The organism is Corynebacterium pollutisoli (assembly GCF_900177745.1).
Classification (GTDB): domain Bacteria; phylum Actinomycetota; class Actinomycetes; order Mycobacteriales; family Mycobacteriaceae; genus Corynebacterium; species Corynebacterium pollutisoli.
In genome coordinates this window covers 55,054-152,263 of record NZ_FXAR01000008.1, presented here as the reverse complement: position 1 = coordinate 152,263, position 97,210 = coordinate 55,054, and the positions used below count along the sequence as shown (strand labels likewise).

The 97,210-nt window shown below is 67.3% G+C and carries 101 protein-coding genes, 1 tRNA gene and 3 pseudogenes (1 of these 105 cut by a window edge); 52 read left to right on the top strand and 53 right to left on the bottom strand.

Translation table 11 applies throughout. The features are described 5' to 3' along the window. Positions 1-102: 102 nt before the first annotated feature. Both nadA and B9Y70_RS11040 read right to left on the bottom strand, forming a co-directional pair. The gene (nadA, locus tag B9Y70_RS11045; RefSeq protein WP_085550333.1) at positions 103-1,113 is read right to left on the bottom strand and encodes a quinolinate synthase NadA; all 1,011 of its coding nucleotides are present in this window, start codon (positions 1,111-1,113) and stop codon (positions 103-105) included. 92 nt (positions 1,114-1,205) lie between these two features. Further along, positions 1,206-2,666, bottom strand: a complete 1,461-nt coding sequence (locus B9Y70_RS11040; RefSeq protein ID WP_085550323.1) for an amino acid permease — start codon at positions 2,664-2,666, stop codon at positions 1,206-1,208. A gap of 23 nt (positions 2,667-2,689) precedes the next feature. Between B9Y70_RS11040 and B9Y70_RS11035 the strand changes: the two genes are divergently transcribed. Beyond that, entirely contained in the window at positions 2,690-3,298 is a 609-nt protein-coding gene (locus B9Y70_RS11035; RefSeq protein ID WP_085550322.1) for a MazG nucleotide pyrophosphohydrolase domain-containing protein, read from the top strand. Positions 3,299-3,301: 3 nt separating this feature from the next. Here B9Y70_RS11035 and B9Y70_RS11030 read toward each other — a convergent pair whose 3' ends face one another. Then, positions 3,302-3,697: a hypothetical protein gene (locus B9Y70_RS11030; protein WP_085550321.1), complete on the bottom strand. Its 396-nt coding sequence runs from the start codon at positions 3,695-3,697 to the stop codon at positions 3,302-3,304. A 154-nt stretch (positions 3,698-3,851) separates the two neighbouring features. Between B9Y70_RS11030 and B9Y70_RS11025 the strand changes: the two genes are divergently transcribed. The 6 genes from B9Y70_RS11025 (at position 3,852) to B9Y70_RS11000 (ending at position 8,315) form a co-directional block, all read left to right on the top strand. Then, positions 3,852-4,616 (top strand): lytic transglycosylase domain-containing protein, encoded by a 765-nt coding sequence (locus B9Y70_RS11025; protein WP_085550320.1) that lies wholly within the window; start codon positions 3,852-3,854, stop codon positions 4,614-4,616. A 131-nt stretch (positions 4,617-4,747) separates the two neighbouring features. Further along, on the top strand, positions 4,748-6,025 hold the full coding sequence (gene eno, locus B9Y70_RS11020) for a phosphopyruvate hydratase (RefSeq protein WP_085550319.1): 1,278 nt from the start codon (positions 4,748-4,750) through the stop codon (positions 6,023-6,025). A 77-nt stretch (positions 6,026-6,102) separates the two neighbouring features. After that, a complete protein-coding gene (locus B9Y70_RS11015; protein WP_085550318.1) occupies positions 6,103-6,600 on the top strand; it encodes an FtsB family cell division protein in 498 nt (165 codons plus the stop codon). 5 nt (positions 6,601-6,605) lie between these two features. Beyond that, the gene (locus B9Y70_RS11010) at positions 6,606-7,163 is read left to right on the top strand and encodes a DUF501 domain-containing protein (protein WP_085550332.1); all 558 of its coding nucleotides are present in this window, start codon (positions 6,606-6,608) and stop codon (positions 7,161-7,163) included. Next, positions 7,160-8,119, top strand: a complete 960-nt coding sequence (locus B9Y70_RS11005) for a Ppx/GppA phosphatase family protein (RefSeq protein ID WP_085550317.1) — start codon at positions 7,160-7,162, stop codon at positions 8,117-8,119. The genes B9Y70_RS11010 and B9Y70_RS11005 overlap by 4 nt, the downstream gene beginning before the upstream one ends. A gap of 122 nt (positions 8,120-8,241) precedes the next feature. After that, a tRNA-Leu gene (locus B9Y70_RS11000) sits at positions 8,242-8,315 on the top strand. On the opposite strand, the gene B9Y70_RS10995 is transcribed toward B9Y70_RS11000, so the two are convergent. After that, the gene (locus B9Y70_RS10995; RefSeq protein WP_085550331.1) at positions 8,316-8,789 is read right to left on the bottom strand and encodes a nucleoside deaminase; all 474 of its coding nucleotides are present in this window, start codon (positions 8,787-8,789) and stop codon (positions 8,316-8,318) included. Positions 8,790-8,817: 28 nt separating this feature from the next. Between B9Y70_RS10995 and B9Y70_RS10990 the strand changes: the two genes are divergently transcribed. Beyond that, complete coding sequence (locus B9Y70_RS10990; RefSeq protein ID WP_085550316.1) at positions 8,818-9,660, top strand: quinone oxidoreductase family protein; 843 nt, start codon at positions 8,818-8,820, stop codon at positions 9,658-9,660. Here B9Y70_RS10990 and B9Y70_RS10985 read toward each other — a convergent pair. Next, a complete protein-coding gene (locus B9Y70_RS10985) occupies positions 9,647-10,699 on the bottom strand; it encodes a CNNM domain-containing protein (RefSeq protein WP_085550315.1) in 1,053 nt (350 codons plus the stop codon). The genes B9Y70_RS10990 and B9Y70_RS10985 overlap by 14 nt on opposite strands. Beyond that, positions 10,696-12,057, bottom strand: coding sequence for a hemolysin family protein (locus B9Y70_RS10980; protein WP_085550314.1), 1,362 nt, complete (start codon positions 12,055-12,057; stop codon positions 10,696-10,698). The genes B9Y70_RS10985 and B9Y70_RS10980 overlap by 4 nt, the downstream gene beginning before the upstream one ends. Before the next feature lie 222 nt (positions 12,058-12,279). Between B9Y70_RS10980 and B9Y70_RS10975 the strand changes: the two genes are divergently transcribed. Continuing rightward, positions 12,280-13,116 carry a Bax inhibitor-1/YccA family protein gene (locus tag B9Y70_RS10975; protein ID WP_205410446.1) on the top strand — a complete coding sequence of 279 codons (837 nt, stop codon included), beginning with the start codon at positions 12,280-12,282 and terminating at the stop codon, positions 13,114-13,116. A gap of 40 nt (positions 13,117-13,156) precedes the next feature. On the opposite strand, the gene B9Y70_RS10970 is transcribed toward B9Y70_RS10975, so the two are convergent. The 5 genes from B9Y70_RS10970 to B9Y70_RS10950 form a co-directional block, all read right to left on the bottom strand. Next, positions 13,157-13,627 (bottom strand): SRPBCC family protein, encoded by a 471-nt coding sequence (locus B9Y70_RS10970; protein WP_085550312.1) that lies wholly within the window; start codon positions 13,625-13,627, stop codon positions 13,157-13,159. Next, a complete protein-coding gene (locus B9Y70_RS10965) occupies positions 13,627-14,043 on the bottom strand; it encodes a hypothetical protein (protein ID WP_085550311.1) in 417 nt (138 codons plus the stop codon). The genes B9Y70_RS10970 and B9Y70_RS10965 overlap by 1 nt, the downstream gene beginning before the upstream one ends. A 36-nt stretch (positions 14,044-14,079) precedes the next feature. Beyond that, a complete protein-coding gene (locus B9Y70_RS13090) occupies positions 14,080-14,346 on the bottom strand; it encodes a thiamine biosynthesis protein X (RefSeq protein ID WP_240309244.1) in 267 nt (88 codons plus the stop codon). A gap of 40 nt (positions 14,347-14,386) precedes the next feature. Further along, the gene (gene greA, locus B9Y70_RS10955; protein ID WP_085550309.1) at positions 14,387-14,911 is read right to left on the bottom strand and encodes a transcription elongation factor GreA; all 525 of its coding nucleotides are present in this window, start codon (positions 14,909-14,911) and stop codon (positions 14,387-14,389) included. Positions 14,912-15,046: 135 nt separating this feature from the next. Continuing rightward, on the bottom strand, positions 15,047-15,520 hold the full coding sequence (locus B9Y70_RS10950) for a DUF4307 domain-containing protein (protein WP_085550308.1): 474 nt from the start codon (positions 15,518-15,520) through the stop codon (positions 15,047-15,049). 146 nt (positions 15,521-15,666) lie between these two features. Here B9Y70_RS10950 and mca point away from each other — a divergent pair, with 146 nt between their 5' ends. From mca to B9Y70_RS10925, 5 genes are all read left to right on the top strand, one after another. Further along, positions 15,667-16,578, top strand: a complete 912-nt coding sequence (gene mca, locus B9Y70_RS10945; RefSeq protein ID WP_085550307.1) for a mycothiol conjugate amidase Mca — start codon at positions 15,667-15,669, stop codon at positions 16,576-16,578. Next, entirely contained in the window at positions 16,571-16,852 is a 282-nt protein-coding gene (locus B9Y70_RS10940) for a hypothetical protein (protein ID WP_085550306.1), read from the top strand. Before mca ends, B9Y70_RS10940 begins: the two co-directional genes overlap by 8 nt. Positions 16,853-17,038: 186 nt before the next feature. Then, entirely contained in the window at positions 17,039-18,127 is a 1,089-nt protein-coding gene (locus B9Y70_RS10935; protein ID WP_085550305.1) for a 3-deoxy-7-phosphoheptulonate synthase, read from the top strand. Positions 18,128-18,132: 5 nt separating this feature from the next. Further along, positions 18,133-18,900, top strand: coding sequence for an isoprenyl transferase (locus tag B9Y70_RS10930; protein WP_085550304.1), 768 nt, complete (start codon positions 18,133-18,135; stop codon positions 18,898-18,900). 7 nt (positions 18,901-18,907) lie between these two features. Continuing rightward, positions 18,908-19,420: a flavodoxin domain-containing protein gene (locus tag B9Y70_RS10925; RefSeq protein ID WP_085550303.1), complete on the top strand. Its 513-nt coding sequence runs from the start codon at positions 18,908-18,910 to the stop codon at positions 19,418-19,420. A gap of 99 nt (positions 19,421-19,519) precedes the next feature. On the opposite strand, the gene coaA is transcribed toward B9Y70_RS10925, so the two are convergent. Next, positions 19,520-20,446 carry a type I pantothenate kinase gene (gene coaA / locus B9Y70_RS10920; RefSeq protein ID WP_085550330.1) on the bottom strand — a complete coding sequence of 309 codons (927 nt, stop codon included), beginning with the start codon at positions 20,444-20,446 and terminating at the stop codon, positions 19,520-19,522. Between the two features lie 111 nt (positions 20,447-20,557). On the opposite strand from coaA, the gene glyA reads away from it, so the two are divergent. The 3 genes from glyA to B9Y70_RS10905 are packed head-to-tail and all read left to right on the top strand — an operon-like array spanning position 20,558 to position 24,478. Next, entirely contained in the window at positions 20,558-21,856 is a 1,299-nt protein-coding gene (gene glyA, locus B9Y70_RS10915; protein ID WP_085550302.1) for a serine hydroxymethyltransferase, read from the top strand. A gap of 4 nt (positions 21,857-21,860) precedes the next feature. Beyond that, complete coding sequence (gene pabB, locus B9Y70_RS10910) at positions 21,861-23,804, top strand: aminodeoxychorismate synthase component I (protein WP_085550301.1); 1,944 nt, start codon at positions 21,861-21,863, stop codon at positions 23,802-23,804. After that, positions 23,801-24,478, top strand: coding sequence for an aminotransferase class IV (locus tag B9Y70_RS10905; RefSeq protein WP_085550300.1), 678 nt, complete (start codon positions 23,801-23,803; stop codon positions 24,476-24,478). The genes pabB and B9Y70_RS10905 overlap by 4 nt, the downstream gene beginning before the upstream one ends. A 3-nt stretch (positions 24,479-24,481) precedes the next feature. Here B9Y70_RS10905 and B9Y70_RS10900 read toward each other — a convergent pair whose 3' ends face one another. Then, a complete protein-coding gene (locus B9Y70_RS10900) occupies positions 24,482-25,045 on the bottom strand; it encodes a TetR/AcrR family transcriptional regulator (protein WP_240309243.1) in 564 nt (187 codons plus the stop codon). Between the two features lie 72 nt (positions 25,046-25,117). Between B9Y70_RS10900 and B9Y70_RS10895 the strand changes: the two genes are divergently transcribed. Continuing rightward, entirely contained in the window at positions 25,118-26,308 is a 1,191-nt protein-coding gene (locus B9Y70_RS10895) for an alpha-amylase family protein (protein ID WP_085550298.1), read from the top strand. A gap of 171 nt (positions 26,309-26,479) precedes the next feature. Here B9Y70_RS10895 and B9Y70_RS10890 read toward each other — a convergent pair whose 3' ends face one another. Both B9Y70_RS10890 and B9Y70_RS10885 read right to left on the bottom strand, forming a co-directional pair. After that, positions 26,480-27,871: an MFS transporter gene (locus tag B9Y70_RS10890; RefSeq protein ID WP_085550297.1), complete on the bottom strand. Its 1,392-nt coding sequence runs from the start codon at positions 27,869-27,871 to the stop codon at positions 26,480-26,482. 244 nt (positions 27,872-28,115) lie between these two features. Continuing rightward, positions 28,116-28,454, bottom strand: coding sequence for a DUF5997 family protein (locus tag B9Y70_RS10885; RefSeq protein WP_143337623.1), 339 nt, complete (start codon positions 28,452-28,454; stop codon positions 28,116-28,118). Between the two features lie 63 nt (positions 28,455-28,517). Between B9Y70_RS10885 and B9Y70_RS10880 the strand changes: the two genes are divergently transcribed. The 3 genes from B9Y70_RS10880 to B9Y70_RS10870 all read left to right on the top strand — a co-directional run bounded on the left by B9Y70_RS10880 (position 28,518) and on the right by B9Y70_RS10870 (position 31,387). Next, entirely contained in the window at positions 28,518-29,174 is a 657-nt protein-coding gene (locus B9Y70_RS10880) for a LysR substrate-binding domain-containing protein (protein WP_085550295.1), read from the top strand. Positions 29,175-29,412: 238 nt separating this feature from the next. Next, the gene (locus tag B9Y70_RS10875; protein WP_085550294.1) at positions 29,413-30,786 is read left to right on the top strand and encodes a PhoH family protein; all 1,374 of its coding nucleotides are present in this window, start codon (positions 29,413-29,415) and stop codon (positions 30,784-30,786) included. 73 nt (positions 30,787-30,859) lie between these two features. Next, on the top strand, positions 30,860-31,387 hold the full coding sequence (locus B9Y70_RS10870) for a GNAT family N-acetyltransferase (RefSeq protein WP_085550293.1): 528 nt from the start codon (positions 30,860-30,862) through the stop codon (positions 31,385-31,387). Between the two features lie 129 nt (positions 31,388-31,516). On the opposite strand, the gene B9Y70_RS13165 is transcribed toward B9Y70_RS10870, so the two are convergent. The 3 genes from B9Y70_RS13165 to B9Y70_RS10860 are packed head-to-tail and all read right to left on the bottom strand — an operon-like array spanning position 31,517 to position 33,855. After that, positions 31,517-31,642: a hypothetical protein gene (locus tag B9Y70_RS13165; protein ID WP_275886743.1), complete on the bottom strand. Its 126-nt coding sequence runs from the start codon at positions 31,640-31,642 to the stop codon at positions 31,517-31,519. A gap of 3 nt (positions 31,643-31,645) precedes the next feature. Beyond that, a complete protein-coding gene (locus tag B9Y70_RS10865) occupies positions 31,646-33,208 on the bottom strand; it encodes an MDR family MFS transporter (RefSeq protein ID WP_085550292.1) in 1,563 nt (520 codons plus the stop codon). After that, positions 33,202-33,855 carry a TetR family transcriptional regulator gene (locus B9Y70_RS10860; protein ID WP_240309242.1) on the bottom strand — a complete coding sequence of 218 codons (654 nt, stop codon included), beginning with the start codon at positions 33,853-33,855 and terminating at the stop codon, positions 33,202-33,204. Before B9Y70_RS10860 ends, B9Y70_RS10865 begins: the two co-directional genes overlap by 7 nt. Positions 33,856-33,926: 71 nt before the next feature. Between B9Y70_RS10860 and B9Y70_RS10855 the strand changes: the two genes are divergently transcribed. Further along, positions 33,927-34,904, top strand: coding sequence for a hypothetical protein (locus tag B9Y70_RS10855; protein ID WP_085550290.1), 978 nt, complete (start codon positions 33,927-33,929; stop codon positions 34,902-34,904). On the opposite strand, the gene B9Y70_RS10850 is transcribed toward B9Y70_RS10855, so the two are convergent. The 3 genes from B9Y70_RS10850 to glpX all read right to left on the bottom strand — a co-directional run bounded on the left by B9Y70_RS10850 (position 34,859) and on the right by glpX (position 38,132). Continuing rightward, positions 34,859-35,329 carry a DUF2871 domain-containing protein gene (locus B9Y70_RS10850; RefSeq protein ID WP_085550329.1) on the bottom strand — a complete coding sequence of 157 codons (471 nt, stop codon included), beginning with the start codon at positions 35,327-35,329 and terminating at the stop codon, positions 34,859-34,861. The two genes, B9Y70_RS10855 and B9Y70_RS10850, sit on opposite strands and share 46 nt — an antisense overlap. A gap of 272 nt (positions 35,330-35,601) precedes the next feature. After that, on the bottom strand, positions 35,602-37,002 hold the full coding sequence (locus B9Y70_RS10845) for a class II fumarate hydratase (protein ID WP_085550289.1): 1,401 nt from the start codon (positions 37,000-37,002) through the stop codon (positions 35,602-35,604). A 116-nt stretch (positions 37,003-37,118) separates the two neighbouring features. Then, positions 37,119-38,132, bottom strand: a complete 1,014-nt coding sequence (gene glpX, locus B9Y70_RS10840; RefSeq protein ID WP_085550288.1) for a class II fructose-bisphosphatase — start codon at positions 38,130-38,132, stop codon at positions 37,119-37,121. 210 nt (positions 38,133-38,342) lie between these two features. Here glpX and B9Y70_RS10835 point away from each other — a divergent pair, with 210 nt between their 5' ends. After that, positions 38,343-38,921, top strand: coding sequence for a DUF4245 domain-containing protein (locus B9Y70_RS10835; protein WP_085550287.1), 579 nt, complete (start codon positions 38,343-38,345; stop codon positions 38,919-38,921). Between the two features lie 7 nt (positions 38,922-38,928). Here the strand turns inward: B9Y70_RS10835 and B9Y70_RS10830 are convergent, their stop codons facing one another. The 3 genes from B9Y70_RS10830 to xseA form a co-directional block, all read right to left on the bottom strand. Then, positions 38,929-40,848, bottom strand: coding sequence for a vWA domain-containing protein (locus B9Y70_RS10830; RefSeq protein ID WP_085550286.1), 1,920 nt, complete (start codon positions 40,846-40,848; stop codon positions 38,929-38,931). 78 nt (positions 40,849-40,926) lie between these two features. Beyond that, positions 40,927-41,181, bottom strand: a complete 255-nt coding sequence (locus B9Y70_RS10825) for an exodeoxyribonuclease VII small subunit (RefSeq protein WP_085550285.1) — start codon at positions 41,179-41,181, stop codon at positions 40,927-40,929. Between the two features lie 10 nt (positions 41,182-41,191). Continuing rightward, complete coding sequence (gene xseA / locus B9Y70_RS10820; protein ID WP_085550284.1) at positions 41,192-42,433, bottom strand: exodeoxyribonuclease VII large subunit; 1,242 nt, start codon at positions 42,431-42,433, stop codon at positions 41,192-41,194. Between the two features lie 84 nt (positions 42,434-42,517). On the opposite strand from xseA, the gene B9Y70_RS10815 reads away from it, so the two are divergent. Then, positions 42,518-43,471 (top strand): 4-hydroxy-3-methylbut-2-enyl diphosphate reductase, encoded by a 954-nt coding sequence (locus B9Y70_RS10815; RefSeq protein ID WP_085550283.1) that lies wholly within the window; start codon positions 42,518-42,520, stop codon positions 43,469-43,471. Positions 43,472-43,606: 135 nt separating this feature from the next. On the opposite strand, the gene B9Y70_RS10810 is transcribed toward B9Y70_RS10815, so the two are convergent. The 6 genes from B9Y70_RS10810 to B9Y70_RS10785 form a co-directional block, all read right to left on the bottom strand. Continuing rightward, complete coding sequence (locus tag B9Y70_RS10810) at positions 43,607-44,959, bottom strand: YkvI family membrane protein (protein ID WP_085550282.1); 1,353 nt, start codon at positions 44,957-44,959, stop codon at positions 43,607-43,609. 92 nt (positions 44,960-45,051) lie between these two features. Next, on the bottom strand, positions 45,052-45,762 hold the full coding sequence (locus B9Y70_RS12670; RefSeq protein ID WP_143337619.1) for a DUF6542 domain-containing protein: 711 nt from the start codon (positions 45,760-45,762) through the stop codon (positions 45,052-45,054). An 11-nt stretch (positions 45,763-45,773) separates the two neighbouring features. Next, positions 45,774-46,838, bottom strand: coding sequence for a DNA recombination protein RmuC (locus B9Y70_RS10800; RefSeq protein WP_085550280.1), 1,065 nt, complete (start codon positions 46,836-46,838; stop codon positions 45,774-45,776). A 35-nt stretch (positions 46,839-46,873) separates the two neighbouring features. Next, a complete protein-coding gene (locus B9Y70_RS10795; protein WP_085550279.1) occupies positions 46,874-48,352 on the bottom strand; it encodes an AI-2E family transporter in 1,479 nt (492 codons plus the stop codon). A gap of 27 nt (positions 48,353-48,379) precedes the next feature. Then, positions 48,380-48,547: a methionine/alanine import NSS transporter subunit MetS gene (gene metS, locus B9Y70_RS10790; RefSeq protein WP_085550278.1), complete on the bottom strand. Its 168-nt coding sequence runs from the start codon at positions 48,545-48,547 to the stop codon at positions 48,380-48,382. Then, positions 48,544-50,184, bottom strand: coding sequence for a sodium-dependent transporter (locus B9Y70_RS10785; protein WP_085550277.1), 1,641 nt, complete (start codon positions 50,182-50,184; stop codon positions 48,544-48,546). The genes metS and B9Y70_RS10785 overlap by 4 nt, the downstream gene beginning before the upstream one ends. Before the next feature lie 188 nt (positions 50,185-50,372). Between B9Y70_RS10785 and ychF the strand changes: the two genes are divergently transcribed. Then, positions 50,373-51,458: a redox-regulated ATPase YchF gene (gene ychF, locus B9Y70_RS10780; RefSeq protein ID WP_085550276.1), complete on the top strand. Its 1,086-nt coding sequence runs from the start codon at positions 50,373-50,375 to the stop codon at positions 51,456-51,458. Between the two features lie 88 nt (positions 51,459-51,546). On the opposite strand, the gene B9Y70_RS10775 is transcribed toward ychF, so the two are convergent. After that, complete coding sequence (locus B9Y70_RS10775; protein ID WP_159449816.1) at positions 51,547-52,560, bottom strand: GNAT family N-acetyltransferase; 1,014 nt, start codon at positions 52,558-52,560, stop codon at positions 51,547-51,549. A gap of 119 nt (positions 52,561-52,679) precedes the next feature. Here B9Y70_RS10775 and B9Y70_RS10770 point away from each other — a divergent pair, with 119 nt between their 5' ends. The 4 genes and pseudogenes from B9Y70_RS10770 to B9Y70_RS10755 all read left to right on the top strand — a co-directional run bounded on the left by B9Y70_RS10770 (position 52,680) and on the right by B9Y70_RS10755 (position 54,548). Next, on the top strand, positions 52,680-53,120 hold the full coding sequence (locus B9Y70_RS10770) for a YtoQ family protein (RefSeq protein WP_085550274.1): 441 nt from the start codon (positions 52,680-52,682) through the stop codon (positions 53,118-53,120). Between the two features lie 14 nt (positions 53,121-53,134). Next, positions 53,135-53,617, top strand: a pseudogene (locus B9Y70_RS13180) (2'-5' RNA ligase family protein); the annotation flags it as partial. Then, complete coding sequence (locus B9Y70_RS13175) at positions 53,612-53,941, top strand: antibiotic biosynthesis monooxygenase (RefSeq protein WP_205410448.1); 330 nt, start codon at positions 53,612-53,614, stop codon at positions 53,939-53,941. The pseudogene B9Y70_RS13180 and the gene B9Y70_RS13175, both read left to right, overlap by 6 nt. Before the next feature lie 208 nt (positions 53,942-54,149). After that, positions 54,150-54,548 carry an SMI1/KNR4 family protein gene (locus B9Y70_RS10755; protein ID WP_240309240.1) on the top strand — a complete coding sequence of 133 codons (399 nt, stop codon included), beginning with the start codon at positions 54,150-54,152 and terminating at the stop codon, positions 54,546-54,548. 78 nt (positions 54,549-54,626) lie between these two features. Here B9Y70_RS10755 and B9Y70_RS10750 read toward each other — a convergent pair whose 3' ends face one another. Next, complete coding sequence (locus tag B9Y70_RS10750) at positions 54,627-55,034, bottom strand: hypothetical protein (RefSeq protein ID WP_085550273.1); 408 nt, start codon at positions 55,032-55,034, stop codon at positions 54,627-54,629. A gap of 175 nt (positions 55,035-55,209) precedes the next feature. Between B9Y70_RS10750 and B9Y70_RS13255 the strand changes: the two genes are divergently transcribed. Next, positions 55,210-55,773, top strand: a complete 564-nt coding sequence (locus B9Y70_RS13255; protein WP_085550272.1) for a hypothetical protein — start codon at positions 55,210-55,212, stop codon at positions 55,771-55,773. A gap of 84 nt (positions 55,774-55,857) precedes the next feature. Here B9Y70_RS13255 and B9Y70_RS10740 read toward each other — a convergent pair whose 3' ends face one another. Further along, entirely contained in the window at positions 55,858-56,508 is a 651-nt protein-coding gene (locus B9Y70_RS10740) for a DNA methyltransferase (RefSeq protein ID WP_240309239.1), read from the bottom strand. 76 nt (positions 56,509-56,584) lie between these two features. Between B9Y70_RS10740 and B9Y70_RS10735 the strand changes: the two genes are divergently transcribed. Further along, positions 56,585-58,333 (top strand): SulP family inorganic anion transporter, encoded by a 1,749-nt coding sequence (locus B9Y70_RS10735; RefSeq protein ID WP_085550270.1) that lies wholly within the window; start codon positions 56,585-56,587, stop codon positions 58,331-58,333. Then, positions 58,330-58,557 carry a nuclear transport factor 2 family protein gene (locus tag B9Y70_RS10730; RefSeq protein ID WP_205410445.1) on the top strand — a complete coding sequence of 76 codons (228 nt, stop codon included), beginning with the start codon at positions 58,330-58,332 and terminating at the stop codon, positions 58,555-58,557. Before B9Y70_RS10735 ends, B9Y70_RS10730 begins: the two co-directional genes overlap by 4 nt. Here the strand turns inward: B9Y70_RS10730 and B9Y70_RS10725 are convergent. The 3 genes from B9Y70_RS10725 to B9Y70_RS10715 form a co-directional block, all read right to left on the bottom strand. Then, positions 58,529-59,701, bottom strand: a complete 1,173-nt coding sequence (locus tag B9Y70_RS10725; protein WP_085550268.1) for an McrC family protein — start codon at positions 59,699-59,701, stop codon at positions 58,529-58,531. The genes B9Y70_RS10730 and B9Y70_RS10725 overlap by 29 nt on opposite strands. Before the next feature lie 5 nt (positions 59,702-59,706). After that, on the bottom strand, positions 59,707-61,875 hold the full coding sequence (locus B9Y70_RS10720; RefSeq protein WP_085550267.1) for an McrB family protein: 2,169 nt from the start codon (positions 61,873-61,875) through the stop codon (positions 59,707-59,709). A gap of 164 nt (positions 61,876-62,039) precedes the next feature. After that, positions 62,040-62,300 (bottom strand): hypothetical protein, encoded by a 261-nt coding sequence (locus tag B9Y70_RS10715; protein ID WP_085550266.1) that lies wholly within the window; start codon positions 62,298-62,300, stop codon positions 62,040-62,042. A 169-nt stretch (positions 62,301-62,469) separates the two neighbouring features. On the opposite strand from B9Y70_RS10715, the gene B9Y70_RS10710 reads away from it, so the two are divergent. Beyond that, on the top strand, positions 62,470-63,741 hold the full coding sequence (locus tag B9Y70_RS10710; protein ID WP_085550265.1) for an O-acetylhomoserine aminocarboxypropyltransferase/cysteine synthase family protein: 1,272 nt from the start codon (positions 62,470-62,472) through the stop codon (positions 63,739-63,741). 64 nt (positions 63,742-63,805) lie between these two features. On the opposite strand, the gene B9Y70_RS10705 is transcribed toward B9Y70_RS10710, so the two are convergent. The 8 genes from B9Y70_RS10705 to B9Y70_RS10675 all read right to left on the bottom strand — a co-directional run bounded on the left by B9Y70_RS10705 (position 63,806) and on the right by B9Y70_RS10675 (position 69,574). Beyond that, positions 63,806-64,405: a vitamin K epoxide reductase family protein gene (locus B9Y70_RS10705; protein ID WP_085550264.1), complete on the bottom strand. Its 600-nt coding sequence runs from the start codon at positions 64,403-64,405 to the stop codon at positions 63,806-63,808. Between the two features lie 122 nt (positions 64,406-64,527). Next, on the bottom strand, positions 64,528-65,568 hold the full coding sequence (locus B9Y70_RS10700; RefSeq protein ID WP_085550263.1) for a tocopherol cyclase family protein: 1,041 nt from the start codon (positions 65,566-65,568) through the stop codon (positions 64,528-64,530). A gap of 220 nt (positions 65,569-65,788) precedes the next feature. Beyond that, on the bottom strand, positions 65,789-67,231 hold the full coding sequence (locus B9Y70_RS10695) for a bifunctional metallophosphatase/5'-nucleotidase (protein ID WP_275886744.1): 1,443 nt from the start codon (positions 67,229-67,231) through the stop codon (positions 65,789-65,791). A 15-nt stretch (positions 67,232-67,246) separates the two neighbouring features. Further along, positions 67,247-67,378, bottom strand: coding sequence for a hypothetical protein (locus tag B9Y70_RS13160; RefSeq protein ID WP_275886742.1), 132 nt, complete (start codon positions 67,376-67,378; stop codon positions 67,247-67,249). A 53-nt stretch (positions 67,379-67,431) separates the two neighbouring features. Beyond that, positions 67,432-67,914 carry a hypothetical protein gene (locus B9Y70_RS10690; RefSeq protein WP_085550261.1) on the bottom strand — a complete coding sequence of 161 codons (483 nt, stop codon included), beginning with the start codon at positions 67,912-67,914 and terminating at the stop codon, positions 67,432-67,434. Between the two features lie 10 nt (positions 67,915-67,924). Beyond that, on the bottom strand, positions 67,925-68,362 hold the full coding sequence (locus B9Y70_RS10685; RefSeq protein WP_085550260.1) for a DUF3592 domain-containing protein: 438 nt from the start codon (positions 68,360-68,362) through the stop codon (positions 67,925-67,927). A 13-nt stretch (positions 68,363-68,375) separates the two neighbouring features. Then, positions 68,376-68,894, bottom strand: a complete 519-nt coding sequence (locus tag B9Y70_RS10680; protein ID WP_085550259.1) for a DnaB-like helicase N-terminal domain-containing protein — start codon at positions 68,892-68,894, stop codon at positions 68,376-68,378. After that, complete coding sequence (locus B9Y70_RS10675; RefSeq protein ID WP_085550258.1) at positions 68,891-69,574, bottom strand: type 1 glutamine amidotransferase domain-containing protein; 684 nt, start codon at positions 69,572-69,574, stop codon at positions 68,891-68,893. Before B9Y70_RS10675 ends, B9Y70_RS10680 begins: the two co-directional genes overlap by 4 nt. A 61-nt stretch (positions 69,575-69,635) precedes the next feature. On the opposite strand from B9Y70_RS10675, the gene B9Y70_RS12820 reads away from it, so the two are divergent. Together B9Y70_RS12820 and B9Y70_RS10670 are read left to right on the top strand one after the other, a co-directional pair. Then, the gene (locus B9Y70_RS12820; RefSeq protein WP_159449815.1) at positions 69,636-69,806 is read left to right on the top strand and encodes a hypothetical protein; all 171 of its coding nucleotides are present in this window, start codon (positions 69,636-69,638) and stop codon (positions 69,804-69,806) included. A 112-nt stretch (positions 69,807-69,918) separates the two neighbouring features. After that, entirely contained in the window at positions 69,919-70,485 is a 567-nt protein-coding gene (locus tag B9Y70_RS10670) for a hypothetical protein (protein ID WP_143337618.1), read from the top strand. 12 nt (positions 70,486-70,497) lie between these two features. On the opposite strand, the gene B9Y70_RS10665 is transcribed toward B9Y70_RS10670, so the two are convergent. Next, complete coding sequence (locus B9Y70_RS10665) at positions 70,498-71,442, bottom strand: GlxA family transcriptional regulator (protein WP_085550256.1); 945 nt, start codon at positions 71,440-71,442, stop codon at positions 70,498-70,500. Positions 71,443-71,541: 99 nt separating this feature from the next. On the opposite strand from B9Y70_RS10665, the gene B9Y70_RS10660 reads away from it, so the two are divergent. Both B9Y70_RS10660 and B9Y70_RS10655 read left to right on the top strand, forming a co-directional pair. Next, the gene (locus B9Y70_RS10660) at positions 71,542-72,150 is read left to right on the top strand and encodes an isochorismatase family protein (protein ID WP_085550255.1); all 609 of its coding nucleotides are present in this window, start codon (positions 71,542-71,544) and stop codon (positions 72,148-72,150) included. 8 nt (positions 72,151-72,158) lie between these two features. Next, positions 72,159-73,173, top strand: a pseudogene (locus B9Y70_RS10655) (LLM class flavin-dependent oxidoreductase). Here the strand turns inward: B9Y70_RS10655 and ku are convergent. Next, positions 73,170-74,012: a non-homologous end joining protein Ku gene (gene ku / locus B9Y70_RS10650; protein ID WP_085550254.1), complete on the bottom strand. Its 843-nt coding sequence runs from the start codon at positions 74,010-74,012 to the stop codon at positions 73,170-73,172. The pseudogene B9Y70_RS10655 and the gene ku sit on opposite strands and share 4 nt — an antisense overlap. A 30-nt stretch (positions 74,013-74,042) precedes the next feature. Here ku and B9Y70_RS10645 point away from each other — a divergent pair, with 30 nt between their 5' ends. Further along, complete coding sequence (locus tag B9Y70_RS10645; RefSeq protein WP_085550253.1) at positions 74,043-76,445, top strand: ATP-dependent DNA ligase; 2,403 nt, start codon at positions 74,043-74,045, stop codon at positions 76,443-76,445. A 162-nt stretch (positions 76,446-76,607) separates the two neighbouring features. Next, on the top strand, positions 76,608-77,636 hold the full coding sequence (locus tag B9Y70_RS10640; RefSeq protein ID WP_085550252.1) for a hypothetical protein: 1,029 nt from the start codon (positions 76,608-76,610) through the stop codon (positions 77,634-77,636). On the opposite strand, the gene B9Y70_RS10635 is transcribed toward B9Y70_RS10640, so the two are convergent. Further along, positions 77,614-78,960: a DUF4185 domain-containing protein gene (locus B9Y70_RS10635; protein ID WP_420838456.1), complete on the bottom strand. Its 1,347-nt coding sequence runs from the start codon at positions 78,958-78,960 to the stop codon at positions 77,614-77,616. The genes B9Y70_RS10640 and B9Y70_RS10635 overlap by 23 nt on opposite strands. Positions 78,961-79,020: 60 nt before the next feature. On the opposite strand from B9Y70_RS10635, the gene B9Y70_RS10630 reads away from it, so the two are divergent. Continuing rightward, entirely contained in the window at positions 79,021-80,175 is a 1,155-nt protein-coding gene (locus B9Y70_RS10630; RefSeq protein ID WP_085550250.1) for a PQQ-dependent sugar dehydrogenase, read from the top strand. Positions 80,176-80,318: 143 nt separating this feature from the next. Here B9Y70_RS10630 and B9Y70_RS13080 read toward each other — a convergent pair. Beyond that, positions 80,319-80,726, bottom strand: a pseudogene (locus B9Y70_RS13080) (CPBP family glutamic-type intramembrane protease); the annotation flags it as partial. A gap of 706 nt (positions 80,727-81,432) precedes the next feature. On the opposite strand from B9Y70_RS13080, the gene B9Y70_RS10620 reads away from it, so the two are divergent. The 9 genes from B9Y70_RS10620 (at position 81,433) to B9Y70_RS10580 (ending at position 92,051) form a co-directional block, all read left to right on the top strand. Beyond that, entirely contained in the window at positions 81,433-82,905 is a 1,473-nt protein-coding gene (locus B9Y70_RS10620) for a 3-oxoacid CoA-transferase (protein WP_085550248.1), read from the top strand. A gap of 63 nt (positions 82,906-82,968) precedes the next feature. Further along, a complete protein-coding gene (locus tag B9Y70_RS10615; RefSeq protein WP_085550326.1) occupies positions 82,969-83,814 on the top strand; it encodes an amidohydrolase family protein in 846 nt (281 codons plus the stop codon). Positions 83,815-83,819: 5 nt separating this feature from the next. After that, on the top strand, positions 83,820-84,590 hold the full coding sequence (locus B9Y70_RS10610; protein WP_085550325.1) for an IclR family transcriptional regulator: 771 nt from the start codon (positions 83,820-83,822) through the stop codon (positions 84,588-84,590). 362 nt (positions 84,591-84,952) lie between these two features. Then, positions 84,953-85,471, top strand: coding sequence for an acetyl-CoA carboxylase biotin carboxyl carrier protein (gene accB, locus B9Y70_RS10605; protein ID WP_085550247.1), 519 nt, complete (start codon positions 84,953-84,955; stop codon positions 85,469-85,471). A gap of 8 nt (positions 85,472-85,479) precedes the next feature. Beyond that, positions 85,480-86,829 (top strand): acetyl-CoA carboxylase biotin carboxylase subunit, encoded by a 1,350-nt coding sequence (locus tag B9Y70_RS10600; RefSeq protein WP_085550246.1) that lies wholly within the window; start codon positions 85,480-85,482, stop codon positions 86,827-86,829. Beyond that, complete coding sequence (locus B9Y70_RS10595) at positions 86,826-88,289, top strand: pyruvate/oxaloacetate carboxyltransferase (RefSeq protein WP_085550245.1); 1,464 nt, start codon at positions 86,826-86,828, stop codon at positions 88,287-88,289. Before B9Y70_RS10600 ends, B9Y70_RS10595 begins: the two co-directional genes overlap by 4 nt. A 1-nt stretch (position 88,290) precedes the next feature. Continuing rightward, positions 88,291-89,121: an HAD-IIA family hydrolase gene (locus B9Y70_RS10590; RefSeq protein ID WP_159449814.1), complete on the top strand. Its 831-nt coding sequence runs from the start codon at positions 88,291-88,293 to the stop codon at positions 89,119-89,121. A 19-nt stretch (positions 89,122-89,140) separates the two neighbouring features. Continuing rightward, entirely contained in the window at positions 89,141-90,964 is a 1,824-nt protein-coding gene (locus tag B9Y70_RS10585; protein WP_085550243.1) for a PEP-utilizing enzyme, read from the top strand. Between the two features lie 34 nt (positions 90,965-90,998). Further along, positions 90,999-92,051 (top strand): PEP/pyruvate-binding domain-containing protein, encoded by a 1,053-nt coding sequence (locus B9Y70_RS10580; protein ID WP_143337616.1) that lies wholly within the window; start codon positions 90,999-91,001, stop codon positions 92,049-92,051. A 71-nt stretch (positions 92,052-92,122) separates the two neighbouring features. Here B9Y70_RS10580 and B9Y70_RS10575 read toward each other — a convergent pair whose 3' ends face one another. The 3 genes from B9Y70_RS10575 to arfB all read right to left on the bottom strand — a co-directional run bounded on the left by B9Y70_RS10575 (position 92,123) and on the right by arfB (position 94,168). Next, positions 92,123-93,298, bottom strand: coding sequence for an RtcB family protein (locus B9Y70_RS10575; protein ID WP_085550241.1), 1,176 nt, complete (start codon positions 93,296-93,298; stop codon positions 92,123-92,125). Between the two features lie 55 nt (positions 93,299-93,353). Next, positions 93,354-93,647 (bottom strand): amphi-Trp domain-containing protein, encoded by a 294-nt coding sequence (locus B9Y70_RS10570; RefSeq protein WP_159449813.1) that lies wholly within the window; start codon positions 93,645-93,647, stop codon positions 93,354-93,356. Between the two features lie 71 nt (positions 93,648-93,718). After that, a complete protein-coding gene (gene arfB, locus B9Y70_RS10565; protein WP_085550239.1) occupies positions 93,719-94,168 on the bottom strand; it encodes an alternative ribosome rescue aminoacyl-tRNA hydrolase ArfB in 450 nt (149 codons plus the stop codon). 23 nt (positions 94,169-94,191) lie between these two features. On the opposite strand from arfB, the gene B9Y70_RS10560 reads away from it, so the two are divergent. Continuing rightward, a complete protein-coding gene (locus B9Y70_RS10560; RefSeq protein ID WP_085550238.1) occupies positions 94,192-94,899 on the top strand; it encodes a PIG-L deacetylase family protein in 708 nt (235 codons plus the stop codon). On the opposite strand, the gene B9Y70_RS10555 is transcribed toward B9Y70_RS10560, so the two are convergent. Both B9Y70_RS10555 and B9Y70_RS10550 read right to left on the bottom strand, forming a co-directional pair. After that, entirely contained in the window at positions 94,896-95,507 is a 612-nt protein-coding gene (locus tag B9Y70_RS10555; RefSeq protein ID WP_085550237.1) for an NAD(P)-dependent oxidoreductase, read from the bottom strand. The genes B9Y70_RS10560 and B9Y70_RS10555 overlap by 4 nt on opposite strands. Positions 95,508-95,517: 10 nt before the next feature. Continuing rightward, positions 95,518-96,084, bottom strand: coding sequence for a protein-L-isoaspartate O-methyltransferase family protein (locus tag B9Y70_RS10550; protein WP_085550236.1), 567 nt, complete (start codon positions 96,082-96,084; stop codon positions 95,518-95,520). Positions 96,085-96,176: 92 nt separating this feature from the next. Between B9Y70_RS10550 and B9Y70_RS10545 the strand changes: the two genes are divergently transcribed. After that, the gene (locus tag B9Y70_RS10545; protein ID WP_085550235.1) at positions 96,177-96,395 is read left to right on the top strand and encodes a heavy-metal-associated domain-containing protein; all 219 of its coding nucleotides are present in this window, start codon (positions 96,177-96,179) and stop codon (positions 96,393-96,395) included. A 147-nt stretch (positions 96,396-96,542) separates the two neighbouring features. After that, positions 96,543-97,210, top strand: the 5' portion of a protein-coding gene (locus B9Y70_RS10540; protein ID WP_085550234.1) for a heavy metal translocating P-type ATPase. The gene runs 1,174 nt beyond the window's last position; 668 of the gene's 1,842 nt are visible here — the first part of the coding sequence; its start codon is at positions 96,543-96,545; the stop codon falls past the right edge of the window.

Sequence of the window (97,210 nt, the reverse complement as noted above, 5' to 3'; positions counted from 1 at the left end):
GGGCGCCTGGAACGTCATCCCGGCGGGGTGGTGCACATCCCACCGGATGGTGGGCCACCCCGCAGCAACACCCACCCCCTCCGCGACCTGTCCGCCCGAGGGTTACTCGCCGAGCCCTGACTGCCCGACCGCGATCATGCGCTCGAGGGATTCGCGGGCGGCGTCGGCAATGTCCTTGGGAACGTCGACCTCGTCGACGCCGAGGGCGAGGGCCCGGATGAGGGCGGCCGGGGTGATCATCTTCATGTAGGCGCAGGCGGCGCGCTCGTTGACCGGCTTGAAGTCGATGTCCGGGGCGGTCTGGCGCAGCTGGTGCAGCATGCCCACCTCGGTCGCCACGAGGACGGTGCCGGTCTGCTGGTTCTTGGCCTCGTCGAGCATCTGGCCGGTGGAGAGCATGTGGACGCGGCTCTCGTCGACAAGCCCCTCGCCGGCGAGGTAGATGGCGGAGTTGGCGCAGCCGCACTCGGGATGGATGTAGAGGTCGGCCTCCGGGTTCTCCTCCGTCCGGGCCACCAGGTCGGGGCCGGAGATGCCGGCGTGGACGTGGCACTCGCCGGCCCAGATACGGATGTTGTCACGGCCGGTCTCCCGCTTCACGTGGGCGCCGAGGAACTGGTCCGGGTTGAACAGGATCTCCTTGTCGGCGGGCAGCGACTTGACGATGTCGACCGCGTTGGAGGAGGTGCAGCAGACGTCGGTGAGCGCCTTCACGTCGGCGGTGGTGTTGACGTAGGAGACGACGAGGGCGTCCGGGTGCTCGGCCTTCCACTCGGCGAGCTGCTCGGCGGTGATGGAGTCGGCCAGGGAGCAGCCGGCCCGCTCGTCGGGGATGATGACGGTCTTCTCGGGGGAGAGGATCTTGGCGGACTCGGCCATGAAGTGGACACCGCAGAAGATGATGACGTCCGCGTCGGTGTCGGCGGCGATACGGGACAACCCGAGGGAGTCGCCGGTGAAGTGGGCGATGTCCTGGATCTCCGGGAGCTGGTAGTTGTGGGCCAGGATGATGGCGTTGCGCTCGCGGGCGAGACGCCTGACCTCGGCGGCCCATTCGTCGTCGGCCTCGATGCCGGTCCAGCCTTCGGGGCTTTCGACGATCTTGTCGAGCAGGTGGGATGACAGCTTGGTGGCCACTTCTTCTCCTTGGTTACCCGGTGTGTCGGGCCAAGTATCCCAGATGGGGGCGGATTCTCCGAAACCGATCAGAGCGACAGCGAGCCCTGGGCCAGGCCCCACGCGGCAGCCCCACCGGCCACGACCAGCAGCGCGACCACGGCGGCCTCGAAGCGGTTGAAGACCTTCTCGTTGGCCTGCAGGCGCGTCCACACGTACGGGACGAGCCCCGGTAGGACGGCGAGCGCGCCGAAGAGGACGAAGGTGAGGTCCGCGGCGTAGAACAGCCACGCCGAGTACACCAGGGCGAGGACCCCCACCAGGAGGTGGCGGCGGTTGTCCGCCGGGGTGGGGGTGGGGCCGCTGTCGTCGAAAAGCACGCCCGCGTGGGGATGGGCGATGCCGCGGCCGCGGGCGGCGAGGAGCACGAGGTAGAGGGCGGAGAAGAGATAGGGGACGAGGTAGAGGACGGTGGCCAGCTGCACCATGGAGATGTAGGCGGTCTCGTTGAGGAAGAAGATGATGACCGTGATCTGGATGACCACCGTCGACAGCAGCTGGGCGGCCCACGGGGCGCCGGCGTGGTTGACGGCGCCCAGTCGGCGGGGCAGCAGCCCGTCGAAGGCCATGAGGGCCAGCGGCTCGGCGCACAGCATCTGCCAGGAGACGTAGGCACCGAGGACGGACAGGCACAGGCCGATGGAGATGAGCAGCCCGCCCCACGGACCGACGACGGCCTCGAGGACCGCGGCCATGGAGTTGTCGGGCAGCGCGGCCAGCTCCTCCTGGCTGAGGACGCCGTAGGAGAGCATCGACACCGACATGAGCAGGGCGAGGACGGTGAAGAAGCCGAGGATGGTGGCGCGGCCGACGTCGCGACGCGTGCGCGACTGCTTCGAGTACACCGACGCCCCCTCCACGCCGATGAACACCCAGACGGTGAACAGCATGATGCCCTGCACCTGGTCGAGGATCGGCCCCTCACCCCAGAACGCCATCGTGAAGCGCTCCCAGCTGAACCCGAGGAACGCCACGAGCACGATGAACGCGGCGATGGGCAGGAGCTTGGCCACCGTCGTCACGGCGTTCATGAACGCCGCCTGCTTCACACCACGCGACAGGACCGCGAAGATCGTCCATGTCAGCAGCGACACCGCCACCGCCGTCGCCACCGGTCGGTCCACCCCCACCCACGGGACGTAGTGGCCGACGGTGTTGAAGAACAGCGTCGCGTAGCCGACCTGCGCGATCACCGACCCCAGCCAGTACCCCCACCCCGAGGTGAAACCGATGTAGTCGCCGAGGCCGGCGCGGACGTAGGAGTAGACGCCGGAGTCCAGGTGGGGGCGGCGCACCGCCAGGATCTGGAAGACGAACGCGATGGACAGCATACCCACCGCCGAGATCGCCCAGCCGATGAGCGCCGCTCCGGGGCCGGCCGCCGAGGCGACGTTCTGCGGGAGGGAGAAGATGCCGGAGCCGACCGTCGATCCGATGATGAGGGCGACGAGGGACCAGACGGTCACTGTATGGATGCGCGCTGTAGTCACCGGGTCAATCTACTATGTAGCCCATGACTGTCCTGCTTCTCGACGACCGCTGGCCCTCCCTCATCCCCCTCGAGGCGTACGGGCGGCTGGGTGGCAGGCTGGAGTTCACCGACGAGGTGCCGGTCACGGTGCGGTGGAACATCGACCGGCTCGTCGCGGCGGAGGGGCCGGGCGTGCTGGTGAGCACCGACGACCTCGACCCGCGGGTACGCGCGCGCGTCGACGCGGGGGAGGAGGTCATCGTCGCGGAGTCCCGGAGGGATCCGGTGCGGGTGGCGGTCCGGGCGATGGAGCGGGCCTGTTCGATCGGTGAGTGGGAGGCCTCGCAGACGCACCGTTCCCTCCTGCCCTACCTGGCGGAGGAGGCGCAGGAGTTCGCCGACCAGGTCGTGGTGTGGGAGGGCGACGGTGACGATCAGGCGCTGCTGAAGGAGCTCGGGGATGTGCTGCTGCAGGTGCTGTTCCACGCGGAGATCGCGTCGCGACGCGCGGCGTTCGACTTCGGTGATGTGGCGGGGAGTTTCGTCGATAAGCTGCGGTCCCGGTCCCCCTACCTATTCGACGGCACGACACGGGTCGTGGCCGTCGAGGAGCAGGAGCGGCTGTGGGCCCTGGGGAAGTCCCGCGAGTAGGTTCTAGCGGGGCTGGAGGGTGCTGGACAGGCCCTGGAGGATGTCCTGGATGTCGCCGATGTGGGGGATGTTCTCCAGGCCGGGGATGAGCTGGGGGTCGGCCTTGACGATGCCGCACTCGAGTGCCTCGTCGGCGATCTGGCCGGCGTACTGGGCGCCGAGGAGGTAGGCGCCGACGTCGTTGCCGGTGACCGGCTTGGCGGCGTCGCGGATCTGCTTGGCCAGGTCGGAGCGGGTGGTGTTCTCGTTGATCTGGAAGGCGCTGCGGAGTGCGATCTCGGCGACGGGGCAGGGGACGTTGGCGATGAGGTCCTCGGCGTTCTGGGCGGAGGCGGTGGGGGTGAGGCCGACGAAGGCGATGCCGGCGGTGGCGACGGTGGCGAGGGTACGGCGGAGCATGGCGGGGGCCTTTCAGCTACGAAACGGTTACGCCTGCGAGACTACGTTATCTGTGGGGCAGATGTGACGTGTGTGGCAGTTTTCTGGGCTTCCGAGCCGGATGCTCATCCGAAAGGTCCATGCCGTAGGATCGTGCCTCATGAGTAGACGGGTGATGGGCTGTGGTCTGGGCGTGGTCCTGGCGATCATTATGGTCATCTCCCTCGTCGGATGGGCCCTGTCCTTCCTCGACATCTCCAGCCCCACCCGCCAGCTGCAGCCGGTCCCGGACAACGTCCCTCCGGCCGGTGCTGCGGAGGTCCCGCTCATCGACGTCCACGCCCCCGGACGCACCGCCGACAAGCTCACCTTCTGGGCGGAACCCCTGGCGGAGGAGACCGGCATCCCCGCGGCCGCCGTCCGCGCCTACGGCAACGCCGAGCTCATCGCCCGCGACGCCTGGCCCACCTGCAACCTGCGCTGGAACACCCTGGCCGGCATCGGCTGGGTAGAGTCCCGTCACGGCACCTACTCGGGTGAGTACTTCAACCGCAGCCGGATCAACGAGGAGGGTTTCGCCGAGCCGAAAATCATCGGCATCCCGCTGGACGGCAGCCCGGGCTTCGCGGCGATCCCCGACACCGACGGCGGGCTCCTCGACGGCGACACCGAGTGGGACCGCGCGGTCGGCCCGATGCAGTTCATCCCGGAGTCGTGGAAGCGCTACGGCCGGGACGCCAACGGCGACGGTGTCGCGGACCCCCACCAGATCGACGACGCCGCCCTCGGTGCCGCCCATCTGCTGTGCGTCAACGGCGGTGACCTGGCCACCCCGGAGGGGTGGACGAGGGCGATCTACTCCTACAACCGTTCGCAGGAGTACCTCATCGACGTGCGTGACGCGGCCGGTTCCTACGCCCTCAATCAGCCCGCCCGTTGACGGGTACCCCCTGAACCCACCTCTATAGGTCCCGCCGCGCCCGGTTTTCTGCAAGAATTGGGACCGGACGCGTGACGTGCGCGCGCGACGAGACGAACTCACACTTCGAGATGGCTATAGGAGGCCCACAAGTGGCTGACATCATTCACGTTTTCGCCCGAGAGATCATGGATTCCCGTGGTAACCCGACCGTCGAGGCAGGTGTCGTGCTCGACGACGGCACCCTCGCCACCGCCGGCGTTCCGTCCGGTGCCTCCACCGGTGTCCATGAGGCGCACGAGCTGCGCGACGGCGGCGACCGCTACCTGGGCAAGGGCGTGCTGAAGGCCGTCGAGAACGTCAACGAGGAGATCGCCGACGAGCTGGCCGGCTACGAGGCCGACGACCAGCGCGCCATCGACCAGGCCATGCTCAACCTGGACGGCACCGACAACAAGTCCCGCCTGGGCGCCAACGCCATCCTCGGCGTGTCCATGGCTGTGGCCCGTGCCGCCGCCGAGTCCGCCGGCCTGCCGCTCTACCGCTACATCGGCGGCCCGAACGCCCATGTGCTGCCGGTACCGATGATGAACATCCTCAACGGTGGCGCCCACGCCGATTCCGGCGTCGACGTCCAGGAGTTCATGATCGCCCCGATCGGTGCCGAGACCTTCACCGAGGCTCTGCAGGTCGGCGCTGAGGTGTACCACACCCTCAAGTCCGTCATCAAGGAGAAGGGCCTGTCCACCGGCCTGGGCGACGAGGGCGGTTTCGCTCCGTCCGTCGAGTCCACCCGTGCGGCCCTGGACCTCATTGTCGAGGCCATCGAGAAGTCCGGGTACAAGCTGGGCGATGATGTCGCTCTGGCCCTGGACGTCGCCTCCTCCGAGTTCTTCAAGGACGGCAAGTACCACTTCGAGGGCCAGGAGCTCACCGCCGAGGAGATGTCCAAGGTCTACGAGGAGCTCATCAACGAGTACCCGATCGTCTCCATCGAGGATCCGCTGCAGGAGGACGACTGGGACGGCTACGTCGCCCTCACCGCCGCCATCGGCGACAAGGTCCAGCTGGTGGGCGACGACTTCTTCGTCACCAACCCGGCCCGCCTCCAGGAGGGCATCGACAAGAAGGCCGCCAACGCCCTGCTGGTCAAGGTCAACCAGATCGGTACCCTCACCGAGACCTTCGACGCCGTCGACCTGGCGCACCGCAACGGCTACCGTTCCATGATGTCCCACCGTTCCGGTGAGACCGAGGACACCACCATCGCCGACCTGGCCGTCGCCCTCAACTGCGGCCAGATCAAGACCGGTGCCCCGGCCCGTTCCGAGCGCGTCGCCAAGTACAACCAGCTGCTGCGCATCGAGCAGGAGCTGGGCGACGCCGCCGTCTACGCCGGCCGTTCCGCTTTCCCGCGCTTCCAGAAGTAACTCACAGCGCTTGTCGACGCCCCCTTCAGCCCGGGTTTCCGGGCGGAGGGGGCGTCGTCGTCTAGACTCGGGAGTCTATGAACACCGAGCCCACCTCCCGCTCCCGGCGCACCGTGCCGGTGGTCTCCCGCGCGCGGGAGGCGCAGCAGCCGAAGCCTCCGAAGCAGCCGAAGATGCGCTTCAACACGGCGGAGTTCGGTGTGCTGGCGGCGGTGGCGATCATCATCATCGGCACGATCTGGGCCCCGGCGAACAATTACTTCCAGGGCCGGTCGGAGATCAACCGCCTCAACGACTCGATCGCGGCGAAGCAGGCGGAGAAGGAGCGTCTCCTCGACGAGATCGACCGCTACGAGGACGAGGCGTGGATCCGTGAGGAGGCCCGCCGCCGCCTCGGGCTCATCGAGGAGGGGGAGATCGCCTTCCGCGTCATCGACCCCAACATGGAGGCAGACGCCTCGGTGACCACCTCCGCGGAGGAGCTGACGGCGGACCTGACGTGGTACGAGATCCTGTGGGCGTCGATCGCAACGCCGCCCGCAGACGACCCCGGTGGTGTGCTCGTGGAAGAATGATCGCCATGACTGTCAATGAAGCAGACCTGGCGGCCGTCGAGAAGCAGTTGGGACGCGAGCCCCGTGGCGTCCTGGCCGTGTCCTACCGCAGCCCGGACGGGCAGCCCGGCGTGGTGAAGACCGCGCCGCGCCTGCCGGACGGCACCCCCTTCCCGACCCTGTACTACCTCACCGACCCGCGGCTGACCGCCGAGGCGTCGCGCCTGGAGGTCGCGCACGTCATGAAGTGGATGGAGGAGCGCCTCGCCGGGGACGCCTCCCTGCAGGCCGACTACGCGGCCGCCCACGAGCACTACCTCGCCGAGCGCAATGCCCTCGAGGATCTGGGCACCGACTTCTCCGGCGGCGGCATGCCGGAGCGCGTCAAGTGCCTCCACGTCCTCATCGCCTACGCCCTGGCGGAGGGCCCGGAGCGGGTGCGTTTCGGCACCGAGGCCGTGGCCCTGGCCGCCGACCGCGGGGGCCTGCGCGGCACCGCGATCCCGCAGGACTGGCCGACGTGTGAGGAGCTGGGCTTCGACCCCCACCAGTTCGACGAGCTCTACCAGGAGGCCGCCAAGTGACCCGTGTCGCGGCCGTGGACTGCGGCACCAACTCGATCCGCCTGCTCATCTGCGACATCGTGGGGGAGGCCACCCGCGAGATCACCCGCACGATGGAGATCGTCCGCCTCGGGCAGGGCGTGGACGCCACCGGCGAGCTGGACCCCGTCGCCATCGAGCGGACCCGGGCGGCGCTCTCCCGTTTTGTGGAGATCATGGAGTTCGAGGAGGTCAAGGCCGTGCGCATGGTGGCCACCTCGGCGACGCGTGACGCCTCCAACCGGGACGACTTCTTCCGCATGACCGCCGAGCTGCTCGGCCGCATCACCCCGGGTGCCCAGGCGGAGGTCATTTCCGGTGAGGAGGAGGCCGCCCTGTCCTTCCGTGGCGCCATCACGGACCTCAACCCCTCCGACGACCCGTTCTGCGTCATCGACCTCGGTGGGGGGTCGACGGAGTTCATCGTCGGGACCGCGGACGGGGAGATCCTCGGCGCACACTCGGCGCAGATGGGCTGCGTGCGGGTCACCGAGCGCATCATGCGTTCTGACCCGCCGACGGACACCGAGACCGAGATCGCCATGGAGTACATCGGCGAGCGCCTGGCCGACGTCGTGAAGATCGTGCCGGTGGACAAGGCGCGCACCTTCGTCGGCGTCGCCGGCACGTTCACCACGCTGTCCGCCCTGGCCCAGGGCCTGGAGACCTACGACCCGCGCGAGATCCACGGCTCGGTGCTCAACTTCTCCGCCCTGCGTGTGCTCACCGCGGAGATCCGCCGCCAGTCCGCCGAGACCCGCGGCCTCAACCCGGTGGTGCACCCGGGGCGTGCCGACGTCCTCGGCGGCGGCAGCGCGGTCGTCGACGGCATCATGGACATGATCGCCGCGCAGACCAGCGTCGACAGCTTCGTCATCAGTGAGAAGGACATCCTCGACGGCATCGTCGCCGGCCTGGGGGATCGCCTGCGGGCCTGATGGCACCGCGCGTCCGGGGGTTCCTCGACCCGGACGCCCTTCCCGCTCGTCTTCGGTCCCGGCCGGGTACCGGTGCCGTTCGCGCTGCTGCGTCGACTAAGATGGTCCCCTGGCCATCACCGGCCCCCATAGCCCAATTGGCAGAGGCAGCGGACTTAAAATCCGCTCAGTGTCGGTTCGAGTCCGACTGGGGGCACTACCGCGGCATCCGCGCCACGAGCTCTTTCACGCGTGCGCCCTGTTCCTCGTCCGGCCCGTCGACCACGATGCCGGGCACGACGTCCTGAACGGGGATGGCGTTCACCGCCGCCGGGGGATGCCCCAGCTCCGCCCGCCACCGCCCGATCTGGGCCGAGGACGCGGCGTAGACGATGCGGCCCAGCCCCACCCAGCCGTGCGCCGCGGAGCACATGGCGCAGTGTTCGCCGGAGGTGTAGACGACGGCGTCGGCGCGTCCCTGCGCGGTGAGGTTCCCGGCGGCCCAGCGGGCGATGGCGAACTCGGGGTGGCGGGTGGCGTCCCCGCCGGAGATGCGGTTGTGGTCGGCGAACAGTTCGGTGCCGTCGGCCCCGACGAGGACGGAGCCGTAGGGCTCGTCCCCGGCGTCGAGGGCCTGACGTGCCAGGTCAACGGCCCTGGCCAGCCAGTCACGGTCAACGTCGGTGATCATGGCCGCCAGCATAGGCACAATGGGCGGCATGCGTATCTTCGGTTTTCGGTCCCACGGCGGGCCCGAGGTCCTCGAGCTTCTCGACGTCCCCGCCCCAACCCCCGGCCCCCACCAGGTGCTCATCGACGTGCTCGCCACGGCGGTCAACCCGGGCGACCTCAACACGCGCGAGGGCACCAACGGCTGGGAGGTGAAGTTCCCCATGGCGTTCGGCCGGGAGGCCGCCGGCCGGGTGGTCGGCACCGGGGAGCTGGTGTTCGGTTCCGCGGCCTCCGGCCACGGCACCTTCGGTGAGCAGGCGCTTCTCGACGCCGCCTCCGTCACCCCCGTGCCCGCGGGCATGGACGTGCGCCACGCGGCCTGCCTGCCGGTGGCGTGGGGGACGGCTTACGACGCCCTCGACATGCTCGATCTGCCGGCGGGGGCGCAGTTGCTCGTGCTGGGGGCCGGTGGGGGTGTGGGGACCGCGATCACCACGCTGGCCACGGCCCGGGGACTCGAGGTCATCGGGGTGGCCTCGGACGCGAAGAAGGAGTTGGTGGAGTCCCTGGGGGCGCGGCACGTGCCCAAGGGGCAGTGGGCGGGGGAGCGCCCCGCGGCGTTGTTCGACCTCGTGGGCGGGGACACGCTGCGGGAGGCGGCGGTGCTGGTGCCGGGGGCGCGGCTGGTGTCGGTGGCGGACAAACCGCTCGTCGAGAAGCTCGGGGGCAGTGCGGTGCCGCGCCGCCGCACCCGCGAGGTGTTCGAGCAGGTGGCGCGGCAGGCGCGGGTGCACGTCAGTGCCTACTACCCGCTGGAGCGGGCCGCAGAGGCCGTCGCCGCGGTGGAGGACGGCCACGCGACCGGCAAGGTGGTGGTCACGCTCGACTGACGCGGTCGAGCTCCTCCTCGATGCTGGGCCACAGGCGGGACAGGATGTCGTCCCAGGTGATGACACCCACGACCTCGCCCGGGGAGTCGTCGATGCCGTCCTCGGGGACGACGACGGCGACCTGCTCGTTGTTGCCGCGCATGAGGTTGAGGGCCTCCGACAGGGTGGTCGTCTGCGGCAGCAGGAGCGCGGGACGGGAGTAGGTGTCGGCGATGTCGGCCGGGTCCGCGAGCAGGGTGTCGCGGACGTGCACCAGGTGCGGGGTGGGCTGCTCGGCGCCGGCGGGGGCGTCGAGCAGCACGCGCATGGAGCGGATCTCCCGGGAGCGGGCGCGCACCTCGGCGACGGTCGCGGTGGCCGGCAGCGGGCGGCGCGGGGTGACGGCGTCGCCGACGGTGATGGACTCCAGAGCGATGAGCCCGGTGATCTGGCTGGCGGACATGTCGTCGAGGGTGCCGGTGTCGCGCGAGTGCTCGACGAGGTGGCGCAGGGTCTCCGCGTCGTAGCCCTTGGCGGCGGCGCGCTCGACCGGGTCCTCCCCGGCCCGGCGGACCAGCGCGTTAGCCATCCGGTTGATCCACGACAGGAGCGGGCGGAAGAGCGTGATGAACACGCGCGCCGGCCCGGCGATGACGCGCACCGCGGTCTCCGGGTGGGCCAGGGCCCACGACTTCGGCGCCATCTCACCGACCACCAGGTGGAGGAAGGTGACGATGAACAGCGACAGGGCGAAGGACACCGCGTAGGCCACGCCGTCGGGGAGTGCGCCGAAGGCGGGCTCGATGAGGTGGTGGACCCACGGCTTGGTGATGGCACCGAGCGCGAACGTCGCCGCCGTGATGCCCAGCTGGGCGCCGGCCAGCATGAGGGTGAGCTCGTTGAGGCTGCGCAGCGCCGCGCGGGAGGAGGCGGAGGTCTCCGCAGTCTCCTCCAGGCGGTTGCGGCGGGCGGCGAGCAGGGAGAACTCGATGACGACGAAGAACGCCGAGAGCACGATGACCAGCACGGTCACCGGCAGGGCGATGTACCAGTTCATCATTTCTTCTCCTCCTCGATGAGTTCGATGCGGACCTCCGACGGCACGTGGCGGTCCACCTCCTCCACGCTCATGCGCAGGGAGCGGGTGGGGGCGTCCTCGCCCTCGACGAAGTCATCGGGCTCGGCCTCCAGCTCGATGACGTGGACCTCACCCTCCTCGACGAGGCCGCCGGTGTGGGAGATGAGGAGACCGGAGATGGTCTCGAAGTCACCCTGCGGCAGGTCGTGGCCGATGGCACGCTCGATCTCGTCGAGCGGGGTGTCACCGTCGACGAGCCACTCGTCCTCGTCGGTCTCGGTGATGTCCTCGGAGGACTCGCCGTCGTGTTCGTCGGTGACGTCGCCGAGGATCTCCTCGGCGAGGTCCTCGACGGTGATGATGCCGACGAAGCCGCCGTACTCGTCGATGACGCCGGCCAGCTTCTGCTGGGCGTCCTCGAGCTTGGCGACGGCGTCGGGGAGCGACATCAGTTCCGGCACCACGAGGATGTCGCGCATGATCTCGGTGACGGGCGCGGCGGCGGGAAGCTCGGTGTCCTGCACGTCGAGCAGGTGGACGAGGCCGACGGGGTTGTGCTCGTCGTCGATGACCGGGTAGCGCGTGTGCGCGGTGGCCATGAGCTGGCGGACCTCTCCGATCGTGGTCGCCGGGTCGACGACATCGGTGCGGGACCGGGGGACCATCGCGTGCTCGACGTCGTGCTCCGGGAAGTCGAGGAGGCGGTCGAGGACGAGGAAGGTCTGGTCGTCGAGCTCGCCGCTCTCCCGCGAGGAGGACACGATGTGCTCGAGGTCCTCGGCGGTGGCGGTGGAGTCGATGTCCTCGACCGGCTCGATGCGCAGCATGCGCAGCAGGGCGTTGGAGGAGAAGTCGAAGAACCGGATGAGCCAGCCGAAGATCGCCAGGTAGATGTTCGTCGACCGGGCCAGCGCCAGGGAGGACTTCAGCGGGGCGGCGATGGTGTAGTTCTTCGGGAAGAGCTCACCGAAGATCATCTGCACGATCGTGGAGATCGCCAGGGCCAGCACGGTGCCCACACCGACGGAGACGGCCACCGGTACGCCGACGCCGCCGAGCAGCACGCCCAGCGACTCGCCGACCAGCGGCTCCGCGATGAAACCGACCATGAGGCCGGTGACCGTGATGCCCAGCTGCGCGCCGGAGAGCATGAAGGAGGTGCGGTTGGTCACCTTGAGGGCGGCGGCGGCCTTCTCGTCCCCGGCGTCGGCACGCGAGCGCAGCTCGGTGCGGTCGACGGACATGAAGGCGAACTCCTGCGCCACGAAATAGCCGTTGGCCACGATGATCAGACCGATGATCACCAGTCCCAGGACCAGCAGGGCGACGGCGGTCAGCATGTGATCACCTGCCTCAGGTTGAGCTGGGACGATGCGGGTCTGTCAGGGGGAGGCTCCATCGTGGAGTGGTCCGCCTTTCGGTTTGTTGAGACAAAAACATGGACAGTGTACAGGAACGGACACGGCGTCGGTAAGAGTTTCCTCACCCGGGGAACTAATCCAGGTTTTGCTACGTTGTACGGGGTAGAAACACACAGGAACAGAAAGGACCGGGGTTTTATCGTGCGTAGCAGCAACCCTGTCATGAACTCACTCACCACCGCCAAGGGTGGCATCCAGACGGGCGCCTACCCCTCAGGTGCGCCGCAGGGTTACCAGGACCCGTACTCCGGCTACGGCCGGGCCCCGGCCGCCACCGGCGACCGCCCGATGACCGTCGACGACATCGTCGCCAAGACCGGCATGACGCTCGGCGTCATCGTCGTCTTCGCCCTGCTCAACTTCGGCATCTACATGTTCGTCAACCCGGGCCTGGCGCTCATCCTCACCGTGGTCGGCGCCATCGGCGGCCTCATCACCGTGCTGGTGGCCACGTTCGGCAAGAAGTACGGCTCCGCGGCCGTCACCCTCATCTACGCCGCCTTCGAGGGCCTGTTCGTCGGCGGTATCTCCCTGCTGTTCACCGGCATCACCTTCGAGGGTGTCAACGCCGACGCCGGCGTCATGATCGGCCAGGCGGTCCTGGGCACCCTGGGTGTCTTCCTGGGCATGCTCTTCGTCTACAAGACCGGCGCCGTGAAGGTCACCCCGAAGTTCAACCGCATCCTCACCGGTGCGATCGTCGGTGTCCTCGTCCTCGTCGTGGGCAACCTCCTGCTGGCCATGTTCACCGGAATGAACCCGCTGCGTGACGGCGGCATGCTCGCCATCGTCTTCTCCCTGGTCTGCATCGGCCTGGCGGCGATGAGCTTCCTCTCCGACTTCGACGCCGCCGACAAGATGATCCGCGCCGGCGCGCCGTCCAAGATGGCGTGGGGCGTCGCCCTCGGCCTGGCCGTCACCCTGGTCTGGCTCTACACCGAGATCCTGCGCCTGCTGTCCTACTTCCGTTCCAACTAGCGGTGGACAGCAGAGAAGGGCCCCTGCGGGGGCCCTTTCGCTATTCCAGGAACAGGTTGACGGCGCGTTGCGCCTGCTGCTTGTCGACGCTCCATTCCTCCGCCAGGCGACGGATGAACGTCTCCTCCTCGCCCTCGTCCGATTCGGCGTCCATCGCCAGGTGGAGGGCCAGGGAGGCCAGCGCGGTGTCCCAGTCGATCCCGGCGAGGGCCGGGCCGTAGGTGTCCCACAGCCCATCCCGGGGGAAGGTGTGGGTGAGGGTGAGCGTCCGGTCGGCAAACGTGATCTCCAGGACGCCTCCCTCCCAGTCGAGGCGCAGCAGCTCCTCCGGTTCGCAGGCGTGGACCTCCGCCTCGGCGGGTCCGAACCAGATCTCCCGGCGGTCGGCCTCCGTGACCGCCTCCCACAGCTCGCGGGTGGAGGCCGTGAAGGAGCGCGAGAGGGAGACACCGACGGTGTCGTCGTCCAGCACCCGGCGGGTGACCAGCGGGATCTGCTCGAGCAGGTTCATCAGAGAATGATCTCCTCATCATCGACGGTGACGCGGGTGAACACCAGGCCCTGCGGGCTGCGGACCGGCTCACTGAGCTCCACCTCGACGTCGCGGGTGCGCTCAGTCCGGCCCCGCTCGGTGGTCTCGCGGACGGCGGTGCCGGTGGCCTTCTCCGGGGTCCAGGTGTCCCAGGTGATGTCCACCAGGCGGTCATCGTCGTCGGCGCAGGCCAGGGCCAGGGACTCCGGCTCGAACTCCGGGGCACCGACACACTCGATGACCCCCGGCAGGGGAGCGGGGGCAGCGGACGTCGACGACACGACCTGGGAGGCGGGTGCCGCACGGAAGGACGTCGCGGTGTCGACCTTGACGTCGGAGGGCTGCTCCTGCGGCGGGGAGCAGGCGGAAACGACAACACCCAGGCCGATCAGCATCAGGGCCCGGGTGTGGAGCGGGGGTGTCACGGTCGGCTAGTTCTGGACCGGAGCTTCCTCGACGACGACGGCCTCCTCCTCGACGACCTCGTCCTCGGTGGTGGTCACCGGGGTGGAGGTGGCGGTCGTGGTGGTGGCGTCAGCGTCGGCACCGTTCTCGGCCTCCGGGGCCTGGAACTCGGTGGCGGTGTCGACCTTGACGTCGGACGGCTGCTCGTTCGGCGGGGAGCAGGCGGCCAGGGCGAGGGCGACAGCGGCGGCGCCGACGACAGCGGCACCCTTACGGGCGAAGATGCGGGACATGGTGGGGATCCTCCGGGTAGTCACTGATTCGTATGAGAGATTACTTGGCCGAGCGCGGAGTTGCGGCAAGTTGGGAGTCATAGGGCTTCGCCGACTCCAGAGTCACAGAAATAGTGGCCCCGTTCGGGGCGGTGTACTCGCGGGTCTCACCCTCGCGGGCACCCAGCAGAGCGGCACCGAGCGGGGAGTGCTCGGAGTAGGTCTCCAGGTGCTCGTTGTCCGTGGCGGCGGCGCGGGTACCGATGAGGAAGGTCTCCTTCTCGCTCTCGACGCCGTTGTAGTAGACGTGGACGACGGAACCGACGAGGGCGACACCCTCGACGACACCCTCACGCTCGGTGGTGGAGTTGGCCAGGAGCTCGGAGATCTGCTTGATGCGGGCCTCCTCCTGGTCCTGCATCTCGCGGGCGGCGTCGTAGCCGGCGTTCTCCTTGAGGTCACCCTCCTCGCGGCGCTCGTTGATCTCGGCGGCGACCACGGGGCGGTGGTCGATCAGTGCCTGCAGCTCAGCCTCGAGCTTCGCCTTCATTTCCGGGGTGATGTACTGCTTGCTGTTCTCAGCCATAGCTACGTAGCGTCCCTGCCTTCCCTGTACCTCGGGCCGGTGGGGGCGAACATCCGGCGGGGAACCCCCGACACGCGCGTCACCCACCGGTGTGAACAATTGTCAGGGATTTTAGCACACGGGCCAGCGGCCCGGTCACTCGGATGCGAGCGCAGGGCCCTCCGTGAGATAGGCCGGCACGCTCGTGGAACAGCCGTACACGCTGCCGGAGACCGGCAGGTCACGGGAGGGGATGTCCACCTCGAAGCGCTGGACGGCGTCGCCGCCCGGCTTCACCAGGATCTCCCGGCGACCGACCTCGGCCATCTCGTAGTTCATGGCGGTGACGATGCAGTAGGACTCCACGTTCGGATCCTTGCGGGTGACATCCACCCACAGACGCATGGTGTCGTCGGCGACGCGCTCGTGGGAGACCATGGAGATGGTGACGTCACCGCGCTCGGCGTCGGCCGCCATGTAGCGGGCGATGGCCACCGCCAGGCCCGCGAGCAGCACGACCGCCATGACTGCGATGGCTTTCCCGGTGAGGTTGCCCTGCGACTTCCGGTTGCGCCCGCCGCCCTCGGAGCCGTAGCGGGCGGTGGAACGGGGGTCGGCGGGAGTGCTCATCAGTCATCCTCTGCAGCAGGGCGCGTCAATCATTGTGGGGTACCGGCCTCATCCTATCGGATGGTGCGGGCGGGGCCTGCTCCTCCCCATCGACTAGGATGAGACAGGTTGACACAACAGCTACAGACAAGAGGAAGCGACAGACGTTGAGCGGATTCCGGCTCCTGGCGATCCACGCCCACCCCGACGACGAGGCATCGAAGGGCGCGGCGACCACCGCGCGCTACGCCGCCGAAGGCAACCGGGTGATGGTCCTCACGTGCACCGGCGGCGAGCGGGGCGACATCCTCAACCCGGCGATGGACAGGCCCGGGATCCTCGAGGACATCGTCAACGTCCGCCGCGCGGAGATGGCGGAGGCGGCCGCCGCCCTGGGCGTCGAGCACGTCTGGCTGGGCCACGTCGACTCCGGCCTGCCGCAGGGTGATCCGTTGCCGCCGCTGCCGGAGGGCTGCTTCGCCCTCGAGCCCGGCATCGAGGTGGCGCGCGAGTTCGTGCAGATCATCCGCGAGTTCCGCCCGCACGTCATCGTCACCTACGACGAGAACGGCGGCTACCCCCACCCCGACCACCTCAAGGTGCACGAGGCCTCCATGCTGGCCTGGGAGAACGCGGGCAACCCGGACTACGAGCCGGAGCTCGGCGAGCCGTGGGCCCCGCTGAAGCTCTACTACACCCACGGTTTCGTGCGGCAGCGGATGAAGATGTTCCACGACCTCCTCATCGCCGAGGGCCGCACCAGCCCCTACGGTCCGATGCTCGAGCGGTGGGAGCAGAACAAGGCCGACATCATGGCCCGGGTGACCACCCAGGTCGAGTGCGCCGCGTACTTCCCCCACCGGGAGGCCGCCCTGCGGGCGCATGCCACGCAGATCGACCCGGCCGGCGCGTTCCTGGCCACCCCGGCGGAGGTCCAGCAGAAGCTGTGGCCCACCGAGGAGTTCGAGCTGGCCCGCACCCGCGTCGCCACCTCCCTGCCGGAGGACGATCTCTTCGCGGGTATCACGGCAGATAAGCTGGAGCCCACACAGAAGAAGACGGAAGTGAACGATGCTTGATCTCACAGAACTGATGATCCTCGCCCAGCAGCAGCAGGGCGGTCCGCTCGGCCCGGAGTTCGGCAAGGCCTCGCCCATCGGCATGACGGTCCTCGTCGTGCTCGCCGTGGTGGTCCTGTTCATCGGCTGGTCCTTCCACCGCCGCTACAGCCGCTACAACCGCCGCCGCGCCTTCGCGGAGGCCCACGGCCTGGATCCCTTCGACCAGGAGGCGGTGGACAAGGCGATGGAGGAGGCCGGTCTCCTCGACCGCCGCAAGCAGTCCTGGTTCTAGTGCTATACTCCCTGACATGTTCGTCCAGCGATTTTATTTTGACGGGGCTCCGGAGCTGAGCCTCGTCGTCACGCGCGCGTAAACGACGAACATCCCCGGAGCCCAAGCAGCACCTCCCCGAGAAATCGGGTCGAGGGGCTGCTTTTTTCGTACCCACCTTCCGACAGAGCAGAAAGCAGCACTCACATGAGCACCCTCACCTACCCCTCGACCTCCAACCGCCGCGTCGTCGCCTTCCACGATCTGCCCAGCCCCGAGGAGCTGCGCGCCCGGTCACCGTTGACACCGGAGCAGGAGGAACGGGTCGACCGTGACCGCACGGAGATCGCCGACATCTTCCGCGGCGCGGATGACCGCCTGGCGGTCGTCGTCGGCCCCTGCTCCATCCACGACAGGGAGGCCGCCCTCGATTACGCCCACCGTCTGGCCCCGCTGGCGGATCTGCTGGCCGATGACCTCAAGATCATCATGCGCGTCTACTTCGAGAAGCCGCGCACGACGATCGGCTGGAAGGGGCTCATCAACGATCCGCATCTCGACGGCTCCTACGACATCAACCACGGCCTCGAGCTGGCCCGCGAGGTGTTGCGCGAGGTGGTCAACCTCCGACTGCCCACCGCAGCCGAGTTCCTGGAACCGAACTCCCCGCAGTACTGGGCGGATCTCGTGGCGTGGGGTGCCATCGGCGCCCGGACGACGGAGTCGCAGGTCCACCGCCAGCTGGCGTCGGGCCTGTCCATGCCCATCGGGTTCAAGAACGGCACCGACGGCACCATCCAGGTCGCCATGGACGCGGTGTCGGCGGCGTCGCAGCCGCACTTCTTCTTCGGCACCTCGGACGGCGGTCGCCCCGCCGTTGTGCAGACCGCCGGGAACGAGAACTGCCACGTCATCCTGCGTGGCGGCACGTCCGGCCCGAACGCGGACGCGGCGTCGGTGCAGGCCATCGTCGACAAGCTCGCGGAGCGTACCGACCGGCCGCACCTCATGATCGACGCCTCGCACGCCAACTCCGGCAAGGACCATGTTCGCCAGGCGGAGGTGGCGCGGGACGTCGCGAAGCAGATCGCGGACGGTAACGAGCACATCGCCGGCGTCATGCTGGAGTCCTTCCTCGTGGCCGGCGCGCAGACGCTCGATCAGGCGAACCCGGGTGACCTCGTCTACGGGCAGTCGGTGACGGACGCCTGCATGGACATCGACACCACCGTCGACCTGCTCAGCGAACTGGCAGCCGCAGTGCGGACACGACGGGCCGGCCAGACACTAGACTGAGATCCGTGAAACTGACCCGCCTGCTGTACTCCCTCTATGAGCAGCGCCTCGCGCGCGAGCTCAGGGGCGCGCGCCAGCCCAAGCACATCGCGATCATGGCCGACGGCAACCGTCGGTGGGCGCGCGAGGCGGGACACGCGGACATCAGCCACGGCCACCGGGCGGGGGCGAAGAAGATCGGCGAGGTCGTCCACTGGTGCGAGGAGACCGAGGTCGAGGTGGTCACCGTCTACCTCCTGTCCACCGAGAACCTGGGCCGGGAGGCGCACGAGCTGCAGCTGCTGTTCGGCATCATCGGTGACGTCGTCGACGAGCTCTCCGGGGAGGAGCACTCCGCCCGGGTGCGGCTGGTGGGGCACCTCGACCTGCTGCCGCCGGAGGTCGCGGAGCGGTGGCGCGAGTCGGCGCAGCGCACGGTGGGCCGCACCGGCATCACGGTGAACATCGCGGTGGGCTACGGCGGGCGGCAGGAGATCGTCGACGCCGTGCACGACCTGCTCGCGGAGGAGGTCGCCGCGGGCACCCCGCCGGGGGAGCTGGCCGACAAGGTCACCGTCGAGTCGTTGTCGCACCACCTCTACACGTCGGGGCAGCCGGACCCGGATCTGGTTATCCGCACCTCGGGGGAGCAGCGGCTGTCGGGGTTCCTGCTGTGGCAGGCCGCGTACTCGGAGATCTGGTTCACCGACACCTACTGGCCGGCGTTCCGTAGAATTGATTTTCTACGGGCTTTGCGGGACTATTCGCACCGCAGTCGACGATTCGGAAAGTAGGTTCCCCGTGGTCTCTGTCCTCTACGAATCCGCCTACGGCTCCACCGAGCAGTACGCGCAGGCGCTGGCCGCACGCCTCGGTGTCACCGCGGCGCCGCTGGCCGACGCCCCCGCGGTCGCCGATCCACACGACCCCCTCGTCGTCCTCTCCCACGTCCACGGCCCGGTCATCCCCGCCGCGAGCTGGGTGTCGAAGCAGGACCTCGGCGGGCGCCCCGTTGCCGTGTGCGCCGTCGGCATGACGCTTCTCGACGTCGCCCGCGCCAAGGATCAGCTCAAAGACATGGTCCCGGAGGGGGTGGCCCGCTTCTACCTCCCCGGACGCCTGAGCTACTCGACGATGAGTCGTAAGCACCGGATGATCATGTGGGGGATCATCAAGGCGCTCAAGGCCCGGCGGGAGGCGGACCGCAGCGCCAACGACCAGGCGATGATCGACTCCTACGACACCGACACCGACCACGTGGACCTCAGCGAGCTGGACGCCGTCGTCGAGTGGGTGCAGGGCGCGGGGCGGTAGAGCCGGGCGTGATGCAGAAGCTCCCCTGAGCAGCGTTCAATTCCCTGCATTGTCCCAGTTCGCGGGTTATCTATACGTCAGCCTTTGCACCCGGGCGCCCTAGATCTTGCGCATCCGTACCCGCTCCACCAGGTGGTCCGCTCCCTTGCGCAGCACCAGCGAGGCACGCACGCGGGTGGGCAGGATGTTCTCCACCAGATTGGGCAGGTTGATCGACTGCCAGATCTCACGGGCCTCCGCCCGGGCCTTGGCGTCGCCGTAGTCGGCGTAGTGGCCGAAGTGCGCGCCGGGCTCGCGGAAGGCGGTGGAGCGCAGCTGGAGGAAGCGGTCGATGTACCACTTCTCGATGTCCTCGGTGCGCGCGTCGACATAGACGGAGAAGTCGAAGAGGTCGGAGACCATGAGCGTCGGTCCGGTCTGCAGGACGTTGAGACCCTCGACGATGAGGATGTCCGGCTGGGACACCGTCATCACCTCGTCCGGCACCCGGTCGTAGAGCTTGTGGGAGTAGACGGGGGCGTCGACGGAGGGGCGGCCGGACTTGACGTCGGTGACGAACCGCAGCAGCGCCCGCTGGTCGTAGGACTCCGGGAAGCCCTTGCGCCCCATGAGCCCGCGCTCGTGCAGCTCGGCGGCCGGGTAGAGGAAGCCGTCGGTGGTGACCAGGTCCACGCGGGGGTGGGAGTCCCAGCGCTGCAGCAGCACCTGCAGCAGGCGGGCGGTCGTCGACTTGCCCACGGCTACGGAGCCGGCCACGCCGATGACGAAGGGCACGTGCCCGGAGGAGGACCCGAGGAAGGTCTCGGTGGCGGCGACGAGCTTCTGCCGCGCCGAGACCTGCAGGTGGATGAGACGCGAGAGGGGCAGGTAAACCTCCGCCACCTCGACGAGGTCGATGGATTCACCGATGCCGCGCAGTTCCTCGACCTCGGCCTCGGTGAGGACCTGGGGCATCGATTTACGCAGGGCACGCCAGGAGGCGCGGTCGAAATCCACGTACGGGGTGGCATCCTTGGGCCGGGACATGCCCCCCATTGTGTCACCTGTCCGACGGGGGCAGGGGGTATGGGCCGATCATGGGGCGGTAAGCTGTGCGTCGAATGCCGTGTCCCCCTAGAAAGGTTGGCTTAAACGCCCATGACCGCTGAGTCTTCTGACCTTCGCTACCAGGAACTGTCCGTTCTCGACCCGGAGGTCCACGCCGCCATCGGTGGCGAGATCGCCCGTCAGCGCGACTTCCTCGAGATGATCGCCTCCGAGAACTTCGTCCCCCGCGCCGTGCTGCAGGCGCAGGGTTCGGTCTTCACCAACAAGTACGCGGAGGGCTACCCGGGCCGTCGCTACTACGGAGGCTGCGAGAACGCCGACATCGTCGAGGATCTCGCCCGCGACCGTGCGAAGGCCCTGTTCGGCGCCGAGTTCGCCAACGTCCAGCCGCACTCCGGCGCGCAGGCCAACGCCGCGGTCCTCCACGCCCTGGCCGATGCCGGCGACAAGATCATGGGTCTGTCCCTGGCGCACGGTGGTCACCTCACCCACGGCATGAAGCTCAACTTCTCCGGCAAGCTCTACGACGTCGTCGCCTACGAGGTCGACCCGGAGACCCACCGCATCGACATGGACCGCGTCCGCGAGCAGGCCCTGGCCGAGCGCCCGAAGGTGCTCATCGCCGGCTGGTCCGCCTACCCGCGCACCCTCGACTTCGAGGCGTTCCGCTCCATCGCCGACGAGGTCGGCGCGTATCTGTGGACCGACATGGCGCACTTCGCCGGCCTCGTCGCCGCCGGTCTGCACCCGTCCCCGGTGCCGCACTCCGACGTCGTGTCCACCACCGTCCACAAGACCCTGGGTGGCCCGCGCTCCGGCCTCATCGTCGCGAAGCAGGAGTGGGCCAAGAAGCTCAACTCCGCCGTCTTCCCGGGCCAGCAGGGCGGTCCGCTCATGCACGCCATCGCCGCCAAGGCCGTCGCCCTCAAGGTCGCTGGCACCGACGAGTTCAAGGACCGTCAGGCCCGCACCATCGAGGGTGCGAAGATCCTCGCCGAGCGTCTCACCGCCGCCGACGCCAAGGCTGCCGGCATCGACGTTCTCACCGGTGGCACCGACGTCCACCTGGTCCTGGCTGACCTGCGCAACTCCGAGATGGACGGCCAGCAGGCCGAGGATCTCCTCCATGAGGTCGGCATCACCGTCAACCGCAACGCCGTGCCGAACGACCCGCGCCCGCCGATGGTCACCTCCGGCCTGCGCATTGGTACCCCGGCCCTGGCCACCCGTGGCTTCGACGCCGCCGCCTTCACCGAGGTCGCCGACATCATCGGCACCGCCCTGGTCGACGGCAAGAACGCCGACGTCGAGGCGCTGCGTGGTCGCGTCGCGAAGCTCACCGACCAGTACCCGCTGTACGAGGGTCTCGAGGACTGGAAGATCAACTAGTCCCGTGCGTGTCCTCGTCATCGACAACCGCGATTCCTTCACCTGGAATCTCGTCGCCTATGTCGAGGACATCACCGGTGTCACCCCCGAGGTGATCACCAACGACGAACCCGGCTGGGATGTCGACCGCGTCGCCCTGTACGACGCCGTCATCATCTCGCCGGGTCCCGGCCGCCCGGAGCGCGAGTCGGACATCGGCATGTGCCTCGATGTCCTGCGCGACGGGCGGGTTCCCGTTCTGGGGGTCTGCCTGGGGCATCAGGCCCTCGCCCACGCCCACGGCGGGCGCGTCGACCTCGCGCCTGAGCCCGTCCACGGCCGCGTGTTCCCGGTCCGTCACGACGGTTCCGGTCTCTTCGCCTCCCTCCCCCCGCTTATCGACGTCGTCCGCTACCACTCCCTGCTCGTCGTCGACGTCCCCGACTCCCTGGCCGTCACCGCCCGCACCGAGGACGGTCTGGTCATGGCGCTGGCGCACCGCCGCCTGCCGCAGTGGGGTGTGCAGTTCCACCCCGAGTCCATCGGCGGTTTCGACGGGCACACGCTGGTGGCGAACTTCCTGTCCCTGGCCGCGGAGCGCAACCGCCGCTCGCGTTCCCGGTGGCGTCTGCACACCGCCACCGTCGAGCACGAGGCCGACGGGGAGGCCGTCCACGCCTGCCTGTTCGCGGGGGCGCAGAACTCCTTCTGGCTCGACTCCACCACGCCTGACCACGGCACCGGGCGCTTCTCCTATCTCGGCGACGACTCCGGCCCGCTGGCCCGCGTGTGGACCGGCCGGGTGGGCACGCTTCTCGACGACCTCGCGGAGGACCTCGCCGCCAACACCATCGACGCCGGGGACGTGGACTTCGGTTTCACTCTCGGCTGGGTCGGCTGGCTCGGCTACGAACTCAAGGCCGAGTGTGGCGGCAGCACCGCCTGGCGCTCCCCGCACCCGGACCTGGGCATGATCTTCGCCGACCGGGCGGTGGTCATCGACCATGCCCGGCGGCGCACCCACGCCATCGCCCTCATCGGCTCCGAGCACGACCGCGCGCAGCGCGCGTGGTGCGCGGCGACCGCGGAGCGGCTCGCCGACCTGCGGGCGGACGGGGTGGGGGACCACGGGGGCGTCGATAAGCTCGGGGCCAGGCACGATCGGGCCCGGTACCTGGGGCTGGTGGGGCAGTGCCTCGAGGAGATCCGCCAGGGCGAGACCTACGAGGTGTGCCTGACCAACGAGCTGCGCGCGGACGGTGAGCTCGACGTGTGGCCGGCGTACCGGGCGCTGCGCGCGGCGAACCCGACGCCCTTCGGCTCGCTGCTGCGTATCGGCGGTGTCAGTGTGCTCTCGTCGACGCCGGAGAGGTTCCTGCAGGTCACAGGTGGGGTCGTGGAGTCGCGTCCCATCAAGGGCACGCGTCCGCGCAGCGCCGATCCGCGGGAGGACGCCCGTCTGCGCTCCGATCTCGCGGTCAACCCGAAGGACCGTGCCGAGAACCTCATGATCGTCGACCTCGTGCGCAACGACCTCACCCGCGTCGCCGAGCCGGGGACCGTGCGCGCCGAGCCGCTGTTCGACGTCGAGTCATACGCCACCGTCCACCAGCTCGTATCCACCGTCACGTGCCGCCTGGCTGCGGGGAGGACAGCCGTGGACGCGGTGCGGGCGACGTTCCCCGGCGGGTCGATGACGGGGGCGCCGAAGATCCGCACCATGGAGATCATCGACCGCCTCGAGGCCGGGCCGCGCGGGATCTACTCCGGCGGCATCGGTTATTTCTCGCTCGACGGCGGCATGGACCTGTCGATGGTCATCCGCACGATCGTCGCCGACTCCGAGGGGTTGAGCTACGGCGTCGGCGGGGCGGTCATCGCGCTGTCGGACCCGGTGGCGGAGTACGAGGAGACGATCACCAAGTCCGCGCCCCTGCTGAACCTGCTGGGGCAGGAGTTCCCGCAGTGATCCACCGCTGGGACGGTGCCGCGCTGGTGGAGTGTGCGGACCCGGGCACCGAGCCGGACGTGGTGGACTCCTGGCTGGTGCAGGACGGTCACATGGCCCATCCGCACCTGCACGTCGCCCGCTTCGGGCACCCCGAGTTCATGGCCGCCGTGCCCGGGCGGATGCCGGTCGAGGGGGCGTGGTTTCCGCGCGTCGAGAAGCACGGTCCGGAGCTCTACCTGCGGGTGCGCCCGGCCCCGCCCCTGCGGACGCAGACGGTGCTGTGGGTGCCGCCGACACCGGATCCGCGCCGCGAACCGCGGGTGAAGGGCCCGGACCTGCGCGTGCTCGGTGAGCTGCGGGCGCAGGCGCGAAGCCACGGGGCGGATGACGCGGTGCTGTGGACTGGGGACGGCCTGGTCGCGGAGGGTGCCAACTGCGCGCTGGCCTGGTGGGAGGACGGACGGCTCATGTTCCCGGAGCACCCGCGTCAGCTGCCGTCGACGACCGTGCAGGCGACGCGGGAGGCCCTCAGCTTCACGGGCACCCGGCCCATCGCGGTGGAGGAGCTGATGACGTTCCCCGTGTGGGCGGGCAGCGCGCTGCACGGGTGGACCGAGGTGACGGGATGGGCAGAGCAGGTGGAGACGCCGATGAGCACCGCGCAGGTCAACACCCTGCTGCGGTGGGGCTGATCCTCACACCCGCCAGTCGCCCAAGGCGCCCTCCAGGGCACCGAGCGCGGCGTCGATGAGCGGCCAGCGCTGCTCCTCCGGGCACCCCGCCTCGACCCAGCGGCGCCCACCGGCCTCGAGGAAGCCGACCCAGCCCCACAATGCCCAGTGATGGCGGGCGAAGTCGCCGATGCCGGTGATCTCCTTGAGTTTCTCCACCAGCGCGGACGCGGCTTGTCGGCGGTGGGCGACCGCGGCCTCCGGCTCGCCCACCCCGGCGACGAGGGTGTGGTCGGCGGCCAGGGCGTCGAGGTAGCCCTGGAGCAGAAGGGAGACCCGGTCGCGGGTGGAGGGGGCGTGGGGGAGGGGGGCGTCGATGAGCGAGCGCAGCGAATCCTCCACGACGGCGGCGTACAGGCCGGCCTTGGAGGAGAAGTAGTGGAAGACGAGTGACTGCGAGCTGCCGGATGCCGCCGCGATCACCGGGACGGAGGCGTCGGGGTAGGAGGTGGTGGCGAAGTGTTCGCGCGCGGCGTCAAGGATGGCGGCGCGGCGTTCGGCGGTGCTCAGGCGTCTGCGGGTGCTCACGGTTGACAACCATACCCGTTGTTGAGTTAAGGTCAATAACAGTTACTGACTCACACTCAATAGGAGTTCGAAGTGCTCGACCATGCCATCTTCTGGCACGTCTACCCCCTCGGCGCGACCGGCGCCCGCATCCGCGACTGGACCACCGAGGATGAAGGCCACCGCCTGCCGGACCTCATCCCCTGGCTCGACTACCTCATCGACCTCGGCTGCAACGGCCTGCTCCTCGCGCCCATCTTCGCCTCGAGCACCCATGGATACGACACCCTCGACCACTTCCAGATCGACCCCCGCCTGGGCGACGACGCCGACTTCGATCAGCTCATCGCCGCCTGCGAGGAGCGCGGCATCAAGGTGCTTCTCGACGGCGTGTTCAACCACGTGGGCATCGACCACCCCATGGTCGCCGGCGACGGCCCCGTCCGCCGCCTGGACGACGGCAGCCCCGAGCCGTGGGAGGGCCACGGCGACCTGGCGCTGCTCAACCACGAGGATCCGCGCACCGAGGATCTCGTCGTCGACGTCATGAACCACTGGCTGGACCGCGGGATCGCCGGCTGGCGCCTCGACGTCGCCTACTCCGTGCCGGCGTGGTTCTGGGCGAAGGTGGTCGACCGCGTGCGTCAGGCGCACCCGGACGCCGTCTTCCTCGGCGAGATCATCCACGGCGACTACCTGGGGCTCGTGCACGACGGCCACCTGGACACCGTCACCCAGTACGAGCTGTGGAAGGCCATCTGGTCGTCCATCAAGGACGTCAATTTCTGGGAGCTCGAGCACGCCCTCGGCCGTCACAACGACTTCGTCGCGCAGGCCCCGATGCAGACCTTCGTGGGCAACCACGACGTCGACCGCATCGCCAGCGTCGCCGGCCCGTCCGGCGCGGCGCTCGCCGCCGTCCTGCTGCTCACCCTGCCCGGCATCCCCAGCATCTACTACGGTGACGAGCAGGCCTTCACCGGCGTCAAGGGCTCCGGGTTCTCCGCCGACGACCCCGTCCGCCCGCCGCTGCCCGCCACCCCGGAGGAACTCGCGCCGCTGGGGGAGTGGATGCACGCGCTGTACCGGGAGCTCATCGCCTCCCGACGCCGCCACCCCTGGCTCGTGGATGCGGGCGTCGAGGTGCTCGAGACGGCCAACGAGTCCATCTCCTACGTCGTGCGCTCCGGCACGGAGTCCCTCACGGTTCACCTGACCATCGAGCCGACCGCGACCGCGCGGCTGGAGTTCTCCGACGGGGAGACCGCGGAGTACGCCTGGTAAGGCTGGTCGTATTTACGACGTTCGTAATTACGACGTAGTACCATTTCCGCGACCTGGCCCTATAAGCGGGGGCTTGTGGGATTCCGGGTCGTAATTGCGACGCTCGTCATAACGAATCGGAAAGACCCCCTGACCGTGTTGGTCAGGGGGTCCTCTCCGTCAGGTGTGCGATCAGCTCAGGGCCGGCTCATCTAACTTTCGTTCTACGGGCGCCTGCTCCGCGACGATCTCGGCCTGGGCCGGGGAGCGCGGGATGAGGGCGGTGGCGACGGCACCGACGAGGGCGGCACCGGCGAAGATCCAGAAGGAGGCGGTGGGGCCGAGGCCCGCGCCGATGATGAGGCCACCGATGGCCGGTCCGGCGATGCCGCCGAGGCGACCGAAGCCGGCGACCCAGGAGACACCGGCCGCACGGGAGGCGGTGCCGTAGTAGTTGGCGGACAGGCCGTAGGTGAGGACCTGGGTGCCGATGACACCGATGCCGGCGGCGACGATGAACGGGTACATCGGGGCGACGGAGGTGAACATCGGGAGGATGGCCAGGGACACGGCGGCCAGGGCGAAGGTGGAGGTGATGACGGCCTTGGCGCCGATCTTGTCGGCGATCCAGGAGGCGGTCAGGCCACCGACGACGGCACCACCGTTGAGGAACAGCAGGGAGTAGAGGGAGTCGTGGGCGGAGGCGCCGTTGGACTGCATGATCTTCGGCAGCCAGGTGTTGAGGCCGTAGGTGGAGAGCAGGCCGATGAAGGACATGGCGCCGATGAGGAGGGTGCCCGGCAGGTAGGAGCGGGAGAAGATGCCGGCGAAACCGGTCTTCTCGACGTCGCGCTTGGCCTCGGCGGCCGGGACGGCGACTGCGGGGGTGTCGAGGAAGGTGCCCTCGGGCAGGCCGTGGCGGACGCAGACGGCGCGGGCGTCGGCCTTACGGCCGCGGGCGACGAGCCAGCGCGGGGACTCCGGCAGGGCGAACCAGGCGAGGGGCAGCAGGAAGAGCAGCGGGGAGGCGCCGATCATGAACAGGCCGCGCCAGCCGATGGCATCCTCGAAGGCGAGGGCGAACAGGGAGGCCATGACGCCGCCGGCGGGGACACCGGAGTAGACGATCGCGTTGAAGAGGTTGCGGCGGTTGGCGGGGGCGAACTCCGCGATGATGGCGCCGCCGGTGGCGACGATCATGCCGACGCCGAGGCCGGTGACGAAGCGCAGGAAGCCGAACATGAAGATCGAGGTCGACAGGGCGGTGAGGCCCATGCCGATGGAGAACCACACGATGGCGGTGAGCATGACCTTGCGGCGGCCGACGCGGTCGCCGACGGCTCCGGCGGACAGGGCACCGACGAGGACGCCGATCATGGCCCAGGAGCCCAGGGTGCCGGCGACGGCGGGGGAGAGCTGGCCGATGTGGGACGGGTCGTCGAGAAGCGAGGAGAGGACGGCGCCGTAGATGACGAGGTCGTAGCCGTCGAAGAGGATGGAGATGCCGACAACGGCGAGGATGAGGTACACCGTGCGGCGGTGTGCCGGCGATGCCCAGGTGGCCGGGGAGGTTGTGGTGTTCACTTTCGGGTCCTTCTGTAGTCCGGAAACTCTCTGTGACGGAGAGGATGACCGAACTGTAGAAGTGTTGCAGTTCACAAAACACTAGGACCGACCCTAGTGATCTCTCAGGGGTTCATGTCCGCGTTCCCAGGTGTGAACTGGGGCGATGCAGGTGGGGTATGGAATCCATACATTTCCCCGGGTCGGGTAGCCGGAATCGACGACACCCCCGTTCAGGGTGAACGGGGGTGCGGAGTGCGAACGACTATTCGGCCGATTCGGGATCCGGGGTCTCGCGGCCCTCGGCCAGCGCGGTGCGGGCGGCACGCAGCCACTCGGGCTGATCGGCCAGGAGTGCCTTGATGTCCTCGGTGGTCAGGGGCTTGTCCATGTCGTTGCGTTTGAGGGCGGCGATGGTGATGCCCAGCTTCTGGGCGACGACCGGGCGCGGGTGCGGGCCGGTGCGGCGCAGCTCGGCGAGCCACTCCGGCGGGTTCTCCACCATCTGCTTGAGCTCGGCGTGGGTCACGGCGCCGGCCCGGAACTCCTCCGGCGTGGCGGGCAGGTAGATGCCGAGCTTCTTCGCCGCGGTCTGCGGCTTCATGGCTCGGCCGGACGGCTGACGTGCGGAGTCTTCATTCACGCCCCCAACGGTAGCATTACCCCCATGCGCCTGAGCTTCGTCACCGGCACCGAACCCGACAAGTGGTTCACCCGCTTCCGCGACCGCACCACGCACCGTCTGTCCGTGACGGATTCGGCCGATCCGTTCGCCGAGCTTCTCGACGCCCGCGCCGACCTCGCCCTCGTCCGGCTTCCCGACGCCCGCGTCACCGCGGAGCACCACGTCGTCGTCCTCTACCCGGAGGCCCGGGGCATCGCGGTGCCGAAGGACCACGAACTCACGCTGCTCGACACGATCGGGCCGGAGGACATCGAGGGGGAGATCGTCAACTACGCCACCCCGGGGTCCGGCGAGGTCGACGTCGAGGAGGTGCGCGCAGGGCTGCAGGTGGTGGCCGCGAACGTCGGTGTGCTCATCGCCCCGCGCCCCCTCATCAAGGTGCTGTCCCGCCGGCAGATCGAGCACCGCGACTACACGGGGGACGTCCCCGGCACGGAGATCGCCCTGGTGTGGCGCAGGGACGACGATTCGGAGGCGATCCAGGACTTCGTCGGCATCGCCAAGGGGCGCACGCCGAACTCCTCCCGGCAGGCTGCGCCGAAGCGCAGCGCGCGGGAGAAGGCGCTGGCAAAGCAGCAGCGCCGCGCGGAGAAGAAGCCGCAGCCGGCGAAGAAGCAGCGGTCCCGGCGGCGTCGATAAGCATGAAGCCTCAGGTGAAGGTGTAGACAACGTCACCAAGATTTAATCTTTCACCCATGTAATTTCCACCTGACCGCGTTAGATTCGGGGCAACCGGGCGGCACAACGTACCAGCCCTCACCCGCCACCCGGCCCGCGTCCGTCGCGCTGGTACCGGCACGGCGGGAGGCGCCACCAAGGATCGACTGGAGAGCTGGGGAACCGGGTACCCGGATCCCCGGCACCTGGGGAGCCTGCCATGACCGAGCCGATCACCACCCACCTTCCCGCGCACGAGCTGGACACGCGCCGGGACGTCATCACCCGCACCTACGTCATCGACACCTCCGTGCTGCTGTCCGATCCCTGGGCACTGCGCAAGTTCGCGGAGCATGAGGTCGTCCTGCCGGTGGTGGTGATCACGGAGCTGGAGGCCAAGCGTCACCACCCGGAGCTCGGCTGGTTCGCCCGCCAGGCCCTGCGGATGCTCGAGGACCTGCGCTCCACGTACGAGCGCCTTGACCAGCCGGTGCCCGTCAATGTCGACGGCGGCACCCTCCGCGTCGAGCTCAACCACCAGGACCAGTCGCAGCTGCCGTCCGCCTTCCGGGGCACCGAGGGCGATCACCGCATCCTCGCCTGCGCGCTCAACCTGCAGCGCGAGGGGCATGACACGACGCTGGTCACCAAGGACGTGCCGCTGCGCGTCAAGGCCGGCGCCGTGGGCCTGGACGCGGACGAGTACCACGCCCAGGACGTCGTGCTCACCGGGTACACCGGCATGGCCACCGTCCACACCGACGCCGACACCGTCGACCGTCTCTACCGGGAGGGCGAGGTCACGCTCGACGACGCGGCCACCACCGACGCCGGGGACTTCGTCGCCGAGTTGCCCGTCCACTGCGGCATCACGCTGACCACCTCCACCCAGTCGGCGCTGGGCCGTCTCACCGCCGACGGCGCGATCCGCCTCGTCCGCGGCGACCAGCACGCCTTCGGGCTGCAGGGGCGCTCCGCGGAGCAGCGCATCGCCCTCGACCTGCTGCTGGACGACCACGTCGGCATCGTCTCCATCGGCGGCCGCGCGGGCACCGGCAAGTCGGCGCTGGCGCTGTGCGCCGGGCTGGAGGCCGTGCTCGAGCGCAACGAGCACCGCCGCATCGTCGTCTTCCGCCCCCTCTACGCCGTCGGCGGGCAGAACCTCGGCTACCTCCCCGGCTCGGAGACCGAGAAGATGAACCCGTGGGCGCAGGCCGTGTTCGACACCCTCGACGGGCTGGTCTCCGACAACGTCATGGAGGAGATCCAGGCGCGTGACCTCATCGAGGTGCTCCCGCTCACCCACATCCGGGGCCGCTCGCTGCACGACTCCTTCGTCATCGTCGACGAGGCGCAGTCGCTGGAGCGCAACGTGCTGCTCACCGTGCTCTCGCGACTGGGCCGCGGCTCCCGCGTCGTGCTCACCCACGACGTCGCCCAGCGTGACAACCTGCGCGTCGGACGCCACGACGGCGTGCAGGCGGTGATCGAGAAGCTCAAGGACCACGAGCTCTTCGCCCACATCACCCTGCAGCGCTCCGAGCGTTCCGCCATCGCGGAACTGGTCACCGACCTGCTCGAGGACGGGCAGTAACCCGAACCGGGCACCGGGCCCGCGGACGTCTTCCGTTTGCGGGCCCTCGCTGACGTGGGAGACAATATCCGGCATGGCTGACGCGACCTTCACGCTCCGACCCATCCGTCCTGAGGACTACCCTCAGGTCCGGTCCATCTACGAGATGGGACTCGAATCCGGGCACGCCACGTACGAGACGGAGGCGCCCACGTGGGAGCAGTTCTCCCGCGCCAAGATCCTCGAGACCGTGTTCGTGGCCGTCGATAAGGAGGACCCGGAGAAGCTCCTCGGCTGGGTCGCCGCCGCCCCCATCTCCTCCCGCTCCGTGTTCCACGGCGTGGTGGAGAACTCTATCTACATCCACCCCGACGCCGCCGGCCGGGGTGTCGCGGGCGCGCTGCTGGACAAGCTCATCGAGGTGTGCCAGTCCCTGCACAAGTGGGGTATCCACGCGTGGGTGTTCCCGGAGAACGAGGGGTCGGCGGGGCTGCACAGGTCGCGCGGCTTCGAGAAGGTGGGCACCTTCCGCCACCTGGCGAAGATGACCTACGGTGAGCTCGCCGGCCAGTGGCGCGACACCGACGTCTACGAGAAGCTGCTGCCCAAGCCGGGCGAGTAGGTGATCGGGCCCCGTGGGCCGTGGGCGTCCCCGTTGCGATGCGCCCCGGCTCCAGGTCGGCCACTTCCGCGGCGTCGATCTCGGAGGTGCGGAAGTGGTGGGTGGCGGGCCGGTCGTGCAGCGTGACTGTCACGACGATCCGCTTATCGACGCCCCGTCCTCCCCGTTGTCCTCCAGCGTCCAGCCCTCCGGTGCCGCTGTGCCGAGGGGGAAGGCGGCGACGGCGACGACGACCGGCAGGACCTTGGGGCGCACGGGCTACGCGATCGTCTCCTTGAGTTTGTCCTCCCGCACAGGCAGGAGCAGCAGCAGGGCGAAGACTGTGAGCGGCACCATGAGCAGGAAGACGGGGGTGAGGCCGTCATTGTAACTGGAGAGGATGACCTCGCGGATGGTTTCGGGCAGCTGGACGACGGAGGCGGGGGTCAGTGAGTTCGCGGCGCCGCCGCCCTCGGAGAAGGCCTCCGCGTAGGCCTCACCCTGGGGGCCCATCGTGGCGAACGTCTCCGGCAGTCGCTCGGAGAGGTTGCCCTGCAGGTTGTGGATGAACATGGAGCCCACCAGTGAGGCGCCGAGGGAGGAGCCGATCTGGCGGAAGAAGTTGTTCGACGCGGTGGCGGTGCCCACCATGGCGATGGGGAAGGAGTTCTGCACGATGAGCACGAGGACCTGCATAACCAGGCCGAGTCCGAAGCCGAACACGAAGAAGAGCACGCCGAGCTGTACGAGGGTGGTCTCCACGGTGAGGCGGGAGAGCAGGAACAGCGCCAGGGAGATGACGGCCATGCCCGCGATCGGGTACCACTTGTAGTTTCCGTGGCGGGAGATGAGCGCGCCGGAGACCGAGGAGGTGCCGATCATGCCGACCATCATGGGGATCATCATGAGGCCCGCGTTGGTGGGGGTCAGGGTGTGCACCATCTGCAGGTAGGTGGGGAGGTAGCCGAGGGCGCCGATCATGGCCAGGCCCATGACGGTGCCGGCCGCAGTGGTGAGCACCATGTTGCGGTTGCGGAACAGCTCCATGGGGATGAGCGGGTTCGTGGCGCGCAGTTCCACCACGACGAAGAGGGCGGCACCGATGACGGTCGTGGCGATGAGGGAGAGGATGATCGGGTGGCCCCACGGGTACTCGAGCCCGCCCCACGTCGTGAAGAGCACGAGCGACGCCGTGGTGACGGTGAGCAGGAGGGTGCCCAGCCAGTCGAATCGGCCGGTGGCGCGGCCGCGGCGCAGGCGCAGGACGAGCAGGGAGGTGGTGAAGGCGAGGATGCCCAGCGGGATGTTGATCCACAGGCCCCAACGCCAGCCGGGGCCGTCGGTGAACCAGCCGCCGAGCACCGGGCCGAGAACGGAGCTGAGACCGAAGGTGGCGCCCATGATGCCCATGAATTTTCCGCGCTCGCGGGCGGAGACGACCTCCGCGACGATGGCCTGCGAGGTGACCATCATGCCGCCGGCGCCGAAGCCCTGGATGGCGCGCGCCAGGATGAGCACCTCCATCGACTGGGCGAAGCCGCCGAGGGTGGATCCGACGATGAAGGTGGCGATGCCGAAGAGGTAGAGCCACTTGCGGCCCACCATGTCGCCGATCTTGCCGAAGATGGGCATGGCGATGGTCATGGTCACCATGAAGCCGGAGATGAGCCAGCTCATGTGGTTGACGCCGCCGAGTTCGCCGACGATGGTCGGCATGGCGGTGGAGAAGATCATCTGCCCCAGCGAGCTCATGAGCATGGTGGTGAGCAGCGCGGCGAAGATCAGCCCGAGGCGGGGTGCCTGGGCCGGGGCCTGGGTGGCAGGCGGGGTGGTGGTCACCATGTCAGCTCCTTCGTCAGGGTGGTGAGGATCGCGCCGGTCTCCGGCAGGGTCGTGTCGCTGTCCGGGCAGTGGGTGAGGCGGTGCATGTGCATCCACACGGATTCGCGGATGAGTCCCGCGATCATCGCCGCCTCGACGGGCAGGGGGTGGTCGGGGAGTCGGCGGTCCCCGGGGTGTTGTTCGAGATGCTTGACGACGAGCCCGTGCATGAGCGTCGACTGCTCCCGGAACCGGTTGATCGACATGAGCGCCACGGAGGGTTCGGCGGAGACGATGCGGTGCCGGCGCTGGCGGACGGTGGCGATGTGCGCGGCGTCGATACCCGCCTCGATGTCCTCGATCTCGGCCTCCTCGTGGGTGGCGGCGATGTGGACGAGGGCGGACCTCACCAGGTTGTCCGAGGGAGTCCCGATGAACTCCGCCTGCCGCGCCTCGTTGAGGGCGAGCGGGGGAGCACCGAGGATGGCCTCGTCCTTGGACTCCATGTAGTTGAAGAAGGTGCGCCGGGAGATCTCGGCGTCGCGGCAGATGTCCTCGACGGTGACGTGGTCGAAGCCGTGCTTCTCGACGAGCGCGGTCGCCGCATCCTCGATCCGGCGGCGGGTGGCCAGTCGTTTGCGTTCGCGCAGGGGGGTGGTGTCGTTCACGCCGTGCAACTTTACACCGGGTGCACGTTTGCACTCAAGTGCAGATCTGTCTTGCGGTAGTCTCGTGGGCAATGATTCTCCGCCGACTACGCCGCTTCCGTGACCGGAACCGCCCCGACCTGCACTTCCCCGGGCTCACCAGGGGCCAGGCCGGGGAACTGCGTGCGGCGCTGCGCCGCTCCCTCGCCGAGAAGGGTGCGACCGTGCGGTACGACGGGCGGCACGCCATCATCCAGCACCCGCGCCAGGGCCGGGTCACCGTCAACCTGGAGAACCTCATCGGCGACGTCGCCGCCTCCCAGCACCCCAAGGCCCCGCGCTCCATGGCCCGCGCCTTCGTCTCCTCCGTGCTCGGCGGGGAGCCCTCAGACACCCTCACCACCGCCAACCTCTACGCCGGGCTGCGCCTGCGCGTGGCCCCCACCACCCACCTCGTGCCCGAGGAGGAGGAGATCATCACCTCCGCCACCCTGCACGGCTTCACCGACGACACGGTGGTCACCCTCGTCCTCGACACCGAGCACACCATCCAGACGATGCCGCTGGACCGGCTGCGGGAGCACGACGACGTCGACACGCTCGTGCGCGCCGCCCGCAACAACCTGCGCACCGAACTGCTCGGCATCGACCCCCACGCCCAGCTCCACCCCGGCTCCGAGGACCATCCCGGAGCCCGCTTCCGTTCCTTCGAGTCCGGCAGCTACTACATGGCCACCGGCCCCGTGCTCTTCCCCGAGCTTCTCGACGCCTGGGCCCCCGACCTCGACCACTCCCGCGGCGTCCTGTTCGCCATGCCCACCCGCCACATCCTGCTCGTCCGCGAGATCAGCACCGGCGAGGACCTCCTCGAGGGTCTGGGACGACTGGCCCCCGTCGCCGCGCAGGTGGCGGTCGACGGGGCGCACGCGGTCTCCCCGCTGCTGCACATGTGGCACGAGGGCGAGGTGACCACGCTGACCTCCTTCGATCAGGAGGCCCGCGAACTGAAGATCACCCCGACGCCCTACCTGCTCGAGCTCATGGCCGCCGACGGCGACCCCGGGTTCTGACGCTCCGCCACCGACACCCGGTTGATCCGGTCCGAGAGGACCTTGAACAGCAGGGCCAGCCCGAGGGCCATGATGATGTGGCCGAGGCCCGCCATACCGGAGATCGCGGCGTCCGGGAGCGGCGGCTCACCGCCGTCGACCTGCAGCAGGCCACGCACCGTCATGAGCGTCACCGTCAGCGCCAGGCCGCCGTTGTACACCCAGATCGCCCCGGTGAACAGCTTGTGCCCGGTGAGCGCGAAACCGCGGTCGAGGGCCAGCAGCACCAGGTGCACGATGACACCGAGGGTGAGCATGTGGGTGTGCATCGTCGACAGCTGCGTGTCGCCGGTGAACCCGGCGAACTTCGTCCACTCGCGGTAGAACACGCCGGCCACCAGGCCGAGGATGAGCCAGGTCAGCGCCAGGTTGTACAGGGTCTTCACGAACAATAACGTCCCACGTCTAGAGGATGAATACAATTCCACCCTAGGCCGGGGAGCGCGGGGGAGCCCAGCCGACGGGCGCGAATCAACCGATCCATGTACCCCTCGGGGCCGCGGCGAATTCACCCCGTCGAAAGGACTGCCCCGGAGCCCCGGGGCAGGGTGAATTCGACCGCGTGAATTCGCCGGGGCGGGGAGCGGTGGGACGGCAGCAGACGCGGCGACGCCCCGCCGGCCCGGGTGGGGCTGACGGGGCGTCGGGAAGCGGGCGACTAGTCGCGGTCGGTGTTGGCCATCGCGAGGACGTCGAGGCGCTTGTCCAGCTCCTCCTCGGTGAGCTTGTCACCGTCGACGAAGCCCATGTCGATGACGGTCTGGCGGATGGTCTTGCCCTCGGCCAGAGCGGTCTTGGCGACCTTGGCGGCGTTCTCGTAACCGATCGCCGAGTTCAGCGGGGTGACGATGGACGGGGAGGACTCGGCCAGGGTCTTCATGCGCTCCTCGTTCGGCTCGATGCCGTCGACGAGACGCTCCGCGAAGACGCGGGCGGTGTTGGCCAGCAGGCGGGAGGACTCCAGCACGTTGCGGGCCATGACCGGGATGAAGACGTTGAGCTCGAACTGGCCCTGGGTACCGGCGAAGGCGACGGCGGCGTCGTTGCCGATGACCTGGGCGGAGACCTGGGTGGCGGTCTCACACAGGACCGGGTTGACCTTGCCCGGCATGATGGAGGAGCCCGGCTGCAGGTCCGGCAGGTGGATCTCGGCGAAACCGGTCAGCGGGCCGGAGCCCATGAGGCGGATGTCGTTCGCGATCTTGTACAGGGAGACGGCCACGACGCGCATCGCGCCGGAGAACTCGACGAGGGCGTCGCGGTTGGCCTGCGCCTCGAAGTGGTTCTTGGCCTCGGACAGCTCCTGGACACCGGTGAGGGTCTTGAGCTCCTCGGTGACCTTCGCGCCGAAGTCGGCCGGGGTGTTGAGGCCGGTACCGACGGCGGTGCCGCCGATCGGCAGCTCGCCGAGACGCTCGACGGTGGCCTCGATGCGCTCGATGCCCAGCTCGATCTGGCGGGCGTAGCCACCGAACTCCTGGCCCAGGGTGACCGGGACGGCGTCCATGAGGTGGGTACGACCGGACTTGACGATCTCCTTCCACTCCACGGCCTTCTTGGCCAGGGACTCGTGGAGGACCTTGAGGCCCGGGATGAGGTCGTTGACGGCGGCCTCGGTGGCGGCGACGTGAGTGGCGGTCGGGAAGGTGTCGTTGGAGGACTGACCCATGTTGACGTGGTCGTTCGGGTGGACCTCGACGCCGTTGCGCTTGGCGATGGACGCGATGACCTCGTTGGTGTTCATGTTGGACGAGGTACCGGAACCGGTCTGGAAGACATCGATCGGGAACTCGGCGTCGTGCTGGCTGTCGGCGATCTCCTTGGCGGCGGCGACGATGGCGTCGGCCTGCTCGGCCGGAAGAAGGCCACGCTCCTTGTTGACGATGGCGCAGGCGGCCTTCAGCAGACCCATGGCGCGGATCTGGGCGGACTCGAGGCCGCGGCCGGAGATCGGGAAGTTCTCCACGGCACGCTGGGTCTGGGCCTGCCACAGTGCGTTCACCGGGACCTTGACCTCACCCATGGTGTCGTGTTCGATGCGGAATTCCTGCTCGGTCATGGATAACCACCTTAAGTATCTGTAGTTAGGACGTGGGAAACTGGCCCGGCGGGGTACAACTACTGCGGAGAGGGCGCCGGGGAAGGCCCCCTCACAGTATGGCCGAAATCTCCGGGCTAGGCGGACGGATCCTTGGAGTAATCGACGACGGAGTACTCCTGCAGCTTGGCCAGCTGGTGGCGGGACTCCACGAAGCGGACGGTGCCGGACTTGGAACGCATGACCAGGGAACGGGTCGTCGCGCCGTTGGCACGGTAGGAGACGCCGCGCAGCATGTCGCCGTTGGTCACGCCGGTGGCGGCGAAGAAGCAGTTGTCGGAGGAGACCAGGTCGTTGATGCCCAGGACACGGTCGAGGTCGTGGCCGGCGTCGCGGGCGCGGCCTGCCTCGGCGTCGTCGATCGGCCACAGCTTGCCCTGGATCTCGCCGCCCATGCACTTGAGGGCGCAGGCGGTGATGATGCCCTCCGGGGTGCCGCCGATGCCCATGGCGATGTCGATGGAGTTGGTGTCCTGCGCGGCGGCGATGGCACCGGCGACGTCACCGTCGCGGATGAGGCGGACCTTGGCACCGGCGCGGCGGATGTCGGTGATGAGCTCGACGTGGCGCGGGCGGTCCAGCACGATGACGGTCACGTCGGAGGAGGCGATGCCCTTGGCCTTGGCCACGGCGTTGATGTTGTGGGCGACCGGGGCCTCGATGTCGACGACGCCGGCGGCCTCCGGGCCCACGGCGATCTTGTCCATGTAGAACACGGCGGACGGGTCGTACATGGAGTGGCGGTCAGCGGCGGCGATGACGGAGATGGCGTTCGGGCGGCCCTCGGCCATGAGGGTGGTGCCGTCGACCGGGTCGACCGCGATGTCGACCTCCGGGCCCTCGCCGGTGCCCACGTTCTCGCCGTTGAACAGCATCGGGGCCTCATCCTTCTCGCCCTCGCCGATGACGACGACACCGTTCATGTTCACGGAGTTGATGAGCTGACGCATCGCGTCGACGGCGGCACCGTCGCCCTCCTCCTTCATGCCACGGCCGACCCAACGTCCCGAAGCGAGTGCCGCTGCCTCAGTGACACGGACGAGCTCCATCGCGAGGTTACGGTCGGGTGCTTCCGTACGGGGTGCATTCATGGTCAACGGCCTCCTGCAGGCGGGTTGGGTGTGTGACAGCGTGCTTCTCAAGGCGGTGGGGATGACGTGGATCCACGCTCCACCCGCCTCCCAATTATTGTTCCACCACTCGGGCCTATTCGTGTTGGTTTGCCCACCCGAAAGAGGGGGGTGTGAGGCACCCGGCACAGAGAATTCCGCATCGGGCCTGCTTCTGACATACTTGGGCGCGTGTCTGCAGCGGAGAAGCCCCGGATTTTTCAGGACGGGCGGGACATGTTCCTGTCCCTGGCCCTCATCGTCGTGCTCATGGTCGTGAGCGTCGGCGCCACCGGCCTGTGCACCTATGAACCCGGCGCCCCGGAGGGTGGTCCGGTCCGCGAGGTCGACGCCCATACCTTCATGGGCATGGAGGCCCGCGCCACGAACTTCCCGGTCCGCATGCCGGAGAATCCGGACGGCTGGGTGACCAACTCCGCCCGCCGCGGCCAGGTCAACCAGACGCCCGCCCCGATCATCGGCTGGGTCACCGCCGACCGCGGTTTCATCCAGCTCACCCAGACCGACCAGGAGCTTGCCGACGCCGTCCGCGGCATCGACCCGCACCCGCGCGAGCTGGACCGCACCGTGCAGGTCTCCGGCCACGAGGTGCAGATCTACCACTCCGACGAGGACGATGTCCGTGACCTGTGGGTCGTCGACATGGGCGATGCCCGCCTGCTGTTCTCCGGTGCCGGGAAGGACGAGGAGTTCGAGACGCTCATCGACGCCACCGTGAACACTGCACCGCTGCCCCGGGCAGGGGAGTAGGCCGGCCCTACTTCCGGCGGCCGAGGAGGAACCCGGCCGCGCCGACGATGACGAGGGCGACCGCCCCGACACCGAGCCACAGGCCCATGCCGGTGCCGGTGTCCTCGCTGGCCGCCGTGTCCGGTTCCGCCCCGGTGGTCGGCGCGTTGCTCGTCGCCGTCTCCGTGGAGGGGGCGTCCGCAGGGCGGAACGTCGGCCCGGCCTGCGGCTTCCCCTCCGCGTCGAGCGTGAGGTGATAGGTCAGCGGCGGGAGCTGCGAGGCGGCGTCGATCTCACCCTGCGAGGTGTCGCGGTACCGCACGGCGACGATCTGGTCCCCGTCCTGCCACAGGTGCCGGGCGTCGAATCCGGGGATCCCCTCGCCGAAGCGGTTCTGGAAGCGGACGGGGTCGGTGTGGGCGAAATCGAGGGTCGCCTCCGGCTCCGGGACCAGCCGGTTCTCCGTGAGGGGCAGTTCCGCCCGGGCCTCGTTGTAGGAGGTGACGATCATCTCGCGGTCGTGGGCGTACACGTCCCAGTCCTGGGCGTCGTCCACCAGCCGCAGGTGACCGGCGGTGTGCTGGCCGTACTCCGCCGGGACCCGGAAGAACTGGGTTTCACCCGGGACGATGTCGACGGCGACGGTCTCACCCGGGGTGAGTTCGGCGGCGTCGTCGAACCACACGCCCGGGGTGACCGTCTCCGGGGTGTCCGTCGACGCCGTGACCACCGGAATGTCCGGGGAGGCGTCGTCGGCGGGGACCGCGTCGCGGCCGTCGGGAAGCGTGAACGGGTCGATGCGGGTGACCGTCACCTCGACGTCGACGGGTTCCGTCTTACGCCAGTCGCCGCGGCGGTTGAGGGTGAGCACGACCTCGTCGGCGTCGCAGCCCTCGCCGATGATCTCCGAGTGGACGGTGCCGGTGATGACGCCGTTGACCCCGCCGAAGCTGCTCTGGTGGGCATCACTCGTGCACCGGGATCGGGAGTCGGGGTCGTCGGGCAGGACGAACTGGCCGTCGATGACGAGGTTGTCCCACACGCTCGTGTTCACGCTCGGGGCCTGGACCGACTGGGCGGAGACCACGTAGTGCTCGCCGTCCCGGACGGGCAGGCGGAAGTACGTCGGGGTGTTGTGCGTGTAGGGGTTGGCGTCGGCCGGCAGTGGATGGAGGCTCGTGAGGAAGCGCATCGTGTCCCGCGGGACCGGGGTGGCCTCCTCGAAGGTCGCGGCCCCGTCGAGACGCTCGACGTCCGACCGGTAGGCGCGGTAGGTGCGGGTGGTGGCTTTCTTAAGTTCTTCGGCGAGGGTGTCGGCGTCGGTGGCGTCGGCGTAGGTGCCGCCGGCGGCATCGGCGATGCACTGGAGTTCTGCGCGGGCGGTGGCGTCGACGTTGAATCCGACGGTGTTGATAACCAGGTCGACGCCCTGTGCCTTGAGGTCGGCGGCGACCTCGCAGACCGGGGGTGGGGCGCAGGTGTCGATGCCGTCGGAGACGAGGACGATGGTGCCGCCCTGGGAGGGCAGGGCGTCGGCGGCCTCGATGAGGGAGTCACCGATGGGGGTGAATCCGCGCGGTTCGAGGGAGTCGATGTGGTCAAGCATGTCGTCGGCGGTGTCATCACCCGGGGCGGTGACCAGGGTGATGTCGCGGCAGCCGGCCTCCCGGTCGGCGTCGGTCTCGCCGGTGTTGCCGCCGTAGGTGACCAGACCGATGTCGGCGGAGGCACCGACGTCGTCGATGAAGGTGCGGGCGGCGTCTTTGGCGGCGTCGATACGGGTCTGTCCGCCGGCGTCGTTGTTGATCATCGAACCGGAGGAGTCGAGGACCACCATCGCCGACGGGGCCCGGGGCGCATCCTGGGCGAGCGCGACGGGGGCGGACACCGACCCCAGAACGAGCGCTCCGACCAGGCCGGTGAGGCGGCGGGTGAACGGTGTCGGCATGGGGAGTTCCCGTCTATGGATTGGATAGCGAAACTATTATCGATGGAGTTTCGCACCAACCGGTGTGACCCGCAACACCTAAGAGTTGTTCTCAGCCTTTCCCAAGGCATCCTCGACGCGGCGGGCGGCACCGTCGAGATGCTCCTCGCAGCGCCGGGCCAGGGCCTCGCCCCGCTCCCAGTACTTCAGCGATTCGTCGAGACCCATCTGGCCGAGCTCGAGGATCTTCACGGTCTCGATGAGCTCGTTGCGGGCCTGCTCGTAGCTGAGGGTGTGCACGTCGGGGAAGGCGTCCTGACCCGCCTCACCGCTGCCGACCACGTTGTCGTTCATGAATGTCTCCTTAGTCTGCGTGGGTGGCGGCCATGCCGGCCGCGGTGATCGATCCGTCCGCCACGCGGATGCGCAGCTGGCTGCCGGGCGGGGCCTGGCTGATGCTCATGACCACTTCCGGCGGGGTGCCGTCGCGGGGGACGACCTGCACCACCGAGTAGCCGCGGGCCAGGGTCGCCGACGGACCCAGTGCCGAGACCTGCGCGCGCAGTGCGGCCACCTGCGCAGTCTCGGTCTGCAGCAGATACTGCACGTCGCGGCGGATGAGCGCCACCGCCCGGGCCACCTCGTCGCGGCGCTGCGTGATCGGGGTCATCGGATCCGCGAGCACCGGGCGCGAGCGTATCGACGCCAGCCCCTGCCGTTCCCGCTGCACCCACCCACGCAGGGCCGCCGCCATCCGGGACCGCGCCTCCCCGAGGAGGGCGCGCTCCTCGGCGACGTCGGGGACCACCCGCTTGGCGGCGTCGGTCGGGGTGGCGGCCCGCAGGTCGGCGACGTTGTCGAGCACCGGGTTGTCCGGCTCGTGGCCGATCGCGGAGACCACCGGGGTCACCGCCGCCGCCACGGCGCGCTGCAGCGCCTCCTCGGAGAAGGGGAGCAGATCCTCGACGGACCCGCCGCCGCGGGCGATGATGATGACGTCGACGGACGGGTCGTCGTCAAGCTGCCGGAGGGCGGTAATGATCTCCGGCACCGCCGTCGCACCCTGGACGGGCGTGTTGATGACGCGGAAGTCCACCGCCGGCCAGCGGTCCTTCGCCACCGAGAGTACGTCGCGTTCGGCGGCCGACCCGCGGCCGGTGATGAGTCCCACGCGGCGCGGCAGGTAGGGCAAAGGCCTCTTCCGGGCGGGGTCAAACAGACCCTCCTGCGCCAGCTGGTTCCGCAGCCGTTCGATGCGCGCCAGCAGCTCGCCGATGCCCACCGGGCGCAGCTCCGTCACCCACAGGGAGAAGGAGCCGCGCCCCTCGTAGAATGCGGGGCGGCCGTGGACGACGACCCGGTCGCCGTCGCGCAGCGGCGACGCCAGGCCCTGGATGAGTGAGGTGGAGGCGGTGAGCTGCACCGAGGTCTCCGACTCCGTGTCCCGCAGTGTGAGATAGGACAACTTCCACGTCGGTTTGACGTTGACCTGCGTGAGCTGCCCCTCGACCCATACCGACCCCAGGCGCTGGATCCACCCCTTGACCTCGGCGTTGAGCCGGCGTACCGGCCACGGGGCCTCGGACGTGGACTTCCCACCCGTCATGTGACACTCCTGACAATGCGATCCCCGGACAGCGACGAGTCCCCAGTCTATGCTTAACCGCCGCCGTTGGTTAGGGTGGGGGCCATGAGCGAAGCAGCTAAGAAGATCCTCCTCGCCGCCCCCCGCGGCTACTGCGCGGGCGTGGACCGGGCGGTCGAGACCGTCGAGAAGGCCCTGGAAAAGTACGGCGCCCCCGTCTACGTGCGCAAGGAGATCGTGCACAACCGCTACGTCGTCGACTCCCTCGCCGACCGTGGCGCCATCTTCGTCGATGAGACCGACGAGGTCCCCGAGGGCGCCCACCTGGTGTTCTCCGCCCACGGTGTGTCCCCGGCCGTCCACGAGGAGGCCTCCCGCCTCAACCTGCAGACCCTCGACGCCACCTGCCCGCTGGTGACCAAGGTGCACAACGAGGTCAAGCGCTTCGTCCGCGACGGCTACCAGATCCTCTTCATCGGCCACGAGGGCCACGAGGAGGTAGAGGGCACCATGGGTGAGGCCCCCGGCCACACGCATCTCGTCGACGGCGTGGAGGGCGTCGACAAGCTCCCTGATTTCCCCGCCGACCAGCCGCTCATCTGGCTGTCCCAGACCACCCTGTCGGTGGACGAGACCCTGGAGATCGTCGCCGCGCTCAAGCGCCGTTTCCCGGATCTGCAGGATCCCCCGTCCGACGACATCTGCTACGCCACCCAGAACCGCCAGGTCGCCGTCAAGGCCATCGCCCCGAAGTGCGACCTCATGATCGTCGTCGGTTCGCAGAACTCCTCGAACTCCAAGCGCCTCGTCGAGGTCGCCCTGGAGGCGGGTGCCGACGCCGGCCACCTCATCGACTTCGCGCACCAGATCGACGACGCCTGGCTCGAGGGCGTCGACACCATCGGCATCTCCTCCGGTGCCTCCGTCCCGGAGATCCTCGTGCAGGACGTCCTGACCTACCTCGCCGAGCGCGGCTACGGCGACGTCGAGGAGGTCACCACCGCGGCCGAGACCATCGTCTTCGCCCTGCCCCGGGTGCTGCGTCCGGCACGTACCTAGGGGGAACTCGGGGCTCGGGGCTCGGGGCTCGCGATCGTGCCCTCGGGATCGCGGTGATACCGGGCCCGGGGGCGTCGGCAAGCAACCCTCGCGAGGGGATGTCACCGAGCCCCGAGCCCCGAGGGGAAGGCAGGGTTACTCCGGCCTCGCCTCCGGTGCCTCCGCTGCCGGCTGCTCGTCCGGCCCGACGGGCTTGGTGTGCTCGACGTAGACGAGGTTGACGGGCGGATCCTCGGGGTCGTAGTCGATCTCGTCGTCGGCCAGCAGCTCGGAGGTCATGTCCTCCTCGAGCGCCTCGATGAACTTCTTGTCCGGCACGTTGGACTCCTTGACCAGGCGCTGCAGCTCCCGCTGATTCTTGCGGGTGTAGCGCTTGCGCGGGTCGAGCTTGCGGGCCAGCAGCACGCGGGCGCGCAGGCGGCGCCTGCCCTCGGTGCTCACCTTCTCGCGGCCGCGGATCCACGCGACCGAGATGACGACGAGCATGAGGATGCCCATGTATCCGAGCACCGGGTACACGTAGGAGACGAGGTCGCGGAAGCCGAAGAAGCTGAGGCCGAAGCCGATGAGGCAGGCGACGATGAACACGGGGCGGAAGCGGGCCGGATTACCGCGGGTGAGGCGCTTGCCCAGGGCGTAGAACATGCCGATGGCGGTGTTGAAGATCATGCCGAACACCACGAAGGTCATGATGACACCGAGCACCGGGTGGATGCCGTTGATGAGCGCCAGGACCGGCATGTCCTCCTGTCCGACGGTGCTCACGGAGACGAACAGCGCGACCACGAGCAGCATGAGCATGAGCAGGAAGAAGAACCCGCCGATGAGCCCGCCGAGGCCGGCGGCGCGGGTGTCCAGGTTGGCACCGCCGATGACGATGGCCATGGACACCGCCGTCATGATGGACAGTCCGACGTAGTTGAGGGCCGCGAGCCACCAGTTGGGCAGGGAGGTCACCACCGCGCTGGACGCCAGGTCGAGGGTGGTCCAGTCGGGGTTGGAGGTGACCAGGGTCCACACGGTGGCGCCGACGATGAAGACGATGACGAACGGGGTGATCGCGCCGATGACGGTGGAGACCTTGTCCACGTCGAGCATGCCCGTGAGCAGCACGAGCACGAGCATGATCGTGGCGCCGATCCACGTGGGCAGGCCGAACTGCTGCTGCAGGTTGGCACCGCCGCCGGCGAACATGACGAAGCCGATGCAGAACAGGGTGATGACGGTCGCGATGTCGAGGATCCACGACGTCACCCGGCTGGAGATCCGCCCCAGCACGGCGGTGTGCTCCGTCGCCTGGTAGTAACTGCCCAGCTGGAGGACCGCGATGCCGGTGATGGTCATGAACACCGAGGCTAGGACCGCACCCCAGATGCCGTCCGTGCCGAAGGCGACGAAGTACTGCAGCGCCTCCTGGCCGGACGCGAATCCCGCGCCGACGATGAGGCCGATGAAGGCCATCGAGAAGGCCAACGTCTTTTTGAACATGAAAGAAAACACTCTTGAAGATAAAGTGGCTACCTATCAAGTAAACGCCACTTGCCCCCGGAAGTCATGCGCGACCGGGCATGGGAGGAGTGTCAGCTGTAGAGGTCGTCGTCGAGACGCCGCCGACGGCGCTCCGGCTGGGGTGCTTGTGCTTCTCGACGTCGCGGTGCCTGCGCGCGGCGCGGCACCTCCGGCCGCGGTGCCTCGGTCCGGCGTTCCGCCGGACGCTCGCGGTTCCGGTTGCGGGCCAGCAGCTCCTCCACGGTCACCTGATTGGTGCGGCGGCGGGCGCGGGTGGCGGCGTCGCGGTTACGACGGTCCGCCTCGGCGGCGCGGCGGCGGTGGGCGATGGCCTGCTTCTCGGCGGCGCGGCCGGAACGGCGGGACATCCACACGCGGAACAGGGCGATGGCGGCGGCCAGGGCGGAGACCGCCAGCAGGGCCGGGAAGAACTGCGCCAGGGGGAAGAGGGCGGTGACGATCGTCGTCGTCGAGAACGCGGGGGTGCCCTCGGAGGCCTGCGAGCGGGTGACCACCCACGCGGACAGCACCGTCATGATGCCGAAGAGCAACGGGATGGACGCCACCGTGAGAAAGAGTCCACGCACCTCGGTGAACACTGCCACGACGATTGCGGCCACACCGAAACACAGCAGGTAGGGCACGCCGACGGCCTGCGCGTTGATGCTCAGCAGCAGGCCGGTGACGAGGGCGGCGAGGACGATGGCGATGCCGGACCAGGTCGGCAGTCCGCCGCTGCGGACACGTGAGCGGCTGGGGCTCCGATGGCTGGTGGTGGACACGGGGACCAAGTCTAGCCCGTGTCCTCCCGAAACCGTTCGTCGATAGGCGTGGCGGGGTGGCGCGGCCGGGAAGTCACCTGATCGAGGTCGGTAGGACGGCGGTCGGTGCGGGCGGGGACGTCCATGTCCGCGAGGCGACGCGCCGTGACCATCACCCGGGAGTCGAGGGAGCCGAGCGTGGCGTTGTAGGCCTCGATCGTCTTCTCCAGATGGCGGCCGATGCGGTTGTAGTGGTCGCCCATGGTGCCCAGGCGGGTGTAGAGCTCCCGGCCGAGGCGCTGGATGTCCCGCGCCTTGTCCGAGATGTCCTCCTGCCGCCAGCCGAGGGCCACGGTGCGCAGCAGGGCGAACAGGGTGGTGGGCGTGGCGATGACGATGTTGCGGGAGAAGGCGTACTCGAGGAGCTCGGGATCGACGCCCAGCGCCGCGTCGAGGAAGGGGTCCGCCGGGACGAAGAGGACGACGAACTCGGGGGTGGGGTCGAAGGCGTCGATGTATTCCTTGGCGGACAGCTGCGTGACGTGCGTGCGCAGCAGGTGTGCGTGGCGACGCAGGTATCCGGCGTGCTCCTCCGGATCCTGCGAGTCGAGGGCGTCGAGGTAGGAGGCGAAGGGCACCTTGGCGTCGACGATGATGCGACGCCCGCCGGCGAGATTGACCACCAGATCGGGGCGCACCAGCGTGCCACCCAGGCGGGCGGTCACCTGCGATTCGAAGTCACAGTGGCGGACCATGCCGCCGAGCTCGACGACCCGCTCCAGCTGGATCTCCCCCCAGCGACCGCGGACCTGCGGGGACCGCAGGGCGGTGACCAGCTGGTCGGTGCGGTCCGTCAGCCGGGTGGAGGTACGCGTCATGGCCTGGATCTGACTGGCCAGGGCGGCGTTGTTCACCGCCCGGTCCTGCTCCAGTTCCCGGAGCTGACCGCCGATGGTGCTCACCGCCTCCTCGAGGCGGACGATTCCCGGGTCGACGGTGGGGGAGGGATCACGGGGACGTCGATAAGCGTGGGCGAGCCAGCCGAGAACGGCGCCGAGCAGAACACCGACGAGAAGGACGGGCAGGGCGGAACTCATGCGCCCACTGTGTCACACGCCCCCGACATGAGACGTCAGGGACGCCCGACACGTCCGAACAGTTTTTCGATGCGGCGGCTGCTGAGGCGGACCCGGCCGATGTCGGCACCCGAGGTGGAGGTGGTGGGGGTGTCGTCGCCGACGTCGAGATCCGTCTCCGGGGACTCCGGGGCTCCCGGGGTCTCCGGGCGGCGGGGCCCGTCGACGTAGACGATGGACTCGCGCCACCGCTCACGCAGCAGACGCCCCTCCTCCTCCGAGAGGCGGCCGTTGAGTTCACCCTCCGGGGTGACCCACTCGATGTCCTCGGAGAGCTTCTCACCGGAGCGCAGCGCCATCATGTCCATGAGGTAGCGGAAGGCGACCGCGATCATCGCGACGAAGGGGACGGCGAGGAAGGAGCCGATGAGACCGAAGAGACCGCCGCCGATGGTGACGGAGACGAGCACGATCACCGGGTGCAGGTTCATGGCCTTCGACTGCAGCCACGGGGAGAGGATGTTGCCCTCCAGCTGCTGCACGGCGATGACGATTCCCAGCACGATGAGCGCCTGGGTGACGCCGAGGGAGACCAGCGCCACCAGCACCGCCAGCGCGCCGGCGACGACGGCGCCGATGAGCGGGATGAAACCGGCGATGAACGTGATGACGGCCAGCGCCAGCGCCATGGGGACACCGACGATGACGAGCCCGAGGCCGATGAAGATGGCGTCGACGAGTGAGACGATCGCCTGCGCACGGATGAAGCCGCCGAGCGTGGTCCAGCCGCGGGTGAGGCTCTCGGTGAGGTGCCAGCCGATGCGGCGGCCGGAGACCGTACGGGTCCACGGCAGGAAACGGTGGCCGTCCTTGAGGAAGAAGAACGTCAGGACGATGACCACGAACAGCGTGAACATCACCGTCGTCGCGGTGCCCACGCCGGAGACGATGCCGCCGGCGATGGTGCCGGCCTGGTCCTGGACCCAGCTCGCCGCGTCGTTGATGAGCTGGGAGAGGTCCTCGCCGTCGACGTTGAGCGGCGGCCCCTGCGCCCACAGCTGGAGACGCTGCACGCCCTCCAGGGTCTGCAGGTAGAGGATCTGGGACTGCCGGGCGATGTCCGGGGCGATGAACCAGATGAGGGTGCCGAAGAATCCGAAGAACGCCAGCATCGAGATGAGCGCCGCCAACGCCGGGGGCAGGCCCTTCCGCCGCATCCACGTGGTGGGCGGGGCCAGGACGGTGCACACGATGATGGCGAACGCCACCGGCAGCACGCCCGTGCCGACCTGCTTGAGCAGGAACCAGGCGACGTAGAGGAACACCGCGATGATGAGCATCCGCAGAGCCCACATGGCGAAGGACTTGAGCCACTCCGACATGACCACGGAGCGGTCGATCTGGTCCCCGTAACCACCGAGCTCCTCCTGCTCGTCCAGATCCAGGCTGCTGAAAGCGCGGGATCCTTCCGGGCGGGAGGAGCCGGTGTCGTCCGGATCAGGGTGGAGGTGGGGCTGGTCAGTCACAGCCTCCATATTGCCTCAACACCCCGCCGGGTGGTGCTAGTGGATCTCCTGCGCGGCAAGGTGCTCGTCGCGGGCGTGATCCGCGGTGCCCAGGGCACCGGAGACATCATCCGGGTGGCTGCGCAGGTGGAGGGCGCTGGCGATGAAGCCGCCCCAGATGACCACCATGAACAGAACCATCATCATGATCGCGATACCGCTCATCGGACTGTTCCTTCCTCGTTGACGGGGACGGCAGGTGTGCCGTACTTGCGGGGCTCGTGGAGCTCACGGCGCACCTCCGGGTCGACACCGAAGTCGGAGCCGGGCGGGCCGTCGAGACGCAGGTTGCCGCGCCACGGGACCAGGGAGAACACCAGGGCGTTGATGAGGATGAGCGCCAGCACAGCCCAGCCGTAGATGGCCACCTGGGTGGTGGTGTAGCCGCCGTACGGCTCCTGCACCAGGGAGATCAGCTCCTGTGCGAGGGTGAAGCCCAGGACCAGGGTGGTGACGTTGACCACGAAGATGCGCCACAGGGTGCCCACCTTGAAGGACGACACGGCGTTGAGGTGCAGCGAGAACTCCTCGATGCGGCGCAGGATCCAGTCGAGGATGATCACGGCGATGAGCGCGACGGCCACGATGCCGATGTTGTTGGTGAACTTGTCCATGATGTCCAGGGCCATGAGGCCGGACGTGGTGGAGAACAGCGCCAGGGAGATCAGCGCCATGAAGGTGCCGATGCCGATCGCGACGACCTTACGCGGCAGGTTGAGCTTGTCCTTGACCGCCGAGACCACGACCTCCAGGAGGGAGAACAGGGAGGTGAAGCCCGCGATGGTGAGGGAGGCGAAGAACAGGAAGCCGAAGATCGGGCCGAAGGCCATCTCGTTGATGATCGCCGGGAAGGCGACGAACGCCAGGCCGATGCCGGAGGTGGCGACCTCGTCGACGGCGACCGACTGCTGCACGGCCATGAAACCCAGGGCGGCGAAGACACCGACGCCGGCGAGGACCTCAAAGGAGGAGTTCGCGAAGGCGGTGGTCAGGCCGGTGCCCGTGAGGTTGGTGCGGGGGCGCAGGTAGGACGAGTAGGTGAGCATGATGCCGAAGCTCACGGACAGGGAGAAGAAGATCTGCCCGTAGGCGGCGATCCACACGGTGCCGTTGGCCAGCGCGCCCCAGTCCGGGGTGAACAGCGCGTCGAGGCCGGTGGCGGCACCCGGCAACATGAGGGCCTGGACAACCACGATGATGAACAGCACGGTCAGCAGCGGGATGAAGAACTTGGCCACTTTGCCGATGCCCTTGTCCACGCCAATCGCCAGCACGACGATCGCGGCGATCCACACGGCGGCCAGAGCCAGCGCGATCTGTGGCACGAAGTCCGTGGAGAAGTTGGTGGTGGCGTCCATCTGGAGGAACTCGCCGAAGAAGTACTCGTTCGGGTCGTTGCCCCACGCCTTGTTGAAGGACTTGATGGCGTAGAGGGCGGCCCAGCCGATGATCGCGGCGTAGTAGATCGTGATGAAGAAGGAGACACCGACCTGGATCCAGCCGACCGGCTCGGCCCAGGATTTGATGCGACGGAACGTCAGCGGGGCGGAACCGCGGTAGCGGTGACCCAGGGCGTAGTCGAGAAAGAGCAGCGGGATACCCGCCGTCAGCAGGGCGATGAGGTAGGGGAGCAGGAAGGCGCCGCCACCGTTGTCGTATGCGACGTAGGGGAAGCGCCAGATGTTGCCGAGGCCGACGGCCGAGCCGATCGCGGCGAGCAAGAATGCCCAGCGGGAGGAGAAGATCTCACGCCGCTCACCCTGCACGGAGCCCTTGGCGGGCTGCGAGGTGGTGGAAGACATGTGTGTACCTGTCGGGGTAGGGGTGTGCAGTTGTACGGAACGCCTGTGGTTAGGCCGGGAAATCGTCCAGGGTGTGACGGGTATAACGAGGAAGTGGCCCGATCATATACCGCTGGGAGGATGGTGGCACAACCTGGGGCCCGCGCTGAGTATCTGGGGAAATGCGCAGGCTGCTAGGATCAACGCCCGTGAGCCTTACACTTGGAATCGTCGGTCTGCCCAACGTCGGCAAGTCCACCCTCTTCAACGCCCTGACCCGCAACGATGTTCTGGCCGCGAACTACCCGTTCGCCACCATCGAGCCCAACGTCGGCCTCGTCGAGCTTCCCGACGCCCGCCTGGGGCGCCTCGCCGAGATCTTCGGCTCCGAGCGCATCCTGCCGGCGACGGTGTCCTTCGTCGACATCGCCGGCATCGTCAAGGGCGCGTCCGAGGGTGAGGGCATGGGCAACGCCTTCCTCGCCAACATCCGTGAGGCCGACGCCATCTGTCAGGTCGTCCGCGCGTTCTCCGACGAGAACGTCATCCACGTCGACGGTGAGGTCGACCCGTCCTCGGACATCTCCGTCATCAACACCGAGCTCATCCTCGCCGACCTGCAGACCGTCGAGAAGGCCCTGCCGCGCCTGGAGAAGGACGCCAAGAAGGACAAGTCGCTTGCCGACGTCGTCGCCGAGGTCAAGAAGGCCCAGGCCGTGCTCGAGGATGACCGCACGCTGTTCTCCGCGGCGAAGAACGGCGAGCTCGACCTCGCACTCATCCGCGACCTGCACCTCATGACCGCCAAGCCCTTCCTCTATGTCTTCAACTCCGACGAGGAGGTGCTCACCGACGACGCGCGCAAGGCCGAGCTGGCCGCCCTCGTCGCGCCCGCCGACTGCGTCTTCCTCGACGCCCAGACCGAGACCGAGCTCCTCGAGCTCGACGAGGACGAGGCGGCCGAGCTGCTCGAGGCCGTCGGCCAGGACGAGCCGGGCCTGCACTCCCTGGCCCGCGCCGGCTTCGACACCCTCGGACTGCAGACCTACCTCACCGCCGGGCCGAAGGAGTCCCGCGCCTGGACCATCCGCAAGGGCGACACCGCCCCGCAGGCCGCCGGCGTCATCCACACCGACTTCGAGCGCGGCTTCATCAAGGCCGAGATCGTCTCCTTCGCGGATCTCGACGCCGCCGGCTCCATGGCCGAGGCCAAGGCTCAGGGCAAGGTCCGCCAGGAGGGCAAGGACTACGTCATGGTCGACGGCGACGTGGTGGAGTTCAAGTTCAACGTTTAAGTCTCGTTGCCTGGAGGGGGCGGTTCCGGAGTCATCCGGGGCCGCCCTTCTTGTTTGCACTTATACCCCTACCGTTGGGCCCGAAAAGTCAGTGTTGACGCGTACTCAGTGAGGGTGAAAGTCCACCGGCGGGGCGCGGCCGCACCGCTGAGTCGTCGAGAACGGGGACGATGGGCGGCGCGTGCGTCAACGCGTCGGCGGCACTGGTGAACTCCGCGAGTTCCGTGAGCAGGGCCAGCGTCGGGGGAAGCAGTCGGATGCGGCCCGCGCTTTCGTCGGCAAGCAGAGTGGTGACCCGATCCCACGAGGAACGGAGGGACTCGGTGGAGGAGTTCGCCCAGCGGGGTGCGTCCTCGTCGCGGACGTGGGTGAGGAAGAACGCCACGTCGAAACGCCGTCGTCCGCCGGGTGGGGTGACCCAGTTGTCCCAGGGGATCAGGTCCGTGGGGGAGAGCAGCACGTCGCATTCCTCCGCGACCTCGCGGATCCCGGCCGCCACCAGAACCTCGGCGGGAGGTAGTGCGGTGGAGGACCACGCGTCGACCAGGTGGGGTGGGAGCTCCAGACGTTGCTCGTGGTCCGGCGGGTCGATCCGCCCGCCGGGGAATACGACGGCCCCGGCCGCGAAGTCCATGGTGCCCACGCGGTGTTGGGCGAAGACCTCGAGGCCGGAGGGGCCGTCGCGAAGCGGGATGACGCTCACGGCGGGGCGGGGGACCACCGGGTCGGCCAGTGGGCGGCTCATCGCCTGGAGTTCCGGGGTGGCCAACCAGCGCAGGGCCACCGGGAGGCACTCCTTCTCGTAGCCGAGCCGGGAGAAGAAGCCGGCCTCCCCGGTGAGCAGAGTGAGTGCGGTGGCTCCCCGGGAGATCACCTCGGACTCCACGGCGGAGACCAGTGCGCGGCCGATGCCGCGGCGGCGCCAGTCGGGGTCCACCGCCAGGTCCACCAGGTGGAAGAAGCCGTCGGACTCCAGGACGCAGGCACGTCCCACCGGACGTCCGGCATCACAGATGAACGTGAAACCACGGGGGCTGGGCGGCTCACCGACGCCGTCGGTGCTCCTCCCGGGTCGGATCCTCCAATCGACACTCTGCTTCATGATGTAAATGTGCCACATGGCCGGTGGCCGTGGGGGCGTGTCGGGGCAGTCGCACTCCGGGTATGGTGCAGCAGTGAAGAGCGGCCGCGTGCCGCACACCCACCAAGGAGGAGTAAGCGATGTCTTTCAACGTCTACCTGTCCGGCGAGATCCACACCGACTGGCGCGAGGAGATCCAGCGCGGCGCCGAGGCAGCCGGCCTGGACGTGGTCTTCACCGCCCCGGTGACCGATCATCCGGCCAGCGATGCGGCGGGTGACCACCTGGGTGAGACGGACAGCCAGTTCTGGCGCGATCACCAGTCCTCCAAGGTCAACTCGATCCGCACGCGCACCCTCATCGAGGAGGCCGACATGGTCGTCGTGCGTTTCGGCAGCGAGTACAAGCAGTGGAACGCCGCCTTCGACGCCGGCTACTGCGCCGCGCTGAGCAAGCCGTACGTCACGCTTCACGACGCCGACATCGTCCACCCCCTCAAGGAGGTCGACGCGGCGGCCCAGGCCTGGTGCCAGACCACCGACCAGGTCGTCGAGATCCTGCGCTACGTCCTCAAGGCCTAGGCCCCGAGGAGACGATGGCCTCGCCCGACAACATCCTGCTCCACCTGCCCGAGCAGGAGGAGCAGCAGGTACGGGAGGTTTTCGCCCGCCTGGAGGAGCGGGGGTTCCCGCTCCAGCAGCAGACTCCGCACATCACGATCACGTTCGCGCCGCACATGCCGGAGGAGCCGGTCGCGTTGGCCACCGAGCTGCTCCCGTCGCTCATCCCCGCGCGTTTCGAGCGGGTGGGCACCGTCGTGTTCGGCACGAAGCGCAAGCAGACGGTGGCCTGGCTGCTGGAAACCACCGACGAGCTGGAGATCGCCGCCCGGCAGATCAGCGAGCGAAACCCTGACGGTCGGGGTCCCCGGTGGACCCCGCACCTGACGATGGGGCTGCGTCTGCCGCGGGAGATCGTCCCCGACTACCTCTGTGCGTTGGATGAGGCCTCTCGCCACGTCAAGGAGCTCACCGGTGCACGCGCCGCGCTGTGGAGGCCGCGCGTCCGGCAGCTGACGAGCCTCGCCGGGGACGGGTACGACAGCCGCGAGGTACGTCTGGCAGGGGAACTGATCTGCGCGTCGAACGAAGAGGCCGAGATTGTGGAACGCCACCTGCCCCGGCACATCGAGCTGACCCGGGCGGAACCCGGGTGCCTGTATTTCGAGGTGCTTCCGACACCCGGGGGCCGGGTATGGACGGTGGAGGAGCGCTTCGTCGACGGCGCGGCCTTCGGCGCGCACCAACGGCGGGTGGAGCACAGTGAATGGGGGCAGGTCACCGCGGGGATCGAGCGGAGTTACACAGTGGAGAAGTCCGCCAGGTTCGAGGGCGCTCCCTAACCAATCCTCCACCTGCCTGCCGAGGGTGGCCTGGCTGTACCTCCGTGCGTTGGATGAGGCCTCACGCCGCGCCAAGGAGCTGACGGCAGCGCACGCCGCGTTGTAGGGGCCCGGGTGCCTGCACTTCGAGGTGCTCCCGACGGCCGAGTCGGGTCAGGTGGCCGCGGGGATTGAACTCAGTTGTACGGCGGCGACATCATCCGGGTACATGGCTTCCGGCATGGCCTTTCCTGCTGATGAGTCCTGCGTCCGCGCCGCCGAGGAGGCTCTCGGGTGTTCCTTCCCCGCTGCTTATCGACGTCGCCTCCTCGCCGACAACGGTGGCGAGGTTTTCGACGCGGCGGATCCGGAGGATGGCTTTTTCATCCTCCATCCGGTGTTCGACGGTTCTGACCGCAAGCGTATCGGCAGGACCGCGAACCATGTGGTCAAGGAGACCGCAGCCTGGCGTGAGTGGGCGGGTTTCCCGCCTGAGGCCATCGCCATCGGGGATGACCAGGAGGGCAACGCTCTGCTGTTTCTGCCCGGTGATGAACACCTGTCGGATGTTGTTGTCCGGGTGAGGACCTGCTTGAACCGCTCGAAAACTCCCATGACTACTCCTTGACTTGAGTGGTGTCGGTGCTTCCTGCTCCAGTGAACCTAACCCTATGAGCGGGATGCGGCCATCGGGCCGAGCCCGGCCTTATTCTGCGAAGGCGAAGTTGTTCGGGTCGGCCGGGTCGACGGCGACGTTGTGTCGGCTGCCGGGGGCGTACATGTCGGCGGTGGTACGCGGCATCATGATTCGCGTGGTGGCCAGGTAGGGCTCCCGACCGGGCAGGGTCATGTCCATCTCGATGTCCACCCAATCGTTGCCGCCGACGGCGACGGACTCACCGGCGGGGGAGACCGACCTGATGACACCGGATCCGCGGATACCCACCTGCTGAATACGCTGCATCTCGCGGCCGTAGTTCTGCAGGACGTTGTGGTTCTGGAGGATGTTCGTCGGGTTGGAGGCGATGTCCTGTGCGCTGTGGAGGGCACCGTCGAAACCGCGCTTGATGTTGTCGCGGATGAGGGCCTGCTTGAACTGGTCGAAAAGTCCCATGACTACTCCTTGAGGCGAGTGGTGTCGGTGCCTTGTGACTCCGATGAACCTCACGCTGTGGGTGGGGCGCGGCTACCGTTCACGGATCCCCAGAAGTGTCAATGAATCGTTGACACTTTCATCCGGCGGCGATAGGCTGTCAATAGATGGTTGACATAGGTGGAAGGAGAGAACAATGTCCCTCGACAAAGAATCCCGGAACCAGCTCAGGGAGCTGATTTTCGGCTCAGACGCCGGGCTGTCCGACCGACTGCTGGAGGATCCGGCCGCGTGGCGTGAGCTGATCGTCCGGGCGAAAGAAGCCGACAGCGAAACCACGGACATCCTCATGGAGGCGGTCCTCGCCGCACGCGCCGCGGACGTGAGCTGGGAGTCCATCGGATCGGCCCTCCAGATCAGCCGACAGGCCGCACAGCAACGCTTCGGAAAGGCCAGGGCCGAGGACAATGCGGGCCCGGATCAGCGGCGCTTCTTCGGTCTCACGGCCTTCAACGAGATCGGCGAGCTGAACCGTGTGGGGCGTTACGGATGGCACAGCGTCGGCAACGGCCCGCTGTTTCACGCCGTCGAGCGCGATGAATTCCAGTGGGAGCATCACCGCACGACCTTTCCCACGGATCCGGCCCGGATGGAACGTGACGGCTGGCAGCGTGCCGGATCCGGATGGTTCCCCTGGGTCTACTGGAAGCGGCGTCTCGATGTGCCGGCACTCGAAGGAGACGCGGGCATCACGCAGTGAGCAGCCCGGCCGGATCGTCTCACGCGGCAAAGCATACTTTTTGGGCCCCTCCGAAGCGTCGGAAATGGGGCTTGGCGGGATTCTTTACCGCCTGAACACCAGCAGCGCGTCCCGCGTCAGGTCGTGCGGGAGGCGGTCCCACGAGATCTCGACGACGCCCACCTGCTCGAGATGGGAGGAGAGGACCCGGACGCAGTCGTCGATGAGCGGGGTGTGGTCACCCTCGTGGAGGATGTCGGCGACGTTCCACACGAGGTGCCCGCCGGGCACCAGCAGCTCCGCGCACTGCGCCGCCACCAACCCGAGTTCGCGCAGGTAGCGCGCGTAATCGCCACCGTCGTGCTCGTAGGCGGTGAGGGGATCCGCCTCGTGGTGGGTGATCGTCATGTACGGCGGGGAGGAGAGGATGAGGTGGACGGGGGCGTCGATAAGCAGGGAGAGGGAGCGGGCATCGCCCTCGAGGGTCGACGCGGACGGTACCGCGCGGCGGATGTGGGCGACGCGCTCGGGGAGTAGTTCGACGCCGGCAGCGCGACGGCCCGACGCCACGGCGCGCGCCAGGGTGGTGCCGAAGCCGGCGAAAGGATCCAGGACGAGGTCGCCGGGGGCGCTGAGTGTGGAGATGACGTGGTCGACGATCGCGGGGATCATGTGGACGTCCTCGTCCGCGCCGGGCGGGCGGGTGGCGACGAACTGGTCGTGGGTGGCGAACAACCGCGTAACCAGGGGAGACATGTCTGGGAGTGTAGTCGGGGTGCGGGGGCGTCGATAAGTGTTCCCACATGTGGCGGCGGGGAGTACCGTCAATGTCATGACCAGTGACAGGCCAGTGTGGGAGCGGTTTCTGCCCGGCATAGGCGCGCTGAAGCGGTATGAGCGCTCGTGGCTCAGCGGGGATGTCGTCGCGGGTGTCACCGTGGCCGCGTACCTGGTGCCGCAGGTCATGGCATACGCCGTCATCGCCGGGCTGCCCGCGGTGGTCGGCCTGTGGGCGGTCCTCGCGCCGATGGCCATCTACTTCTTCCTCGGCACATCACGGAAGCTGTCGATCGGCCCGGAGTCGACGACGGCGCTGATGACCGCGGCCGGTGTCGGTGCGCTGCTCAGCGCGGCGGGCGGGCCCGAGTACTACGCCGAGGTCGCGGCGCTGCTGGCCATCGCGGTCGGTGTGGTCTGCATCGGGGCGTTCTTGGCGCGCCTGGGTTTCGTCACCACCCTGCTGTCGCGCCCGGTGCTCATCGGCTACCTCATCGGCATCGCGGTGCTCATGATCGTCAGCCAGCTGGGCAAGGTGACCAAGCTGCACGTGGAGGGTGACAGCACGTGGCGGGAGGTGGTGGATTTCGTCGGCAAGCTCGAGCACGCGCACATCCCGACGGCCCTGCTTGCGCTCGGTGTCCTCGTTCTCCTCTACGTGGCGGCGTGGATCGCCCCGAAGCTGCCGGGTTCCCTGCTCGTGCTGCTCGGTGCGGCGGCGGTCGTGTCGATCTTCAGCCTGCGCAGTTACGGAATCGCGGTGATCGGTGAGGTGCCGCAGGGGTTGCCCGCGTTCCGTGTCCCCGATTTCACCCTCGTCGATGTGTGGGTGATCCTGCCCTATGCCGCCGGTATCGCGATCGTCGGCTTCTCCGACAACATCCTCACCGGTCGCGCCTTCGCCTCGGGGAACGGGGAGGTCATCGACTCCAACCAGGAACTCCTGGCGCTCGGTGCCGCGAACGTGGCGAACGGTTTCGTGCAGGGTTTCCCCGTGTCGTCCTCCGGTTCCCGTACCGTGCTTGGCGACGCCGCCGGCTCCCGCACCCAGGTCCACGCCCTGGTGGTCATCGCGCTGGTCGTCATGGTGCTCATGTTCGCCGGCCCGGTCCTGGAGTCCTTCCCGGACGCCGCGCTCGGGGCCCTGGTCATCTATGCCGCCACGAGGCTCATCGACATCCCGGAGATCATCCGCATCGCCCGTTTCCGCACGAGCGAGCTGGTGATCACCCTGTCCACTGCCGCGGCCGTGGTCATCTTCGGCGTGCTGGCCGGCATCGGTTTCGCCATCGTCCTGTCGATCCTCGACCTGCTGCGCCGCATCACCCGCCCCTACGCCGACGTCCTCGGCTACGCCCCGGGTGTGCCGGGCATGCACAGCCTCGACGACTACGAGAACGCCCGCCCCGTCGACGGCCTGCTGGTCTTCCGCTACGACGCCCCCATCTTCTTCGCCAACGCCAACGACTTCGTGCAGCACTCGCTGCAGGCTGTCGCGGAGTCCGACACCCCCGTCCAGTGGTTCCTCCTCAACGCCGAAGCCAACACGGAGATCGACCTCACCGCCGTCGACGCGCTCGATGAGCTGCGCGCCCAACTGCAACGGCGCGGCATCAAGTTCGCCATGGCGCGCGTCAAGCAGGATCTTTACCGACGCCTCGAACCCACCGGTTTCATCGAGCGGGTGGGTGAGGACTACATCTTCGAGACCCTGCCCACCGCCGTCCGCGCCTACGCCAACCGCTACCAGGCCCGCCACGGCCGTTGGCCCGACGGGGTGCCGAAGGAAGTGGTGGAGCCGTGAGCGGTCAGTGCCGGGCCGAGGTGGAGGCGGTCCTTCACCTGGAGGCCGAACTGCAGGACGGTACGACCCGGAGTGACAGGGGACGCCTGCGCGAGATCCTGTCTCCGGAGTTCGGGGAGATCGGGGCCTCCGGGACGCGATGGGACAGGGAGTCCATCCTCGACCTGCTTGCCGGGGAGACGACCGGTGGGATCGTCAGCCGACGGCACTCGAGCGGTCGATGATCGACTGAGCCAGATCTGCCATCTGCTGTTCCACCTGGTCCGGGTCCGTAGTCAGATCAATGGTCTGAACAACCAGCTTCTTGTCCGAGTGTCTGATCTGGACGGACCTGTGGTGTTCGGAACCGCAGTAGATGAGCGTGCCGGTCTGCAGATCCAGAGCAGTGATGTAGGCGAGCAGCTGGTAATAGTCGGCGCTGCGGGCACGGGCGCCGGAGGAGATCTTGTATTTCAGGTCGCCGACGTGACGCACTGGTCCTCCTGGCGCCTGGAACACCAGGTCCGGATTCATTGCGATGGCTCGTCCATGTCCCAGGTGGACGGTCGGTTCCGAGATGACGTCGAGCCGCCCCCGGAGCGCACGGCGCAACCGCTCCGTCATGAATCTCTGGAAAAGATCGTTCATGTCGACCATGAAAGAGGATGCGGACGTGGACCCCGGGGTGTCCGTGAGCGTCAGGTTCGCCAGGATCAGGCGTGCCAACCGGAGAGTGGGTCTGTAGTGCTCGTTGAGACGGTTCCAGTGGAGAGCGTCCACTGCTGATGACTCCACAGGTGTATCGGTGACGGACTCCAATGCGATGAGCTGACGCATGAGCCGATGCCTGACCTCCGGACGGAGCCGGGGGACCCGGGATGCAGCCCGCACCGCTGCCTTGAGGATCTGATTCTCCGGAATGTCCTCCGTGAAGTCGTCGTAGGTGCAGGCCACCGGCGTGACCAGCCCGGCCTGTCTGAACTGTCGCACGACGTCCATTCGACCGCGCAACGCCAGCAGGGATTCGTCCCGCCTCTGGTAGGACCGGAGGAGTCCGCGACCGAGGGTGGTTTCCGCGGAGCGAGCGAAAAAGGAGACGACCGCGGGGAGCAGGTCGGAGGAAGATCCGTACTCGAATGCCTCCTTGCGCCACGCGCTTCTCGGCAGCCCGGGCTCCAGGAGCAGGAAGAGATTCTCCGGGTTGATCTTCGGGCGGATGAGAATCTCGAGGTCGCCCATCACAAGCGACCCGACGTGCGAGGAAGCGGTGATCCTCCACCGGCCGGTGTCAACCGGCGAGACGTCGACGTAGCCGGTCTTATGGAGCGACGCAGCCTGGTGGCGGCTCAGATCCAGCTCGATCGAACCGTATTCGAAAAGGACAGGCATGCGTTTCAATCGACCGGTGGGGAGTCCGGCCCATCGATCCCGGTGATGTCGCCGGCGACGTCCTCGAAGCGCTCCCAGACCGCCTGGAATCGGAATTTCTCGATGCGTTCCGGATCGCCGAAGAACTGATCTTCGATGAAGGGCTCGATGTTGTACTTCCAGATCCGGCGCAGGGATGGTTTGTCGATGCCGGGTTTCATGAAGTGGCTGGCACCGAGCTGCAGATGGGGGCCGCCGAGTTCCAGTTCCAGCTCTTCATTCACCTGTCGTACGAGCTCTCCGACCCACGGTTTCTCTTCCTCTCGTTCCAGCCAGCGGTCGAGCATTTTGCTCATGTGACCCAGATTGGGGAAGAACGGAACGAAATGGAAACGGCGACGCAGTGCGGCGTCTATAAGCGCGATGGAACGGTCGGCAGTGTTCATCGTGCCGATGAACCACAGATTCTCCGGAAGCGCGAACGGCTCGTCCGGGCGGTAGAGGGTACTTACCGGGGTACCCCGGTACTCGAGAAGGAAGAGGAGTTCGCCGAGGACCTTCGGAAGGTTCGCACGATTGATCTCGTCGATGATCATGATGTGGCGTTCCTCAGGTGACCGGTGGGCCCTCTCCGCCAGTTGTGCCAGGGGGCCGGGCTTGAGGTGGTAACTCAGTTGTCCTTCGTCATTGGTCGCCGGGCGGTAACCCTCGAAGAAGTCCTCGTAAGTGGTGGACGGATGGAACTGCACGATCGGGCGGTTCCCCGGATCGGCGACCAACGCCTCCGCCAGCTTACGAGCGAAGTACGTCTTACCCGTACCCGGAGGGCCGTAGAAGATGACCTGACCTTTGTCCTCGAGAAGTTCGATGATTTCGTCCAGGAACTCCCGGTCGACGAGAAGCTCCTCCGCCAGGTCGTCGAGAAGGTCGGCCTCCGCTTCGGGGGGCGTGTCGTCGTCTCTATCCGTTGGGCTCTCGGAGCAGGCCGGTTCAGGTGCACCGCCCAACATCGCCATGAGGGGAGCTACGTCGGCCGCGGTCTTCAGCACTTCCGCCGCGAGGTCCAGTGTGTCGAACTCCGAGCGATCGAACCAGCGGCCGTAAATGACCTCGCCGGATCCTCCACCGACGTAACCCTTGTCGGTCCCGATCTGCGATCTGCCGCCCGCGATGACGTCGTAGCCAGCTACCGGGTTGTGCTCGATGATTTCCACCATCCCCTGGGTGGCACCAGCCTCGGAATGAAGGTAGGGACGCAGACCGATCGACATGCCCCGCCGGTTGATCCAGACCCGTAGCGCGAGACCGTAGGTCCCGGGTACCCGCCAGTCGACCCACATATCCCCGCGGTACCTGGTTCTGGTCCACTTCACAGAAGGCTTTTTGATTTCGAGGACACGTCCTGCGGCGGACGCGACATCCGTTGACAGCGCTTTACCTATGTGATCTGCCACGGCGACGAGCATTTGAGCGTTCTCACGGTAGAGTTCGGGATCTTCACTGCCCAGCTGGTTTTCTTCGCGTAGGAGCGCGCGGTCACAAAGGACAGTATCGATGACGACTGGCTGCTCGTTGAACCACCAGGCGGCTATCTCCTCAAACCGGAGAATGTCGCCGTCTATGTCCTTGGCAAGCCGGTACAGGTCGGCGTATTTTGCTCCCTCATCGTCGAAGTCGTTTCTCCCCGTGACATAGGGCAGGTATCTAATTGACATTGTCCAGGCCACTGGCCATATGTCAGGATTGTCCAGCGCCCAGAAATATGAGGCCACAAAAGGCGCACGAGCTGCGGGCACCTTCAGGGGTTCAAGAAACTCGGCGAGGGAGTTGATCTTGTTGCGCGCATCCTCCAGATCGGTGGGTGTCGTGAGCGAATCGCTGAGAACCCTGACGGCTTCTTCGGGATCCGTGGTCCGTTTGTTGATCTGATTGATCGTCATCTGCCCGGCGAAGCCTGCAAAGCCCGAGGCGAAGCTTCTCGACCACCGGTCACTATCGGCCTGAAATGCGGAGAGGTCGCGATCGATCTTCAGGGTGTCGAGAAGCCGCCGACCGGTCTGCGCGTGCGGGCCGATGTTGCGGGCCCGCCATCCGAGGTCCGTGGGGGGTGAATTCTCGAATTCTCGGATATGTGCCGTGTGCCAGCGACGGATGAAGTTGAGCTCCAGGTCGGGGAGATTCGTCAGATCCTGCATGCGTGCCTCCGGGTGGCCCGTAAGACCCACCGGTTACGTTGGGTAAGAAGTTTCTTTTCTCTTCTCATTGTGACAGAGAATGCGCGTGTGGGACTCCGAATGGATAGAAGCATCCTCCACCCCAATTTGGAGGAAGGACGCTCTGTTTTATATGGATCCGTAGATCACCGGTTCTGCCAGAACTGCTCCGATTCCTGCAGCGCCCGGTAGTGGCTGGTGAAGCCTTCGCAGGCGTCTTCCGGGACGGTGTAGTTGTCGGTGACGGCGCGCAGTTCCGCGTAGTACCCGTCGATGCGGGCGTCGTCGGTGGTGTCGGCCAGTGCCTGGGTGAGTTCGCGGACGCGGGTGAGCTCCGGGTGGTGGGCGCCGTGGACCTTCTCGACGACCGGGGCCAGCCGGACCGCCTGGGCGAGTGCGTGGTTCATGATGTTCTTCCTTTCAATCTTGCTCTGTCTGACATCTCTGAGATTAGGAAGCGGCGGCGGCGATCTCCTTGACGTGGATCAAAGAGCGGACCGGGGGCGCGGGGCCAAACCCCCCGGGGTAGGTTTACATTCAGGAAATCTGTCGCCTCCGAAAGGTGTCTGCCTCACCATGCACAACCAGACCAAACTCATCCACGCCGGCTACGTCCCGGGCAACAAGGACCCCCGCCAGGTGCCGATCGTGCAGTCCACGACCTACACCTTCGACTCCTCCGAGGACATCGCGGCCGTCTTCGATGAGCCGACCCACGCGCTGATCTACTCGCGTTTCGCGAACCCGACCGTCATGGCCGTCGAGTCGAAGATCGCGGAGCTCGAGGGTGGTGCCGCGGCGATGGCGACCTCCTCCGGGCAGGCCGCGACCGCGCTGTCCATCATGAACGTGTGCTCCGCCGGCGACTCGTTCGTGGCCTCCTCCGAGATCTACGGCGGCACCCTCAATCTCTTCCACACCACCCTCAAGCGTTTCGGCATCGAGGTCATCTACGTCGACCAGAACGCCTCCGAGGAGGAGATCGCGGCCGCGTTCAAGCCGAACACCAAGGCGCTGTTCGGTGAGACCATCGGTAACCCGGCGATGAGCGTGCTGGACATCGAGAAGTTCGCGCGCATCGCCCACGACCAGGGCGTGCCGCTCATCATCGACTCCACCTTCGCCACCCCGATGCTGTGCCGCCCGATCGAGCACGGTGCCGACGTGGTCATCCACTCCACCTCCAAGTACCTCGACGGCCACGCCGTGCAGGTCGGCGGCATGATCGTCGACGCCGGCAAGTTCGACTACACCAACGGCAAGTTCCCCGGCTTCACCGAGCCGGACGAGTCCTACCACGGCGTCGTCTACACAAAGGACTACGCCGTCGCGCCGTTCATCATCAAGGCCCGCATGCAGCTGCAGCGCGACTTCGGCGCCTACCCGGCCGCCCACTCCGCGTTCATGCTCAACCTCTCCCTGGAGAGCCTCGACGTGCGCATGCAGCGCCACTGCGAGAACGCCCAGAAGGTCGCCGAGTACCTGGCTGGCCGCGACGACGTGCTTGCCGACGTCCGCTACCCCGGCCTCGAGTCCTCCCCGTACCACGAGCTGGCCAAGAAGTACCTGTCCGGCAACTCCGGCGTCCTGTGCATCGACATCAAGGGCGGCCGCGAGGCCGGCGTGAAGTTCATGGACGCCCTCGAGCTGGTCTCCCGCCAGGTGCACGTCGCCGACGCCCGCTCCTGCGTCCTCCACCCGGCGTCCACCACCCACCGCCAGGTGCCGGACGAGCAGCTGCCGTCCGTCGGCATCACCCCCGGCCTGGTGCGTATCTCCGTCGGCCTGGAGAACGTCGACGACATCATCGCCGACATCGAGCAGGCCCTGGAGAAGTCCCAGGCCTAAAGCCCGCTTATCGACGCCGCCCCGGTCCCACATGAGGGACCGGGACGGCGTCGATGAGCGGTGTCTAGAACTCCGGCAGCGGCAGAACCGTGAGGGAGAACATCGCGCCGACGGCCATGACCAGCGGGATCGCGATCATGATCGGGGCGGCGATGGCCGGGTTGACCACCGGTGCGGTGCGGGCGCCGCCGATCTTCTTGACGGTCAGTTCGAGGAGGAAGAGCAGGGTGGTCGCGGCCGCGGACACCATGCAGAACGGGCAGATCTCGCCGATGACGAACAGCTGCAGGTAGACGAACCAGGCGGACAGGGCGACACCGATGGCGGTGACGGGCAGGAGCAGCTTCTCCAGGAGCTCGCTCTTGGTGAACAGCCACAGCGCCGATGCGGCCATCATGCCGATGTAGTAGAACGCGCCGATGGTGGCCAGCGGGATCGGGCCGACGTAGGACCAGTCGCTCATCATGACGGCCATGGGGCCGCGGGTGGGCACGCCCTCGGGGATGGGCAGGACCCAGAAGTGGATGGCGGAGAGGATGGCGCTGGCGGTCCAGCCCATCACGGCGACGCCGAAGAAGGCCCAGATGAGTCGGTTGGCCAGGGGGCGTGGCTTATCGACGGTGGCGGCCGGGGTGGTGAGCTTGGTCAGAACCGAGGTCGTCATGTGCGAATCATTTTCCTTAACGGGAGCGGGAACGGGAACGGACTCGAAGATACCCCGGGGGGTATTTGCGGTCAAGTCCGCGGCCCTGCAGTCCCCGGTGCCGGCCTGCCCGGTGGCGACGGTCAGGTCATCGGAGGGGCGTCGGTAAGCGTGGGGTCCAACCCGCGATGTCGCAGCTCCGCGGCCGCCCGGTCCAGCCCGCCGTGCTCCAGGGCTGCCAGGGAGGTGCGCCCGCTCCACACGTGACGGCCGAAACTGGACACCGTGATCTCCAGGTCGCCGGTGAGGTGCTCGAGATCGCCGGGGACGTTGCGGTGCTCGCTGGGCAGGGGGACGGGTAGGACGAAGGCGTCGGCAAGCGGGGCCGACGCGGTGATCTCCACCCGCCATCCGTAACCGCGACCCGACAGGCGCCAGGTTTCGTCGGTGGTGGTCGTTTGGACAGGGCTGACGACCGGGTTGCCGAGGCGCAGGACCCGGGAATCAGGCAGCTTGACCGCGAGCCCCGTCACCTCCACCCTCATCGGCCCCGCCGTGACCAGGCCGCCGGCGAACGCGACGCACGCCTCCGGCTCGACGAAGCCCTGCGCCTGACCCCACCACCACGACTCCGGGAACCCCTCGCGGCCCCAGTTCTTCTCGCCGTAAACCTGGGCGTCGGTGAACTCCCAGGTCTCGTCGCCGAGGATCGTCGTTCCGCTGGCGCACCCGCCGAGCAGCCACGGGTGCCAGTACTGGTTGAGGCCGGGGATCACCTGGAAGATGCTCGACCCGCCGAAAGCGCGGTGCGGCCACGGCGTGAGGTCGTCGAAGGTCAGGTCCAGGCGGGCGTCGGGGCCGAGATCGACGCGCAGATGCTCCTCGTCACCGCTGAAGGCGGGGGAGTTTCTCGCCCCGCCGCGGACCCCGAGGCGATGCGGATCCGTCCACGACCCGTCCCGGGCGGCGGTGCGCACGACGCCGTTCGACCCGGCCAGCCCGATCGTCGCCCACGGGCCGCGCGGCCCCCGGTTCGCCCCGCACAGGGCGATGACGACGCGGCCGGTCTCGGGATCGGTCAGCCGCCAGAAGTAGCCCTCCATGGCGACGCCGCGGTGCGCGCGGGTGGGCTGTCCGAAAGGTAGGTCGGCGCCGGTGGATCGGTAACGTGTGAGCGGGGTCATAGTCCCCAGTCAAGCACAGGACGGCCTGCGGGGGCGTCGGCTGGGATGCTGACACGTCATGTCGGGAAATCCACCTGTTGGCTTTTGCCGATAGGTGGATTTTTTGCGGATGTCCGTGACCTGGGGTTTTAAGAATCCAATGCGGCGTCAGATGTAACAAATGACGCCGAGACGTCATTGTGACCTACCGGCCCCGCCAGCCGCGCCGACCACCGGGGGCTCAGCGGAACTCGCACCCCTCGATGCTGCCCTGCCCGAGCACCACCTCCGGCAGGTCCTCGGCCACGCAGCATCCCTCCAGCCCGTAGCTCACCAGCCCGCGGGCGAGGAACTCCTCGACCGCCTCGTACAGGGTGAACTCGAGAAGCTTCGGGTCATCACAGTCCTGCAGACGGCAGAGCGTGTCCACCGGGTCGCCGTCGCGTTCGCAGGCGGCAACGGTGTAGGTGGCGTCCGGATTCAGCTCCCGCCCGCCGATCTGCACCGACTGCACGCGCCGGCCCATCGGGGCGTCGGACGTGAATCGCACCTGCATCCCGAAGAAGCGCACCACCCAGCCGCCGAAGACCTCGTCGGCACGCGGGGAGAAGACGTTGTTGAGTTCCTTCTCCAGCCAGGTGCGCAGCTGCGCACCGGTCACGTCACCCGTCTTCACCTGGGCGTTCTCCGGCAGCATGGACCACAGGAACTGCCTGCTTATTGTCGCCGCCCCGTCGACCGGCACCAGCGGAGGGCAGAAGCGGAAACCGTTGGACAGGGCGATGTCGAGGTGCTCCCCGCGTTCGGCCAGCGCGGTCGACGCCTTGGCGAACAGGGCGTCGGTGACGAGGTTGTCTATCGGTGTCTCCAGGACGTAGTAGCGCTGGAGCACGGTGGACGTGGTGCCGATCGTCTCCTCCAGTTCGGGGTGTTCGGCGCGGAGTGTGTCGACCAGGTCGCGCACGTGGGGGTCCTCGGGGAGGTCCCCGCTGACCTCGAGAAGCTCGTAGCCGACCTCGAGGACCTGGGAGCCGTCGACCTCGATGTCGAGGCAGCCGACGAAGGAACCGAAGGCGCCCGGCTCGGTGACGCGGGCGTGTTTTCCCTGCAGCGGCTGGCGGACGCGTTCGTGGGTGTCACCGCCGAGGATGTAGTCGACGCCCTCGGCGAAATCCTCGCTCGCGAGTGCCACCTGCGGGGCCAGCCCCAGATGACCCATGACGAGCACCACCTGGCAGCCCTCCTCCTCACGCAGGAGGCGGACCCAGTGGGCCAGGCTCTGCGCGGGCTTCGTCAGGGCGATGCCCCGGCTGTACGCCGGCGCCTGCCGACGGGTGAGCGCCGGATCGTTGTAGGCCAGCACGCCGACCTTCACCCCGCCCTTGTCCAGCACGAGGTAGGGGTCGAACAGATGGTGGCCGACCACGTCGTTGCCCATCGGATTACCGGCGTCGTCGGCGTGGTGCATGTTGGTGCACACCATCGGGGCGGTGTACTCGGCGGCGATCTCCAGCAGCCGGTCCTTGCCGAAGACGACCTCCCAGTTGCCTGGCATGAGGACGTCGTAACCGAGGGCGTTCATCGCCGGGATCGCCGCCTGCCCGCGGGAGAGCTGCATCCACCCGCTGCCCTGGAAGCAGTCACCGTTGTCCACGATGATCGTGTGCGGATTCTCCTCCCGGATCCGGTCGAAGAGCGTTTACATCCGGGCCACGCCCCCGGCTCGGCGGTAGACGGGGTGGCCGTCCTCCAGATAGAACTCGTCGTGGGTCTCCAGTTGGCCGTGCAGGTCAGCGGTCTGCAGGATCGTCAGGCGGGTCGCGTCAGTCATGGTGATTCCTCCTGCCCGCCACCCTGGTGGCGCACCTCACAGGACTGCAGGGATCAGCGGTAGCGGGGGACCGGGGCCGTCACGGTGCCGCCGCCGTAGCCGTTCCCACTGTCCCGGCCCTCGACGACGACCTCGTCGACGTCGTCCGGGATGGTGAACGGACCGCGGGAGCGGGTGAAGGGCTTCTCGTGCTGGTGATCGTGGTGCAGGGTGTGCTCGGCGAGGACGTCGCCGTCCGGGGTGAGCACGCGCCAGCCGTCGGCGAAGCGCTCAGGGGTGTCGTAAGGCGAGGACATCGTCACCACGACACGGAACTCGTCCCCGGCCGGGGTGACGCGGGCCTCGAGGACGTCGGGGAAGTCCGCGGAGTCCGCGGAGTCCGCAGCTGCGGACTCGACAGTCTCGGACACCGTCTGATCCGTGGTGGCCGGAGTCGGCGGCGCAGAGTCCTCGGCGCAGGCCACCAGAGCGGCGCAGGCCACCAGAGCGGCTGAGGCCACAGCGAACAGGACAGGGACGAGAAGACGACGGTTCATGGGATCGACGTTATAGGCCGGCGGTGAGCAGTGCCGCACCGATACAGACGAAGAAGACTCCGGCCACCGCGTTGATGATGACCGGGCGTCGCGATGGTTCTTTCCCGTCCTGCGGCGCGGCGAACAGTTCGGGGTTCTGCTTCGAGTAGATGACCTGCACATTCTGACCGGTGCGGTCGGTGAGACCGACGTCGTTGGAGCGGGGACGGGCCCGGACCAGGTGCCCGGTGAGGGTGCGGAACTCGATGGTCTCGATCAGTGTGCGGACGTCGTTGCCGTTGCTGCTCTCCCGCGTGTGGATCCGCGAAGACACCACCGTGCCGCGGACGCGTTCACCGCGTTGGGAAAGGTCACGCAGGATCGCCCGTTGCTTCACCGCGCCGTACAGGAGATACAGGCCGACCATGATCATCAGGACGGACACGGCCAGGAAGATGAAGGAGAACATGGGGGAAACGGGGTTACTCCGATTCTCTTGTACGGAACGCCTGCCGCCGCTTCCACGCCGCCCGCTGCGCCCGGCCGTGCTCGACCATGACGGGGAACAGCTCCCACTCAGGCAGGTGCTCGCTGGCGTGAACCAACGCCGCCGCCATGGCCTGGTACTGCCGCCGGTAGGACATGCCGAGCACTTGGTCGGCGTAGTCGGTGACCAGTTCGGGCACGACGTGCAGGGTGGTCAGCTCGAGCAGCAGGCGGCGGGCGGTGTGCCGGGGCAGGGGAGCGGAGTCACCCATCTCCGACAGTGCCGAGCCGAGGCTGGCGGGGTCGACGGGCTGGTGGGCGCGGCGTCGAGAAGCGAGGAACCCGAAGAGCCGGCCGTGGTGCGGGTCGTCGAAGTCGCCGGGCTCCAGGATGCGGCACACCTCGTCGCTGGGCGGGTGCTCCTTGCCGGCCCACATGAGGCCGCACAGCAGGAGCGCCTCCGGGTCGAGCTGGGGTGGGTCCACCCCGAGGAGGTCCTCATCCTCGTCGATCATGCGAGAGCGTCCGCCACCAGTTCGGCGGTCGCCTTCGCCGACGCCGGGTTCTGCCCGGTGATGAGGTTGCCGTCGGTCACGGTGTACGAGGCGAACGGCAGGGTGGCCTTGCGGTAGTCGGCGCCGCGCTGCTTCGCCACCTCCTCGACGTTGTAGGGGACAAGCTTATCGACGAGCGCCAGTTTCTCCTCTGCCCAGGAGAAACCGGTGAGGGGGCGGGCGTCGATAAGCAGGGAACCGTCCGACAACCGCGTGTTGAGCAACCCGCAGTAACCGTGGCACACCGCGGCGACGACGCCGCCGGCCTCGACGATCTCCCGGGTGAGCCGCTGGAGGTCCTCGTTGTCGGGGAAGTCGTACATCGCGCCGTGCCCGCCGGCGAACCAGATGGCGTCGAAGTCGGCGGCGTCGACCTCGGCGGCGGCGGTGGTGGTGCCGAGCTGCGCCATCTTCGACGGATCGGTGAGCCAATCCGAGGCGGTCTTCTCCTTGGCGGGGAACTTCAGGGAACGCTTGTCGAGGGGGACGTAGCCACCGGCCGGGCTGATGATGGTCTGATCGAAGCCGTGCTCCGCGAAGACCTCCCACGCGTGGGTCAGCTCGGAGAGCCACAGGCCGGTCGTGTCGGAGGGGTCGTCGAAATGGGCGACGTTGGTGACCACATGGAGGATTCGTGTCATGAGCCCATCCTCCCTGCGCCGGCGGCCGCGTGCCACCGTATCCGGGAGTACGCTCAACCTCGTGAAGTACCTTCCCTATGTGCCCGCGGTCGCGGCCGTGGCCTTCGGTGCTGTCCTGCTGTATCTCGGCGAGCTGGACGACTCCCCGGGACTCGGCGGCATCGGTCTCATCCTCATCGTGGCGGCAGTGTTCTTTGCGGTGCGGCATGCCCGGAAATCCCGGCGCGGCTGAATCCGCCGTTCCCGATGAGCCGGTCCGGTAGCATCCCTTCTGATCTGTATACCGGTAACCGATGAGGTGGATGAGGATGCGCGCTGCGCGGTTGGTCCTGGGAATCATCAGCGTGCTGATCGTGATGGCGGTCGCCGTCGTCGCCGCCTATGCGTGGGGGAGCGCATCAGGGGAGCCGATCAAGGAGGAGACCACGTCGCGTACCTCAGAGATCATCACCGCGGTGGAGCGGGAGGAGGAGATCGTCCTCCTCAGCACTGCGACGCAGGGCTTGCACACGGTGGAACGGGAGGCGAAGATCTTCAAGTGGGAGCTGCCGGGGTCCCGGCGCACCAACATCCTCCAGTACACCTTCACCGCCCAGTTGGGCATCGACGGCGGTGATGTCGCGATCCGGCAGACTGACACCGACTCGTACCGGGTGACCGTCCCGCCGTTCAAGTCCATCGGCTTCAAGGACCCGGAGTTCAAGACGGTGCACCGGGACGGCAGGGCCCTCAGCTTCATCACGGAGGAGATCGACTCCGCCGAGGCCGTCACCGAGATCCTCAATGACGAGAAGCGTCAGGAGCACATCGACGCCAACCGCGATCTCCTCGAGGGCCAGGCCCGCAACTTCTACACCGGCATCATCCACGCCATCGACGAGGACGTGCAGCTGCAGTTCGAGTTCCGCTGATCCTGAGGTCGCTCACTCCGTGAACCGCTTGCGGTACGACGTCGGCGTGGTGCCGTAGCGTGCCGCGAAGCTCTGGCGGAAGGTGACGGGGCTGCTGAAGCCGCAGACCCGGGCGATCCGCTCGACCGTCCACGGGGTGGTCTCCAGCAGGGAGCGGGCTTCGTCCAGGCGGCGGTCGGTGACCCAGCGCGCCGGGCTGGTGCCGGTGATCTCGCGGAAACGGCGGGTGAAGTTGCGCCGGCTCATGTGGGCGCGTGCGGCCAGCTTTTCGACGGTCAGCGACTCATCCAGGTTGGCCAGGGCCCAGTCGATGACCTCACTGACCGGTCCCTGACCCTGGTGTGCCGGGAGCGGTCGCTCGATGTACTGGGCTTGTCCGCCTTCGCGGTGCGGGGCGATGACCAGGTGGCGGGCCACGCGGGCGGCGGCGGCCGTGCCGAGGCGGGTGCGGACGATGTGGAGGCAGGCGTCGAGGGCGGAGGCGGTGCCCGCGGAGGTGAGCACGTCCTCGTGATCGATGTAGAGCGCGTCCGCGTCCAGGTTGATGTCGTGGAAGCGGCCGGCGAAGTCGTCGGCCGCGGCCCAGTGGGTCACCGCCGTCCGGCCGTCGAGAACCCCGGAGGCCGCCACCGGGAAGGCTCCCAGGCAGAGCCCGGCGACGGGGGCACCGCGGTGCTGCGCGCGGCGGACCAGGTTCTTCACCCGCTCGGAGGGGTCCCGCAAATCGGCGTACCAGGCGGGGAGCACCAGCAGGTCGGCGCTTTCGGCGGCCTCCGGGCCGGCCAGGTCACCCAGTAGCAGACCCTCGGCGGTGCGCACGGGCTGCCCGTCCTCGGACCACACCTGGACGGACCAGTTGTCGGCCAGTCCGAGGCGGGAGACCTCCCCGAACACCTCCAGGGGGACCGCGACGTGGAAGGCGGTGATGCCCGCGAAGGCGAGGACGGCGATCTTCATGTTGGCCCGATTCCATCGACAGTGTTCCCTTGCGCCACTCACGCTACCGGACTCCCGCGGGCCACCATGGACTGACCATTCCCACGCAAGGAGAACACCATGACCCGTCGTGCCCTCATCCTCGTCGACGTCCAGCAGGAGTATTTCTCCGGCCCGCTGGCCATCCAGTACCCGCCGGTGGAGGAGTCCCTGGCGAACATCCTCAGCGTCATCGACGCCGCCGAGCAGGCCGGGATGCCGGTCGCCGTCATCCGGCACGAGTACCCGGCGGACTTCCCGGTCTTCGGCGCCGGGTCTCCGGGGCAGGAGCTGCACCCGGACATCGCCGCCCGCGCCACGGACGCCTGGAAGCCCGCCACCAAGTCCTGGGCCAGCATCTTCGCCGGCACCGATCTGGACGAGTGGGTGCGCGAGAATGACGTCGACACCCTCACGCTCGTCGGTTACATGACCAACAACTGCATCATCGGCACCGCGGCCGACGCTGAGCCGCGCGGCCTCACGGTGGAGGTGCTTTCCGACGCCACCGGCGCGATCAACCTGTCCAACTCCGCCGGTTCCGCGCCTGCGCAGCAGGTCCACGAGACCCTCATGGTCCTGCTCAACTCCAATTTCGCCGCCGTGGACACCACCGCCGCCTGGCAGGCCGCCGTGGCGGACAACCGGCCGCTGACCGGCAGCAACCTCATCGAATCCGCCCGTAACTAGGAGTGCCCGTGACCCGCGTCCCTCTGTCCATCGTCGACTTCTCCGCCTTCTTCGACGGTGAAACCCCCGCGGATGCTCTCCGACGCTCCGTCGACCTCGCCCGCAAGGCCGAGGAACTCGGATAATCGCGTGTCTGGTACTCCGAGCACCACAACACCGCGTCCATCGCCTCGGCCGTCCCGGCCCTGGTCATCGGACACGTCGCCGCCCACACCTCGACCATCCGCCTCGGCGCCGGCGGCGTCATGCTCCCCAACCACTCGCCGTACGTCGTGGCGGAGCAGTTCGGCACCCTGGAGGAGATGTACCCCGGCCGCATAGACCTCGGCCTCGGCCGCGCCCCCGGCACCGACCGCACCACCCTGGCCCGCGCCCTCCGCCGCCCCGTCAACGCCGCCGAGAACTTCCCCGCCGACATCGTCGAACTCTCCCGCTACCTGCGCGGCGACTCCCCCGCCCCGGGCGTGCAGGCGATCCCCGGGCGCGGCACCAACGTGCCGCTCTACGTCCTCGGCTCCTCCCTCTACGGCGCGCAGCTCGCCGCCACACTCGGCCTGCCCTACTCGTTCGCCTCCCACCTGTTCCCGCCCATGCTCGAACAGGCCGTCACGCTGTACCGGGAGACCTTCGAACCCTCGGCGCTCATGGACGAGCCGTACGTCATCGCCGCCCTCAACGCCACCGCCGCGGACACCGAGGAGGAGGCGACCAGTATCCACCGGCAGATGGTCCACCAGCACGTGACAACCATGCACTTCAACGGCCGCGTAGCAGACGAGAATGAGATCTCTCAGCTCATGGCCTCACTACGCGTCCATGCTCGACTACTACGCCGTCGGTACCGGCGAGCAGACGGCCGATTACCTGCAGTCCTTCGCGGAGCGCGCCCGGGCCGATGAGCTCATGCTGCTCGTCAAGGGCCCGACGACCAAGACCAACAACCGCACCCTCGAGCTCATCGCGCAGGCGTGGGGCCTGGACCCGGCTGCGGCCGCCGGGGACCCGACGACCTGGCGTCGTTAAGCGGATTTCGACTTCTTGGTCGACTTCTTGGCTGTCTTCTTCTTCCCGCCGCGCTTCTTGTCCAGCGACGCCTTGAGCGCCTCCATGAGGTCGACGACGTCGGCGTCGTCCGAGTCGTCCTCGTCCGGCTGCTCGCCGAAGGTGGCCTCCGTGTCGAGGGTGTCCCCGGCGGCGAGCTTAGCGTCGATGAGCTTGCGCAGTTCGACCTGGTACTCGTCCTCGAACTTCTCCGGGGTGAAGTCGGAGGCGTACTGGTCGACGAGCGCCGCGGAGAGCTCGAGTTCCTTGTCGGAGATCTTCGCCCGCGACTTCGTGCCCTTGAAGTCGACCTCACGGACCTCGTCCGCCCACAGCAGACCCTGCAGGACGAGCACCTTGCCGCGCACCCGCAGGGCACCGAGGCGGGTCTTCTGGCGCAGCGCGAACGTGACGATCGCGGTGCGGTCCGTCGCCTCGAGCGTCTGCCGCAGCAGCAGGTAGGACTTCGGGGTCTTGCCCTCCGGCTCGAGGAAGTAGCTGCGTTCGAGCATGATCGGGTCGACCTGTTCGGAGGGGACGAACTGGACGACCTCGATCTCGTTGTTCTCCGCCTCGGGGAGGGCGTCGAAGTCTTCGTCCGTCATGATGACGGTGTCGCCGTCCTCCTCGTAGGCCTTGTCGATGTTCTTGTACTCGACCTTCTCCCCGCACACCTCGCAGCGCCGCTCGTAGCGGATCCGACCGCCGTCCTTATCGTGGACCTGGTGGAAGGAGATGTCGTGGTCCTCCACCGCCCCGTAGGCTTTGACGGGGACGTTAACGAGTCCGAACGTGATGGCTCCGGTCCATACTGCGCGCATAGCATGAAGCTTATACAGGAAGGACGGGCCATGGCGGGCAGCAGAAAGCAGTTCCGGATCGGCGGGCGCACTCTCGCGGTGAGCAACCTGGACAAGGTGCTCTACCCGGAGACGGGCACGACGAAGGCCGATGTCATGCACTACTACCTGGCCGTGGCCGAGGTGCTCCTCCCGCAGCTCACCAGCCGCCCCGTCACCCGGAAACGCTGGGTCGACGGCGTGGTCACGGAGAAGAAGCCGGGACAGGTGTTCTACGCCAAGGACCTCGAGGACTCCGCCCCCGACTGGATCCCCACGGGGAAGATCGCCCACAAGACCACCACCAACCACTACCCGCTGGCGGAGGACGAGGCCGTCCTCGCCTGGTTCGCGCAGGTCGCGGCCCTGGAACTGCACACCCCGCAGTGGCGTTTCGGGGCCAACGGTCAGCCCCGCAACCCCGACCGCCTCGTCCTGGACCTCGACCCGGGGGAGGGCGCGGGTCTGCCGGAGTGCGCCGAGGTGGCCGGCTGGTGCCGTGAGATCCTCGAGGACATGGGCATGCCCGCCCACCCCGTGACCTCGGGGTCGAAAGGCATCCACCTCTACGCGGCGCTCGACGGGAAACACAACTCCGAGACCATCTCGCAGGTCGCCCGTGAACTCGCCCGCGCGCTGGAGGCCGACCACCCGGACGAGGTCGTCTCCTCCATGAAGAGGTCGGCGCGCGCCGGGAAGGTGTTCCTCGACTGGTCGCAGAACAACTCCTCCAAGACCACCGTCAGCCCGTACTCCCTGCGCGGCCGCACCCGCCCGACCGTCGCCGCGCCGCGCACCTGGGAGGAGTTGGCGGGCCCGGACCTGCGGCACCTGGAGTACACCGAGGTGCTCGAGCGGGTGGCCGAGGGCCTCGATCCACTCGAGCCCCTGCGTGAGCAGGCCCCCGACCGTCTGGCGACCTACCGTTCCATGCGCGATCCCGCGAAGACGGCGGAACCGGTGCCGATGGGGCGGCCGTCGACAAGCAATGCGCAGCCGATCTTCGTCATCCAGGAGCACCACGCCCGCCGCCTGCACTGGGACTTCCGCCTCGAGCACGACGGCGTGCTCGTCTCCTGGGCGGTGCCCAAGGGGCCGCCGCTCGACCCGGAGCTCAACCGGCTGGCCGTGCAGACCGAGGACCACCCGCTCGAGTACGCCACCTTCGAGGGGACGATCACCAAGGGGGAGTACGGTGCCGGCGAGGTGAGCATCTGGGACTCCGGCACCATTGAGCTGGAGAAATGGCGCGAGGGCAAGGAGGTCATCGCGGTGCTCCACGGCCGGCCCGACGGCGGCCTCGGCGGGGCGCCGCGCCGCTTCGCGCTCATCCACGCGCCGGGCATGGGGGAGGACAAGCACTGGCTGCTGAAGTACATGAAGGACCAGCCGGACAATGCTTCTCGACGCCCCGTCGCCCCCGACCCCCTGTCCGCCTCCTTCACCGTCGCCGACCTGCCGTCGGCGATGCTGGCGACCCCCGGCACCCCGGCGGACGTGCGCCTCGGCGTGCAGGACGGCGAGACGTGGGACTACGAGATGAAGTGGGACGGCTACCGGATCATCGCCGGCGTCGGGGGCGGGGCGGTGGTGCTGGCCAGCCGCAACGGCCACGACTACACCGATCTGTTCCCGCCGGCCGCGGAGCTGGTGGACCTGCTGCCGGACGGCGCGATCCTCGACGGGGAGCTCGTCGCCCTCGATGACCGGGGACGCCCCGACTTCGGGCTGCTGCAGGCCGCGGCAAAGGGGGAGGTCGGGGAGGTGACCCTGCGCTACATGGTCTTCGACATCCTCCAGCTCGGCGCGCCGGGTGCCGCGGACGCGAGTCCGCAGCTGCGGACTCCGTACCGTCAGCGCCGCGCACTCCTGCGCGAGGTGCTGGCGGAGGGGGAGCACGTCACCGTCCCTCCCGCGCACACCGGCAGTCTCGCGCAGGCGGAGAAGGTCAGCCGCGAGCTGGGACTGGAGGGGGTGGTGGCCAAGCGCGCCGACTCCACCTACCTGCCCGGCAAGCGGGGGAGGGCGTGGCTGAAACTGAAGACGCAGCTGCATCAGGAGGTGGTGGTCATCGGCGCCCGCCACGGCAAGGGCGGGCGGGCCGGCGGGATAGGGTCGCTGCTGGTGGCGGTGCCGGATGAGAGTGGCGGGCTGCGTTACGCGGGCCGCGTCGGCACCGGTTTCACCGCCGCGCAACTGCGGGACATCGAACAGGTGCTCCGCCGGATCGAGCGCAAGACCCCGCCCGTGGACGACGTGCCGGAGGCGGACCAGTCCGACGCGTGGTTCGTCACTCCGAAGCTCGTCGCCGAGGTGTCCCTGGCGGGGCGGACCCGTGAGGGGCGCGTCCGCCAGGCCGTGTGGCGCGGGTGGCGCGAGGACAAGCACCCGGAAGAGGTGCGCTGGGAGGTGTAGCGGCCGGGCTCGGACGAGGCCTTACGGGGGCGGACCCGTCGATCACCGCGGGCGTCGACAAGCAGCCTAAAACTGGCCGCCCGCCCGGCGGCGGGCCGCGGGAGATGCTCCCGCACGATCCGCTCGATCCGCATGACCCCGAGGATACGTAGACTCGGCCCGTTGAACGCCACCATCCACCACGACCTCGGCCGTGCGGACACCCCGGCGCGGGCGGCCCTGGTCGCTGCCTCGATAGGTGGGCAGGCGGAGCAGGCCCTCCTGGGTCACACGGATTTCCACCACCGCGCCGACACGCTTGCGGCCTATTCGCACGACGAGGACGAGGCGCAGCTCATCATCCTGTGCGACGAGGTCGCGTTCCTGCACGTCTTCCTGCCGCGCCGCGACAAAGTCCACACGGTCCACGTGCAGGCGACGGTCCTGCCGGACCGCGATCCGCTCCCGCTTCTCGACGCCCTGTACCCGGCGTTCCAGGACCTGTGCCGGCAGGAGCGTCGCACGGCCGTCACCTGGTGGGAGTACTCGCGGCAGGAGGAACCCACCCTCACCGCCGCAACCGGCAGCGGAGCGGTGGAGGCGACACCGGTGACCGACCGGCTGCAGGAGCGTGGCTTCGTCCTCGACCAGGTCGAGGTGACGAACACCCTGCAGCTGCCGGTGACGGTGGGGGAGGGGGACGTCGATAAGCGGTACGAGCTGGTGACCTGGACCGGCGAAACGCCGGAACACCTGCTCGACGGCATGGCGGACCTGCGGGCTCGGATGACGACGGACGCGCCGAACGGCAGTCGGGAGGCGGAGGAGGCGGCGTGGGATGCCACGCGGATCCGCCGGGAGGAGGAGGTGGCGCGCAGTGCGCGGCGTACCCGGCTGTGGGCGGTGGCGCTGGGCCCGGAAGGCGAGCCGGTCGGCTACACCATGCTGGAGAGTCCGGACGGACAGCCCGAGGTCGCCCATCAGATGGACACCCTCGTGCGTTGCGAGGACCGCGGGCACGGGCTGGGCCTGGCACTCAAACGGGCCAACCTCACCCACCTGCAGGAACTGCGCCCTCAGGCGCGGCGCCTGCACACCTGGAACGCCGGGGAGAACCGGTGGATGCTCGACATCAACCGCACCCTCGGCTTCACCCCGACCTCCGCGCTCGGGGCGTGGCAGCGCACCCTTACTGCAGCGGCACAACCGTGAGGTCGGTGCCCAGGAAGCCCTGCTCCGGGGCCTGATCGGTGACCTCGACCTCGGTGACACCGAGGACGGAGGCGTCGCCGACGCGGTCCTGCGGGACGGTCTGCGGGGCCATGCGACCCTGCGGGGCAGCCACATCGGTGCCGATGCCGAAGGACTCGTCGAGACCCGTGACGTTGAACTGGGTCGACATGTAGCGACGGTTGTTCGCGGTGTTCCACTGGGAGACCACCAGGTCCATGTTGCCGATGGTCGACCCGGGCACGATGTACGCGCCGTAGACCTGGGCGAAGTTGCCGGCGTCCTGCGGGTCGCGCCAGTTGCCGCCGAGGATGACGGGGGCCGGGGTGACCGCGTCCCAGTCATCGGTGATGTTCCCGGTGATGCGGACCTCCACCGTGTAGGTCTCGGCGTTGAACATCGCCAGCACCCAGTGGCCCTCGATGTAGCGCAGGGTCATCTCGCCGGCGGAGACGTCGTCGGCGAGGATCGGGGTACCGGCGAAGGTGGCCGACCAGGTGCCGGTGCGGGTGTCGTAATGCTCCCAGGTGGAGCGGTCGGCGATCTGGGCGGGCCGGAAGCGGGAGAGGTACACGTCGTCCGCGCGCTTGAACTCCGAGGACATGACGTAGACGTAGCCGTCCGGTCCCATCTCCCAGGTGATGAGGTTGCCCAGCCCGTTCATGTAGGACGTGTCGGTGACGCCCACGGACTCCCAGGACGCGCCGTTGTCCTCCGACTTCCAGATCTGGGTGCACAGGACGTTGCCGATGCCCTGGTTCCACATGCCCTGCATGTACAGGGTGCCGTCGATGTTGATGGCGTCGGACGGGATGACGGTGATGCCGTTGTCGTGCGAGTAGTCGATGAGCTGCTCGGCGATCTCACCCTCGTTGAGCGGGCGGAGGATCTCGATGCGGCCGTCCGGGTTCTTCACCGCGACGACACCCACTGGGCTCATCCACTCGCCCTGGCCGAAGGCGGGGCCGCGCCAGGAGTCACCGAAGATGATGGCGAACTCCTCGCCCTCGCCGATCTGGGCCATGATGCCCAGGTCGCCGATGAGCAGCCCGATGTCATCGGAGATGCCGACGCCCAGCAGGTCACCGATGACGGAGACCACCAGCGGGCCGTCGACATGGTCGTCGCCGAACTCGACGTCGTTCGGCTGCCGGCGCTCGCCACTGGACCCGGAGCTGCCGGAACTCTGGGCGACGGCGGTGGGGGGGGGCAGCACCGCGACGCTGACGAGACCACCACCGATGGTGAGGGAGGCGGACAGGGCGAGGGTGGAGATCGTCTTCTTCACGGGTCGAGACATTTTCAAATTGTTATAAAGACCGCGTGATGAATCGCACCACACTTTCGCGCTGACTAGGGTGGGGGCATGCGCCGAATCCTTGCCCTGTCAACGGCCGTCGCCCTGTTCACGGGGTGTTCCGCCACGCCCGAGGAGGTCACGCCGCCGACGGAGGGGGCCACCGTCGCCCCGGCCGCGCCCCCGCAAGGGGAGACCGCCCCCACCCCGGTGAACGATGAGACCCGGGACTTCACCATCGACGAGCACGGCACGTTCACCACCGGCTGGGCGATGGCCTTCCTGCCCGGCACCGACCACCTGCTCATCGCGGAGCGGCGCGGTGCGCTGCAGCTGCGGGACCAGACCACCGGCGAAGTCACCGAGATCACCGGGCTGCCCGAGGTTCATGCGCAGGGGCAGGCCGGTATGCACGACATCATCCCGGGCCCGACCTTCGAACAGGACGGCATGATCTACCTCAGCTGGGTGCGCCCGCACACCAACGGCGCCCAGGGTGTGGTCGGCCGCGCGTACCTGGACATGACCGGGCATGAGTTGACGGGGTTGCAGGAGATCTGGGAGCAGACCCCGGCCGCCGGCAACGGCCACCTCTCCCTGCGTCTGCTCATCGACGGCGATCACCTCTACGTCACCTCGGGGGACCGCCAGGAAATGACCCCCGCGCAGGAGAATGACACGAATCTCGGTTCCGTCCTGCGCCTCACCCTCGACGGCCGCCCCGCCCCCGACAATCCCTGGGGCACGGAGCAGTGGACGATGGGCCACCGCAATCCGCTGGGCATCGACACGGACGCGCAGGGCCGGATCTGGGTCTCCGAGATGGGCCCGCAAGGCGGCGACGAACTCAACCTCCTCGTCGAGGGCGACAACTACGGCTGGCCCGAGGCATCCATGGGCATCCACTACAACGACGACCCCATCCCCGACCACACCGCCGGGGACGGCTTCCACGGCCCGGCCGCGTGGTGGGTGCCGTCGATCTCGCCGGGCAACCTGCTCATCTACTCCGGGGAGCTTTTCGACGGCTGGGCCGACTCCGCCCTCCTCGGAGGCCTGTCCGGGGAGAAGATCGTCCGCGTCGAACTCGGTGAACCCGCCACCGTGGTGGACGAGTGGGAGATGGGCGCGCGCATCCGGGCGCTGGCCGAGGCCCCCGACGGCGCGATCTGGGTGCTCGAGGACGGCCCCGCCGGTCGGCTGCTGGAGCTGCGGCCCGCCTGACGCCCCGCCTGACGATCCGGGGGTGTGAAGAACTGGGCCCGCTCCCGCCACAGCACGACCGCGGTGATGACGAGCAGTACCCCGGTGGCCATGACCTCCGTGTCCGGGTGCGTCGCCATCACCTGTGTGCTCAGGTTCGCGCCGAGGTGGAAGAGGATCGTGAGCGTGATGTTGCGGTCACCCTGGTAGCAGACCCAGTTCATCAGCAGGACGAAGGGCAGCATGCCCAGCGGGAAGTTGAGGGCGTGGATCCACCCCTGCGCGACAGTCTGTTCCTGCGACGAGCCCGCGAACAGGGCGAGCGGGGCATGCCACAGAGCCCAGACCACCGCGAAGATGAGTGATGATGTGAACAACGAGAAGCGGCTGCGCAGGGAGTCCGTGCCGTAGGAGTGCCACGCGAGCTCCTCGATGACCGGCGCCAGGACGAGCACCGCCCACCCGGAGAGGACACCGACGGCGAACGTCGCCCCGCCCCGCCACAGGAACTGCTCGGGGGAGTACCCGAACAGCAGGGAGAGGGCCGAGGAGACGACCACCGCCCCCGGCATGAGCCCCACCGCCAGGGCTGTCCACACCGGGCGGACACGCCGGAAGTCCCACACGCGGCGCCACATGTCGCGTTGCAGTGCGCGGTCGTGGCGGGTCAGCCACCACACGACACCGAGCGGCGCGAAGAGTCCGGCGAGCGCCAGCAGGGTCGCCGGCCCGGCCTGGTCCTGGTGGCTGAACCAGGCGCCGGGCACCCACAGAGCCCAGGGGATCAGGGTGGCGAGGACGTAGAAGGTGAGGGGCCTGTCGTAGCGGTCGTAGGGCACGCGGTCGGGGGCGTGAACTGTGCTCATGACCTGGACGTTAGGCCGGTGCCGGGTGGCTGTCTGCTCCGGGAAAGCAACTTCAGGGCGAACCCCGAGGAAAACCGGGACAAGTCCGGACAACCAGGAATGTGCAGGGGGAGGCGTTGCTTCTGCCACAATGTTGTCCGTTTGACGCTCGCTGGGGGACAGCAGGGCACATTCTGGAATACGTGCCGGGGAGAAGATTGCGCTGGACGGAACCTCGAATGGGGGAGAAACGGTTCCACCACCAATCGCAACAGCCCAGGTTCAAGCGTGTGAACGGGCCGTGACGTGAGAATTTTTTTCTCCTTCTATTGTTACGCCGCTCACACTGCGCTACTGTGCGACTCTAACGGGTGAACGACGACTCGTGTCGAAATTCTGTCAAGAAGAATATTGCACCAAGGAGGAAAGCTGCGTGGCTAACAAGATTGTTTACACCGTGGAGGAAGCGCTCTCGGGACTGACCGACGGTATGAGTCTCGCGGTAGGGGGATTTGGAACGAACGGAAACGCGTTTGAGCTGCTCAACGGGATTGTAGATATGGGGGTGAAGGACCTGGTCGTCTACTCAAACAACCCCGGCAGCTTGACCGCGGACGGACTGGTGGGGCTGGGCAGGCTTTTCGACGCCAAGCAGGTTTCCAAGTTCGTTGGCTCATTCATCGGTTTTAATTCCGTCTTCGAGAATCAGTACATGAAGGGCGAGGTGGAAGTCCACTTCACCCCTCAGGGGACGTTGGCGGAGAAGATGAGGGCCGGTGGTGCCGGAATCCCCGCCTTCTACACTCCGACCGGCGCTGGTTCCCTGGTGTCAGAAGGAGGACTCCCTGTGCGGCACGGTGCCGATCTCGAGATCGTCGAAGTGTCGCAGCCCAAGGAAACCCGCACCTTCCTGCATAACGGGGAACCCCGAGAGTTCGTACTTGAAGAGTCGATTCGGGCTGATTACGCGATTGTGCGTGCCTGGAAGGCCGACGCAGAGGGCAATCTCGTATTCCGACGCACTGCCCAGAACTTCAATCCGGACGCCGCTATGTGCGGCAGGATTACCGTCGTCGAGGCTGAAGAGATCGTGCCTGTCGGTGGCCTGCAGCCCGAGGAAATTCACCTTCCGGGGATCTTCGTCGACCGTGTCCTCCCACTCACCAGGGAGCAGGTGCAGGCCAAACCGGTAGAGGTCATCACGATCCGAGAGCCCGGCCAAGAGCATTTCGTTCCCGCAGGCCGTGAGGACGATCGACCAGAGGTCGGCTGGAGTCGCAACGATCTGGCGCGCCGCGCTGCCCTCGAACTTTCTGATGGGCAGTACGTGAACCTGGGAATCGGTCTGCCCACCAAGGTCCCCGACTTCATTCCGGACGACGTTGATGTCACCTTGCAGAGTGAGAACGGTCTGCTTAAGACAGGCCCCTTTCCCCTGTACTACGAATTTGACCCCGATACGATCAACGCGGGCAAGGAAACCGTCACGGTCCGTCCCGGGGGATCGGTATTCGGATCCTCCATGAGTTTCGCGATGATCCGCGGAGGACGCATTAATACCGCCATCCTGGGCGCTTTCGAAGTGAACGAGTTCGGAGACATCGCCAACTGGGGCATCCCCGGCAAGAAGGTGCGCGGAATGGGCGGTGCGATGGACCTGGTAGAAGGCGCAGAAACGGTCATTGCTCTTATGGAACACTTGGCCCCCGATGGCTCCTCCCGCGTGCGGAATGAGTGTTCCTTCCCTCTGACAGCCAGGCGGGCGGTGGATAAGCTGATTACTAACTTCGCGGTTTTCGATATTTCCGAAGACGGACTTACTGTGGTCGAACTTGCCCCGGGGGTGACTCTCGAATTCCTCCGTGAGCACACGGAGCCTGACTTCGCTGTCGCGCTCAACGGCTAACCTGCAAGGAGAACTGTGCGTTACACATGCAATGTGGACTTCGATGCGCTCAGCGCGATTGACATGCACGTCCACTACGAAACCGACACTTGCGGTCATAACTCCCTACCGGATGAGTACCTAGACGCTTCCGCGAAGTACTTCAAGGGAATAGACCGGTTGCCGTCGATCGAGAAGATCGCTGACACCTACCGCCAGCTCAACATGGCTGCCGTAGTGTTCACCATCGATGCGCGCACCCAGCTGGGGCATCTGCCCAATTCCATCGACGATCTGGTGGCCGGCTGCAATGACAACAACGATGTCCTTATTCCTTTCGGATCCGTGGATCCCCGGACCGGTCAGGAAGCGATCGTCGAAGCCCGCCGTCAGGTCAACGAACTCGGGGTCTGGGGGATGAAATTCCACCCGAGTGTCCAGGGATTTGATCCTTCAGCCCGAGAGTTCTACCCGCTCTGGGAGGAACTCTCTGCCCTCGGCAAGCCACTGGTCTTCCACACCGGGCAGAACGGAATCGGCGCCGGGATGAAGGGCGGTGGTGGAATCAAACTGCGGCTTTCCAACCCACTGCTGCTCGATGACATCGCCGCGGACTTCCCCGAATTGACCATCATCATGGCCCATCCTTCCGTACCGTGGCAGGAGGAGGCCAACTCGATTGCGATTCACAAACCGAACGTATTCATTGATCTCTCTGGTTGGCGACCGAAGTACTTCCCCGAGTCACTGGTTCGGTTCGCCTCAAATGCACTGTCTCGGAAGTTATTGTTCGCGACCGACTATCCTATGATCTCCCCGGAAGTATGGCTGGGCGATTTCCAGAAACTGGAGGTCAAAGAAGAGGTGCACCCCCGGATCATGAAGGAGAACGCTCTGCATGTGTTGGGCGTGAAAGGACACAGTAGGTGATAGACGTGAGCAATGAAGCGGTCAAGAACTCAGACGCCCCTGTGGAGTCGGTTGACCGAGCATTGCGGCTGATCCTGCTTCTCCGTGAACGTGGATCCCTTTCCATCAAGGAAGCTGCCTCGATACTCAAGGTTGCTCCGTCGACGGCACACCGGTTGTTGGCGACCCTGACTCACCGGGATTTCGCAGTGCAGGACTACTCACGCCGGTACCGACTTGGCCCGGCGATGTCACCCGGGGATTCCACAGAGGTGAGTTTCGAGCGTCTCAAACAGGCTGCCGACTCCGTCCTCCCGCTTCTGCAACGAGAGGTGGGTGAGACGGTGCAGATCATGGCGCTGCGCGGACAGAACATTCAGTTCCTGGACGGAATTGAACCTTCCACCATGTTGCGGGTGGCGGTACGTCGAGGGGAAGAAATGCCGGCATTCGTGTCCGCCGGCGGTAAGGCGATCCTGGCCAGGATGTCTAACTCCGAGATTGAGGAGTTGTTTGCCGGTGGGCTGCCAGCTTGGCCACACCGCAAGCTCAACACCGTTAATTCCGTCAAGCGGGCGATGACTCGCGTCCGCCGCGACGGCTTCGCGATAAGCGATGAAGAAACGGAGCAGGGCGTGTCCGGTGTCGGGGTGGCAGTGAATGACGCCTCCGGGTTTCCCTTGGCGGCCTTGACCGTGGCAATCCCGGCAGCCCGTTTCGACCGAGCGAATGTAGGCCGCTACGCGGCAGCGCTGCATAAGGCAGCCGAGGACATCCAGGAGCAGTTGGAGCGCTGACGGCATCGTCGGTCCCGGGTCCCCTGCAGGTCCACCCTACGCCGCGCTTCGAATTCTTCCTTCTTCATCTGGGAAGCTATCCCGCTGTGCGAAACGCGTGTGCTTCAATGCTCATTATATCTGGGATACCGGGCCCGTTTCCCTTCGATCGGGCGGCATAACTGCGGATACCTGAACATTCCCGCGCAAATCATTCTGATAGACGGAATTTAAGACGCTTTTGTTGACGTTCGTCAAGGGTGCCGATAACGTGGTCTACGCCACATGGGTCGGCCCTAAGAATCCAGATCACAACACTGACCGGGTCGGGGTTTCATCTTCCCCACCAGCGGTTTCTCGGCAAACAATCAAGGAGTAAATCCATGGATCTCAATCTCGAAGAGCTTGCAGCTGTCATCGAGCAGCTCGACAAGACCGAGTTCACCGAGTTCCGATACGAGCAGGGTGACTTCCTCATTCACGTCACCCGCGACGGGCACACCATCGGAGGCGGCGCCCGCGTTCCGGAGGTTGCAACTGCTGCGGCTCCCGCCCCGGCTGCGGTCCCGCAGGCTCCGGTTCCAGAGCAGAGCCAGCCGCAGCAGGTTGTCTCGTCTCCCTCCCGGCCGTCGTCGTCAATCGATCCCGACAATCTGCCGGCTGATCACATTCTGGTTACTGCTCCGATGCTGGGGACGTTCTACGGGGCTCCAAAGCCGGGCGCACCCACGTTCGTCTCCGTGGGCGACCGCATCGAGGCCGGGGCCACGGTCTGCATCATCGAAGTGATGAAGCTGATGAACTCGGTGACCGTAGACAACGGAGGAGAGGTTGTCGCGATCTACCCCGCTGACGGTGAACTGGTTGAATTCGGCCAGCCCCTCTTCGCTCTGAAGGTGTAGGCAGAACCATGTCCCATAGAATTTTCATCGCCAACAGGGGTGAGATTGCCCTCCGCATACTAGAGGCGTGTGAGCTTCTGGGTATAGACACAGTGCTGGGCGTTTCGTCGGCAGACACCGACACCCTGGCAGCAAAGCGTGCGGGCCGCACGATTGTGATCGGTGGTCCGCGCCCGGGGGACAGTTACCTCAACATCGACGCTGTTCTCCAGGCTGCGACCGCGACGGGCTGCACCGCAGTCCACCCAGGGTACGGCTTCCTTTCCGAGAACCCAGAGTTCGCCAGAAAATGTGCCGACAACGGTCTGATCTTCATCGGCCCGTCGCCGGAGGCACTGGAATCTCTCGGCGACAAATTGACTGCGCGCCGGTTGGCGGAATCCGTCGACGTGCCTGTCTCGGCTGGTGGTACGGCATCTACTTCAGAGGAACTCCATGCTCTGGCGGCGCACATCGGTTACCCGGTGCTGATTAAGGCCTCCTTCGGTGGCGGTGGCCGAGGTATGAAGCTGGTCCATAATGACGCGGACCTGGACCATGCTTGGGAACTTGCCGCCGCGGAAGCCGCCGCTTCGTTCGGAAACGGGGAAGTGTTCCTTGAGCGTTTTGTTACCGACGCGAAGCACGTTGAGGTGCAGATCCTCGGTGACCGCCACGGTAACCGGATTCACCTCGGTGAGCGCGAATGCTCGGTGCAGTACCGGTACCAGAAGGTGATTGAGGAAGCTCCGTGCGCGGCCCTTCCCGAGAAGACCCGCTCTCTGTTGCACGACAGTGCTCTCCGGATTGCGGAGGCGCTTGATTATGTCGGTCTCGGGACCGTGGAGTTCCTCTATGACGTGTCCCGCGACGAGCTGGCGTTCCTCGAGGTTAACCCCCGTGTCCAGGTTGAGCACCCGGTTACCGAGGCTGTGACCGGAGTCGACTTGGTGAGGCAGCAGATCCTGGCTGCACTCGGCACTGAGATCGAATTCTCACAGAGCGACATTGAGCTGACCGGCCATGCGATTGAATGCCGCATCACGGCTCAGGATCCTGACCGAGGCCTGGAGCCAACCCCGGGGCGGGTCACCCGCTGGGTCCCTGTCGTGTCGGGTGACTCTCGGCTCGACAGTCACATCTACGAAGGCTATCTCTTCCCGCCCTATTACGACGCGCTCATGGCCAAACAAATCGTCTGGGGCACCGACCGTGACGAGGCGATCGACAGAATGTCTCACGTCCTCGGCAACTTCGTGGTCGAAGGAGTGACAACTTCGATACCTCTGTTGCTCGACATTCTCGCCACTGACGCTTACCGGCAGAACACGGTGACAACCCACTGGCTCACCAACACTCTTGAGGAGATCCGATCATGACCGAAATCAAACTTGTCGACGTGTCACTTCGTGACGGTAACCAGTCGATCTGGGGAGCGACCGGAGTCACCACCCGAATCGCCAAGGGGGTGACCCCGCACATCGGAAAGGTCGGTTACGAAGCGGTCGAATTGTTGTCGTCGACCGTCCTCGCCACGGCTGTCCGCTATCACGCAGAAGACCCGTGGGACCGAATTCGTGAGTCTGTGAAGGCCATGCCGGATCAGAAGGTCGGCTTTCTCACCACCGGAAAGCGTTTCATCACGTTCCACCGCACTCCGCGGGCGATTTTTGAGCTGGCTTTCACCCTGCTCGCCAGGAATGGCGTGCGTCGTATGTGGGTGGTGGACCCGATGCAGGACATCGAAGGTGCGCGTGCCACGGCTGAAATGGCCAAACGAGTCGGCTTCGAGGAGGTCATCGGTGGCATCACGTACACCCGATCGCCGGTCCACACCGACGAGTACTTCGCCAAGGGTGCGGCTGAATTCGCAGCATGTGAAGCAGTGGACGGTATGTACCTCAAGGATCCGGCCGGCCTTCTGACCCCGGATTCCATTCGCACCCTCATCCCTGCGCTCCAAGAGGCGGTTGCTCCGACCGGCACGGAGTTCAAGGAGATCCACTCCCACTCAACGATTGGACTGTCTCCTCTGACGGTTCTGGACGCTGCTGACCTGGGCATCCACACCATTCACTGCGCGCTGGGGCCGCTGGCCAACGGAGCTTCGCATCCCGAGGCCCGACGGCTGGTTTCCAACTTGCGGGCCCGCGGCTACGAGGTGAACGTGGATCTGGACGCCATGAACGCGGCGGCCGACTACCTGTACCAGCAGGCGAAGTACACGAATCTGCCGGTCGGGACGCCGAATGAGTACGACGAGGCCTACTTCCACCACACGATTCCTGGTGGCGTTCAGTCGACCACGCGACGACAGCTCCGAGAGATTCGCCAGGAGGAACTCTTCGATCAGGTCATCGAGGAATCCGTGCAGGTTCGCAAGGATCTGGGATGGCCGATCGTCATGACACCCTTCGCCCAGTACATCGTCACTCAGGCGACGCTCAACGTCATCACCGGCGAACGTTACAAGCAGATCTCCAATGAAGTCATTGACCTGCTGAGGGGCGACTTCGGAGAACTGCCCGGACCGGTCGACCAGGACCTCCTCGATCGGGCCCTGTCTACCGAGCGAGGTAGGCAGACCTCAGAGGATGAGGACATCACGATCGACGATCTGCGTAAGAAGTTCGGTCGCACGATCTCCGACGAGGAGCTCCTGCTCCGCGCGGTCATGCCGGCTGAGCAGGTGGACAACATGATCGCGGCGAAGGGGTCGACCCCGGCGGCGACAATTCGTCAGCTCCTGGAGGTTGCGTCCCAGGGTTCGCCGGTTCGATCTTTCAGCATGACCACGAATGATCGCTCATTCAGCTTCGCGAACATCAAGGAGAAGTGACATGTCTAAAGAACTTCTGAATTCGATCTCAGCATGGATGATCGACATCGACGGTTGCCTCATGCGGGCGTCAAAAGCTGGCGGTGCCGGAGGCACACCGATGGATAAGGCAGGAGAGCTGATCGCCTGGCTCCATGACGCAGGACATCCGGTCATCGTCTGCACGAATGCCTCGGAGAAGCCACCGGCCGAATATGCAGCGTACCTGCGTGAGAAGGGTATCCCGGTGAGAGACGAAGAGTTCATCACCGCCGGATCAGCAGCAGCCGATTTCGTCGCTCACCACCACGCCGGCGGGAAGATCCTCGTCCTGGGGACCGAAGGCATCCGCACCCCACTCCGGGAATTGGGCGGGCAGCTCATTGAACCGGGTGATGGTCTTGCAGACGCAGTGATCGTGGGGGCGGGCGAGAACTTCACTCGGGCCGAGCTCAACGCCGCAGCGCTCTCCGTCGAGGCTGGCGCCCCGCTGTACACGACCGTCGCTGCCCAGTGGTTCCACGGAGGGACGGGCAAATCCATCTGTATCTCGGCGGCGATGGCGCACGCCGTCGGGTGGGTGACCGACACCGAGCCGCAGGTGCTGGGAAAACCCTCGACCGGCCTGGGCGAGACCCTGATCAGAAGACTGGGCGTCCCTCCCAAACAGATCGGCATTGTCGGGGATGCAACCGCCGAAATCGATCTCGCTCATCTCATGGGAGCGACTTCGGTGCTCGTGCTCTCCGGTGCCGTTTCCGAAGACCAACTGAACAACCTGACGGGAGATCACCGTCCCGATGTGGTTCTGCGCGATGTCGCGGAACTCTACAGCCATCTCGCCAACACCTGAACACAGAAAGACCAGAGACATGAGCACTGACAACAACCGCTTCGACTACTTCCACGAGGCATCCGCTCCCGAGGGGGCCGACGGCTGGGAGTCCATGTACCCCTACTACCTCGTGCCCTCCGAGGAAACACGCGAGCACGATGACTCCAAGTTCTGGTTCGCAGACACCATGCACTGGTCGCGCGGCGTGCACCCGTTCGACAGCATTGGCGCCGAGGCCGTCTACTACGGCGCAGGTGTCTTCTCTACCCGCATCTTCTCCCTGCCGGTGTCACTCGGCCTGGACGTGAGGGTCTTCAACGGATACGTCTACATTTCGCCGACCGGGGTGACGGATCCTGCAATGATCCAGGAGCGCGCCCAGTACTTCCAGAAGCGGGCCGGGTACTACTACGAGAACTGGCCGTCACTCTACGAAGCCTGGAAGACGAAGATGGAAGGTGTCATCGCAGACATGCGGGAGATCACGTTCCCACCGCTGCCTGACTACGATCCCGACGAGGTTGTCTTCAACGCCACCGGGCGATCCGTCTCGATGGACATCCTGGAGAACTACCACAAACTGATCGATCAGTTCCTCAACGCGTGGCAGTACCACTTCGAGTTCCTGAACCTCGGGTACGGCGGCTACATCACGTTCTTCCAGTTCTGCAAGAACGCCTTCCCCCTCATCGATGATCAGACCGTGTCCCGCATGGTCGCTGGCGTCGACGTCCTGGCTTTCCGCCCGGACGGAGAACTGCGGAAGCTGGGTCAGCTGGCTGCTGAACTGGGGATCGTCGACAAGTTCCCGGAGGATAACGACCCTGAGAAGCTGCAGTCTGCCCTGTCCGGAAGCGCGGAGGGTGATCAGTGGCTCGCCGAGTTTGAGAAGTCCCGCAATCCCTGGTTCAACTACTTCACCGAGTACGGGTTCACTCACGACCAGGACACCTGGAACGACGATCTGTCGGTGCCGCTGAAGGCGATCGCGGACTATGCACGCGCGATCGCTGACGGGCAGGACATTTCCCGCCCGGTGGAAAGGCTGCAGGCTGAGCGCGACGAAATCGTCAGCGAGTACCGCAAGTACCTCAATGAGTCCGAGGCAGTCCAGTTCGATGAGCTTCTCAAGCTGGCACGAACTGTGTTCCCGTACATCGAAGAGCACAACATCTACGTTGAGCACTGGACCCACGATGTCTTCTGGAAGAAGGCCCATGAACTCGCCGAGTTCTTCGTCTCCGCGGGCTTCTTCGAGAACCCGGAGGACATGTTCTACCTGAACCGGTTTGAGGTCGACACTGCCCTCGCCGATCTCGTCCAGGCATGGGCGATCGGCGTCTCCGCCCGCGGCAAGAAGCGGTGGCAGGCCGAGGTCGAGCGCCGCAAGCCGATCGTGGCGGCGATGCAGTCCGTAACTGCCCCGCCTGCCTACTCGGCGCCGCCGGCTGAGATCACCGACCCGTTCGCCGTCATGAACTACGGCGTTACCACCGAGCGTGTCAATGACTGGCTGTCGTCGTCGAAGGGCGCGCCTGACACTCTCAACGGTATCCCGGCCTCCCCGGGTCAGATCGAGGGCGTGGTCCGCGTGCTCCGCAGCGAGAAGGATCTGCCGTCGCTGCAGCCGGATGAGATTCTCGTCGCCCCGATCACTGCCCCCTCCTGGGCGTCTGCCTTCGCGGTGGCGTCGGCGGTCATCACCGACATCGGAGGCATGATGTCGCACGCCGCCATCGTGTGCCGCGAGTACGGCATCCCGGCAGTGGTGGGAACCGGCTTCGCCACCGCGCGCTTGAAGACCGGCCAGCGTGTCCGTCTCGACGGTAAGAAGGGCACCGTCGAAATCCTCGAAACATAAAACCTCAACGAACATCGATTGAAAGGCTAACGACGTGTACACACTGACATACAACCAGGAAGAATGCACCGATCCTCGTCGGGTCGGCGGTAAAACTGCGAGCCTGGCGGAGATGCTCCGCGACGGTATGCCGGTGGCACCGGGCTACGGAATCACGGTAGACGCCTACCGGGACTTCCTCGACCAGGGAGACACGCGGGAACGGCTCGCCGAGATCCTCGACGACCTCACCCCGACGTCCGGTCAAGCCGCATACGACGAGGCTGAGGAGAAGATCGCGGAGGTCTTCGACAAGATCGGGATTCCCGAGCCTGCGGCCACAGCTATCCGTGATCGTTACCAGGAGCTGTGCGATCGAGTGGGTATCCAGGACGTTTCTGTTGCGGTCCGCTCCAGCGCGACTGCAGAGGACTCGGTTGACGCCAGTTTCGCGGGAGAGTTCGAAACCTGGGTTGACATCGTCGGTGCCGACGATGTGATCGAGCACGTACTCGAGTGCTACCGCAGTGTCTACACCGGGCGTGTTCTCACCTATCTTGCGTCGAAGGGCATTCGACCACAAGAGATTGAGATGGCGGTCGTTGTCCAGAAGACCGTGCGGGCCCGGTCCGCGGGTGTTCTGTTCACGGTCACACCGATTACCGGAGATCGCACGAAGATTTCCCTTGACGCCAGCTGGGGTCTGGGACTGGCGGTGGTCGGTGGTGAAGTCACCCCGGACCACTGGGTCGTCGACAAGATCACCCACTCGGTGGTGTCCCATACTCCCGGTGACAAGCGGATCGAGTATCGGCGAGGGGATGCCCCGGTCCCCGTGGACGAGTCTCGCTGGATCGACCCGTGCATGTCTGACGAAGAGGTTCTGGCATTGGCAGAGCTCGCTCTGGAGATCGAAAAGCGCCGCGACGGGGCTCCTCAGGACATTGAGTTCGCGATCGACGAGGAGCTGCCCGCGGGTGAGAACATCATCCTCCTGCAGTGCCGTCCGGAGACCGTGTGGTCGAACATTGAGCGCAAGCCCGCCTTCGACTCTTCGGCCTCGATGATGAACTGGATCACGGGCACGATCTCAGGTAACGCTGTTTGAAGGCTGTCTCCCACGGCGCTGGGTGGGCCCGTTGACTCCAACGGTCGCAAGAAATGCTGCTGACCCCGCCCCTACAGCCCCTTGACGTTGAGCACCTGCCGCAGCGTGTGGCGGATGCGCACGAGTGGTGCGGCGTCCTCCATGACCACGTCGATGGGTTTGTAGGCGGCGGGGATCTCGTCCACCCACTGCCTGCCGGGGCGGTAGACGATGTCACCCATGGCCTTCTCCAGGTCGGCGGCGGTGTACCTCTTCTTCGCCTGGGTGCGGCTGAGGGAGCGGCCGGCGCCGTGCGGGGCGGAGCGCAGGGCCTCGTCGTTGCCGAGGCCCTCGACGACGTAGGACCGGGCGCCCATGGACCCGGGGATGAGTCCGGGGCGCCCCTCGCTGGCGTCGATGGCGCCCTTGCGGGTGAGCCAGACGTGGACGCCGTCGATGACGGCGGGTTCGGTGTAGTTGTGGTGGGAGTTGATTCGTTCGACCTCGCCGACGTCCCGGTCGCCCAGGAAGTCGGCCAGGGCCCAGGCGAAGCGGTCCATCATGTCCTCGCGGTTGAGCAGGGCGAAGTGCTGGGCCCAGCGCAGTTCCCGCAGGTAGCGGTCGAACTCGGGGGTGCCTTCGCGCAGGTACGCGTGGTCGGGGTGGGCCAGTGTCACGCCCTCGCGTCGGCACTGTTCCTGGGCGGCGCGGATGTGGACGCGGGCGATCTTGTTGCCCACGCCGCGGGATCCGGAGTGGAGGAACATCCACACGCGGTCCTGCTCGTCGAGGCAGAGTTCGATGAAGTGGTTGCCGCCGCCGAGGGTGCCCAGCTGGACCTTCCAGTGCGGGGAGTGGGAGAGATCGACGTCGTCGCGCTTCGCCAGGTCGGTGAGCTCCCGCAGCCGCGGGGCGGTGAAGGGGAAGCGGTCCGTGCGCTTGTTGTAGTTGCCGGGGGAGAGCGGGATGACGTGTTCCAGGGTGTCCCGGAGGTGGGTGAGGTTGCGTCCCTCCAGGTCGGCGGCGGTGTAGCGGGTGCGGGCGGCGATCATGCCGCAGCCGATGTCGACGCCGACGGCCGCCGGGATGACCACCCCGACGGTGGGGATGACCGTGCCCACCGCGGAGCCGAGGCCGGCGTGGGCGTCGGGCATGAGGGCGATGTGCGGGTGGATGAACGGTAGCTGACCCAGGGAGCGGGCCTGGTCGCGGGTGGCGTCGTCGAGAAGCGACGCCCACGACTTCACGGTGTCGGAGATGGCGTGCATGGTGTCCTTTGTACGGGAAGCAGGACCCCGCGACGAGGGTCGTCGCGGGGTGTGGTCAGGCGACGGTGAATCCGGATCGGGAATCCGGGCGTTCGAGCGGGGTGCCGTCGGCCTCGACGGGCCATTCGATCTCCAGCTCGAGTTCGCGCTCGAGCACGCGCTTGCCGGTGTCGGCGACCTCCATCTTGACGGTGAACGTCCGCGGCAGGTCCATCTCGACCTGTCCGGCGCCCTCGCCGAGGGTGAGCTGGCCGTCACGGATCCGGCCGGCGAGACCTTCCAGCAGGTCAGCCAGCTCGTCGCGGGTGAACTTCGCCTTGCTCTTGAGCAGTTTCCCGTTCTTCCTCATGGTGCTCCACCTCCCTTCTAAGTCCATGATCTCACACGTTAGGAAGCCGGTAAAGGTCCTGTTTCTGCAGCTCAGTCCCCAGGCCGGTCCGGTTTCCTGCGGGCGGCCTTGATGTCCGAGCGGTGCCGCTTCGCCGCTAATCGACGCCGCACCGATCCCTTCGTCGGCCGTGTCCGTCGGCGGGGCGGTGGGGGAGGGGCCAGCGCCTCGCGCAGGAGCGCGGCCAGTCGGCGGCGGGCCTCATTCCGGTTGCGCAACTGGGAGCGTTGCGACGACGCCTCCACCTGCAGGACCGTCCCGGACAGACGGGTGCTGAGATTGCGGATCGCCCGGCGGCGCTGGCGCTCGTCGAGCGCGGAGGTGGCCGCCAGGTCGAGGGACAGCTGCACCTTGCTGTCGGTGGTGTTGACCCCCTGTCCGCCGGGGCCGGAGGAACGGGCGAACTGTTCGGTGAGGTCGGCGGCCGGGATCGTCAGCCCGTGCGGGATGCCGGGCCCGGGGTCGAGCACTAGCGGGTCCATGGTTCCGAGTATAGAGTGGTGACATGACAACAACCGTGCTGCCCGCCTACGACTGGTCCGACTTCCGACGCGTCCTCGTCGTCGTCGCGCACCCGGACGACGCCGAGTACGGCCTGTCCTGCGCCGTGTCCATGTGGACCGACGCCGGAGTGGAGGTCGGCTACCTGCTGCTCACCCACGGCGAGGCCGGCATCCGCCACCTCGACCCCGACGAGGTCGCACCGCTGCGCGCCGAGGAGCAGCGCGCCGCCTGCGCCACCGTCGGCGTCACCGACCTCACCCTTCTCGAGCACCCGGACGGCCAGCTCATGGACTCGATGGAGCTGCGCCGGGACATCGCGAAGCACATCCGCGAGTTCCAACCCGACACCGTCATCACCGCCAACTTCGAGTTGGAGGCCTACGGCTCCTACAACCAGGCCGACCACCGCGTCGCCGGGCTCATGACCGTCGACGCCGTCCGCGACGCCGACAACCCCTGGGTCCACCGCGACCTCGACCTGCCGGCCCACAAGGTGGAGCGCCTGCTCGTGGTCAACCCCGGCGACCCTACGCACCGCGTCATCGTCGACGAGAAGGCCGAGCAGCGCGGCATCGAGTCGCTCGCCTGCCACAAGGTCTACTTCGAGGCCCTCCCGGACCACCCGAAGCCGGAGGACTTCATCCCCATGATGATCGAGCAGCCCGACGGCGAGCGCGCGGTGAGCTTCCGCGTCTTCGACCCGATCTAGGAACTGACGCCGAAGGCCTTCCTGATCGTCGACTCGTCCTCGATCACGGAGAGGATGAACTCCGCGAGGTCGATGCGCGGGATCGATCCGCCGAGGGTTCCGTGATCAGCCACCTCCAGTGCGCGGACGGTGCCGGTCGGCGGGGCGTTCTTCAGGCCGGTGGCACGCACGATGGTCCAGTCGAGGCCGGACTCCCGCACGGCCTGTTCCTGTTCGTTGTGGTCGGCCAGCGGCTTCGCCAGCACCAGCTTCATCAGCTGCCGCAGCGGAACGGGCAGCTGAGCGGCGGAATCCCCGGTGCCCAGCGACGACTGCACGAGGAGGCGACGCACCCCGGCCTCCCGCATCGCGTCGATGACCGCGGAGGTCACGCGCGTGCGACCCCGGGAGGTGCCGCGGGAACCGCCGACGGTGACGACGACGGCGTCGGCACCCGCGACGGCCTCGCGGAGCACTTCCGGATCGGTGGCCGAACCGGTGATCGCGCGGGTGCCCACGGGGGCGTTGCCGCTGCGGGAGACGACGTTGACCTGGTGCCCGGCCTGCCGGGCGGCGATGGCGATCTGCGCCCCGGTGCCCCGGGATCCTCCGATGACGGTGATGTTCATGTGGACAACCCTAGCGACGGCGCAGCAGCGGCACGAAACGGAACCCGCCGTGCCGGGTGACCTGCACCTGCCCGTCAGCACGCTTCTCCACGCGCCACATCGCCCCGTCCACCGGAATGACCATGATCCCGCCCTCCACCAGCTGCTCCACGAGGTCGGCGGGCAGCTCGGTGGCCTCCGCGGACACGAGGATCCGGTCGAAGGGGCCCTGCTGCGGCAGCCCGAACACCCCGTCCGTGGCCTGCTCGATGCGCACGTCCACCCCGGCGGCGTCGAGATTGGCCTGTCCGAACTCCACGAGTTCGGGGACGAGTTCGACGGCGGCGAGGGAGCCGCGGTCGTCGAGAAGCTCGTGGAGGAGAGCCGTGGTCCAGCCGGAACCGGCACCGACGTCGAGGACGCGGTGACCGGGGCGGACGTCGAGAAGCTCGAGCATGAAGGCCACCGTCCACGGCTGTGAATTCGTCTGGCCGTGCCCGATGGAGAGGGGGACGTCGACGCCCGCATGTCGACGGGCGTGCTCCGGGAGGAAGCCCGTGCGGTCGACGCGTGCCATGACCTGCCTGATCCTGTCCATACCCCGACCCTAGCGATCTTTGATCTGCGTCAAGGAACTCCCCGCGCGCGGCCCCTACCGTCAGAGGTGTCAGATACAGAAAGGACACCACCATGAAGAAGACCACGCTGCGCTCCGACGAATTCTCCTGCCCCTCGTGCGTGAACAAGATCGAGACGAAGCTCACCGGCCTCGCCGGGGTGGACAAGGCGGAGGTGAAGTTCTCCTCCGGCCGGATCCTCGTCGAGCACGACCCGGAGCAGGTCTCCGTACGCGAGCTTGTCGACGCCGTCGCCGCCGTCGGCTACACCGCCAGGCCATCCGCGGTGTAGGACCTGTCGAACCCTCGTTTCCGGTGCCGGAAACGAGGGTTTTCCCCTGCCGGGGCCATTTCCGCGTTCCTTGATCCACGTCAAGGACGTCCCCCGCGGGCCGCCATAACGTCACTGGTGACAACAATTCGAGAAAGGACCATCACCATGAAAACCTGGGGAACCGTGGCAGTCTCCGGACTGCTCATCATCGCGGCGCTCGTCACCGGCGTGGATCTGCTCATGATCGCCGCGGCGCTCGTCGCCGGCTGGCGCATCGCCGTCTCGGCGTGGCAGGCGCTGCGGATCCGCCTCATCTCCATCGATCTGCTCGTCGTCGTGGCCGCGGTCGGCGCGCTGTTCATCAACAACTACTGGGAGTCCGCGGCCGTCACCTTCCTCTTCGCGCTGGGTAAGGCGCTGGAGAAGGCCACCCTCAACCGGACGCGTCGGGCGCTGAGTGATCTCGTCGAAGCCGCCCCCGAGACCGCCACCCTGCTGCGCGACGGGGAGCCCGTCACCGTCGAGATCTGGGAGCTGGAGCCCGGCGACGTCGTGCTCGTGCGCAACGGCGAGCAGGTGCCGGTCGACGGGCGCGTCATCGCCGGTCACGGCGGCGTCGACGAGGCCACCATCACCGGCGAGTCCGTCCCCGCCGAGAAGGCCGCGGGTTCCGAGGTCTTCGCCGGCACGTGGCTGCGCTCCGGCGTCCTGCGGGTGGAGGCCGTCGGCATCGGTGCCGACTCCACCCTGGCGAAGATCATCCACCGCGTGGAGGACGCCCAGGACGACAAGGCCCGCACGCAGACCTTCCTGGAGCGCTTCTCCGCCTGGTA

Coding starts and splice junctions, on each gene's coding strand:
- B9Y70_RS11010 (WP_085550332.1), top strand. CDS start 6,606: ATGACTGTCAATGAAGCAGACCTGGCGGCCGTCGAGAAGCAGTTGGGA.
- B9Y70_RS10600 (WP_085550246.1), top strand. CDS start 85,480: ATGTCCCATAGAATTTTCATCGCCAACAGGGGTGAGATTGCCCTCCGC.
- B9Y70_RS10980 (WP_085550314.1), bottom strand. CDS start 12,057: ATGCTGACCGCCGTCGCCCTGCTGGTCCTGGGACTGGTGATCATCGGT.
- B9Y70_RS10800 (WP_085550280.1), bottom strand. CDS start 46,838: ATGAGTTCCGCCCTGCCCGTCCTTCTCGTCGGTGTTCTGCTCGGCGCC.
- B9Y70_RS10645 (WP_085550253.1), top strand. CDS start 74,043: ATGGCGGGCAGCAGAAAGCAGTTCCGGATCGGCGGGCGCACTCTCGCG.
- B9Y70_RS10795 (WP_085550279.1), bottom strand. CDS start 48,352: ATGGAGGCTGTGACTGACCAGCCCCACCTCCACCCTGATCCGGACGAC.
- B9Y70_RS10660 (WP_085550255.1), top strand. CDS start 71,542: ATGACCCGTCGTGCCCTCATCCTCGTCGACGTCCAGCAGGAGTATTTC.
- greA (WP_085550309.1), bottom strand. CDS start 14,911: ATGGCTGAGAACAGCAAGCAGTACATCACCCCGGAAATGAAGGCGAAG.
- B9Y70_RS11030 (WP_085550321.1), bottom strand. CDS start 3,697: ATGCTCCGCCGTACCCTCGCCACCGTCGCCACCGCCGGCATCGCCTTC.
- B9Y70_RS10710 (WP_085550265.1), top strand. CDS start 62,470: ATGCACAACCAGACCAAACTCATCCACGCCGGCTACGTCCCGGGCAAC.
- B9Y70_RS10855 (WP_085550290.1), top strand. CDS start 33,927: ATGATTCTCCGCCGACTACGCCGCTTCCGTGACCGGAACCGCCCCGAC.
- B9Y70_RS10950 (WP_085550308.1), bottom strand. CDS start 15,520: ATGAGCACTCCCGCCGACCCCCGTTCCACCGCCCGCTACGGCTCCGAG.
- B9Y70_RS13160 (WP_275886742.1), bottom strand. CDS start 67,378: ATGACTGACGCGACCCGCCTGACGATCCTGCAGACCGCTGACCTGCAC.
- B9Y70_RS10810 (WP_085550282.1), bottom strand. CDS start 44,959: ATGTTCAAAAAGACGTTGGCCTTCTCGATGGCCTTCATCGGCCTCATC.
- B9Y70_RS10700 (WP_085550263.1), bottom strand. CDS start 65,568: ATGACCCCGCTCACACGTTACCGATCCACCGGCGCCGACCTACCTTTC.
- xseA (WP_085550284.1), bottom strand. CDS start 42,433: ATGACGGGTGGGAAGTCCACGTCCGAGGCCCCGTGGCCGGTACGCCGG.
- B9Y70_RS11015 (WP_085550318.1), top strand. CDS start 6,103: ATGAACACCGAGCCCACCTCCCGCTCCCGGCGCACCGTGCCGGTGGTC.
- accB (WP_085550247.1), top strand. CDS start 84,953: ATGGATCTCAATCTCGAAGAGCTTGCAGCTGTCATCGAGCAGCTCGAC.
- B9Y70_RS10570 (WP_159449813.1), bottom strand. CDS start 93,647: ATGAGGAAGAACGGGAAACTGCTCAAGAGCAAGGCGAAGTTCACCCGC.
- B9Y70_RS10560 (WP_085550238.1), top strand. CDS start 94,192: ATGACAACAACCGTGCTGCCCGCCTACGACTGGTCCGACTTCCGACGC.
- B9Y70_RS10985 (WP_085550315.1), bottom strand. CDS start 10,699: ATGATGAACTGGTACATCGCCCTGCCGGTGACCGTGCTGGTCATCGTG.
- B9Y70_RS13255 (WP_085550272.1), top strand. CDS start 55,210: ATGTCCCTCGACAAAGAATCCCGGAACCAGCTCAGGGAGCTGATTTTC.
- B9Y70_RS10725 (WP_085550268.1), bottom strand. CDS start 59,701: ATGCCTGTCCTTTTCGAATACGGTTCGATCGAGCTGGATCTGAGCCGC.
- B9Y70_RS10590 (WP_159449814.1), top strand. CDS start 88,291: ATGTCTAAAGAACTTCTGAATTCGATCTCAGCATGGATGATCGACATC.
- B9Y70_RS10970 (WP_085550312.1), bottom strand. CDS start 13,627: ATGAACCTGCTCGAGCAGATCCCGCTGGTCACCCGCCGGGTGCTGGAC.
- glpX (WP_085550288.1), bottom strand. CDS start 38,132: ATGAATGCACCCCGTACGGAAGCACCCGACCGTAACCTCGCGATGGAG.
- B9Y70_RS10785 (WP_085550277.1), bottom strand. CDS start 50,184: ATGTCTTCCACCACCTCGCAGCCCGCCAAGGGCTCCGTGCAGGGTGAG.
- B9Y70_RS10990 (WP_085550316.1), top strand. CDS start 8,818: ATGCGTATCTTCGGTTTTCGGTCCCACGGCGGGCCCGAGGTCCTCGAG.
- B9Y70_RS10715 (WP_085550266.1), bottom strand. CDS start 62,300: ATGAACCACGCACTCGCCCAGGCGGTCCGGCTGGCCCCGGTCGTCGAG.
- B9Y70_RS10615 (WP_085550326.1), top strand. CDS start 82,969: ATGCACGTCCACTACGAAACCGACACTTGCGGTCATAACTCCCTACCG.
- B9Y70_RS10995 (WP_085550331.1), bottom strand. CDS start 8,789: ATGATCACCGACGTTGACCGTGACTGGCTGGCCAGGGCCGTTGACCTG.
- B9Y70_RS10940 (WP_085550306.1), top strand. CDS start 16,571: ATGCTTGATCTCACAGAACTGATGATCCTCGCCCAGCAGCAGCAGGGC.
- B9Y70_RS10965 (WP_085550311.1), bottom strand. CDS start 14,043: ATGCTGATCGGCCTGGGTGTTGTCGTTTCCGCCTGCTCCCCGCCGCAG.
- B9Y70_RS13090 (WP_240309244.1), bottom strand. CDS start 14,346: ATGTCCCGCATCTTCGCCCGTAAGGGTGCCGCTGTCGTCGGCGCCGCC.
- B9Y70_RS10575 (WP_085550241.1), bottom strand. CDS start 93,298: ATGCACGCCATCTCCGACACCGTGAAGTCGTGGGCGTCGCTTCTCGAC.
- B9Y70_RS10585 (WP_085550243.1), top strand. CDS start 89,141: ATGAGCACTGACAACAACCGCTTCGACTACTTCCACGAGGCATCCGCT.
- B9Y70_RS10675 (WP_085550258.1), bottom strand. CDS start 69,574: ATGACACGAATCCTCCATGTGGTCACCAACGTCGCCCATTTCGACGAC.
- B9Y70_RS10740 (WP_240309239.1), bottom strand. CDS start 56,508: ATGTCTCCCCTGGTTACGCGGTTGTTCGCCACCCACGACCAGTTCGTC.
- B9Y70_RS10755 (WP_240309240.1), top strand. CDS start 54,150: ATGGCTTCCGGCATGGCCTTTCCTGCTGATGAGTCCTGCGTCCGCGCC.
- B9Y70_RS10550 (WP_085550236.1), bottom strand. CDS start 96,084: ATGGACAGGATCAGGCAGGTCATGGCACGCGTCGACCGCACGGGCTTC.
- B9Y70_RS10555 (WP_085550237.1), bottom strand. CDS start 95,507: ATGAACATCACCGTCATCGGAGGATCCCGGGGCACCGGGGCGCAGATC.
- B9Y70_RS10705 (WP_085550264.1), bottom strand. CDS start 64,405: ATGACGACCTCGGTTCTGACCAAGCTCACCACCCCGGCCGCCACCGTC.
- metS (WP_085550278.1), bottom strand. CDS start 48,547: ATGAGCGGTATCGCGATCATGATGATGGTTCTGTTCATGGTGGTCATC.
- B9Y70_RS10845 (WP_085550289.1), bottom strand. CDS start 37,002: ATGACCGAGCAGGAATTCCGCATCGAACACGACACCATGGGTGAGGTC.
- B9Y70_RS10885 (WP_143337623.1), bottom strand. CDS start 28,454: ATGAAGCCGCAGACCGCGGCGAAGAAGCTCGGCATCTACCTGCCCGCC.
- glyA (WP_085550302.1), top strand. CDS start 20,558: ATGACCGCTGAGTCTTCTGACCTTCGCTACCAGGAACTGTCCGTTCTC.
- B9Y70_RS10630 (WP_085550250.1), top strand. CDS start 79,021: ATGCGCCGAATCCTTGCCCTGTCAACGGCCGTCGCCCTGTTCACGGGG.
- B9Y70_RS10775 (WP_159449816.1), bottom strand. CDS start 52,560: ATGAAGCAGAGTGTCGATTGGAGGATCCGACCCGGGAGGAGCACCGAC.
- B9Y70_RS10665 (WP_085550256.1), bottom strand. CDS start 71,442: ATGAAGATCGCCGTCCTCGCCTTCGCGGGCATCACCGCCTTCCACGTC.
- B9Y70_RS11025 (WP_085550320.1), top strand. CDS start 3,852: ATGGGCTGTGGTCTGGGCGTGGTCCTGGCGATCATTATGGTCATCTCC.
- B9Y70_RS10875 (WP_085550294.1), top strand. CDS start 29,413: ATGACCGAGCCGATCACCACCCACCTTCCCGCGCACGAGCTGGACACG.
- B9Y70_RS10815 (WP_085550283.1), top strand. CDS start 42,518: ATGAGCGAAGCAGCTAAGAAGATCCTCCTCGCCGCCCCCCGCGGCTAC.
- B9Y70_RS10865 (WP_085550292.1), bottom strand. CDS start 33,208: ATGGTGACCACCACCCCGCCTGCCACCCAGGCCCCGGCCCAGGCACCC.
- B9Y70_RS10935 (WP_085550305.1), top strand. CDS start 17,039: ATGAGCACCCTCACCTACCCCTCGACCTCCAACCGCCGCGTCGTCGCC.
- B9Y70_RS10735 (WP_085550270.1), top strand. CDS start 56,585: ATGACCAGTGACAGGCCAGTGTGGGAGCGGTTTCTGCCCGGCATAGGC.
- coaA (WP_085550330.1), bottom strand. CDS start 20,446: ATGTCCCGGCCCAAGGATGCCACCCCGTACGTGGATTTCGACCGCGCC.
- B9Y70_RS10770 (WP_085550274.1), top strand. CDS start 52,680: ATGTCTTTCAACGTCTACCTGTCCGGCGAGATCCACACCGACTGGCGC.
- B9Y70_RS11035 (WP_085550322.1), top strand. CDS start 2,690: ATGACTGTCCTGCTTCTCGACGACCGCTGGCCCTCCCTCATCCCCCTC.
- B9Y70_RS10680 (WP_085550259.1), bottom strand. CDS start 68,894: ATGATCGACGAGGATGAGGACCTCCTCGGGGTGGACCCACCCCAGCTC.
- B9Y70_RS10690 (WP_085550261.1), bottom strand. CDS start 67,914: ATGAACCGTCGTCTTCTCGTCCCTGTCCTGTTCGCTGTGGCCTCAGCC.
- B9Y70_RS10685 (WP_085550260.1), bottom strand. CDS start 68,362: ATGTTCTCCTTCATCTTCCTGGCCGTGTCCGTCCTGATGATCATGGTC.
- B9Y70_RS10880 (WP_085550295.1), top strand. CDS start 28,518: ATGCGCCTGAGCTTCGTCACCGGCACCGAACCCGACAAGTGGTTCACC.
- ku (WP_085550254.1), bottom strand. CDS start 74,012: ATGCGCGCAGTATGGACCGGAGCCATCACGTTCGGACTCGTTAACGTC.
- B9Y70_RS10870 (WP_085550293.1), top strand. CDS start 30,860: ATGGCTGACGCGACCTTCACGCTCCGACCCATCCGTCCTGAGGACTAC.
- B9Y70_RS10830 (WP_085550286.1), bottom strand. CDS start 40,848: ATGCCGACACCGTTCACCCGCCGCCTCACCGGCCTGGTCGGAGCGCTC.
- B9Y70_RS10825 (WP_085550285.1), bottom strand. CDS start 41,181: ATGAACGACAACGTGGTCGGCAGCGGTGAGGCGGGTCAGGACGCCTTC.
- arfB (WP_085550239.1), bottom strand. CDS start 94,168: ATGGACCCGCTAGTGCTCGACCCCGGGCCCGGCATCCCGCACGGGCTG.
- B9Y70_RS10595 (WP_085550245.1), top strand. CDS start 86,826: ATGACCGAAATCAAACTTGTCGACGTGTCACTTCGTGACGGTAACCAG.
- B9Y70_RS10720 (WP_085550267.1), bottom strand. CDS start 61,875: ATGCAGGATCTGACGAATCTCCCCGACCTGGAGCTCAACTTCATCCGT.
- B9Y70_RS10545 (WP_085550235.1), top strand. CDS start 96,177: ATGAAGAAGACCACGCTGCGCTCCGACGAATTCTCCTGCCCCTCGTGC.
- B9Y70_RS10750 (WP_085550273.1), bottom strand. CDS start 55,034: ATGGGACTTTTCGACCAGTTCAAGCAGGCCCTCATCCGCGACAACATC.